Here is a 113961-nt window from a genome sequence, read left to right as displayed (position 1 = left end):
ACGGTGATCGTCGTCGACGACGGCATCGCCACCGGGTCGACGGCGCGCGCCGCCTGCCAGGTGGCCAGGGCCGAGGGGGCCACGCGCGTCGTGCTCGCGGCTCCGGTGGCGCCCCCCGACACGGCCGAGCGCCTCGCCGGCGACTGCGACGAGCTCGTGATTCTCGACACGCCGGAGCCCTTCTTCGCCATCGGCCAGTTCTACGTGGACTTCGGCCAGGTGCCCGACGAGGAGGTGGTGCGGGTGCTCGACGCCGCCGCCGCCCGCTGGGCATTGGCAACCGGGGCTGACCCGCCGGCGGTGGACCGCGACGTGACGGTGCAGGCCGGCACCGTCCGCCTGCCGGGCCACCTCTCCGTGCCCCAGGCCGCCGCGGGCGTCGTGGTGTTCGCCCACGGCAGCGGCAGCAGCCGCCACAGCCCACGGAACCGCTACGTGGCCGCCGTGCTGCAGGAGGCGGGGCTCGGGACGCTGCTCTTCGACCTGCTCACCGCCGAGGAGGAACGGGATCGGGCCAACGTGTTCGACATCGACCTGCTCGGCCGCCGGCTGGCCGAGGTCCGGGCCTGGCTCCGCACGCAGCCCGAGACCGCCGGGCTCCCCGTCGGCTTCTTCGGCGCCAGCACCGGCGCGGCCGCGGCGCTCTGGGCCGCCACCGAGCCTGGGGCCGACGTCACCGCCGTGGTGTCTCGGGGCGGGCGGCCCGACCTGGCCGGACCGCGACTGGGCGCCGTGCGCGCACCCACGCTGCTCGTCGTCGGGGGTCACGACGTCGTCGTGCTGGACCTGAACCACGAGGCCGCCGCCCGGCTGCGCTGCGAGCACGAGGTGGCGGTGGTCCCCGGCGCCACGCACCTCTTCGAGGAGCCGGGGACCCTCGAGGCGGCAGCCGGCCTGGCCCGGGACTGGTTCCGGTCGCACTTCGCCGCCGCCCCGGCCGGCACCGGCGCACGGCCGTGAGGCTGGCCCTCGCCGGCGACACGATGCTCGGCCGCACGGTCGGCGAGGTGCTGGCGCGTGATCCCGGCGCGGTGCTGTTCGATCACTGCCTCGCCGAGATGGTCCGTGGCGCCGATCTGGCCGTGGTCAACCTCGAGTGCGCCATCTCCGACCGAGGGGCACGGTGGCCGGCCCCCGGGAAGCCCTTCTTCTTCCGGGCTCCGCCGGTGGCAGCCACCGTACTGGCCGACCTCGGCGTCGACTGCGTGACGCTGGCCAACAACCACGCCCTCGACTACGGCGTCGACGCGCTGCTCGACACCTTCCGTCACCTGGCCGAGGCGGGCATCCAGTGGGTGGGAGCGGGGCCGGACGAGCAGGCGGCCCGCCGGCGGGTCACCCTGCGGTCAGGTTGCCTCAGCCTCGACGTGGTTGGCGTCACGGACCATCCCTGCGGTTTCGCCGCCGGCCCCGACACGCCCGGGGTCGCGTACGACGCCCTGCACGACGGCATCCCTGGCTGGCTGCGGGAGACGGTCACCGCGTCGGCCGCCGATGCCGTGCTGGTGACGCCGCACTGGGGCCCCAACATGGTGGCCGAGCCGGTGCCGCACGTCCGCCGTGCCGCCCGGGCCCTGCGGGAGGCGGGTGCGACGCTCGTGGCCGGCCACTCGGCCCACGTGTTCCACGGCGTTGCCGACCGGGTGCTCTACGACCTCGGCGACTTCATCGACGACTACGCCGTCGACCCGGTCCTGCGCAACGACCTCGGCCTGCTGTGGATGGTGTCGCTCGACCGTGCCCGCCCCGTCTCCGTGGAGGCCGTCCCCCTCGCCCTCGACTTCTGCCACACCCGCCTGGCCGGACCCGACGAGGCGACGTGGATCACGGCCCGCTTCCGCTCCGCCTGCGCAGCCCTCGGCACGCAGGTGGAGGCCCGCGACGGCCGGTTGGTGGTGCGCCTCGAGCCCGAGGAGGAACAGCGAGCCTCCCCCTGAACGTGGCCGGAGTAGGCGCACACGCCCGGTGCGGCCAGCAGGGATTCCCGCTCCTCGAAGAGGTGACCCGGCTGCCCGACGGTCGGCTGCAGGCGACCGCCCACGGCCTGTACGTCAACGAGTCGCCCACGCCGGTGCCGTGGCGGGTGATCGTTCATCCTGGTCGAGGAAGACGCCGCCCTCCTGTGGGGGGCGTCAGCGCAGAGCTGCTCACCACCGGGTGATGGCATCCACCCGCGGCGGCGGTCGGATCAGGCGGTGGTCGACCCGAAGTGCGCCGCCAGGCCAGCAGAGGTGAGGGCACCGGGGGCACCGATGGCCACGATGCGGGTGTCCGGTGGCGTGTCGCCCCACGGTGCTCCCGGCTCCAGCTCCACCCGCCGACCCACCACCTGCAGCACGGTCCGCCGGCCCGGGTCGTCGGCCGTGTGCACGATCCCCTTGGCCCGGTAGACGTCGGCGGGGAGGCGGCCCGCGACATCGCGCAGCAACGCCGCCGACAGCGGCACGTCGCTCCGCCACGTCCAGGTCCCGAACGCCGCGCCGTGGTTCCCGCCGTGGCCGTGTGCTGGGTCGGGGCACTCGGCGGGGCACGGCGACGCCCCACCACCGGCCCGCGCATCGTCCGGCCCGGGCTCGGTGAGCCGCGTGCCCAGGAGGACCTCGACCGGGACGTCGCCCCGGGTCGACTCGACGAGCCGGTACCGGTGGAAGCGCTCGTCGAGCCAGGCCCGGCAGCGGGCGACCCCGTCGGGGCCCGCCAGGTCGACCTTGTTGAGCACGACGAGGTCCGCACAGGCCATCTGCAGCAGCTTCAGGTCGCGATGCACCTCCACGTCGAACACCTGCTCGGCATCGACCACGCACAGCACTCCGTCGAGCCGCAGGCGCTCCAGGCCGGGGTTGTTGAACGTCGCGACGATGCCCATCGGGTCGGCGACGCCGCTCGCCTCGAGCACCACGTGCTCGGGCCGCTCCGGCCGGTCGAGGACCGTCAGCACGGAGGCGACCAGGTCGTCGCGGATGGTGCAGCACACGCAGCCGTTGGCGAGGCTCACCACGTCGCCCTCGGCGCGCACGACGAGGTCGCCGTCGACGTCGACCGAACCGAAGTCGTTGACCAGCACGGCCACGCGACGGCCGTGGGAGCCGGTGAGGATCCGGTTGAGCAGCGTCGTCTTGCCCGCCCCCAGGAAGCCCGTCAGCACCGTCAGCGGGACCCGGGCCATCACGACTCCAGCGGGTTGCCGCCGCCCTGGAGCAGGTTCTGCGCATCCATCGGGAACTCCTCCCCCACCGGCCGGTACCAGGGGCGCATCTGGTCCGCCGGCGTGAACAGCGCCGGGTCGATCTCGAGGTCGCGCACCGACTGGCTCTGGTGGGCGAAGAACGGGTTCCTCACCATCCCCGCCGGCGGCGGCTCGCCCTCGAACATGTCCTCCAACAGCCGCTCGGGGGCCGGCCGCGTGATGTTGGTGCTGTCCGGCAGGGCCGCCTCCCGGATCCACACCCGGTCCTTGGTGACGTTGACGACGGTGTGGTCGATGCCGAACGCGAACATCCCCCGGTAGTGGGTGCGGATCCCGGCGATCATCTCGCCCACCAGCTCCCGGTCGAACGAGACGTGGGTGGCCATGGCCAGGCGTGGTCGGACCAGGTTGGCCAGGTAGCCGACGCCGTAGTGCGGGGTGTGGAAGTTGTCGATGACGGCACCACCGATCGTGGGCGACACCCCTTGCTTGAGCGCCCACAGGTTCACGAGGTCGACGGCCATCTCGGTCACGAACACGTCGGCGCCCTTCGCGTACGTCGCCGTGAGCTGGTCCGGCTTGCCGTCACCGGTCCACACGAAGGACAGCCCGTTCCAGTCGAGCCGGTAGGCAGAGGCCCCGTCGATGGCGTGCGAGCGCCGCCAGTGGATCACCCGAACCCCGTCGCGGTCGTAGACGATCCCGCCGTCGTCCTCGAAGTCGAACTCGGTGACGTCGATCTCGTACCCGTCGACCATCGGCCCCAACGCCCACGCCGACGTCCACTTCCCCATCTCCCGGAGGTGATGACACATGGCTGCGGTGCCCATGTCGGGCGTGCGACCGGACGGGCCGTAGACCCGCAACGGCCGGAACCGGCCGTTGAACGGGGCGAACTGCCACAGATAGGGCAGGTCCCCGTAGTGATCGATGTGCAGGTGAGTGATGAAGATGTCGTTGATCTCCGGCACCGGCACCTGGTTGGCCACGATGTTGCGCAGCGACCCGGGTCCCAGGTCGAAGAAGAAGCGCTTGTCCGGGCCGCACTCCACCATCATCGAGGTGCCGGCCTGGCTGAGCCGCGGCGGCCACGGGTTCGACCCCATGAAGATGATCCGCATCTCGTCGTCGCCGAGCGTCTCGGTCTGGGGGAAGTAGTTGTTCCGGTTCCGCACCGACGGCGTCGGCAGGTAGTACGGCGGCATCGAGATCCCCGACCCCGGGGGCGCGCCGTAGGCGTTGTGCACCTGCTCGACCGGGTCCTGGTCGTCCATGCCCTGTGGACCTCCGTGTGCCTCGTCGCCGGACGCCCGAGAGAGTGCGGCGCACAGATCGAGCGGAGACCGGCTGCGTCCGGTCGACATCCTCGTCGACCTGCGGTGCGGGCACCGCCGCGAGACGCCGCTCCGGAGATCTCCGGACGGAGCCGACGACCACCCGATCAGCGGCGCCGAGCATGGCCACGGCCCGGGGCGCGCGAGGGTGGCCGAGGTCAGCCGGGGTGGCCGACCGGTATCAGGTAGCGGGGGTGGTGGCCGCCGGGGAGGGCGAGCACCCGGGCCACCTCGTCGTCGGTGAACGCCCCGATGGGGACCGCGCCCAGATCGAGCGCGACAGCCTGCAGCAGCAGGTTCTGCGCGGCGTGGCCGGCTTCGAGGTCGACATAGCGGGTCGCGCGATCGCCGTACTTCGTGGCCGTACGAGCCGGCACGCCGACGACGGCGACGACGAGCGGCGCCGCGCCGACCGCTTCTTGGCCTCCGGCGGCGGCCATGAGATCCGGCCGCAGGTCCGCGTCGGTGACGACCTCAGCCCGGTGCTGGTCGGGCAGGTAGCGGAGTGTCCGGCCCGGGGTGACCGCGTGCAGCTCGAGGGGGTAGAGCGCTCCCGCGGACGGAGCGGTGCGGCCGCCCCAGGCCGCGGTGACGCCCTGTGCGGCCCACAGCAGCTGACCGACCTCGGCGTCGGTGAGCGCGGCCGGGGTGAACGCCCGCACCGAGCGCCGCCGCTCGAGGGTGCGCTCGAGGACGACCGAGCTGGCGACCGGGGGTGGGAACTCGACAACCGATCCGGTCCGGGTCGTGGCGGTCACGGCATCCTCCTGTGTCGGCGATCCCCGGCAGCCACCGAGCAGCGGTGTGATCGCGGTGGCGGCGAAGCCGGCGAGGAAGGCCCGTCGGGCGACCGCCCCGCGACCGACCGGGGCGTTGTCCCTGATCGTCATGTGACCGTTTCGTATCCCCTCAGCCAGTCTCGGCGCCTCCGGCGTTGGAACATCATCGACGGTGGCGACGGTATCGCTCGGCTGGCCGGGGAGGCGTCGCGGCTGCATTGCCGGAGTCGTCGGACGCCCGAGAGAGTGCGGCGCACAGAGGCGACCCTGACCCACCCGGATCGCGGCTCGGCTCGGGGTTTCGGTGCGCTCGCGCACCTCGGGGCCACCGGCTCCGACATGACCTACGCCGGCATGGGACCATCCTCACGTGAGCCAGGGGATCATCGACGTCTGGATGCAGCACCCCACGCTGCGCCACCTGAACCACGACATGTTCGAGTCGCTGCGGCGCTGGACGGGCCTGACGCACGTCGAGGAGGCGCCGCCACTGCAGGCCACGATCGCCGCCATGGACGAGGGTGGCGTCACCCTGGGGCTGACGGCCGCCTGGTACGGCCCCGAGGGCCCGCTCATCGAGAACGACGAGGTGGCGGGCTTCGTCGGGGAGCGGCCCGACCGTCTTCGCGGCGTGGCAGGTGCCGACCTGCGCCGACCGATGAAGGCCGTGAACGAGCTCCGTCGTCGGGTCGACGAGGGCTTCGTGGCGCTCCGCGTCGTGCCTTGGCTGTGGGAGCTCCCCCCCACCGACCGCCGCTTCTACCCCCTGTTCACGACCTGTGTGGACCTCGGGATCCCGTTCTGCACGCAGGTGGGGCACACCGGGCCGCTGCGGCCGTCCGAGACAGGGCGTCCGATCCCCTACATCGACCAGGTGGCGATCGACTTCCCCGAGCTCGTGATCGTGTGCGGCCACATCGGCTACCCGTGGACCACCGAGATGATCGCCGTGGCGGACAAGCACCCGAACGTCTACATCGACACCAGCGCGTACGCCGCGCACCGCTATCCGCCCGAGCTCGTCGCCTACCTGAAGGGCCGGGGGAGGCACAAGGTGATGTTCGGCACCAACTACCCGATGCTCACGCCGACACAAGCGCTGGAACGCCTCGACGAGCTCGACCTCGACCCCGAGGTGCGCACGCTCTTCCTGAGCGAGAACGCGCGGAGGGTGTTCGGGCTCTGAGCTGAGCGGCTGACGGTGGCGGCTCCTCGGCCACCCGCTCGACATCCGACATCGCCCGCGCCGCCGAGAACTCCTCGGCGGGCGCCCCCGGCCCGGCGGGCGCCGGCGTGGCCAGCGGGAGCGCCGCCAGGGCAGGAAGCGGTCCCAGCCGGCCGCGTCGACCAGGACGTCGATCGGGTCGAGAGGCCACCACGGTGTCGACCGCCTGCACCACCGATCCCAGATCGGTGCCGGCGATCGCTCCCACCGTGCGACACTCGGACGGTGACGAGAGCCGAGGACGGTGGCGACGCGCCCGGCCTGCGCGATCCCCGTGTGGTGGCGGTGCTCGACCGGCTCCACCGTGAGGCGAGAGGGGACTGGATCCGCATCCTGCGACAGGCACCCAACGTGCTGCGCGGGGTGCTCGAGCGGAGATCGTTCGCCACCCTGCTGTCGCCGGCCCAGATGCGCGACGTCTACATCCCGGTGTCACCGCAGCAGGGCCGCCTCCTCTACACCCTCGCTCGGGCCACGGGAGCCAGCCGTCTGGTCGAGTTCGGCGCCTCGTTCGGCCTCTCCACCGTCTACCTGGCGTCCGCGGCACGGGACACCGGTGGCCGGCTGATCTCCACGGAGATCGAGCCCGGCAAGGTGGCGGCGGCTCGCGGGAACCTCGACGAGGCCGGACTGGCCGAGGTGGCCGAGATCCGGGAGGGCGACGCGCTCGACACCCTCGCCGACCTCGAGGCTCCCGTCGACCTGGTGTTCCTCGACGGCTGGAAGGACCTCTACGAACCGGTGCTGGACCTGCTCGAACCGAAGCTGCGGCAGGGATCCCTGGTGGTGGCCGACAACGTGGACTTCCCGGACCTCCGCCGGTACGTGGCGCGGATGCAGGCCAGCGACGGCTCGTACGTGTCCACGACCCTCTCCGCCAGCGGGCGCATGGAGGTGTCGGTCTTCGTGGGTCGCCCCTGACGCGAGGCCCGGCGCCGGCTCGGGGGCGGATGGCTCCGTTCCGGCCCCTGGTGGAGCCTGGCCACCGAGCGGTCACAAGGCGGGGGACGCCGTACGATCCCAGGCACCGGGGAGTGGCGCAGCGGTAGCGCACCTGCTTTGGGTGCAGGAGGTCGGGGGTTCGAATCCCCCCTCCCCGACCGGTCTGACCAGGGCAGGCACGCTCTGACCCATCGGCCGACGAGGCCCCTGTATCAGCGATGTATCCGGCGCTCCGGCGCTGGTCGTGAGCGCCTCGAGGTCGGCGCGTGCCTGCTGCCACACGAGACGGTCGGCCGCGCCTCGCGGTTCGGGGCCGAGCGGGCTTCGCTCGTCGGTGACGCTGCGCTCGAGGTGGTAGGTCTCGATAGTTTTGGCGGCGCGGAGCCAGCGACAGTTCTCACCGCGAACCGGCGGTCGCGCGACCAAGCCGTCCTGTGTTCGCTCGCGACCAGTGGGAGAAGGCCGACCTACGACGGGGGTCCGGCTGGTCCCCATTCGCCATCGAACATCGAGGAGAGACCAGGTCGAAGAAGCCATCGCCGGAGGCGCCAACGTCGACCACGGCGTACTGCCCGAAGAAGCCCAGGACTTCCTCCGGGAGGCCATCAAGCTGGGAGACGAGAGCCAGCACCGCCCCGGCGACTCGCTCAGCGTCGACGGGCGCACGGCCGACAGGAAGGGAAGGCATGACGTGAGCGACGTCGCACTCGACGCGAAGCAGGGCGGCTTCCAGCGCGTCCTCGGCTTCATCGAGCGGGTCGGCAACAAGGTGCCGCACCCCGCGCTGCTGTTTCTCGGGCTGTGCGCCGGGATCATCGTGCTGTCGCAGATCCTCGCCTGGACCGGCTGGAGCGCGACCTACGAGGTCGTGAAGCCCCCGGCACAGGTCGCCGAGGAGGTCCCCGTCGGCGGCTCGATGCTGCCCGGCGAGCGGCTGCCCCCCGAGCAGTCCGACGCGTCCTCCTACGAGGTGGTCACGGAGACCGCCACGGTCGAGAGCCTGCTGTCGACCGACGGCATCCGCTTCCTGTTCACGTCGTTCGTGCGCAACTTCATGGGGTTCACGGCGATGGGGATCATCCTCATCGTGATGATCGGTGTGGGCGCGTCGGAGGCGTCGGGGCTGATCGCCTCGTTGATACGCAAGCTGGTCGCCGTGTCGTCGCCCGGCACGCTGACGTACATCATCGTGGGGCTCGGCATCGTGTCGAGCATCGCCTCGGACGCCGGCTACCTCGTGCTCATCCCGCTCGGCGCGGCGGCCTTCGCGAGCGTCGGCCGCCACCCGCTGGCGGGCATGGCGGCGGCCTTCGCCGGTGTCGCCGGCGGGTTCGGCGTCAACTTCCTGATCACGCCGACCGACGCCGTCCTCACCGAGATCACGAACGAGGCCATCCAGCTCGTGGACCCCGGCCGCTCGATCGACATCACCGCGAACCTCTACTTCGGCGTCGGCTCGACGGTCGTCTTGACGGTCCTGCTCGCCATCGTGAGCACGCGGCTCGTGGAGCCCCGGCTCGGCGCCTACGACGCGGCGGTGGCGCCGTCCGGCGAGGAGCTCCGCGACCAGCCCGACACGTTCGAGGGCGTTACCCCCGAGCAGGACGGGCGCGGGCTGCGCTGGGCCGGCATCGGGTTCCTGCTCGCCCTCGGCCTGATCGTGCTGCTGACCGCACCGCCGGGCGCCCCGCTGCGAGACCCGGAGACGGGCGGCATCATCGGCACCTCGCCGTTCATGGACAGCCTCATCGTCATCATCTCGCTGCTGTTCCTGGCCGCCGGCATCGGCTACGGGCGCGGGGCCGGCACGCTGAAGACGAACACGGACACGGTCGACGCCATCACCAAGTCGTGGGCGGGCATGGCGGGGTTGCTGTTCCTGTTTCTCTTGATCGCGCAGTTCATCGCCTACTTCAACTACTCCCGGATCCCGCAGATCGCGGCGGTGAAGCTGGGCGAGCTCATCGGAGGCTCGAACATCGGCGACGTGTGGCTCCTGCTGGCGGCGATGGCCATCACGCTGCTGGTGGGCGTGATCATGCCGCAGGCGATCGCCAAGTGGGCCCTCCTGGCGCCGATCTTCATCCCGCTGTTCCTGCGGCTCGGCGTCGCTCCGGAGGCGGTGCTGGCGTCCTACCGGGTGGCCGACTCCCCGATGAACATCGTCACGCCGATCATGGCGTACTTCCCGCTGATCGTGGTGTTCGCCAAGCGCTACGACAAGCGGTCCGGCATCGGCACGGTGATAGCGCTGATGCTCCCGTCCTTCGTGGCGCTGGTCGTGGTGTGGACGCTGTTCTTCGTCGCCTGGTACGCGTTCGGCATCCCGTTCGGGCCGGAGACGTCAGGATGACCGACGGGGCCGAGCCGGGCGGGTTCGTCTCCACCGGCCACCTGCCGACCGACGACGAGGTCGAGCGGCTGCTCGCCGACACCTACCGCGAGGTGTGCGAGCTCGACGAGGGAGCGGTGTCGACCGTCTACCCCGCCCTCGCCCGGGCTCGACCCGACCTCTTCGGCGTCGCCCTCGCCGGCGTGGACGGCCGGGTCGTCACCGCGGGCGACGCCGACGTCGCCTTCCCGATCATGAGCGTCGCCAAGCCGTTCGTGCACGCGCTGGTCTGCGGCGCCGTGGGCCCCGACGAGGCCCGCCGGCTCGTCGGCGCGAACGCCACCGGGCTGCCGTTCAACGCCGGCGAGGCGGTCGAGCGCAGCGCCGACGGCCGCACGAACCCAATGGTGAACGCGGGCGCGATCGCGACGACCAGCCTCGTGCCGGGCGACGGCGACGGCGAGCGGTGGGACCGGATCCTCGACGCGCTCTCCCGCTTCGCCGGGCGCGAGCTGGCCGTGGACGAGGAGACCTACGCCTCGGCCACCGCCACCAACCACCGCAACCGCGAGCTGGTCGCGCTGCTCGCCGCCCGTGAGCGGGTGTACTGCGACCCCGCCGTCGCCCTCGACCTGTACACGCGCCAGAGCTGCGTCGCGGTCACGGCGCGGGACCTCGCAGTGATGGGCGCGACCCTGGCCGACGGCGGCGTGAACCCCGTGACCGGCGAGCAGGTCGTCAGCCGCGAGGTGTGCCACGCCGTGCTCGCCGCGATGGTCACGGCCGGGCTGTACGAGACGTCAGGCGACTGGCTGCACGACGTCGGGCTGCCCGGCAAGAGCGGCATCGGCGGCGGCATCGTCACCGTGTCGCCGGGCAAGGGCGGCCTCGGCACCTTCGCCCCGCCGCTCGACGGCGCCGGCAACAGCGTGAAGGGGCAGGCCGTCGCCCGCCTGCTCTCGCGCCGGCTCGGGCTCGACCTCCTCGCCTCGGTGCCCCACGACCCGCCCCCGTCGGAGTGACTGGAGTCCCCACGCTGGGTGTCGTCGCTGTCGGTCGCCACGTGCGTCGACGACCGACAGCGAGGCGCAACCCGAGGCCGTGACCAAGCCCTTCGCTTCGGCGGGAGCAGTGGCACTCGGCTGCGACGAGCAGGTTCGACGCCTTCGGGGCGACCGCGGTCAGTGCGGTTGGGCGGCGGCGTGGAGGACGGCGGCGACGGCGGCGGTCACCTTGCGACCGGTGGGGAGGTGGAGGAACTCGTTGGGACCGTGGGCGTTGCTGTTCGGTCCGAGCACGCCGGTCACGAGGAACTGCGTCCCGGGGAAGCGCTGGCCGAGCATCGCCATGAACGGGATGGTGCCGCCCTCGCCGAACTGCAGCGCCGGGGCGCCGAAGAAGCGGTCGGACGCGGCTTGCAGCGCGTCCTCGAGCCACGGCGCGGTGGGCGGAGCGGCCCACCCCCAGGCGCCGCCGCCACCGCCGAAGGTGACCTGCGCGCCGTAGGGCGGGTCGGTGGTGAGGGCACGCTCGAGAGCCGGGAGCACCACGTCGGGGTCCACGTGCGGAGGCAGGCGCAGTGAGAGCTTGAGGGTCGTCTCCGGGCGCAGGACGTTGCCGGCGCGGGCGGTGGGGGGCAGGCCGTCCTGGCCCACCACGGTGAGCTGCGGCCGCCAGGTGGTGGCGAGCAGCGCCTCGAGCGCGTCGTCGCCGGTGACCGGACCGGCGCCCGGGGTCCACGGCACCTCGGCCACGCGCCCGGCGCCCACCAGCGCGGCCGCCGGTGCGAGCGCGGCCTGCGTCTCGGGCGGGACCGCCACCCACGCCTCGGGGAGGAGCACCCGCCCGTCCTCGCTGTCCTCGATCCGCTCGAGCAGGCGGCGCAGGATCCGGAAGCCGTCGGGCACCACGCCGCCGTAGCCGCCCGAGTGCAGGCCCTCCTCGACCACGCGAACCGTGAGGTCGCCGTCGGCCATGCCCCGCAGCGACGTGGTGATCCACAGGTGCTCGTAGTCGGCGGCCCCGGAGTCCAGGCACACGATGAGCTGGGGCGTCCCGATGACACCGGCGAGCACCTCGACGTACGCCGGGAGGTCGGGGCTGCCGGACTCCTCGCTCGCCTCGATGAGGACCACGCACCGCGGGTGCGCGCCGCCGGCCGCCTTCACCGCTTCGACGGCGCCGAGCGCGGCGAAGGCCGAGTAGCCATCGTCGGCGCCCCCGCGGCCGTACAGCCGGTCGCCTTCCAGCACCGGCTTCCACGGACCCAGGTCGTCGCGCCAGCCCTCCATCTCCGGCTGCTTGTCGAGGTGGCCGTAGAGGAGCACGGGCGGTACGTCTTCGACGCCGGCCGTGGCCGGGATCTCGCACACGACCAGCGGGGTGCGGCCCTCGAGGCGATGGACCGAGACCGTCATCCCGGGGATGGGCCGATCGTGGCACCACCACGTGATGAGGTCGACCGCGCGGTCCAGGTGGCCGTTGGCCGCCCAGTCGCCGTCGAAGCCGGGGGAGAGGGCCGGGATGGCGATGTAGTCCGAGAGCACCGGCACGAGACCGCCCCAGAGCTCGGTGGTGTGGTCGTCGACGATCGAGAGGTCGAGGTGGCTCATCGGAGGCTCATCATCCGATCACGCCGCGCCTCGACCGTGGCCACGAGTTGCGCCACCGGCTCGCCGCCAGGCACCAGCTCGTCGATGGCGCCTACCCCCTGCCCGCACGGCACGAACTCACGTGCCACATCGACCTCCGCTCTGCCCGGCGCTCCCGCCCTCTGCCTGTATCGATGCCACCGCCTGCGCCAGGAACAGGCGAAGCATGAGCTCGGCACCGTGAGGCGACGGGAAGCGCTGTCGGCCAGCCTCGTCGGGCCGAGTCGCCGCCTACGAGCCGTAGACCTGGAGGATGACCGGGAACGCCTCCTCGATCGTGACCACCGGGTGCACCTCGAACTCCATGAACCGCGCGTACCGGACGTTCAGCTCGAAGGCCTTGGCCCGCTGGTCGTCCGAGATCGCCTCGCTGATCACGAAGCCCCGACCGCCACCGATCGCCATGTAGTGGGCGATCGTGCCGGGGGTGCTGCCGAGCTCCGCGAAGAGCTTGGTGAGCTCCTCGAAGTCCTCCCGGTCGAGGTCCGAGTGGAACCGGTAGGCCGTGACGTACAGCTCCTTCATCGGGGTCCCCCCTCCTCCTGCGCCGCGCACAGGCTCGCCTCCCCTTGTACGCCCGAAGGACGTGACTGCCAATCCCGTCTCCGGGCATCGCAGGCCCGCCCGGAGACGGTCGTTCCTCGTCGATGTGCTCATCTCATGACGAGATGCCCGCATCAGCTGCGGGAGGAGCAACGGGTGCTGACCCGGCGCAAGATCCTCGGCGCGGTGCTCGCGGTCGTCGCCGAGGGATCGCTCGACAAGCTCTCCGTCCCGGCGGTGTGGCGACGCGCTGGCAGCAGCGCAACGAGGCGGTCGTCGGTGGCCGACGGCTATCGACGCCACGTCGAGCTGCACCACGACGACTCCCGCCGATCGGGCTGCTGATCGCACGATGCCCGGAGCGGGGTGTCGATCTCGCCACGGCGATGCGAGCGCTCGACGGCGCCTCCCCCCCCTCGGCCGGCACCCTCGAGGATGCCTCGGACGGTCGGGACGGGATGGGGCGCCCGGTTCCTCGACACGTCGACGCACGTCGCGAACCGCGTCCATCGGCCTGCGAAGGTCTGCGCCGGCGACGCCTCGGAGCCGGTTCGGGTGCTACATCCAGACGTCGATCACGCCGGCTGCCATGCACGCGATCATGCCCGAGCGACGACCGGTTCAGAGCTGAGCCGCTCGTTCGGCCAGCGCGCCGGAGTAGCCGGCTCGATCAGCATCGCGCCGGGTCGGGAGGCGTGCCCGAGGCGATGGCCATCAGGCGCTCCGGCCGACGGTGGCATCGACGCGTTCAGCTCGGCGCCGCCGGTTCCACCGCTCCACCCAGAGGGTCGCGGTGCTGGCCAGGATGATCAGCACGACGTTGGTCACCAGCACGAGCAGGGCGCCCCACATGGGCTCGTCGCGACCGAGCGCGATCGCCGCACCGACGTAGGCAGCGGCGGGGATGGTGGTGACGGAGATGGCGACACCCACGGCGGCCCCAGCAGCTCGCTCGAACGCGACCATGCTGGCCATGCCGGCGGCGACCGCCACCAGGATGCTTCCGGGCCCGAGCTTGGTGAGTGAGGGTCCGAGGACCGTCTCGGCGAGGACGAGGTCTTCGGGGATGCGGTTGAAGACACGTAGGAGCGCCGTGGCAGCGCACGAGGCCATCGCACCGATGGCGAGCCCGAAGCACAGTGCTCGAATCGCCCGGGCCGCAAGTTGCCAACGTCGCTCGACGATGCCGATCGCGCTCGCCGAGATGGGCAGCAGGTCGGGGCTGAGGGCCATCGCGCCGACCACGAGGATCGACGATCCCGTCAGCACGCCGACTCCCGCCACCACGCCAGCGGCGATCATGAAGAGCACGTACGACACGAGGAGCTGGGAGTTGTCGTCCGCTCTGCTGACGACCTCCGCCCAGACCTGCGAGTCCGGGTCCGCCGTGGCGCGCCCGCGCCGCCAGCCGAGCGGGTGGATGCTGGGCACGCGCCAGAACGTGACGTCCCGCAACGGGAGCTCGAAGGCGCTGAGCGCATCGATCACGGCATCGGTGGCGTCGGGCTCGACCTGCGCGACGACGCTCACCAGGCCGTCCTCCGTGCTGGCGCCAGCGACGACGTGCGCCACACCAGGAGTCACCGCAAGGGCGTGACGCACGCCGTCGACGAGGTCGGGAGGGACGAAGACGCTGAGGTGGATCACGGGTGGACCCTCTCCTCCGACGGTTCGACCGGCTTGGGGCGAGGCTATTGGCGGGCCATGTGCGCCCGGAGCTCTGCCTCCGGATCGTGGATGAGGTCACCGCTCACGTCGACCGTCACCGTCTTGATGGTGCCCGTGAACCGGAAGGGGCTGGTGTACTCGAAGGTCACCGGCGAGCCGGTGTTCGCGCCGCAGGTCAAGCCGCCGGGGTTGAACATGAACGGTGTGGTGACCGGCGCCTCGGCGTTGCCGACGAGCACACCGTCGACGTAGAGCTGCATCCGGCCGGGTGCACCCCGCCCGTTCGGCATGTCGGGGGCTCCGGTGGGTTCGAACTCGAACCGCAGCTCGTGTGACCCGGTCGGGACCGCGTCGGCTGACGACACGGAGTACCACGCACGACCGACGTAGTTGTGGACGTAGTGGAGATGGCCGTCCTTCATGTAGAGCGAGTAGCCGCCGGCGGCGGTGCCCTGGCACAGCAGCACGCCTTGGGCACCGCCGTCGGGGATGTCGACGATCGCGGTGACGCTGTGCGGCCGGTTGAGCACCCGTGGGGCGGCGTTGAACGGCACAGATTGGGTGTTCGGGCGGTAGACGAAGCGGTCGCGGGGCAACGACACGGTGGGCTTCTCGCCGATGATGCGGGCCAGTCCGCTGCCGTCGACCGGCATCACGTCGTACTTGCCGGCCTCGACGTACCAGGTGGCGATCAGTGCGATCAGCTTGTCGCGATGCTCGGCGGCGAGGTTGCGGGTCTCGGCCGGGTCCTCGGCGATGTGGTAGAGCTCCCAGCCGGCGTGATCGAGCTCGGTCAGCTTGTCGGCCGAGATCGGTTCACCGAACCCCTTGCCGGCTTCGGTGAACGAGGGGCCGGGCCACGGGCACACGGCCCGCCAGCCGTCGTGGTAGATGGCGCGGTGGCCGAGCATCTCGAAGTACTGGGTTCGGTGAACCTCGGGTGCCGAGGCGTCCCGCAACACGCCGGCGAGGCTCACCCCGTGGAGTGATGACTGCGCGACGCCGCGGATGGTTGCCGGCGGGTCGGCATCGAGGAGGTCAAGGGCGGTCGGGACCATGTCGATGATGTGGGCGTACTGGTGACGCAGCTCTCCGCGGGCGCTCAGACCCGCCGGCCACGACACGATGAACGGGTCGGTCGAGCCACCCCGGTACGTCTCGCGCTTCCAGCGGCGGAACGGCGTGTTGCCCGCCCACGTCCAACCCCACGGGTAGTGGTTGAAGTGGTTCGGACCACCGATCTCGTCGATCGCAGCCAGGCTGTCCTCCACGGACTCCTGCGCGTTGTTGAAGAACTGGGCCTCGTTGGTCGTGCCCGTCGGGCCGCCTTCGGCGCTCGCACCGTTGTCCGAGACGACCATGACGACGGTGTTGTCGAGCTCGCCGACTTCCTCGAGGTAGTCGAGCAGACGGCCGAGGTGATGGTCGGTGTGGCTCAGGAACCCGGCGAACACCTCCATCATCCGGCTGTACAGCCGCCGCTCGTCGGCGGACAGCGCATCCCAGTCGGGCACGTCAGGGTCGTGGCGCGACAGCTCCGTGTCGGGTGGGAAGAACCCGAGCTCCTTCTGGCGGGCGAACACCTTCTCGCGGTACGCGTCCCAGCCGTCGTCGAACATGCCCGCGTACCGGTCGGCCCAGTCCCTGGGCACGTGGTGTGGCGCATGCGTGGCGCCGAAGCACAGGTGCAGGTAGAACGGCTTCTCGGGTGCAACCTGCTTGGCATCGGCGATGAACGAGATCGACTTGTCGACCAGGTCGGGGGTCAGGTGATACCCCTCCTCCGGCGTCCGATCGGGCTCGACCTGATGGTTGTCGTAGACCAGGTCCGGATACCACTGACTGGTGTCACCACCGAGGAAGCCGTAGAACCGCTCGAACCCACGGGCGAGCGGCCAACGGTCGTACGGGCCGGCAGCCGTCTCGGTCACGCTGGGCGACAGGTGCCACTTGCCCACCATGAACGTGTTGTAGCCCTGCGCCACGAGCATCTCGGAGATGAACCCGTTCTCGAACGGGATCACCCCGTTGTAGCCGGGGTACCCGGTGGCGAGCTCGGTGATGCAGGCCATGCCGTTGGCGTGGTGGTTGCGTCCGGTGACGATGCACGAACGGCTGGGGGAGCACAGCGCGGTGGTGTGCATGTTCGTGAAACGCACGCCGGACGCGGCCAACCGGTCGAAGTTCGGGGTCGAGATCGGGCTGCCGTAGCAGCCGAGGTGGCCGTAGCCCGTGTCGTCGAGGACCACGAACACCACGTTCGGACTCCCCGCCGGTGGACGTCGGGTCGCCGGCCATGCCGGGCTCGACTCGTCGGCGGTCCTGCCGATCGTTCCCGGGAACCGCGCACCGTGCTCGTACTCGATGATCGGCATGAGGTCCTCCCCCGGATCGACGTCGTCGTTGGCGCCGCGCGCTGTCGTACCACATGAGGTCGCGCTGAGTGGACGGTTCCGCCGGAGTGGTGAGGCCGTCAGATCACGCCGAGGCCGTCGAGCGCCTTGACCGTGAACCAGGTGCCGAAGACGAACCCGATCACGATCATGATCACCCGGTTGTGCCTGGTCAGCCACTCCGACGCCCGGTCGAGGAGCAGGTCCGCGCGGGAAGGCACGACGACGGCGATGCCGATGAGCACCAGGTTCACCGACACCGCCAGCACGACGAAGGCGAGGTAGGTGAGGATCGAGGCCGGACGACCCAGGTCGGCCTCACCGATGGCGCCGATCGCGCCGAGCGTGAAGACCCAGAACTTGGCGCCGATCACGAGGATCCCCGCACCGAGCAGGAACGCCTTCATCGGCGTCATCGAGGCCGTCGCCTGCAGCCACTTCGGCGGCGCGGCATCAGGGTCATCGCCGGCAAGGAGCTGTCGCACGGCGCTGACGAGGAACAGCACGGCAACGACGAGCAACAGCGTCGACACGATGGTGGAGCTGCTGTCGGCGCCGTCCGCCTCGGCGTCGGTCGACGACAGGATGAGTCCGAACACGACGCCCTGGACGAGACGGACGGCGGTCATGCCGGTGACCCACGCGATCGCGGTCGACTTCCCGGCCGCTGATCGCAACAGCAGGATCGTGACGATGATCTGGATCGGCACCAGTGCACTGCCGAGGATCAGCGGGACGAGGGCGCTCCACACGTCTGCCATCGCTCCATCCTTCCCGCGAGGCGCCTCCAGCGGGGCCGCGTCCGGTCTCAGCGGTGCATCGCGGCTTCTCCGGCGGGTTCACCACCTCTGCGGTGGTCGGACGGCCAGGGAACGGGCGGCGTCCACGCTCGAGAGCCGGACGCTCCCCGACGAGGACCCTGGAGTGGCATCCTCGACGCCGTGACCGTGAGCATGGCCGGGCTCGTCGACGCCGTCATCGAGGCGCCGGTCGTCACCAGCTTCACCCGGATCGGCTACGACCTCCGGTCCCGGCTCGGGCACTGGACGCCACTGTCGGGCTACGCGCTGCGCGACCGGGTGGTGCTGCTGACCGGCGCGACCTCGGGGTTGGGCCTGGCCGCGGCCGAGCTGCTCGCCCGCGACGGCGCCTCCGTGATCCTGCTCGGGCGCGATCCGGCCAAGACCGCCCGGGTGCGCGACCAGCTGGTCGAGCGCACCGGCAACGACCGGCTCACCACCGTGGTCGCCGACATGGGCGATCTCCGCGCGGTGCGCCGCGTGGCCGCCGAGATCCTGTCGAGGCACGCCGCCCTGCACGTGCTGATCCACAACGCCGGCGCGCTGAGCCCGCACCTCACGACCGCGCCCGATGGCACCGAGGCGACCGTGGCCAGCCAGGTCGTCGGCCCGTTCCTGCTCACCGGCCTCCTGCTGGCGCGGCTGCGGGCGTCGGCCCCGGCCCGGGTGATCACGGTGTCGTCGGGCGGCATGTACGCGACCGGGCTCACGGTCGACCACCTGGAGATGACCGACGACTACCGGGGGGCCGAGCAGTACGCCCGGGCCAAGCGGGCCCAGGTCACCCTCAACGAGCTCTGGGCCGAGCGGCTCGGCCACGGCGACGTCGTGTTCCACGCCATGCACCCCGGTTGGGCCGACACGCCGGGGGTCGAGGCGTCGCTGCCGACGTTCCGCCGCATCGTCGGCCCGCTGCTGCGGACACCGGCGCAGGGCGCCGACACGCTGGTGTGGCTGGCCGCCGACGACGGCGAGCCCCTGGCGACCAGCGGCCGCTTCTGGCTCGACCGCCGGCCACGGCCGATCCACAGGCTGCCGACGACCCGCCGCGCCGACACCCCGGAGCGGCGACAGCAGCTTTGGGCGTGGTGCGTCGAGCGCAGCGGCCTCGACCCGGGAGCGCCGGCTCGGTGACGAGGCGGACCGGGCCCGACCGGCCCGAGCGGTGGCTCGGCCTGCTCGGCGCCGATCCCCGACCGTGGATCCTGGCGTCGCCCGAGCCGGCGGCCCGCTGGATCGTGCAGACCCGGCTCCTCGCCGAGCCCGACCATCGCGCTGTGGCGGCGGCGCACGACGAGGTGCTGGCCGACCCGGGCACGACCCAGCTGATCGACCGGCTCCCCGACTGGGAGGCCGGTGGCGAGGTGTCGGGCCACCAGAGCCCCGCGTTCGCGCCCAACCTCCTCGGCCTCCTCGCCGACATGGGCGTGGGCGGCGGCGACGACCAACGGATCGAGCGGCTGCTCGACGCCATGGCTCGCCATCAGCTCGCCTCGGGGAGGTTCGCCTCGTTCGCCGAGAGCCGTGTCACGCCGGAGCCGGCCTGGAGCTCGCTCCTGTGCGACAACCACGCCATCGTCGAGGTCCTGCTGCGCTTCGGTCGTGGCGACGACCCTCGTGTGGCTCGTGCGGTGGGGGCGATGGCGGCCGACCTGGGCGACACCACCCAGGGCCGGGCCTGGCCCTGCGTGCCGGACCCGGTGACCAGGTTCCGCGGGCCTGGCGAGCCCGAACCGACGAGCAGCCGTACCTGTTCGGCCACGGCTACCGGTTCAAGGTCGTGAAGTGCCTGGTTGCGTACAACGTCTCGGCCGACGGCACGGTCACCCCCGGTTCGTGCTACCGGGGCTTCGAGGGCTACTCGTTCGGCCAGAAGAAGCGGCCGTCGCCCTTCGCCACGGCTCGGCTCTGCGCGGTCCTGCGCCGCTTCGACGACCTCGTCGACGACATCGCCGCCGTCGACGTGACGACGCTGGCCAGCTCCGAGGGCGGCACGGGCACACCCCGCCCACCCAGGCGCTGACGGCCGGCCGCCGCCGGTCGCTGCGTAGGGTGCACGGGCCATGGCCGCCATCACCGAGCACCTCCCCGCTCCCGGCGCCGACCCGGTCGAGGTGGTCGAGGCCTTCGCCCACTGGGCCCAGGCGACGGCGCGGCCCCTCTACCCGCACCAGGAGGAGGCGGCCCTGGCGCTGGCCGCCGGCGACCACGTGGTGCTGGCCACCCCCACCGGGTCGGGAAAGAGCCTGGCCGCGCTGATCGGCGTGGTGCTCGCCCGCAACCGCGGCGAGCGGGCGGTGTGGACCGCGCCGATCAAGGCGCTCGTCGCCGAGAAGTTCTTCGACCTCGTCGACCTGCTGGGGGCCGCAGAGGTCGGCCTGGCCACCGGCGACGCGGCCATCAACTCGGGCGCTCCGGTGCTGGTGTGCACCGCCGAGGTGTTCGCCAACGCCACGCTGGCCGAGGGCGACCGGCGCCCCGCCGAGGGCGGAGCGGGCTTCGCCTGCCTCGACGAGTTCCACTACTACGGCGACCACGACCGGGGCTGGGCCTGGCAGGTGCCGCTGCTCACCCTGCGGCACTGCCAGCTGCTGCTCATGTCGGCCACCCTCGGCGACATGACGGCGATCGCCCGGGACCTCGGGGCCCGCAGCGGACGACCGGTGAGCGAGATCACCTCGGTGCACCGCCCCACCCCCCTGCATCACGCCTGGCGGGCGACCCCCGTGGCCGAGAGCGTCACCGAGGCGATCCGCGAGGGCCTCGCCCCGGTCTACGTGGTCCACACCACCCAGGCGGCGGCGGTCGAACGGGCGCAGGCGCTCGTGAGCCTGCCGCTCACCACCCGCCCCCAGCGCGAGGCGATCGCCGCCGCGCTGGCCGACGTGCGGTTCGCTCCCGGCTTCGGCCAGACCCTCGCCCGCCTGCTCCGCAACGGCGTCGGCGTGCACCACGCCGGCATGCTGCCCCGCTACCGGCGGCTGGTGGAGCGCCTCGCCGGCGACGGGCTCCTGCCCGTGATCTGCGGCACCGACACCCTGGGCGTGGGGGTCAACATCCCGATCCGGGTGGTGCTGATGACCGCGCTCACCAAGTTCGACGGCCAGAAGGTCCGCGTGTTCAGCGCCCGCGAGTTCCACCAGCTGGCCGGCCGGGCCGGACGGCCCGGCTTCGATCCCGACGGGCACGTGTGGGCGCAGGCCCCCGACCACGTGATCGAGAACGAGCGGGCCCTCGCCCGCGCCGGCGACGACCCGAAGGCCCGCCGCAAGGTCAACCGGGCCCAGCCGCCGAGGGGCTTCGTGCACTACGACGCCGGCACCCTCGATCGCCTGGTGTCGAGCCGGCCCGAGCCGTTGGTGTCCCGGTTCCGCGTCACGCCCGACCTGGTCGCGACCGTGCTGGCCCGTCCCGACGGCCCTGCGGCCCTGAAAGAGCTGCTCCTCGGCAACCACGACCCCGTTCCCCGGCGCCGCCGGCACGTCCGACGGGCCATCGCCGTCTACCGCGCCCTCGAAGCGGCGGGGGTGGCCGAGCGGGTGCGCGACGCCAGCGGCCGCTGCACCGGCGTGCGCGTCGGTTCGCTGGTGGAGGGGAGCGACGAGCGCAGCACGCTGCGGTTCTCGTCACCGCTGGCGCCCTTCGCCATCGAGGTGGTGGCCGCGCTCGACGCCGAGGACCCCGCGTACCACCTCGACGTGGTGAGCGTGCTCGAGAGCGTGCTCGACGACCCCGTGCCGATCCTGCTCGCCCAGCAGCACGCTGCCAAGGGCGTGGAGGTGGCCCGCCTGAAGGCCGAGGGCATGCCCTACGAGGAGCGCATGGAGGTGCTCGACCAGATCACCTGGCCGCGACCGCTGGCCGACGTGATCGACGCCTGCTTCGCCGAGTACCGCGCCCACCACCCCTGGGTGGAGGAGGACCCGTCGCCGAAGGGCGTCGTGCGGGAGCTGCTCGAGACGGGCGAGAGCTTCGGGGGCATGGTGCACCGCCTGAGGATCGAGCGCAGCGAGGGCCTGCTGCTCCGCTACCTCACCGACGCCTGGCGGGCACTCGACCGGTCGCTGCCCGACGAGGCGTACACGCAGATGCTGGAGGACGTGATCGGCTGGCTCGACAGCCTGATCCGCTCCACCGACGCCAGCCTGCTCGAGGAGTGGGAGCGGCTGGCCGGCGGCCCGTGCACGAGCCCGCCGAGGCCCCGGCCGCCCCCGGCGTGTCGGGCCCGCCCCGGGCCTGGCGCACCGCGGTGCGCACCGCTGCGTTCGCCTGGGTGGAGCTGCTGGCCCGCCGGTCGTACGAGCCGCTGGCGGCGCGCACGGGCTGGCCGGCCGGCCTCCTCGCGCAGGCGATGTCGCCCTACTGGGCCGAGCACGAGTCGATGGGCACCGACGCCGACGCCCGGTCGACGGCGTTCTTCACGCTCACCGAGGAGCCGGGCCGCTGGTCTGTCCGCCAACGGCTGGCCGACCCCGCCGGCCACGGCGACTGGGCGTTCACCGCCGAGGTCGACCTCGCTCGCGCCCTCGACGAGGGGGTGCCCGCCCTGCACCTCGCCTCGCTCGGGCGCTTCGGCGAGGAGCGCACCCTGCCCTGAGCCGCCCCGGCGTGCGGAGCCATCTCCGTCGATCCGTGGGCAGGGCAGCCGCAGGCTCGGGAGGGCCCGGCGCTTCCCGGGCGCACGCGGCAGGTGGCATCCTCTGGACCGCACGCGGGTGTAGCTCAATGGCAGAGCACCAGCCTTCCAAGCTGGCTATGCGGGTTCGATTCCCGTCACCCGCTCTCACGAAACCGCAGGTCAGAAGGGGTGCGACTGCCCTCCGGTCGGGAACGACTCTCAGCCTGACGGGGTTCGTGCCCCGATCGTGCCCCGATCGCGTCCCCTTCGTCCCGCCGGCATAGCCGCAGCGGCCGCGAGGGCGACGACCTGGCCGCCTTCCTGACCGGCCTTTGCCTCCTCGCGGAGCAGGCCGTCGAGCCGCCCGGCGAGGGCCCGGTCCCGTTCGGCGGTGGCGTGCTGGTAGCGGAGCGCCGCACGGGGCGACGAGTGCCCGATGCGGGCCATGAGCTCGGCGGTCGTGGCTCCCGCCTGCGCCGCCCAGGTCGCCCCGGCGTGGCGCAGGTCGTGAAGGTGGAGGTCGGGCCGGCCGACCTGCCGTCGGGCCCGGTCCCACACCGGCGAGAAGTTGGCTCGCCGCGGCGTGGCGCCCTTCGCGCCGACGAACACGCGGCCGTCGGGGCCCGGCTCGGCGTAGCTGGCGAGGTGCGCCTCCAGCTCGGCGGCCAGCACCGCCGGCACTGCCACCGTCCGCACCCCGGCGTCCGACTTCGGTGCCTGCTCGACCAGCCGCCCGCCGACCTCCGCGACGGACCCTTCGACGCGGATGGTGCCGTGCAGGAGGTCGACGTGCCGGCGCCGCAGGTACACCAGCTCGCCCCAGCGGAGCGAGCAGAACGCAGCGGTGAGAACGAGCGCCCGCCACCGGCCGTCGACCGCGCCGGCGAGCGCCCACACTTCGGGCACCGTCGGGATGGGCCGCTCTGGTGACGCCTCGGCGCCGCCGCCGACGACCTTGCACGGGTTCCGGTAGATGAGCCCGTCGTCGACCGCGGTGGCGAGGACGGCCCGCAGGAGCCGATAGCACTTCGCCGGGACGGTCGCCCCGGGGAGCCCGGCGTGCCAGGCCCGCACCGCCTCGGGGGTGAGGTCGCCCAGGGCGACGCCCCCGAGCGCGGGGGCGACGTGGAGCCGCAGGAGGTCGCGGTAGAGGGCGGCGGTCGTGGCCCGCAGCGGTTCGCCCTTGCGGTTGCGGCGCGTGTCGACCCAGCGGGCCGCGTAGTCGTCGAGGAGCACCCGGCCGCCGGCCGGGTCGACCCACGCGCCCCGGCGGCGGTCGGTCGCCTGGTCGTCGAGCCAGTTGAGGGCCGCCTCCCGGGTGGCGAACGTGTGCGGGGCTGTCTGCCGCTGCCCGAACGCGTCGCGGTAGCGGGCCTGCCAGACGCCCGACGGGAGCCGCCGCAGCGACCCGGCGCCACGGGGCAGGGGCCGGCGACGCGGGCTCACCGTGCGCCTCCGAGGCCCGCCCGGCGCCGCTCTGTGGGCGGGAGGAGCCCGAGCCGCCGGCACCGGGCAACCCTCTTCGCGGCGACGTTGCGGCCGACGCCCAGCGCCTCCGCGACGGCCCTGGTGGGCGCCGGGTCGCCCGACCGCCAGGCCTGCCGGTACACGGCGGCGGCCCGGGTCAGCTCGTCGCCCTCGGGCACGTCGAGGCGGTCGGCGGCCGTGGTGAGGGCGCGCCGCTGGGCGGCGGGCCGCTTCTCCGACTTCGCCTCCTTGCGGGCCGACTCGACGAGGAACCGCCGGGTGGCCCGCACGAGCGCCGCCGTCGGGAGGCTCCGCACGACCGTCGCGGTGATGGGGGCCAGCCTGCCTCGGGGCGCTGCGGGCCGCACGGCGCCGCCGTCGACCTCGCGGAACGACCGCACGTCGAGGCCGACGGGCTCGACGCGGCCGTCGACCTCGGCGTAGTGGACCGTGACCGCCCACGGCCCGGCGAACGGGTCGGGCCAGAGGCTCGTCCCCTTCCCTGCCAAGACTTGACGCTTCTGTGCCATGCCGAGGACGGTACGCCTACCGGCAAAGGCTCGTCAACCGTCGGGGCTATGCCACGCCCGACAGAACTAGGCGTAGGCATAGCCTTGACTGGGCTACGCCGGGCCGTGGACACTCGCCGGCATGACCACGAGCACCGAGCACGCCCGAGCCCTGGCCGACGTGCGCCACGCCACCACCTCCGGCCAGGCCCGCGCCATCCGCCTCGCCGCCCGTCTCAGTCTCTCCGAGGTCGGCGCCGCCTGCGGGGTCGACACCAGCACCGTCCACCGCTGGGAGCACGCCCAGCGCCTCCCCCGCGGCGACGCCGCCCTCCGCTACCTCGCCCTCCTCCGCCAGCTCGACCAGGCCGCCGCGTGACGCCCCGCCAGCTCGTCACCATCCCGCAGGCCGTCGAGGCCCGCCCGTGGCTCACCGAGCGGTACCTCCGCCGGCTCGTGGCCGAGCGCCGCCTCCCCTACCACAAGGTCGCCGGTCGGCTCCTGTTCGACCTGGCCGACCTCGACGCCCACGCCGAGGAGCACCGCGTCGAGCCCGCCCCACGCGGACGCCTACGCCTCGCCCGCCCCGCCTGAGCCCTTCGCCCGACAAGCGAACGCCCCGGGGCCGCTACTCCCCGGGGCGCCACGAGAAAGGAACCGACAGCATGAGTGCCGACACCAGCGTAACCCGCGTGGCCGGCCGCGGCGCCGCTCCCGCCCCGGTGGTGTCTCGTGACACCATCCCGGTCGGCCTCGTCGACCTCGACCCCGGCCAACCACGCTCCCACGTCGATGAGCACGACCTGGCCGAGCTGGCCGCGTCGATGGACGCCACCGGCCTCGCCCAGCCCATCCTCGTACGGCCGACCGGCGGCCGGTTCGTGGTCGTCGCCGGTGAGCGCCGGCTGCGCGCCGCCCGCTCCCTCGGCTGGCAGGCCATCCCCGCCGTCGTGCGCGACGTGCCCGCCGACGACGTGCCCTACATGCAGCTCGTCGAGAACCTGCAACGGCAGGGGCTCACCGCCACCGAGGAGGCCCGCGCCTACCGCCGGGCGCTCGACGCAGGCATGTCGCAGGCCGACCTCGCCCGGCGCATCGGCAAGGACCGCTCCTACGTGGCGCAGAAGCTGCGGCTGCTCGACCTGCCCGCCACGGTGCTGCACCTCGTCGCCCGCCGGCACCTCACCGAAGGCCACGCCCGCCAGCTCCTCCGCATCCGCAGCCTGTACGGCGACGCGACCGAGCCGTACAAGGCGCCGACCCTCGACCAGCTCGACGAGGACAACGTGTGGGCCTACGCGTTCATGCTGTGGGCCCGCCCGTGCGACGCCCCGAAGGGCTACGCCCCGACGATGAGCATGATGGCCGGGCCCGACGCTGGGCACCTGACCGGCGCGGTGCGCTCCCAGGCCGCCGCGTGGGCCGGCCGGGCCGAGGTGCCGACCTGGGAGGTGCTGGCGTCGGCGTGGGCACTCATCGCCGCCGCCTGCGAGATGCCGGTCAAGCTGCTCGACCAGGCCATCGACGAGTGGTTCGACATGCTCGGCGCCGCCCTGTATTGGACGCGGGGGTCCACTGTGGCCGAGCGGCCCCAGGCCGCCGCACCCAGCCCCGGCGGCTGGCAGGCACGCCGCGCCGCCAGCCGCGGCCAGCTCCGCACCGACATGGGCGACGGCTTCATGTCCGACCTGCGCCACGCCCGCATCCCCACCAGCATGACGTTCGGGGAGTGGCGCTCGCTGACCGGCCGGGCGGCCCGCCTGGAGGACGCCTGCGAGGTCGTCGCGCTTCTCCCCTCGACGTTTCAGCCTTGGGGGTGGCGCGACGGAGACGCCGGCGAGCTGCTGCTGGCGCTGGACCCTGACGCATGACCGCCGACCTGGCAGACGCCTGCGCTCGCGCCGAAGGGCTCGCGTCGGTCCTGGCCCGGGCCGCGCTCGGTGACAGCCTGTTCGACCTGGGCGACGAAGCCCTGGCGCTCGCTCTGGCCCGAGCCGCTGACCGGCTCGCCGTCGACCTCGCCCGCCACGTCGAGCCGGCGGCCAGCCCGTGACCGCCGACGCAGAGCGGGCCGCCGTCGCCCGCATCGCCTACGCCTTCGGCACGCCCGCCTCGCCGGTCATCGTCACCGAAACGTGCACCGAGCCGACAGCGGGCGACGTCATCGCTCTGGCCGCCGACCTCGCCCGCGCCGACGGTCGGCGGATGGTCGGCCGGCCCGACGTCGCCGCCGCCAAGCGCGTCCTCGGCGCCGACAGGGTGAAGGTGACCGGGTGAGCGCCACCGCCGTGAGCGCCGCCGAACGGGCCGTAGCCGACGTGCTCGTCTGGTCGCCCAGCCCGCCCGTCCTCGACGTCGAGCTCGACCCGGCCGACTACACCGACCCGACGGCCCGCGCCGTGGTCGACGCCTGGCGGGCCGGCCCTCCCGACGGCTGGCAGGCGTGGCACGACCAGCTCGCCGCCCGAGGCGTGCCAGACGGGCTCGTCGCCCTCATGGGCCCATGCGACGCCCCGTGGCACCACGTCGGCTCAGCCGCCGCGCTCGTCGCCCGCGACGCCGCCCGGCGCCGCGTCACCGCGCTGCTGGTGCGCTCGCTCTACTCGCTGCGGGCCGGCGTCGACCCGGCCCTCGTCCTCGACGAGCTGGGAGTGCCCGCGTGACCACCTGGGACGAACGCCAGTACGAGCGCGAGTACGCCGCCTGGGAGCCCTACGACGACGTGCCCCCGCCGGGCGACAACGGCGACCGCTACGACGACACCGCCCCCGCCACGTCGTGGGCCGCCGTCGACCTCACCGACGCCCTCGACGGCGGAGACCTCCCCGGCCCCGCCGTGCTCGCCCGCAGCGACGGCACCAACCTGCTCTACCGCGGCCGCGTCCACTGGTTCATGGGCGAATCCGAGTCGTGCAAGTCGTGGGCCGCGATGGCCGGCGCCGCCCAGGTCGTCGCCGCCGGCGGCCGGGTCCTGTGGGTCGACTTCGAGGACGACGAACGCGGGGTCGTCGCCCGCCTCTACGCCCTCGGCCTCACCCGAGAGCAGATAGCCGCCCACTTCGTGTACGTCCGACCCGACGAACCGCTCGCTGACCGGCACGGCCTGCCCACCGGCGCCGCCGTCGACCTCGCCGGCCACCTCGCCCAGCCGTGGGACCTCGTCGTCATCGACGGCGTCACCGAGGCGATGGTCACCGAAGGGCTCGACCTGATGTCGAACGCCGACGTGGCCCGCTGGATGCGGGCCCTACCCCGCCGGTTCGCCGAGCAGGGCGCCGCCGTCGTCTGCATCGACCACGTCACCAAGAGCGCCGACACCCGCGGCCGCTACGCCATCGGCGGCCAGCACAAGCTCGCCGGCATCTCAGGCGCAGCGTTCAGGTTCGACACCGTCCGACCGTTCGCCCGTCCCGTCGGCTCCGACCCCAGCACCGGCACCGTCACCGTCCACGTCACCAAGGACCGTCCCGGCCACGTACGAGGCGCCGCGGTCGACGGGGTCGCCGCCGTGCTCGACCTCACCGGCTGGCCCGACGGGGCAGTCACCGTCGCCGTCGACCCGCCCGGCGAGGTCACCGCCGACATGGCCGTCGTCGCCAAGGTCCTCGACTACCTCTCCGCCTACGACGGGTCGTCGAAGAACGCGATCGAGAAGGGGCTGGGCGGCAACGCCAACGCCGTCCGCACCGCGCTGCGGTGGATGGTCGACCGCCTGTGGCTCACCGTCGAGAAGGTCGGACAGGGCCACTACCACTACCTCACCGACCTTGGCCGGGCCGAGCTGTGAACCGACCTCGTCCACCTCGTCCGCACCTCGTCCCAACCTCGTCCAGACGAAGTGACAGCCGTCACCTCGCCCCTCGTCCACCCTCGTCTATAGGACGAGGTGGACAGAGGGCGCGTGGCGCGGAGAGAAGAAGAAGCAACCTCGTCCACCTCACCTCGTCCACCCCCGGCACGAAGGAGCAACCATGATCCCCGCCCGACGTGGCGCGGCCGTCCTGTTCGCCCACGAGCGGGCCGGCAAGAAGACCTACACCACCGTCCCGATCACCGCCTGGAACGACGACGCCGAACCGCTCATCGCCGGCCGTCACGGTCTCATCCACCCCGACCACCACGACGGCGCCTGCGTCGGCTGGGAGGTGGTCTCAGCCGGCGAGCACTGGACGGCGTTCCCCGCCCCTCCCGGCTGGAAGGTCGACGTCACCTACACCGACGACGAACCGACCTACACCTACGACGTCATCGCCTTCGAGCACGACTGCGACGACGACGGGATGAGCGCCGTGATCGCGGTCGCACCGGAGGACGCCGGCGGCCCGGTCATCCGACTGCCCGGCCGGGAGTGCAAGACGTGGCGCCTGCACCGGGACCCCACCCCGTGACCGCCCCCGCCCACCGGGTTCCGCCCCCCTGCTCGGCCGCCGGCTGCACCCGGCCCGGCACGCTCCGCCTGGTCGTCGGCGCCACCACAGTCGCCCGCTTCTGCCACCTGCACGCCGTGGCCGGCACCCGCCACGCCGTCGCCGAGCTCGACCGCCTCGACCGGCTGCACCACGACGCGGTGTCACGAGACACCAGCCACGACCGGGAGGACGAACGTGCCCAGAAGTGACGGCACCCACCGACGACGCACCCGAGGCACCCGACGCCGAGCACGACGCCAGGCCCTCGACCGCGTAGCCAACCCGCGCCCGCGCCGCCGACCCGACCGCGACGACACCGACCGCGACGACCGACCGGCGGCCCGGCCGTGACCGGCCGAGGGGGGGGAGGGGTAGGCGTGCTACCGGCACTCCGCGCCCTCCAGACCGATGAGGCCTGCCTCTCGGGGTGTGCGCATTGCCACATGAGGCCGCTGTGACGGCGGCTAAGCCGCCCGAGGGGCTCGGCAAGGCGGGTACGGCGATGTGGCGGGCGGTGACGGGCTCGTTCAGCCTGGAGGCCCATGAGCGGCTGCTATTGGCGACGGCGTGCCGACAGGCCGACCTGTGCGCCCAGCTCGAGCTGGTGCTCGAGGCCGACGGGCTGGTGGTGGCGGGGGCGTCCGGTCAGGCCCGCCTGAACGGCGCGGTGGCGGAGCTGCGCCAGTGCCGGCTGGCGCTCGGCAAGCTGCTCGCTGAGCTGAGGCTGCCGGGTGAGGATGGCCGGCAGTTGTCGCCGGCGCAGCTGCGGGGCCGGGCTGCGGCTGAGGCCAGGTGGGGCCGGACGCCGGCGAGGGGCGGGCGCCGTGGCGGTTAGGTCGGTGCCGGCGTCGAAGCGGTACACGCCGAAGGCCGCGTCCACCGTGGTGGACGTGCGGGCCGAGGTCGAGCGGCTGGTGGCGCTGGCGCGGCTGGCGCAGGCCGATGAAAGCGCCTTAGTCAGCGACGTGCCGTTCGACACCGACGCTGTGGGCGCCACCGAGGCGTGGTGGTGCGCCCGCACCGAGGCTGACGGCACCTGCGGGGACGGCCCGATGGGTTCGCCGAACAGGTGGCGTCGGGCGTGCGCCATGCGCATCACCGGCCGCCACGCCGACAACTTCCGGCACCTGTGGCCGGACGAGGAGACAGGAGCATCACCATGAGCAACGAGAGCATCGACAGGGCGATCAGGGCGGCCGGGTTGCGCCGGTCCCGGGTCGAGGGCGCACCGCCTGCCGACCCACCGCCGCCCGTGGCGAAGCCCGGCCCGCTGCTCGGCTCCGGCCCGCTGCCCGTCCAGCCGGTTGTCGTCGACTGGCACGCGCTGGCGGATGGCCTGCTGCGCGATGTGGTGGCGGGCCGGCGCCGTGGCGAGCGGTGGCCGTGACCTACCCGACGACCTGGCGCCACCAATGGTGGCGCCACCCCCGAGCACGAAGGAGAACAGCGACATGACCGAGAGCAACGTGTTGAGCATCGCTGACCGTGAGGCGCAGAACGCCCGGGCGCTGGCCCGCCAGATCGCGCAGGGCTCGGGCCTCGACCGGGTGTCCGTCCTCGGCTCACCGAGTGGGAGCGACGCCGTGGACGAGGCGTCGGCCCGGTGGCTGGCGCTGACCGAGCGGCGGGCGGTGGCCCGCCGCCGGCTCCGCGAGCTGGACAGCGCGCAGGCCCGCCGGGCTGCGTCGAAGGCCGACGCCGTGACGCGTGGGACCGCCATCGCTGAGGGCGCCGAGAAGCTGCCGAAGGCCACCCGGGCCGCCGATCTCCAGGCCGAGGTCGTCGCGCTGCGTGACGTCGAGCTGCCGGCGCTGTCGGAGGCGGTCGAGCAGGCTGCCACGGCCCTCACCCTCGCCTGCCGGGAGCACCGCCCGGTGCTGGTCGAGGCGGCCCGCCAGCGGCTCGACACGGTGGAGGGCCGCTGGTCGGCGCTGGCCGACGAGCTGACCGTGCTGGCCGACGAGCTGGCCGCCGCCCGCCGCCAGTCGGCGTGGGCAGCATCCGGCCCTGAGGGCCGGTACGGCACGCCGACCCCGACGAGCCAGGTGCACGGCGTCGCCTGGCGCGTCCCGCAGCTCGTCGACGCGTTGCGGGCCGTGCTGGTCCGGCCGAACGTGGCGCCCCTGCACTACAGGTCGGGCGACCTGGCGCCGGGGCCGCTCGACGCCGCCTGACAGGTCGTGGGGCGGGCGCTTGGGCATTGGCGCCGCCTGCTCCGGCCCGGCCCGCCGTGGAGTCGTCACCGCGGCGGGCCGGCGCCCCACAAGGTGGCCTGGGACCGGGGGCGAGTGCGACCGCCCTCGGGCCCGGGCCACCGTCCACTACGTAGCGTCAGCGCGAGTGCCACAATGGCGCTCGGTGCTGTCGCCCGACGACCTGCCCTGGGGGAGCGACCCGGCGGTGATGCTGGCCGAGCTGCTCGACCACCGGCCCGACTGGCACCGCGACGCCGCGTGCAAGGAGCACCCCGAGGTCGACTTCTTCGCCGGCACCTACGCCGCTCTCGACGCCGCCGTCGACGTGTGCGGCCGGTGCCTCGTCCGCTCGGAGTGCCGGGAGGCGGGCATGGACGAGCCGGCCGGAGTGTGGGGCGGGCTGACACCGGAGGAGCGCAGGCGGCTGCGGGCCGAACGTGCCGCCGACGCCGCAGCAGAGGCGGGCCGGTTCACGGCCGCCAGCGTCATCGCTCTGCGGGCCGAAGGGCTGACGTGGGCGGCGGTCGGTGCCGCCGTGGGCATCTCCCGTCAGCGTGCCCACCAGCTCGGCGCAGCGGCCGCCAGGATGGCGCAGGCGGCGCCCGGCGAGGCCGATGGGCCGACGGGGCCGACCGCGGCCAGAGCGGCGCAGACGGCAGCACAGGCACCACCGGCGGCCGCCTAGCACGTCTATGCCACCCGCAGGCATAGAGGCGTCAGAACGGGCCGTGCCCCGGTCGTGCCCCGAACGTGCCCCGAACAGGGGTCAAAGGGGGTCGATACGGGACAGGGATGGTGCGTATCTCCGCCCTTCTGACCTGGCCCGATGCGGGAATGGGCAGGTCAGGGCTATGCCTCCGTCGAGCCTTCCAAGCTGGCTATGCGGGTTCGATTCCCGTCACCCGCTCCAGCGCGTCGGCCCACGCCGCTACCCGTATGTCGTGGCCGTCACCGCTGACCGCTCCCTTCCATCCGCTCCCTCGGGCCGCCGCATCCACTGGACATCGTGCTGGTCGACGATCCACCCGACCAACGCTCGTGCGCATGCCAGGAGGCGGGTCATCGGCAGCGCCACGAGGACGCCACGACCGGACGACACGGGGCGAGCTCGAGACCGCGACGGTACCGTGCCAGTGTCACGGGGTGGCCCGGGCGACATCGGGGAGGTGCGGCAGGTGATCGAGGCACGCGGCCTCACCAAGCGGTTCGGCGCCACGGTGGCGGTGGACGACCTCTCGTTCGAGGTGCAGCCCGGCGTCGTCACCGGCTTCCTGGGCCCGAACGGCTCCGGCAAGAGCACCACGATGCGGCTGCTGCTCGGCCTCGACCACGCCGACGCCGGGACGGGCACGTTCGGCGGGCGTCCGTACCGCTCGCTCACGAACCCGCTGCGCGAGGTCGGGGGTCTCCTCGACGCCTCGTACGCGCACCCCGGCCGCAGCGCCCGGAACCACCTGCGCTGGCTGGCCACGGTCGCCCGGCTGCCCACGGCGCGCGTCGACGAGGTGCTCGGCATGGTCGGCCTCGCCGAGGTGGCCGATCGCAAGGTCGGTGGGTACTCGCTCGGCATGCGCCAGCGGCTCGGCCTGGCCGGCGCCCTGCTCGGCGACCCGGCCACCCTCCTGCTCGACGAGCCGGCCAACGGCCTCGACCCCGAGGGCATCCGCTGGATCCGCACGTTCCTCGAGCGCCTCGCCGCGCAGGGTCGCACGGTGTTCGTGTCGAGCCACCTGCTCGCCGAGATGTCGCTGATGGCCGACTCGCTCATCGTGATCGGCCGGGGCCGGCTCATCCACAGCGGCGACGTCGCCGGCTTCGTCGGCCGCTTCACGCCGTCCTCCGTGCGGGTGCAGTCGCCGGGCGCGGCCGCCCTCGCCCAGGCGCTGCGCGCGGCCGGCGCCGTCGTCGACGAGCACGGCTCGACGCTGCACGTCACCGGCCTCGATGCCCCGGCAGTCGGGGCGATCGCCCGGCGCGACGGCGTCGAGCTCCACGAGCTCACCACGGTGACGGCCTCGCTGGAGGACGCCTTCATCGAGGTCACGAGGGGCGACCAGGAGTTCCGGGGGGCCTCGCCGTGACCACGCTGATCCGGTCCGAGTGGCTGAAGCTGCGAACGGTCGCCGGCAACCTCGTGCTGCTGCTCCTCGCCGTGGCCCTGCCTGTCGGCTTCAGCGTCCTCATCCCGCTGATCATCATCAAGGATCGGATCGACCCCACGCCCGAGACCGTCTTCGGCCTCGCGCTGGCCGGTCTGGGCATCGCCCAGGCCCTCGTCGGCGTCGTCGGCGTGCAGCTGATCACGCAGGAGTTCCGCTTCACCCTCCGTCCCACGTTCTCGGCCGAGCCCCGGCGGCCACGGGTGATGGCGGCCAAGGCCGTCACGATCACCGGCCTCGGGCTCGCCATTGGGGCCATCGCGGTCGTCGTGGGCCTGCTGATCGGCGGGTCGCTCCTGAGGGCCCGCGACTTCCCCTTCGAGTACGGCGGCCCCGGCTTCTGGCGGGCGGTCGTCGGCTCGGTCGCCGTCACCGCGCTCTACGGGCTCGTCGGCCTCGGGCTGGGGGCCATCCTGCGCAGCCCGGCAGCCGCCATCACGATCTTCGTCGTGTGGGTGCTCCTGGTGGAGAGCATCGTCTACGCGCTCGTGCCGACGGTCGGGCAGTTCGCCCCGTTCCAGGCGGGCGCGCAGCTGTCCTCGATCGACCCGGTCGACCCCGGCCTCGGGCCCCTCTGGGGCGGCCTGCTGTTCGCCGGCTCCGCGCTCGCGCTCGTGGCCGCGGGCACGGCGCTCGTCACCAGGCGCGACGCCTGACGCAGCCTTCCGGCATCCAGGGTCACGCTCGTCCCGGGGCCTTCGGGTTCCGAACGACCGTGCGGCCGGTACGGTGGAGTGTGGGTCTGTATCGCCATCACGTCCTGCCGCGGCTCGTCGAGCTCGCCTGCGGCACGCCCGAGCTGCGCCGCTTCCGGGCCGAGGCGCTCGCCGGGCTACGGGGCCGCGTGGTCGAGATCGGCTTCGGCTCCGGGCTGAACGTCCCCGTCTACCCGGACGAGGTCGAGCTGGTCTACGCGGTGGAGCCGGCGCTCACGGCCCGCAAGCTGGCCGCCGAGCGCGTGGCGGCCTCGCCGATCCCTGTCGAGCACGTGGGGCTCGACGGCCAGTCGATCCCTCTCGACGACCACTCGTGCGACGCCGCCCTGTCCACCTTCACGCTGTGCACGATCCCCGACGTGCAGCGGGCCCTCGCCGAGGTCCGCCGAGTGCTGCGCCCCGGTGGCACGCTCCACTTCCTCGAGCACGGCCTCTCCCCGGAGCCCGGCGTGGCCGCGTGGCAGCGGCGCATCGAGCCGCTGCAGAAGCGCCTGGCCGACGGCTGCCACCTCACCCGAGCGCCGGCGGCGCTGGTCGAGCAGGCCGGCTTCGAGCTCGTCTCGGTGCAGGAGCGGTACGCCTCGGGCCCCAAGCCGTGGAGCTGGATGACCCTGGGCGTGGCCACCTCTCCCGCCTGACGATCCGCACCTCCGGAACGCCCCTTCCCCCTGGCCCGTCGCGGGCGCACGATGAGGGCAGACAGCACGCGACGAGGGGGGTGCGGCCATGCGAGAGGTGACGGGGGCGGGCACGATCGAGCTCGGCGACCACGAGCACCTGCTGGAGCCCGTCCTGGCACGGGCCCGCCGGAACCCGGGACGGCCGATGCTCGCCTACCGGTCGGGCGACCGGTTCGCCGAGGTGTCCACCGCGGAGGTGGTGGGGCGCGCCCGCGCCCTGGCGCGCGGGCTGCTCGGCGTCGGCGTGCGGCCCGGGGACCGGGTGGCCCTGATGAGCCACACCCGCTACGAGTGGGTGCTGGTCGACTACGGCATCCTCGCCGCAGGGGCGGTCACGGTGCCGATCTACGAGACGTCGTCGGCCGAGCAGATCGAGTGGATCCTGGCTGACTCCGGCGCCGTGGCCCTGGTCGTGGAGACGCCGGAGATGCGGGCGCTCCACGAGAAGGTGGCCGCGGGCACGCCCGACTGCCGGGAGGTGTTCGTGATGGACGACGGCGGGCTCGACCTGCTGGCCGATCGTGGCGCCGGCCTGCCGGACGCAGCCATCGACGAGCGGATCGCCGCCATCCGAATCGACGACCCGGCGACGATCGTCTACACGTCGGGCACCACCGGCCGGCCGAAGGGGTGTCTGCTCACGCACCGGAACCTGCGCAGCAACGCCCGCCAGACGCTGGACGCGGTGGCCGACATGGTGGTCGACGACGACCGCGGCATCCTCTTCCTGCCCCTCGCCCACTCCCTCACCAAGGTCAACTTCCTCGTCGGTGCCGAGCGGGGGCTCGTGACGGCGTTCGCCACCGACCTGGCGCACCTCCCCGAGGAGCTGCCGCTGGCCCAGCCCACGCTCTTCACGGGCGTGCCCCGGGTGTTCGAGAAGGTCTTCAACGGGGCGCAGCACAAGGCCCACCACGAGGGCAAGGGGCGGATCTTCGACCTCGCCGCCAGCGTGGCCAGCCGCTGGTCGTCCCAGGCGGCCTCGGGGCGGGTGCGCCCCCCGACCCAGCTGGCGCACGGCGTCTTCGACCGGCTCGTCTACCGGCGGATCCGCGACGCCTTCGGCGGCGGCATGCGCTTCGCCTTCTCCGGCGGTGGGCCCTTGGGCGAGCGGCTCACGCACTTCTACAACGGCGTGGGCGTGAAGGTGCTCGAGGGCTACGGCCTCACCGAGACCAGCCCCACGCTCACCGTGAACACGGCCCGGGCCTGGAAGCCCGGAACCGTCGGGCGCCCCGTCGCGGGGACCACGATCCGGATCGCCGACGACGGCGAGGTGCTGGCCAAGGGACCACAGGTGTTCCCCGGCTACTGGAACAACGCCGACGCCACCGCCGAGGTGTTCACCGACGACGGCTGGTTCTGCACGGGCGACGTGGGCGAGATCGACGGCGACGGCTTCCTGCGCATCACGGGCCGCAAGAAGGACCTCATCGTGACGGCTGCCGGCAAGAACGTCGCCCCGGCGCCGCTCGAGGACCGCATCCGGGCCCACCCGCTGGTGAGCCAGGCGCTGGTGGTCGGCGAGGGCCGCCCCTACATCGCCGCCCTCGTCACCCTCGACGCCGATGCCGTGGCCGACTGGGCCACGGCGCACGGGCACCCCGGCACCACGACGGCCGACCTGCTCGACGACGCCGCCCTCCATGCCGAGATCCAGCGGGCCATCGAGGACGCCAACGCGTCCGTCTCCCACGCCGAGGCGGTCAAGCGCTTCACCGTGCTGCCACGGGACCTGCTCCTCGAGGCCGACGAGCTCACGCCGACGCTGAAGGTGCGCCGGGCGCGGGTGATCGCCGCCCACGCCGAGGAGATCGAGCGCCTCTACGCCTGACGGGCAGGGGCCGGCTGACCAGCCAGCCCACGGCCACCAGGACGCCTGCGGCGAGCGGGCTGACGCGCGTGGTGAACACGGCCCGGCCGGCCGGGGTGAGCACGTCGTCGAACCCGCTCCACGCCAGGCCGGCCAGCCCCCGAACGGCCAGCAGCACCGCGACCACCAGCAGCCACACCGGCGGGGGCGCCGCCGCCGGCTCCCTCCCGCTGCGCCGCTCGACCGGCGAGGCGACGGCCACCAGGGCCGCGAGCACCAGGGCAGAGCACCCGATCCACAGCGCCTTGGTGACCCACCAACCGGGGGTGCCGGCCTCCTCGAGGGGCACGCCCAGGCCGACCAGCCCCGCCGAGGCGGCGACGAAGGCGGTGAGGTGCCAGAGGAACAGCGTGAGCACCACCAGGTTCACCGCGATCGTGGCGCCCCAGACCATCGGCCGCCGGAGCCAGCGCTGCAGGCCGGGCCGCACCAGCAGCAGGACGCTGCACTGGAGCACCGTCAGGACCAGCACGCACACCGTCGGCGGGCTCATGTTCGACACCGCGTCCCCCGGCAGCCCCACCATGCTCACCGGGTACGGGCCGAGCGCCGTCAGCACCAGCAGGACGCCGCCGGACGCCACGGCACCGGCGGCGGCACGCCGACCGCTCACCCGGTCGGCCATGCCGTCGGCGTCGTGGAACCCCAGCTCCTGGGCGAACAGGAAGACGGCCACGTAGTTGGCGAGGGCGAGCCACGCTGCGGTGTCCGAGAACCGGCAGACGTCGAGACCGACCACGACGGCCGGGAGGGCGACCAGGGCCAGCCAGGGGTGGCGACGGTGCACCGCCAGCTGGCCCGGGGCCAGCGCCACCACGACGAGGTACACGGCCAGGAACCACAGGGGCTGCGCCGCGACCTTGGCCGCCTCGGCCACGGTGCGGTCCGGGATCGCCGTGGCGCCCAGGATCGCGGCCAGCCCGAGCCACACCGCGACGAAGAGCAGCGTCGGTCGCAGCAGTCGATCGATCCTGCGCACCAGGTAGGAGCGGACCGTGGTGCGCGCACCGGCGAGCGAGCGGGCGTTGGAGAACCCACCGACCACGAAGAAGACCGGCATCACCTGGAACCCCCACGTCGCCGGCTGCAGCCATCGCATGGCCACCAGCGCGTTCTCGCCGACCAGGTCCCCGTCCTGGCCCTGGCGGACGACCGTGGCGATCAGCCAGTGGCCCAGCACCACCACGACGATGCTGGCGGCACGGAGGAAGTCGACCAGGCGGTCGCGGCTGACGGGTGTGGCCTCGACCAGGCGCGCCAACGAGGGCCGGTCAGGGCCGTCCACGCCGCACCTCCTCGTCGCCGGCGGGCCCTGTCAACCGGCGGTCGGCGGATACTCCTCGCCCAATGGCTCCGGCGGCAGCGGCTCGAGGATGTCGCCGCCCCGGTGGCGCTCGGACAGGTCGTCGACCTCGCAGGTGACCCCGTCGAGCTCGGACCACTCGTCGACGACCAGCGCGGCCTCCTCCTCGGTCTCGCACAGCTCGCGGTGGACCAGGTCTCCCCGGCGGAACACGCGCACCTCGACGGTCGGGGACCCGTCCCGCTCGGACATCGTGTCGGTCATCGTCTGTGTCGCCTCCCCCTCCACCTTGCGCCCCCGATCCCGGGGCGGCAAGGCCCCCCGGGCCGGTGGCCGTTCTCCGCCGAGCCGACCACCCTGGAGGTGGCGAAACCGCCAGAGAACGGGTGCGAGAGGACTTCCGCCTCTCGACAACGGCGGCCCTCGCGGCGCCACAGTTGGTCATGGCGAGCTTCGAGCTGCAGCACGTGGCGATCCACGGCCACGACGTCGGCTACCGGACCGGTGGGCAGGGGCCCGTGATCCTGCTGCTCCACGGCATCGCGGGCAGCTCCCGCACCTGGCGAGAGGTGATGCCCGCGCTCGCCCGCGACCACACCGTGCTCGCCCCGGACCTCATCGGCCACGGCGAGTCGGCCAAACCCATGGGCGACTACTCCCTGGGCGCCTACGCCAGCGGCATGCGCGACCTCCTGGGCGTGCTCGGCATCGCCCGGGTGACGGTGGTCGGCCACTCCTTCGGGGGCGGCGTCGCCATGCAGCTCGCCTACCAGCACCCCGAGTGCTGCGAGCGCCTCGTGCTGGTCGGCAGCGGCGGCCTGGGCCGCCAGGTGAGCTGGCTGCTGCGGATGTTCGCCCTGCCCGGCTTCGAGTACCTGATGCCCCTCTTCTTCCCCCCCTTCCTGCGCGACCGGGGGAACGACGTCGGCCAGGTCCTGCACCGCCGGGGGGTCCGGTCGGCCCGCGTCGACGAGATGTGGCGGGCCTACGCCTCGCTCGCCGACTCCCCGAACCGCAAGGCATTCCTGCGCACGATCCGCTCCGTCATCGACCCCGGCGGGCAGGTGGTGAGCGCCATGGACCGGCTGTACCTGGCCGCCTGGATGCCCACCCTGATCGTGTGGGGCGACAAGGACGACATCATCCCCGTCGCCCACGCCTACGCGGCCCACGAGGCGATCCCCGGCAGCCGCCTCGAGGTCTTCGAGGGCTCGGCCCACTTCCCCCACGCCGAGCAGCCCGAGCGCTTCGTCGAGGTGCTGTCGGACTTCATGGCGACCACCGAGGCCGGCGGGCACGGCCCCGAGTACTACCGCGAGCTCCTGCTCGTGCACGAGCAGCCGGCCTGACGCGGCACACACCGCTCACCAGCGGGAGCGCGACTCCTCGGCGAAGCCCTGGATGCCGGCGAGGCGGAGCTCGTCGCCCTCGTCGGTGACGACGGTACCGGTCCATCGCCCGAACACCTGGTGGACCTCGGTGGCGAGCAGGAGCACGTTCGTTCGCGAGTGCCGGTCGTGGATCGGCGCCAGGGTGAGGTCGATGCCGCCACCGGGCGCCCGCACCCGCCAGGGACGCAGCGGGGCGTCCCACTCGTACGCCCACTCCAGCTCCTCGCCCACCTTGGTGAGCCGGCCGTCGACGAGGATCCCGTTCTCGGTGGAGCCGGTGCCCTCCGTCCACCTCCCCCCGAGCTGGAGCCCGACCACCGCACCGCCGGTCGCCCGGCCGGCGCCGCCGCCCCAGTTCCAGCAGGTGCGGTACGGCCACCGGCCCCGGCCCACGTCGAGCACGCCCCAGGCCTCGCCGTGCTCGCCGCCGAACCGGGTGCGCTGGTCGCCGACGACCAGCTCGCCCCGCGCCGGTCGGGCCTGGTGCTTGGACGTGTACTGGAACCGCCGCTCGCTCCACGGGATCACCACGTCGAGCGACTCGTGGCCGACCGGCAGGGCGACCGTGGCGTCCAGCAGGCCGGCACGGCCGTCCCGCTCCCGCCAGGCCCCCACCAGGCGGGTCCCGTCCCCGTCGTCGGTGAGCTCGAGGTGCAGCCCCCGCCCCTCCCAGCGCAGCGGCTCGTGGCCCGGCACCTCGGGCAGGTGGAGCCCGCGTGCGAACGGCACCGTCAGCTCCCGCCCGCCCGTCCGCCCGCTCGGCAGGTGGGCCCACCAGACCGCGGCGATCCCGAGGTAGTCGACGTCGGCGTACGTCACCGCGACGGCCAGGTCGCCGGCCAGGATCGCCCAGTAGTCCCAGCGCTTGGTGCGACCCCACCCTCCCCGCAGGTTCGCCCGGAGGAGCGGGCGACGCGCCCATCCGAGCGCCGCCGGGTCGAGGGTGCGCCCATCGGGCCGGCAGAGGTCGCCCGGCTCCGTGCGCTCTCGCTCGTGGGTGGCCATCGGGCGGAGTCAAGCACGCCCCGGCGGCGCGACGATGGGCCCGACCCGGGAGGTGTCCCATGCGCTACGAGGTCGAAGGGCGCGAGCTGGCCGAGCAGCCGACGGCGGTGGTGCGCGCCCGTGACGTGGGCGTCGAGGAGATCGGCCCCTTCGTCGGCGGCGCCTTCGGCGAGGTGTTCGGCCTGCTCGGCCGGTCGGGGATCGCTCCGGCCGGGCCGCCCTTCGCCCGCTACACCCTCGCCGGTGACGGCCGCTTCGACGTCGAGGCCGGCGTGGCCGTGACCGGGCGGGTGGAGCCGGAGGGGCGGGTCGAGGCCTCGGCCCTCCCCGCCGGCCCGGCCGCCGTCACCCTGCACGAGGGGCCCTACGACGCCGTCGGCGCGGCCTACGAGGCCGTGACGGCCTGGATCGAGGCCCACGGCGGGACGCCCACGGAGATGGGCTGGGAGCACTACCTCAACGACCCCACCGCCGGCGAGGTGCCGCGCACCGAGGTGGTGATCCCCTACCGCATCGACTGATGGCGCCTCCGACGGCGCGAAGGCCCGCGCCGGCCGCTAGAACGTCGGGGTGACTCGGACCCGGGCCCTGACGTCGACGCTCGCCTCGGCGGCCGCCCTGGCCGCGGTCGCCCTGCTCGCCTCCTGCACCTCCCCCGCAGAGGGCAGCGAGGGCCTCCGGGACGTGTCGGTGGTCGTCGGCGACGACACGCTGGCGGCAGAGGTCCGGGCCGGCTCCGACACCGACGTCGGGATCGAGGTGGTCGCCCGCGGCGGCGGCCACGAGGTCCGGGCCGGGTCGACCGAGCCGGCCACCGACCACCGCCTGGTGCTCGTCGGGCTGCACCCCGACACCGAGTACGAGGTGGAGGTCGGCGCCGCCGGCGACGAGCCCCGGGACGACGAGGAGCCTCTCCTCGTGCGCACCCCACCCCTCCCCGAGGGGCTCCCGCCCTTCACCGTGACCTCGGACCCCACCCGCATGGCCCCCGGCGTGACCCTGTTCAACCTGATCGACGTGGGCCCACCCGGCGAGGAGCCCCGCGACGAGGGCACGCTGGTGGCGGTGGACGCCACCGGCGAGGTGGTCTGGTTCCACCGGGCACCCCACCCGATCGGCGACGTCCGCCAGCTCGAGAACGGCAACCTGCTGTACGAGTACAACGACACCGCGGCACGGGAGATCGACTGGAGCGGGCAGGTGGTGCGGGAGTGGACCGGCCGGCTCGTCGCCGCCGGCGGCCCCCTGGAGGAGGACGCCTTCGGCCGTCCCATCGTGGGCGACCAGGCCGTGGTGGTCGACGTCGACTCCATGCACCACGAGCACACGGTGCTCCCCGACGGGGACCACGCCATCCTCTCCACCGAGCTGCGCACGGTGCCGGGCTTCGAGGGGCCCCGCTGCGGCGAGGATCCCGCCACCTTCGACGGCTCCTACGACCTGATCGGCGACCAGGTGGTGGAGTTCGACCCCGACAGCGGCGACGTGGTGCGGCGGTGGAGCCTGTTCGACTACTTCGACCCCGTGACCGACCCCTCACCGGCCGGGGTGTGCGGCCTCCCCTTCGCCAACGTGTTCCCGAACTGGATGTACGGCCGCGGAGGCGAGGGCCCTCGGGACTGGACCCACGCCAACGCGGTGGTGCTCGACGAGACCCGCGACGCCCTGCTGGTCTCGGTGCGTCACCTCGACTCGATCCTGGCGATCCGGCGAGGCGGGCCCGACGACGGCGAGCTGATCTGGCGGCTCGGGCCGAACGGCACCCTGAGGCTCGGGGAGGGCGCCACGTGGCCCCGCCACCAGCACGCGCCCGAGGTGCAGCCCGACGGCACGATCCTGCTGTACGACAACGGCAACCTCCGACCGGGCACCACCCAGGCCGGAGGGCCGGAGCCCTCGCAGAGCCGGGCGGTGCTGCTGCGGGTGCACGACGAGGCGACCGACCCCGCCGGCTGGTGGGTCGAGCAGCTGTGGGAGCACCGCTCGGTGGTGGACGGCCAGCCCGCCTTCGCCGGGTTCGTGGGCGACGCCGACCGGCTGTCGAACGGCAACGTGCTGATCGTCGACGGCGCCCTCGCCGGCCGGCCCGAGGGGCTCTCGGCCCAGATCGTGGAGGTCGTGCCCGCCGAGGACGGCCAGGACGGGGACCCGGTGTTCACCCTGCGAGTCGACGGCGGCCCCACCTGGATCGTCTACCGGGCCGAGCGCCTGGACGCCATCGGCGACGCGACACCCACCCCGTAGGACCGGATCGGCAGGGTCAGGCCCACTCGATGCCGATGGCCGCGGTCGTCACCACGGTGCCGGCCTCGCCTCGCACGATGGCGGCCACGTCGGCCAGCGACCCGATCCCCGCCAGGCCGCCGGTGCGGGACGCGAAGTCGACGGCGGCCTCGACCTTGGGGCCCATCGAACCGGCCGCGAACGCGGAGGGGTCGAGCGAGCCCGGGTGGGCCCGGCGGATGCGCCGTGCCCCCGGACCACCCCACCCCTCGTAGACCCCGTCGACGTCGGTGGCCATCACGAACACGTCGGCGGCCAGGTCGCGGGCCAGCAGGGCGCTGGCCCGGTCCTTGTCGATCACCGCCTCCACCCCGGTGAGCCGGCGCCCGGCCGGACCGCTCGACCCCTCCTCGCGCCGGGTGGGGATGCCGCCGCCGCCGGCGCAGATCACCACGCAGCCCCGCTCCAACAGCCACAGGACCGGCCGGAGCTCGAAGATCCGCTGCGGGAGGGGCGAGGGAACGACCCGGCGGAAGCCGCTGCCGTCGGGCTTCACGGCCCACCCCCGCTCGGCCACGAGCCGATCCGCCTGCTCGCGGGTGTAGACGGGGCCGATCGGCTTGCCGGGGTCGCCGAACGCAGGGTCGGCAGGGTCGACCTCGACCATGGTGAGGATGGTCGCCAGCTCGGCGCCGGAGGGGAGCAGGTTCCCCAGCTCCTGCTCGATGAGGTACCCGATCATCCCCTCGGTCTGGGCGTCGAGCACGTCGAGCGGGTACGTCTCCACCTCGCCGTACGCGGCGCCCTGCAGGGCGAGCAGCCCCACCTGGGGGCCGTTGCCGTGGCTCACCACCAGCTGGTGCGCCCGGGCCAGGGGGGCCAGCGCCTCGCAGGCCACCCGGACGTTGTGCCGCTGGTTGTCGGCCGTCATGGCCTCGCCCCGCCGCAGCAGGGCGTTGCCGCCGAGGGCGACGACGATGCGCACGGCGACCGCCTACGCCGCCGGGACCTGCTGGGTGATGCAGTGCACGTTGCCCCCACCGAGGAGGATCTCCCGGGCCGGCACGCCGACCACCTGCCGGTCGGGGAACAGGGCGGCCACCACGTCGCGGGCTCGGTCGTCGTGGCGCTCGTCGAGCAGGGGCAGCACGATCCGGGTGTTGGCGATGGAGAGGTTGACGTACGAGCCGGCCAGCCGATCGCCCGCGCGGCGAGGCATCGTGCCCACCACGGCGTCGACCCCGCCCGACTCCTCGTCGGTGATCGGCAGCGGCCCCGGCGAGGGCAGCAGGTGGACCTCGAAGGAGCGGCCCCGGGCGTCGGTGGCCGCCTCCAGCCGGCGCCGGGCGTCGAGCGAGATGGCGTGCTGCGGATCGCTCGTGTCGTCGGTCCAGGTGAGCGCCACCACCCCGGGCCGGACGAAGCAGCACAGGTTGTCGACGTGGCCGTCGGTCTCGTCGCCGAACACCCCGGCGCCGAGCCACACCACCTTCTCCACCCCCAGGTGGTCACGGAGGTGCCGCTCGATCTCCTGGCGGGTGAGCGACGGGTTGCGGTTGGGGTTGAGCAGGCACTCCTCGGTGGTGAGGAGGGTTCCCTCCCCGTCGACGTGGATCGAGCCGCCCTCCAGCACCAGCGGCGCCCGGTAGCGGTCGGCCCGCTCGATCTCGAGCACCTTCCGGGCGGCCCGGTCGTCGAGGTCCCACGGGAAGTACAGGCCACCGTCGAGCCCTCCCCAGGCATTGAACACCCAGTCGACCCCCCGCAGGCCGCCCCGGCCGTCGACCACGAACGTGGGGCCGATGTCGCGCATCCACGAGTCGTTCGTGGACAGCTCGGCGACGCGGACGGCCGGCGAGAGGACGCTGCGGGCGTGGTCGAACTGCCGGTCGCTCACCGCCATGGTCACCGGCTCGCTCTCGGCGATCACCTCGGCCACGCGGGCGAAGGCCTCCTGGGCCGGCTTGGCCCCGAGGCGCCAGTTGTCGGGCCGCTCCGGCCACGCCATCCACGTGCCGGCGTGGGGCTCGAACTCCGCCGGCATGCGGAAGCCGTCGGCCGCCGGCAGCGACGTGAGGGTGCGGCTCATGCCCGCTCGCACGGGACGCGGACGAAGACCTTCACGGGTCAATCGTGCCAGGCGCGTAGCTCGGCCACCTGGCGCTGACGTGCTGCTCGGCGCCCCTGGGAGGATTCGAACCCCCGACCGTCGGCTTAGAAGGCCGCTGCTCTGTCCGCCTGAGCTACAGGGGCGTCACGCCGAGCGTACGTGGCGACCCGCTGCCCCCTCCAGGCGCGCCCCGCCGGCGGCGAGCACCACCGCGAGCACCCCGGCGGCGATCCCCGAGATCAGGAGCGGCACCTGGCCGGTGCCCCCCCAGGCCAGCCCGGCCCACACCCCGGCGACGAACGCCGCCACACCGCCCACCCCGGCCTGGAGCCCCAAGCCGGTGCCGACGAGGCCGGGCGGCACCAAGTCGGCCAGCCAGGCCCGGCCCACGCCGTCGGTCAGCGCCGTGTAGCAGCCGTAGAGCGGCAGCAGCACCCACACCCAGCCGGCCCACGAGGCCGCGCCCAGCCCGGTGTACGCCACCGCGAACACGGCCAGGCCGGCCGCGAACACGAGGCGTCGCGGCAGCCGGTCGGACACCGCGCCGGCCGGGTAGCTCAACGCCGCGTAGGCGACGTTGTAGAGGGTGTACACGATGACGATGGACGCGAACCCGAGGCCCAGCTCCTTGGCCCGGAGGATCAGCAGGGCGTCCGAGAAGTTGACGAGACCGAACACGGTGAGGAACACGAGCACGCGCCAGTACCCCGTGGGCAGGTCGCGGCGGGAGGCGGTGCCGTGCGCCCCCCGGTGGATCGGGTGGGGCCGCTCGTGCACCAGGAAGATGAGGCCCACGCTGATGGCGGCCGGCACGAAGGCCACGAAGAACAGCGGCCGGATGCGCTGCCCCAGCAGCTCGTACAGCGCCAGCCCGAGGAGCGGACCGACCACCGCGCCGGCGGTGTCGGCGGCGCGGTGGAAGCCGAAGGCCCGGCCGCGCTGACCGCCGGTGCTGTCGTCGGCGATGAGAGCGTCACGGGGCGGTCCCCGCAGCCCCTTGCCGACGCGGTCGACGAAGCGGGCCACCAGCACGAGGGGCCAGCCGAAGGCGAAGCCGATGAGCAGCTTGGAGACCGACGACACGCCGTAACCGGTGGCGATGAGAGGCCGCCGGCGGCGCAGGTCGGCCAGGCGACCGGAGACCGCCCGCATCCCCGACGCGGTGCCCTCGGCGACGCCCTCGATCAACCCGACGACCGAGGGTGGGGCGCCGAGCACGCCCGTGAGGAACAGCGGCAGGACGGGATAGAGCATCTCGCTGGCCGTGTCCTGGAAGAACGACACGAGGCCGAGCACCTTCACGTTCCGGCTCACCCGAGGCTCGGCGGCGCTCTCCACCGGCGCCAGCCTCGCGCGGCGGCACCGCCGCCCTGTGCCATGCTTGACGCTCCCTGGTGGCCGTAGCTCAGGTGGTTAGAGCGCCAGGTTGTGGCCCTGGAGGTCGGGGGTTCGAGTCCCCTCGGTCACCCACGTGCCCCGAGGGCCGCCCGTTCGCGGGCGGCCCTCGGTGTGCCCGCGCGCCGAGGGCCGCCGGGAAGGCCGCAGCCGCGGCCGACTACACTGCCCAACTCGCCGCGCCTCTAGCTCAACGGCAGAGCAACGGACTCTTAATCCGCAGGTTCTGGGTTCGAATCCCAGGGGGCGCACCAGGCGCGCGTAGCGCGGATGCACCATCTCCCCAGAGCCCTCCGGCCTGTCCGCCAGTGACGAGAGTCCCTGGACGCCGACACCCCGGGACGGTTCAGTGGCGCCAAGACCGCGGAGGGGGACCATGGTGTCGTCCACCAGCACCAAACTGGTCGCGCGCACCGTGCCGGCCTTCGAGGCCCACCTGCTGGCCGCGCTGGACGGGGGCGAGCGCATCACGGTGGAGACGACGCTCCCGCTGGCCATCGCCGGGCCACTCCAGGAGGTCGACCTCGGGGAGGGCACCGTGCGCATCGGCGGCTCGCTGCTCGACCTCGACCGGATCACGGCCCTGCACCGCGACGGCTACGGCCGGGTCGAGCGCCGCCCCTGACGCCCCGCTCCGGCCGACTTCGGCTGCGGGGCGCCGATGGGCCAGACTGATCCGGTGAGCTGGTGGTGCTCGGCGTTGAAGGAGCCCTGGAGCTGGACCTGGCGCGCCTACCCCGGGGTGTGGCTGTTCCTGCTCGGCATCGGGGCCGTCTACCTGCGGGGCGTCACCCGGCCCGGCCGCCCCGGCGATCCTCCCCACGCCGCGGTCACCCGGCGCCAGGTGGCCTGGTTCGTGTCGGGGCTGGTGGTGCTCTGGGTGGCCCTCGACTGGCCGATCGGCACGCTCGGCACGGGCTACCTGGCCTTCGCCCACATGATCCAGTACCTCCTCATGGTCTACGTGGCCCCGCCGCTGCTGCTGAAGGGCATCCCCGACTGGCTGGCCCGCCGGGTGGTGGGCGAGGGCCGCTTCCGCCGCGTCCTCCACGCGGTCACCCGGTTCGTGCCTGGCGTGCTGATCGCCACGGCCGTGCTCCTCCTCACCCAGATGCCGATCACGGTCGACAGCCTCCGCGGCAACCAGCTGGGCTCGTTCGGGCTCGACCTGGTGTGGGTGGTCGGGGGGCTGCTCATGTGGTGGCCGGTGCGGGGCCCCCTCGAGGAAGACCGATTCACCGACCCCATGAAGATGGTCTACCTGTTCGTGGTGTCGGTGCCCGCCCTGGTGCCGGCCGGGTTCCTCACCTGGGCGACCTTCCCCATCTACCGGCTGTACGAGCTCGCGCCGCAGGTGGGCGGCATCACCGACACGTTCGACCAGCAGCTCGCGGGCGCCATCATGAAGGTGGGCGGCGACCTGTGGCTGTGGGGCTGGATCGCGGTGATCTGGGTCGAGTGGTCACACCGGCCCGAGCGGGCCGAGCGCCGTGCCGGCGAGCGGGCCTACCGCAGGGTGTCCGACATCGAGGCCGCAGCCGCGCCCGCGGCGGCCGAACCCCTGACGACCGAGCCGGCCACCGCCCACCTGGCCGTCGACGCTGACCAGTGGGGCGACTTCCACCAGCACCTCGACGACTGGAAGCAGTCCCGCACGTAGAGCCGGCTACGCCAGCTCGCCGACCACCATCGGCGGGGCACCCGACACCACCACGCCCCCGGCGGGCTCGTCGGTGACCGCGAGGGTGCCCACGTTGGCCGGGGCGTGGAACGCCTCGACCCCGGGCCGGTTGCCGAGCAACCCCAGCGACACCACCTCGCCGCTGTCGAGAACGCCCCAGAGCTGGTACGTGCGATCGGCGGGCAGGCTGGGCAGCCGGTCGCCCAACAGGTAGGCGTCACCCTCCACGGTCACCACCGCCACGGCCTCCATCTCACCGGTGGGCGCGGCCAGCTCGGCGTGGCGCGAGTCGGGATCGGCCATCGCCACGCTGGCCGCCCGGGCCATGGCGTCGTCGCCCATGCTGGTGGCCAGCTCGTCGAGGCGCCGGTCCTGCTCGACCACCCGCCACCCCAGCACGCCGATCACCGCTGCCGCGGCCACACCGGCCGCCGCCAGACCGATCCGGCCCGGGCCGAGCCGGCCCCGGCGCCGGGCCCGGTCGGCGAGCACCACCACCGGCGCGTCGTCCGGACCGCGGCCCAGCACGGGAGGGGCGACGGGCGCCACGCCCTCGTCGAGCCCGTCGGCGATGCGGTCCCACACCCCTGCCGGCGCGGGCCCGCCGCCGTGGGCGAGCAGCGCCGCCACCTCCCGGTACTCGACCACCTCGGCCCGACAGCGCGGGCAGCCGGCCAGGTGGCGTTCGACGACGGCGCGCTCGTCGGGGTCGACGGCGTCGAGGGCGTGGGCGCCGAGGAGGTCCTCGATCTCTCGGTGGGTCAGTCCCACGCCGGGCCACCTCCCGCTCCGAGGCCCGACTCGACCAGCGCGGACCGCATCCGCGACAGGCCGGCGCGGATGCGGCTCTTCACGGTGCCCTCCGGCTCGTCGAGCAGCCCCGCCACCTCCCGGTAGGTGTACCCACGGAAGTACGCCAGCTCGATCGCCCGCCGCTCCCCGTCGGGCAGCGCGGCCACGGCCTGCTGGACCCGCTCCGAGACGGACAGGTCCCACACCTCCCGCTCGAGGTCGTAGCCGGCCTCGGCCGTGAGGAGGGCGTCGCGCTCCTCACGCCGACGCCTCGAGCCCTCGGAGCGCAGCAGGTCGACCGCCCGCCCGTGCGTGGTGGCGAGCAGGTACGAGCGCAGGGAGCCCCGGTCGGGGTCGAAGGCCTCGGGCCGCTGCCACAAGCGCAGGAAGACCTCCTGCACGATCTCCTCCCCCTTGACCGGGTCACCGAGCAGCCGCCGGGCCAGGCCGAACACCGCACCACCGTGGCGGCGGTAGGCCTCGGCCAGGGCGGCCTGGCGGTAGCGCCCGATGGCGACGACGAGCGACGCGTCGCTCGCGGAGGTGAGATCGTCGGAGCGCCCGGCCATCGGGAGTCGTACGGCGCCGCCGGCGCCACCGGATGACTCACCCACGGTCGAACCGGGCGACCACCTCGACGTGCGAGGTCTGGGGGAACAGGTCGACCAGCACGGCGTCGGCCAGGCCGAAGCCGTGCCCGGCCAGCAGGGCGACGTCGCGACCGAGGGCGGCGGCGTCGCACGCCACCAGCACCAGCCGGGTGGCGCCGGTGGCGGCCAGTACGGCGGCGGCGTCACGGCCGAGGCCCCGCCGGGACGGGTCGGCCACCACCGCGTCGGCCGGCTGGAGCCGCCAGCGCCCGACGTCGGTGCCGAGGACCCGGGCCTGGCGATCGTCGAGGTTGTGCCGGGCGTCGGCCACGGCGGCGCGGTGCGACTCGAGGGCGACGACCCGCCACCCCGGCTGCCCGGCCCCGGCGGCCAGGGCCCCGGCGAACAGACCGACCCCGCAGTACGCGTCGACCAGGCGGGCGTCGCCGCCGGGCGGGGGGCCCAGCGCGTCGGCCACCGCCGCCACCAGGGCGTCGGCGCCGTCGGCGCGGGTCTGGAAGAACGAGGTGGCCGCGATCCGGTACCGGCGACCACCGACCTCCTCGTGGTAGGCGGCCCGCCGGCCCCGGCGGAGCTCGTCCCGCCCGACGAGCACCACGCCCTCGGGCACGCGCACGCCGCCCGCGGTGGGCGTGGCCAGCACCAGCTGCTCACCGGTGCGGGCCCCGGCCCGGACGGTGAGCTCGCGGGCCCGGCCCGGTTCGAGCTCGTCGAGCACGGCCTGCACCAGCGGGTGGGCGACGAGGCAGCGACCGACAGGAACGACCTCGTGGCTGCCGCGATGACGGAAGCCCACGCGACCTCGATGCACGGCGAGGCGCACGGTCGTCCGGAAGCCCTCCGGGGCGAGGGGCGGCCCGACCCGCACGACAGGGTCGGGCACCTTGCCGAGACGTCGCAGGGCGTCGACCACGAGCTCGCCCTTCAGACGCGGCTGGGCCGCCGGGTCGGCGTGCTGCCAGTCGCAGCCGCCGCAGCCGGCGGCCACGTGGGGGCACGGGGGCGGCACCCGGTGCGGGCTCGCGTCGAGCACGCTCGCCACCCGGGCCCGGGCGAAGTCACGCCGCTCGTCGAACACCTCCGCCACGACCCGCTCGCCCGGCAGCGCCCCCTCGACGAAGACCACCCGACCCTCGTGCCGGGCGAGGGCGGCCCCACCGGCCACCGCGCCCTCCGTGACGAGCACGAGCGGTTCGGGGCCGGGCACGAGGCCCGAGCGTACGGCGCCGCGAACGGATCCCGTATCGTCGTCGTCATGGTCCGGCCGATCGAGATCATCCCCTCGGTGCTGCCCGCCGACTTCGCCCGACTGGGCGCCGAGGTGGCCGCGCTGGAGGCGGCCGGCGTCGATCGGATCCAGTGGGACGTGATGGACGGCCGGTTCGTGCCCAACATCACCGTCGGGCCCGACGTCATCGCGTCGGCCCGGGGGCACACGTCGGTGCCGTTCGAGGCCCATCTCATGGTCCACGAGCCCGGCCCGCTCGTGCCGCGGTTCGTCGAGGCGGGCTGCGAGATCGTCATCCTGCACGCCGAGGCCAACGTCCACCTGCACCGCGCCCTCGGCCACGTGCGGGAGTGCGGGGCTCGGGCCGGCGTGGCCCTCAACCCGGCCACCCCCGCCGCCCACGTGGCCCACGTGCTCGACCTGGTCGACCTGGTGCTGGTGATGACGGTGAACCCCGGCTTCGGCGGCCAGGCGTACCTGCCCGCCATGGAGGCGAAGATCACCGAGGTGCGGCGGATGATCGACGCGGCCGGCCTCGACGTCGATGTCGAGGTGGACGGCGGGGTGGGCGCCGAGACGGTCGCCGGTGCCGCCGGGGCCGGCGCCAACCTCCTCGTGGCCGGCACCGCGCTGTTCCGCGACCCGGAGGGCCTCGGCCACGCCGTCGCCGACCTGCGCGATCGGGGCCGGGCGGCGCAGGACGCGCCGGCCGGCGCCCGCTAGGCGCCCGGCCCGCCCGCGGCCAGGTAGGGCCCGAAGGGCCCGAAGGCGAGGCGCGCCAGCACGGCCGGCCGCACCGTGGGCGTGCGGTACGCCTGGGCCCACGGCGCGTACAGCAGGTGGTCGGTGCCGTCGCGGTCACGGAACGCCGACGCCTCACCGGGCCCTTCCCCCTGGCCGTTCGACCCCAGCCACGGCCCGTCGACCGGCTTCGTGCAGGGGCCGACGGGACCGGCGCAGCGGGCCACCCCGATGCCGTAGGAGGGCTGGTTGAACCAGTTGCCGGAGTAGAAGAGCCAGTGCTCGTCGCGCACCCGTACGAGCTGCGGGGCCTCGACGATGCGCCCCTCCCACGCCTGGTCGGCCTCGAGCAGCCGCACCGGCTCGCCGACCAGCGACAGGCCGTCGGGCGCCAGGCGCTGGCTGTAGATCGTGGCGTGGGCGGCACCGGCCACGTCGGCGTTGTCGTCCGACTTCCACAGCAGCCACAGCGACCCGTCGGCCGCCACGAAGCTGCGGGGGTCGATCGAACCCCGACGCTCCCGCTGGCAGACGATGGGCTCCGGCCGGGCCGTGAACGGGCCGAGGGGGCCGGCGCCGACCGCCACGCCGATGCACTTGGTGTCCGGCTGCACCCCGCGCAGGCGGGCCGTGAACCACAGGACGTAGCCGGTGGGGAGATGCCGCACGTCGGGCGCCCAGGTGGCGCCGGGCTCTGCCCACGCCGGCACCTCGGGCAGGGCGTCGGCGACCAGGTCCCACCGGATGAGGTCGATCGACGTCCGCACCGGCACGTTGAGGATGGTCCCGAGGTGCTCACGCTGGGTCGCGTACAGGTAGTAGCGATCCTCCACCAGCACGAAGGGGTTGGGCATGTCCTCCCCCTCCATCAGGATCCGGCCCGGTGCGTCGGGGTCGGCGGCGGCTGGTGGCGCCACGACGGGCGCCGCGGCGTGCCGGCTGGGCCCGGCCGCCCGGACCGGGGTCGGCCCCGGTCCCCAGGCCACGGCCGGGGGCAGCCCCCGGCCCGCCGAGGGCGCGCCGGCACCGGCACCGGCACCCCCCGCCACCACCGCCAGCGCGAGGGCCCCGGCTCCCCCCAGCCCTGCGAGCAGCCCCCGGACGACGCCCATCGGGAATGCAGCGTGGCACGACGGCGAGGCGCGCGACACCTCGTCCGGCTGGTGCTAGACCCGGGACGTGCGCCGAGCCCTCGCCCTGCTCGCCCTGGCCGCCCTGGCGGTCGTCCCTGCCGCGTGCGGCGACGACGGCGGTGGCGCCACGGCCTCGTTCTGCGACCAGCTGCGGGGGCTCCAGGCCGACGACGCCCTGGGGGGAGACCTCACCGACGCGCAGGTCGCCGAGGCCGCCGTGCAGCAGCTCGACGACCTGGCCGAGGCCGCGCCCGCCGAGGTGCGCGACGACGTGGAGACGCTGCGTGACGTGATCAGGCTGCTCGCCGACACCGACCCCAGCGACCCCGACGCCTTCGCCGCGGCCTTCACCGCCATCCTCGACCCGCAGGTGCAGCAAGCCTCGGACGACCTCGCCGTCTACGCCAGCGAGGAGTGCGGGATCGAGCTGGACACCGGGGTCAGCTCCGACGCCGGGGACACGGGCACCGGCACCACCGGCACCACCGACGCCGACACGACGACCACGACGGCCGCCAGCACCACGAGCACCGAACCGCCCGAGAGCCTCGACACCTCGGCCGTGCTCGACCACTTCGAGACGTCGTACTCGGGTGCGCCGTGGTTCGGGGCGGTCACCGGCGTGGGGCTGATCGGCGGGACCGAGCTGTACGTCGACACCGACCTGGCGACCGCCGACGAGTCGATCCCGGCAGGCCTGGAGATCTGCGAGGCCACGGCCGAGATCGCCTACTCCGACGCCAACCCGAGGGCCGACGAGACCACCATCGAGGTGAACGACGCCAACGGCAACGTGCTGGCCGAGCGCCAGGGGCCGGACGCCTCCTGCACGCAGGCGTCCGGCTGACCGGGCGGCCCGCCAGCGGGCGGCGCCGACCGGCCCGGGCCGCCGGGGTCAGATCATCTCGCCGCGCTTCACGATCACGTGGTCGATGATCCCGTACTCCTTGGCCTCCTCGGCCGTGAACCACCGGTCGCGCTCGGAGTCCTGCTCGACCTGCTCCAGCGACTGGCCCGTGTGGAAGGCGATCCGCTCGGCCATCAGCTTCTTCACGTAGGCGATCTGCTCGGCCTGGATGGCGATGTCGGACGCCTGGCCACGGATCCCGCCCGACGGCTGGTGCATCATGATCCGGGCATGGGGCAGGGCGTAGCGCTTGCCCGGGGTGCCCGCGCACAGCAGGAACTGCCCCATCGAGGCGCCCAGCCCGAGGCAGATGGTGTTCACGTCGCACCGGACGAACTGCATCGTGTCGTAGATCGCCATCCCGGCCGTGATGGAGCCACCCGGCGAGTTGATGTACAGCCAGACGTCCTTGCCCGGGTCCTGGCCCTCGAGGTACAGCAGCTGGGCCGTGATGAGGTTGGCGACGTCGTCGGTGACGTCGGTGCCCAGGAACACGATGCGTTCCTTGAGCAGCCGGTCGAACACGGCGCGCTCGCCGAACACGCTGGGGACGTCCTGGGCGCTGAGGGGCGGGAGGTCGGGAGCCATCACCGCGAGGCTAGCGGCCGGCCCGCCCCGCACCGACGCCCGGCGTGCTCGGCGTGCCACGCCCACCTCCGCATCCCGGGCCCGAGCCGGGCCGGGCCCGCGCCGGGTCACGGCCCGACGACCTCGTACCGGACGCCCAGGAGCTCGTACGTGCGGATCGCCCGGCGGTCGCGGGTGAGGAGGGTCTCGCCGTGCTGTGCGGCGGTCAGGCCGACGAGGCCGTCGTACACGGCGCCGCCCTCGACCCCGGGAGCGGCCAGTCGCCGGACGAGCGATCGCTGCAGCGAGGCCGATGCCGCCAGCACGTCGCTCGGACCGAACCGCGCGTCCAGGAGCCGCCGGGCGACGTCACCGTCGAGCCCCCCGTGGGCTAGACATCAGCCCTGGCAGAAGGCCACGCGGGCGTGGCGGAACTGGCAGACGCGCCGGGTTTAGGTCCCGGTGGTACATCCGTGGGGGTTCGAGTCCCCCCGCCCGCACCCCCCGCCTAGCGTCGGGCCGATGCGCATCCACGACCTGCCCACCCCGGCCCTCGTCGTCGACGCCGACCTGCTCGACGCCAACCTGGCCACCATGGCGTCCGCCCGGCCCGGGGTCAGCCTGCGACCGCACGTCAAGGCCCACAAGTGCACGGCCCTGGCCTTCGAGCAGGCCGCCGCCGGCCACCGCGCCTTCTGCTGCGCCACCGCCCGAGAGGTGGCCGGCATGGCCCGGGCCGGCCTGGGCGACGACCTGCTGCTCGCCAACGAGGTGCTCGACCCCGATCGCCTCCGGCTGTTGGCCGGCCTCGACGCGCGCGTCACCGTCGCCGTCGACTCCGAGGCGACCATCGAGGCCGCCCTCACGGCCGGCCTGCGCGAGGTGCTCGTCGACGTGAACGTGGGCCTGCCCCGGTGCGGCTGCGCCCCCGACGACGCCGGCCGTCTGGCGGCGCGGGCGCGAGCCCGGGGGCTCGCCGTGCGTGGGGTGATGGGCTACGAGGGTCACGCCATGATCACCGAGGACCGGGCCGAGCGGGCCCAGGCCGTCGAGCAGAGCATGTCGCTGCTCCGGGCCGCTCACGCCGAGGTCGGCGGCGACGTCATCTCCGCCGGTGGCACCGGCACCTACGACCTGAACCGAGCGGCCACCGAGATCCAGGCCGGCTCGTACGCCCTGATGGACACCGCCTACGCCAAGCTCGGCCTCCCCTTCGCGCAGGCGCTGTCGGTCGTGTCGACCGTGGTGTCGGTGTCGCCCGGGTGGGCGGTGTGCGACACCGGCCTCAAGTCGCTCGGCATGGATCACGGCAACCCCACGATCGACGGCGCGACCGTGTGGTTCTGCTCCGATGAGCACACCACCTTCGCCCCGTCTGTCCCGGTCGCCGCCGGCGATCGGGTGCGCGTCCTCCCGGCCCACGTCGACCCCACGGTCGCCATGCACGACCGCCTGCACCTGGCGCGCGGCGACGAGGTGATCGAGACGTGGGAGGTCGACCTGCGCGGCTGGTGAAGGCCGCCCGCCGTTGCGTGCACCGCGACGGCCGTCATGCAGCCGTTCGGGTGCACAGGACGCGGAGGATCCTCGCGGCCACCCGGTCGGGGCGCGCCACGACGTCGGACCACGTGAAGCGCAGCACCAGCCAGCCCAGCTCCACGAGGTCGTTCTGTCGGGTGCGATCGCGCTGGAAGCTCCCACGGTCGGTGCGACTGGAGAACCCGTCGACCTCGATCACCACCTTCAGCTCGGGGTAGGCGAAGTCGGCGCGGGCGACGAAGCGCCCCTGATCGTCGTGGATCTCGTGCTGGAACACCGCGGCGGGCAGTCGGTGATCCCGCAGCAGCCGGGCCATGAGCGCCTCCAGCACGCTCTCGGGGCGTTCGTCGCCCAGCACCCGGCGGTCGAGGACGCCGCGCAGCACGCCCGCGCCGTGACGTCCGCGTCGCCCCAGCTGACCGAGGGTGAGCCGGACGCCCGCTACCGAGACCAGCCGCTGGGCGAGCATGGCGTCGAGGACGTGCTCCACGTCGTCCGGTGAGGACACCGCGCCGAGGTCGACCAGGGTGCGGAGCGGGCTCGTGACCGGCACCAGCATCCGGGACGTGATGTGGCCCGCCGACAGGTCGCGGGAGCGGTGGACGATCACCCGCTGGAGCCGGGGGCCACGGCTCGCCGGCACGGTGATCTCGAGCGGTGCCAGGTCGGCCGTGCCCGGGCACCACAGGACCGCGGCGGCCCGATGCGAGGCGGCCGCGCCAGGGCCGGCGGCGAGGCAGGCCGCCAGCAGCTGCGCCTCGAAGGTGGCGGGAGCCCCGCTGACTCGGAACACCCCGGGGTGCACGGCGCACAGGGCACCCCTGGCCGCCCGGCGGCGCAGCGCGGCCGGGGGAACGCCGGCATCGATCGCCTGTTGGCGGGTGACGAGGCCGTGCTGGGCGACGGCGATGCGGGCCAAGGTGCCGTCCCAGGTCATGGTCGCCATCGTGGCCAGGGCGCGCGCCGGGCCGCCGCCCATTTCGGGCGCCCCGCGTTCTGTGCACGGCCAAGGCCGCTTTCCGGCGTTCCCGGTGCACAGAACGCGGTGGGGTGGGGTGGGGGCGCCGCGCTCAGCCGGCCCGCAGGCGCGCCGCCAGCGCCCGGAAGGCCCGGCCCCGGTGCGAGACGGCGTGCTTCTCCTCCGCCGTCATCTCCCCGAAGGTCCGGCCGTCGCCCTCCAGGGGCGCGAAGACCGGGTCGTAGCCGAACCCGCCGGCACCGGCCGGTGCCTCGGTGATCACGCCCTCGACCACGCCCTCGGCCGTCACCTCACGGCCGTCGGGGAACCGGGCGAGGGCCACCGTGCGGAACCGCGCCGTGCGCGCTGGTCCCGCCACCCCGGCGAGCTCCCGCAGGAGCCGGGCCACGTTGTCGGCGTACCTCGCGCCCTCGCCGGCGTAGCGCGCCGACCGGACCCCCGGGGCGCCCCGGAGGGCGTCGACCTCGAGGCCGGTGTCGTCCGCGACCGCCGGCTCGCCCGTCGCCGCCACCAGGGCCACCGCCTTCAGGCGGGCGTTCCCCTCGAGGGAGTCGGCGTCCTCCACCACGTCGGGCACGCCGACCGGCCTCGGCACCAGCTCGACGCCCTCCCCCAGGATGGCCGCGATCTCCGCAGCCTTGTCCGGGTTGGCCGAGGCCAGCACGAGCCGCACCGGGGGGATCAGCGGCGGGGTTCGGGCGGCTCGGCGAGCAGCCGGTCCTGCAGGGCGAAGACCTCGCGGATGCCGTGCTCGGCCAGGCCGAGCAGCTCGTCGAGCTCGGCCCGCGTGAAGGGCAGGCCCTCGGCGGTGCCCTGCACCTCGACGAAGCGCCCGGCCGACGTCATCACCACGTTCATGTCGACCTCGGCCGCGGAGTCCTCGGCGTAGGGCAGGTCGAGCAGGGGCACGCCGCCGACGATCCCCACCGAGATGGCGGCGCAGCGGTGCTCCATGGGGTGCGCCCTGAGGTCGCCGCGCTGGATCAGCCGGGTCAGGGCGTCGTGCAGAGCGAGGTAGCCGCCGCAGATCGACGCCGTCCGGGTGCCCCCGTCGGCCTGGAGGACGTCGCAGTCGACGACGATCTGGCGCTCCCCCACCGCCCGCAGGTCGGTGACCGACCGCAGCGACCGCCCGATCAGCCGCTGGATCTCCTGGGTGCGGCCCGACGGCCGGCCCTTGGCCGCCTCACGGCCCACCCGCTCGGGCGACGAACCGGGCAGCATCGAGTACTCGGCGGTCACCCACCCGCGCCCCTGGCCGCGCAGCCAGCGGGGGATGTCGTCGTCGACCGACGCCGTGCACAGCACGATCGTGCGACCGAACGTGACCAGCACCGATCCGTCGGGCATCTCGGTGAAGTCGCGCTCGAAGGTGATCGGGCGCAGCTCGTCGGGTGCGCGGCCGTCGGGTCGGGTGCTCATGGGTCGTACCTCTCGTTCACGCGGGCGAGCTCGACGGGACCGTCGAAGGCGGCGGCCGCCTCGCGCAGGTGGTCGCCGGGGTCGTTCGTCGGCCAGGTGTGGGTGACGAGCAGGCGGCCGACACGCGCCTCGCCCGCGGCCAACCCGGCCTGGCGGCCGCTCAGGTGCGGCGCGGTGCCCTCCTGGTGGGCGAGGAGCGACGCCTCGCACACGAACAGGTCGAGGCCGGCGCCGAGGGCCTCCGGCGACCAGCCCGGCCCGGTGTCCGCGCTGTAGCCGATCGAGGTGCCGCCCGCGTCGATCCGCATGGCGAGCGTCTCGACGGGGTGGTCGGTGCGGGAGAACCGGAAGCCCAGCCCGCCGATGTCGACCCGGTCGCCCTCCGCCACCTCGTGCCAGGCGAAGGTGGGCTCGGCCCCGTCGACCACGGCCTCGACGGCGTGGCGGACGTCGGCGGTGGTGTACACGGGGAGCCCGTCGCGCTGCAGGCCGTACTTCCAGGCGTTCCGCACCACCGGCAGCTCGCACCAGTGGTCGGGGTGGACGTGGCTCACGACGACCGCGTCGAGCTCGCCGAGGGGCAGGTGGCGCTGCAGGTTGGCGAGGGTGCCCGGGCCGCAGTCGACCCACACCGTGGCGCCCGCGCCCCGCAGCAGGTACCCGCTGCACGCCCCTCCGGGGGCGGCGTAGGTGGCGGAGCAGCCGAGCACCGTGAGGCTCAGCCCCACGGGAGCGCCTCCGCGTGGGCCAGCTCGGGGCCGAGCAGGCGCTGGCCCACCTCCTTGAACCAGGCGAGGTCGCCCGACGACAGGAAGCGGTGCCAGGCGGGCGCGCCCGTGCCCCGATCGCGGGCGGAGCCGGTGGCGAGCAGGAGCCGCCGCACCTCGAAGGCCGTCTCGTCGGCCGAGGACACCAGCACGACATGACGACCGAGCACGTCGCTGATGGTACGTGCGAGGTACGGGTAGTGCGTGCAGCCGAGCAGGAGGGTGTCGACGTCGGCCTGGCGCATCGGAGCCAGCAGCCGCTCGGCCAGCACCGTCACCTCGTCGCCCTCGGTCACGCCGCGCTCCACGAACTCGACGAAGCCCGGGCACGCCGCGCACGTGAGCTCGACCGCGCCGGCCTGCAGGAAGTCGGCGGCCCGGGCCACCCCGCGCTGGTACGCGCCCGAGCCGATGGTGCCGACCGTGCCGATCACGCCGACCCGGCCGCTGCGGGTGGCCGCGACCAGCGAGCGGGCGCCCGGCTCGATCACGCCCACCACCGGAACCCCGTGGGCATCCTCGAGCTCGGCCAGGGGCGCGGCCGCGGCGGCGGTGTTGCAGGCCACCACCACCAGCTTCACCCCCTCCTCCTCGACCAGGTGACGGGTGATCTCGTGGGCGAAGCCGCGAACCATGTCGAGGGGCTTGGGGCCGTAGGGGTAGCGGCCGGTGTCGCCCACGTACACGAGGTGCTCGTCGGGCAGCAGGTCGATGACGGCCCGGGCCACGGTGAGCCCGCCGAAGCCGGAGTCGAACATCCCGATCGGCCGGTCGCCCACGGGTGGACGAGCCTACGGGACCGGTCGCCGCGCGAAGGTGGCGGCATGCCCCGGCCCCGGACCCGGACCCGGCCCCGGCCCCGGACCCGGACCCGACAACCGACGTGGGTGTCGAGCAGCCGGGAGGTGGTGCAGGCCGTCTCCGCCGACTGGAAGCAGCACCGTCTCGCCAGCGACGCCGCGGGCGTGGCCTTCTGGGCATCGCTCGCCCTCGTCCCCGCGCTCATCGCCCTGGGCGCCGCCCTCTCGTGGACCGACGAGCTCGTCGGCCGGAACCTGGCGTCCTCGGCCCGGGACGGGCTGACGGCGCTGTTCGAGCGGGCGCTGGGTGCCGAGTCGTCGGGCGTCGTCCAGACCGTCGACCAGCTGTTCGACGAACCGCACGGCCGCGCCTTCGTGCTGGCCCTCGCCGTCGCCCTGTGGAGCACGGCGAGGGCGTTCGCCGCGGTGACCCGCGCCCTCGAGGTGGTGGACCAGCGCGACGCCGGCCCGTGGGTGGCGAACCGGCTGGCCGGCCTGGGCCTCGCCACCGGCACCATCCTCGTGGCGGTGCTGGGCCTGGCGGTGGTGGTGCTCGGGCCGTTCCTCGGCCTGTCGACGCCGGCCGACGGGCCGGTCGACGAGCTGTGGCGCTGGCTGCGCGAGCCGATGGTCGGGGTGCTGCTCGTCTGCTGGACCGCCACGGTCTACTGGCTCGCCGGCCACCGCGAGCGGCCCTGGCCGGGCGGCGGGCACCGCGCCGCCTAGAAGTAGATGATGCGCTTGGCCCGCTCGACGACCACGTCGAGATCATCGGTCCAGGCGCCGGTGGAGAGGTACTTCCACCCGCCGTCGCACACGATGAACACGATCGTGCCGTCGTCGACCCGCTCTGCCACCTTGGCCGCTCCGGCCAGGCCCGCGCCCGACGAGATGCCGGCGAAGATGCCCGCCTCGCCGGCCAGGCGCCGGGTCCACTCCAGCGACTCGCGGGGACGCACGATCCGCTTGCCGTCCAGCAGCGCCTGCCCACCCCAGCGCTCGTACACGGGCGGGATGTAGCCGTCGTCGAGGTTGCGGAGGCCCTCGACCGTCTCGCCGACGGGCGGCTCGACCGCGTAGACCCTCACCGCTGGGTTGCGCTCCTTCAGGAAGCGGCCCACGCCCATCAGCGTGCCGGAGGTGCCCAGACCGGCGACGAAGTGGGTGATCTCCGGGCAGTCGCGCCAGATCTCCGGGCCGGTGCCCTCGTAGTGGGAGCGCGGGTTGGCCTCGTTGGCGTACTGGTAGAGGAAGCACCACTCGGGGTGCTCCTCCGCCATCGCCTGGGCCCGGCGGACCGCGCCGTTCGAGCCCTCCGCCCCCGGCGAGAGGATCACCTCGGCCCCGAAGACCTCCAGCAGCTGGCGCCGCTCGATGCTCACGTTCTCGGGCAGCACGATCTTCACCGGGTGCCCCTTGACCCTGCCGATCATGGCCAGGGCGATGCCGGTGTTGCCCGACGACGGCTCGAGGATGGTCTGTCCGGGGCGCAGGGAGCCGTCCTTCTCGGCCGCTTCGACCATCGCCAGGGCGATGCGGTCCTTCACCGAGCCGGCCGGGTTCTGGCTCTCGAGCTTGGCGAGGATGCGCACCCGCGGGTTGGGGCTGAGCCGGCTGACGTCGACCAGCGGGGTGTTGCCGATCAGGTCGAGCACCGAGCTGTGGACGGCCATGGGTGGCCCCTCTCGAATTCCGACTTCCTTGCTGGGGAATCTACCCGGCCTCGACCGAGACCGGCTCCTCCGTCACGGCTCCGTCGACGATCCGGTACGAGCGCAGCACCGGCTCCGGGTCCTTGAGGGACACGATGACGTAGTGCCACGAGGGGTCGGGTGCCTGGGCGACGTCGGTGGGCGACGGGTAGGCGTCGGTGTGGGTGTGGCTGTGCATCACGCCGATCACCTCGAGGCCCCGACCGTCGGCGTCGCGATCGGCCCGAAGGTGGTCGCGCGGGTCGACCGTGTAGACGCGGCTCGACCCGGCGGCGTTGCCAGTGGGGTAGAAGACGGCGGTCCGGCCGGTGGAGGCGACCCCGCCGAGCAGCCCGCACGCCTCGTCGGGCAGGCCGTCGTAGGCATGGGCGAGCATCCGCACGTACACGTCGCGGGTGAGGCGCAGCATCGGCGGGAGGCTATCGGGGCGCCCCCGGCGCGCGACCGGGGCGCGACCGGGGCGGCGACCCCGGTACCCTCGCCCCTCGTGCCACCGAAGGGCGTGAAGGTCGTCGCCTCCAACCGCAAGGCCCGCCACGACTACTCCATCCTCGAGACCGTCGAGGCCGGCATCTCGCTGGCGGGGAGCGAGGTGAAGTCGCTCCGGGAGGGGAAGGTGCAGCTCGCCGACGCCTACGCGCGCGTCGACGGGCACGAGATGTGGCTCTACGCCATGCACGTGCCCCCCTACTCGATGGCCGCCGGGTTCGGCACCCACGAGCCGGACCGCCGCCGCAAGCTGCTGCTGCACCGGCGCCAGATCGACGAGCTCGGCGGGCGGGTGGCCAGGGAGCACCTGGCCCTCGTCCCGCTGGCGCTCTACTTCACCGACGGCCGGGCCAAGGTGGAGCTGGCGCTGGCCCGGGGGCGCCGCAAGGGCGACAGGCGCCAGGCCATCGCCGAGCGCGACGCCGAGCTGGAGGCCCGCCGGGCCATGGCCCGCGGCCGCCGCAGCGACCACTGACCGCCGCGCCGCCCTCGGCCGCCGCCCCTCGTCAGTGGCTGTGCTCGCAGCTGTCGCCGTGGCCGCCGCCCTCGATGCCGGCGAACCGCCCGCAGGGGTTGTCGACGACCCACACGTGGAGCATCGGCGGCGTGGGGCGGAGCACGCCGCCGGGCACGCACCGGCCGTCCACCAGCACCCCGGCCAGGCGACCGCTGTTGTTCGGGTCCCAGCACAGGTTCTGGTGGTCGTGCCAGGCCGTGAGCGGGCCGCCCACGTCGGGCTCGTCGCCCAGCACCTGGCCGGGAGCGAGGATGTACATGCCCGACACCAGCCGCTTCGAACCGTCCGGCGCCACCTCGTACACGAGCGACTCGACGGTGGCGGGGTCGAGCACCTTCGCGTCGATGATGTAGCCGAGGTTGATGTAGTGCTCGTAGCCGGTGCGGCCGTCGCCGATCGACCGGTAGCCGGCCGCCTCGGCTGCGGCGGTGTCGGCGAACCGCCACGCGATGGCCGTGTCGGTGGCCCGGGTCAGTGCCAGCGCCCGGTCGCGCTGCGCCGTCGTGGCCTCGGCCCAGCCGGGTGAGGCCGCCACGGCAGCCTCGATCGACAGCGGCTCGCCCGCCGTTGCCCCGTCGGACGACGCCGCGGTGGCGGTCGCGGCGGTGCCGTGGTCGTGGGCGCACGCCTCGCCGTGGCCGCCCAGCGGGCCCTCGATGCCCGCGAACGGCCCGCACGCCTGCTCCGTCACCCACACGTGGAGCATCGGAGCGGTCGCCCGTAAGGTGCCGCCGGGGACGCAGGCCCCGTCGCGGAGCAGGCCGACGACCCGGGTGCCGGTGCCGTCCCAGCAGAGGTTCTGGTGGTCGTGCCACACGGTGAGCGGCCCCGCCACCTCGGGCACGTCGTCCATGGTGGCGCCGTTCTCGAGGATGTACATCCCCGACACCAGCGTCTCGGTGCCGTCGGGCTCGACTTGGAACACGATCGACTCGATGGCGTCGGGCGACAGCACCTCGCCGTCGACGAGGCGCTCGTGGTGGACGAAGTGCTCGAACCCGGTGCGCCCGTCGCCGATCGACCGGAAGCCGTCGGCCTCGACCGAGGCGGTGTCGGTGTAGCCCGCCAGCGCCTCGCGGGTGTCGTCGATCAGCGCCTGGGCCGCAGCCCGCTCGTCGGCGGTGGCGTCGGCATAGCCGGGCGCCGACGCCAGCTCCACCGAGACGCCGTCGGCGGCCGCGACCTCGACCACGTCGGCGGCGTGGTCGTGCCCGTCGTCGGTGTGGGTGGTGCCGTCGGTATGGGTGTGCCCGTCGTCGGCGATCAGCTCCGCCCCGGCGCCGACGGTGTCGTCGTGGCTGTGGCCGCCGTGCTCGTGGGGCGCCGCCATCGCCGGCACGGCGAGCAGCACGGTGGCCAGGCCGGCGACCGCCACCACCGGCGCCTGCCGCCACGAGCGCTCGACCGGCCGGGCGAACACCGCGACCACGGCCACCAGGGCGGCTGCGGCCTCGAGCACCGTGGCCAGGAGGTCGGCCGTGCCGACCTCCTCCACCTCCTGGAGCCCGTCGACGAACCCGATGCCGGTGGTGCGGGACAGCAGCCAGCCGGCGGCGACGCCGAGGTTGAGGGCGGCGCCGGCCCACAGCAGCGGCCGGCTGGGCCAGATCACGACGGCCAGGGCCCAGCCCAGCTGGGCCACCGCCACCAGGGCGAACAGCGTGTCGAGGTCGCCCGTGCCGGCGTGCGACCCGGCGGCCGCGGCGTGCACCAGGCCCGAGCCGGCCGACAGCACGGCCGCGGCCCGGACCCAGGCCGGGTCGAGCGGCCGGCGCGCCCGCGCCTCGGCGGCCGGTGCTGGTGCGGGTGTGTCCGGCGACGTGGTGGACGACATGTGCTTCCCCCGGGACGACGAGCAGGGCCGTGCCCCCGGCCCCGAGGGCCAGGCTACGGGGCGCACCCCACCGCTGTCCGCTCGGAGCCTGAGAACCCGCACAGGTCGGGCGTGGCCGCTCGGGGGGCGCCGCCCTGCCACCATGGGTCGCCGTGACCACGCTGCCGTCCGGGTTCCGGGCCCACGTCGCCAACATGGGGGTGCGCGACACCACCGACGACGTCTGCATCATCGCCAGCGAGCGGCCCGCCACGTCCGCCGCCGTCTTCACCCGCAGCCGCTTCGCCGGGCCCAGCGTGCTGCTGAGCCGGGCCCACGCCGCCGGCGGCTCGCTGCGGGCGTTCGTGGTGATCGCCAAGAACGCCAACGTGGCCAACGGGCCGGCGGGCGCCGCCGACGCCGGCGAGGTCGTGCGGCTGGCGGCGTCGGCCATCGGCATCGAACCGGCCGAGGTGCTGATCGCCTCCACCGGCGTGATCGGCCGGCGCTACCCGATGGAGCGCTTCCGGGCCCATCTGGCGGGCGTCCGCTGGCCGTTCGACGGGCCCGAGGCCACGTCGGCCGACGCCTGCGCCCGGGCGATCATGACCACCGACACCCACGCGAAGGTGGCCGACGCGCCCGTGGGCACGGGCCCGGCGCGGGTGGTGGGCATCGCGAAGGGCGTCGGCATGATCGAGCCCGACATGGCCACGCTGATCACGCTCTTCTGCACCGACGCAGCCGTGCCCGCAGCCGAGCTCGACGCCCTGTTCCGCCGGGTGGTCGACCGCACCTTCAACGCGGTCAGCATCGACACCGACACGTCGACGAGCGACACCGCGGCGGTGATGGCGAACGGCGCCGCCGGGCCGGTCGACGCCGGCGACCTCGACGCGGCGCTGCTCGACGTGGCGCTGCGCCTCACCCGGATGATCGCCCGGGACGGCGAGGGAGCCACCAAGCTGCTGGTGGTGACCGTCGACGGCGCCCGTGACGACACCCAGGCCAGGCGCGTCGCCAAGGCGATCGTGAACTCCCCGCTGGTGAAGACGGCCGTGCACGGCGCCGACCCCAACTGGGGCCGGGTCGCCATGGCCGTGGGCAAGTGCAGCGACGACACCGACATCGACCAGGAGCGGGTGATCATCCGCTTCGGCGACCAGGAGCTGTACCCGACCCCGGTCGACGAGGCCGCGCTCGGACGGCTCACCGACTACCTGCGGGGCGACGAGGTGCTGATCCACGTCTCCCTCGGGGTGGGCGCAGGCGCCTTCACGGCCTACGGCTGCGACCTCTCCGACGGCTACGTGCGCATCAACGCCGACTACACCACCTGACGGCGGTACCATGGTCCAGACATACCTACGGGGCTGATCGGTTTCGACGCTGGACCGGTTGCCGCACCGTGCGACCCGAGTTGCTCAGACTCGCTAAACGGGGCACCAACAACAACTGCCAACGAGCAGTACGCCCTCGCGGCCTGACAAGGGTCGAAGAGGGACATCGTGAGCCGTGAGGCCGCACGGGGCCGATCCACCGCAGCCCGGCAACAGAAGCGGGGGACGACGGCGGGAAAGACCGCTGGCAGCAGGGGAAGACCGCTGACGCAGGGGAAAGACCCGCGGTGGGCCTCGTGCCCTCCCGACCCGGCGGGATGGCGCCGACAGCCATAGGCTCGGGAACGGTCGTAGCGCGGACGGTGATCGCCTGGCGGACGCGGGTTCGATTCCCGCCAGCTCCACGAGGCCGGCGACAGGTCGCCGCCATCCGGCCTACGGTGCGCGGATGGCACGACAGACGACCACCGCCGGGCCCCCGAGCACGGGCGCCGCGCCGGCACGGGCCGGGCTCGTCCTGGCCACGCTGATCCTCGTGGCCGCGGTGGCCAACCTGCCCCTGGCGGTGGCCAACGTCGCGCTGCCCGACATCGGCACGTCCTTCGACGCCTCCCAGACCCAGCTCAACCTGGTGGCCGTCGGCTACTCGCTGGGCCTGGCCGCATCGGTGCTCTGGCTCGGCGCCCTCGGCGACCGGTACGGCCGCCGGGCCATGCTGCTGCTCGGCGTGGCCCTCTCCCTCCCGACGTGCCTCCTGGCCGCCTGGGCCCCCTCGATCGACGTGCTCGTCGTCGCCCGGATCGCCGGCGGTGTGGCGGCGGGCATGGCCTACCCGACGACCCTGGCGCTCATCACCGCCCTGTGGGCACCCGGCCCGGGCCGCACCCGGTCGATCGCCCTCTGGTCGGCCGTCGGAGGCGCCATCTCGGCGCTGGGCCCGCTGATCGCCGGCGTGCTGCTCGAGAGGTACTGGTGGGGCTCGGTGTTCCTGGTCACCCTCCCGCTGATCGCCATCGGCTTCGTGATGGCGCTCAGGCTGATCCCCGCGCACGTCCACGAGACGACCGACGCGGTCGACAACCTGGGCGGCGTCCTCTCGGCCCTGCTCGTCGGCGCCCTGATCCTCGCCATCAACTTCGCGCCCGTGCCGGGCGCGGGTGCCCTCGCCGCCGGCCTCGCCGTCGTCGCGCTCGCCGCGATGGTCGGCTTCGTCATCCGCCAGCGCCGCGCCGCCAACCCGCTCTACGACCTGCACGTCGCCGCCCGCCGCACCTTCTGGGTCGCGGCCTGCGCCGGCATCGTCGTGTTCGGCTCGCTGATGGGCGCCATGTTCGTCGGCCAGCAGTTCCTGCAGAACGTGCTCGGCTACTCCACCGTGGACGCCGGGCTCGCCATCCTGCCCGCCGCGGTCCTGATGATCCTGGCCGCGCCGCGCTCGGCCAAGCTGGTGGAGGCGCGAGGCTCGCACGTCACGCTGCTCCTGGGCTACGCCTTCGTGCTCCTCGGGTTCCTCACCATGCTGGTGCTGTGGAAGGACGGCAGCCCCTACTGGCAGGTCGGCCTCGGCTACGCCTTCGTCGGCGCCGGCGTGGGGTTCGCGGGCACGCCTGCGTCCCGCGCCCTCACCGGCTCAGTGCCCGTCACGCGGGCCGGCATGGCCTCGGGCACCGCGGACCTGCAGCGCGACCTGGGAGGCGCCTTCATGCAGTCGGTCTTCGGCGCCCTGCTCACCGCCGGCTACGCGTCGGCGTTCAACGCGGCCATCGCCGGCGCGCCCGACCAGGCCGCGATCACCGACAGCGTGCAGAGCCAGCTCACCAAGTCGTTCGCCGGCGCCGAGAGCATCGCCCAGCAGTACCCGCGGTACGCCGACCAGATCATCGCCGCAGCGCAGACGTCGTTCGTCGACGGCCAGGACTGGGCCTACCTCGCCGGCATCGTCGCCGTCCTCCTCGGCGGCGCCCTGGTGTTCTTCTGGTTCCCCCGGCGCGACGCCGAACGCGAGCTGCTGGCCGGCTACCACCGGGAGGATGCCACGACCTCGCACGCGCCGGCATGACCGCCGAGCCGTCCGCCCGCGTCGACCGCTGGCTGTGGGCGACACGGCTCTGCAAGACCCGCTCCGAGGCCACGGCGGCGTGCGGGGGCGGCCACGTCCGCGTCAACGGTCGCACCGCCAAGCCGGCCTCGCAGGTGACGGTCGGCGACCGGGTCGACGCCCGCCTGCACGGCCGCGACCGGGCCGTCGAGGTCACCCGGGTGATCGACCGGCGCGTCGGGGCGCCGATCGCCGTGCAGTGCTACGTGGACCACACGCCGCCGCCGCCGGCCCGCGACGTGGTGCCGGTCGCGGCGCGCGACCGCGGCGCCGGCCGCCCGACGAAGCGCGACCGCCGCCGGATCGACCGCTGGCGCACCGGCGACCGCTGACCGGCCCCTCGCAGCCCGGTCAGCGGTCGCCGGCGGCTCCCCACCTGATCCGATCCGGGTGATGACACCGGGGCCCGCCCGGCGGTACACCGGTGCGATGACCACAGCCGCCGGCCCGGCGAAGCGACGCTTCCCGATCCTCGAGGGGGTGCTCCCCATCGACCGGGCCCGGGTGCCCAAGGAGGTGCTGGCCGGCGTCACCCTCGCCGCGCTCGCCATCCCCGAGGTGATGGGCTACACGCAGATCGCGGGCATGCCGGTGATCACCGGCCTCTACACGATCCTCCTGCCGATCATGGCCTTCGCCGTGTTCGGGTCGTCCCGCCACCTCGTGGTCGGGGCCGACTCGGCCACGGCCGCGGTGCTCGCCGCCGGGCTGGCCGGCATGGCCGCCACGAGCTCCAGCGAGTACGTCGCCCTGGCCGGGCTCGTCGCCCTGCTCGCGGCCGGGTTCCTGATCCTCGCCCGCCTCGTCAGGCTGGGGTTCCTGGCCGACTTCCTGTCCCGCACCGTGCTCGTCGGGTTCCTGACCGGCGTCGGCGTCCAGGTGGCGGCCGGCCAGGTCGGCGGGATGCTCGGCGTGCCGAGCGGCTCGGGCGGCACCATCGAGAAGCTCATCGGCACGCTCGAGAACGTCGGCGACACCAGCCTCACCACCGTCGCCGTCTCGGCCTCGGTGATCGTGGTCATCCTCGGCACCAAGCTCGTGACCAAGAAGGTCCCGGGCGCCCTGATCGCCGTGATCGGCGCCATCTTCCTCAGCTGGCTGCTCGACCTGTCCGCCCACGGCGTGGCCACCCTGGGCAAGGTGCCCGGCGGCCTTCCCAGCTTCGGCTTCCCCAGCGGGATCACCTGGTCCGACGTCACGTCGCTGCTCGGCACCGCGGCATCCATCTTCATCCTGATCCTCGCCCAGAGCGCGGCCACCTCCCGGGCCTACGCGGCCAAGCGCAACGAGCAGCTGAGCGAGAACGTCGACCTGGTGGGGCTGGGCGTCGCCAACGTGGCCGCCGGCCTGTCGGGCACGTTCGTGGTGAACGGCAGCCCCACCAAGACCGAGATGGTCGACAGTGCCGGCGCCCGCACCCAGCTGGCCCAGCTCACCACCGGTGTGATCGTCCTGATCGTGCTGCTCTTCCTCACTGCACCGCTCCAGTACATGCCCAAGGCGGTCCTGTCGTCGGTGGTGTTCCTGATCGGTGTCCAGCTGATCGACCTGCGGGGCATGCGGACGATCCTGCGGGTGCGACCCGACGAGTTCGTCGTGGCCGCCCTCACCGCCGTCACGGTCGTGGTGGTCGGGGTGGAGCAGGCGATCATCCTGGCCATCGTGGCCTCGGTCATCGACCACCTGCGCCGCTCGTACCACCCGAGCACCGCCGTGCTCCACCCCGGCACGAAGGACGCCTGGCACTCCGAGCCGGTCACGCCCGATGCGCGCAGCCTCCCCGGCCTGGTCGTCTACCGCTTCTCCGGCACCCTCTACTACGCCAACGCCAACCACCTGCTCCAAGACGTCACCGCCTTCGTCGAGGCCGCGGGGGAGGCGGCGCCGCTCCGCTGGCTCTGCATCGACGCGGCCGCCATGGCCGACATCGACTACACGGGCGCCGAGACGCTGAAGCAGGTGCACGCCTCGCTCCAGGAGCACGGGATCCGCCTGGTGCTGGCGGAGGTCATCGCCCCGGCGCGGGCCGAGCTGGCGCGCTACGGGCTCACCGAGATGATCGGCGACGACGCCTTCTACGACGACGTGGCCGAGGTGGCGGAGGCCTTCGGGCAGCAGCCGGCGGCCGGATGAGCCCGGCCGCCCGACGGTCACGCCCGGCTCAGTCGAGCAGGGCGTAGTCGGCCGGGTCCGGCGCCTTCGTCCACTGCCAGTACTCGAGGAGGGTGAAGGGCCAGTTCTGGGAGACCCGGCCGCTGGCGCTCTTGTACCAGCTGTTCACCGCGGACGCCCCCCACGCCATCATGCGGTTCTGGGCGTCGACGCGCTCGTTGAAGGCGTCGTGCACGTCCCGGCGGACGTCGACGGCACGATGGCCGCCCTCGAGCACGAGCCGCAGGAGCCCGAGGATGTAGCGGACGCCGCACTCCGAGAAGTAGATGATGCTGCCGTTGATCACGATGTTGGTGTTCGGCCCGTAGAGGCAGAACAGGTTGGGGAACCCGGGGACGGTGACGCCCAGGTAGGCGCGGGCGTCGCCGCCCCACTGCTGGTGCAGGTCGACGCCGCCCCTCCCGGTCACGCGCATCGGCTCGAGGAAGTGCGACGCCTGGAAGCCGGTGCCGTAGACGATCACGTCGACGGGGTGCTCCTGGCCATCGACGGTGCGCACACCCCTGGGCGTGACCTCCGCGATGCCCTCGGTGAGCAGCTGCACGTCGTCGCGCTTCAGCGTGCGGGCCCAGACCCCGTTGTCGCGGATGACCCGCTTGGCGGCCGGCGGGTAGGAGGGCATCACCTTGGCCAGCAGGTCAGGCCGGTCGGCGAACTCCAGCTCGAGGTACATGGCCATCAGCACGCGGATCTCCTCGTTGAGCGGGCTGACCGAGCGGTCGCGGGGCTCCCAGGCGGGGTCGACGGTGACGCCCGGCAGCACGCCGTCGGCGGTGCGCCAGAAGATCCAGAAGCGGTGCCACTGGCTGTAGAAGGGCACGTGGGTGTAGAGCCACCGGAGGCCGTCGGACACGTCCTCGTGGTAGTCGGGCGTGGGGCCGAGCCAGTTGGGGGTGCGCTGGAACACGAGCAGCTCGCCCGCCTCCTCGGCCACGATCGGGATGAACTGGGCGGCGCTGGCACCCGTGCCGATCACCGCCACCCGCTTGCCCCGCAGGTCGACCCCGTGGTCCCAGCGCGCCGAGTGGAACCACGGCCCCTCGAAGGTGTCGATGCCGGGGATGTCGGGCATGAGCGGGCGGTTGAGCTGCCCGACGGCGCTCACCACGGCGTTGGCCTCGATGGTCTCCTCCGACCCGTCGGCGGACCGGACCTGCAGGGCCCAGGTGCTGGTGGCGTCGTCGAAGGTGACCGACCGGACCTCGGTGTCGAAGCGGACGTGGCGGCGGAGGTCGTGCTCGTCGGCGAAGGCGCGGAAGTACTCGAAGAGCGCCTCCTGCGTCGAGTAGTGCTGCGGCCAGTCGTCCTTCTGGGCGAACGAGTAGCTGTACAGGTGGTTGGGGTTGTCGACCCGGCAGCCGGGGTACGTGTTCTCCCACCAGGTGCCGCCGACCTCGTCGTTCTTCTCGACGATCACGAACGGGATGCCGACCTGCTGCAGGCGGTACGCGGCGAGCAGGCCCGACATGCCGGCGCCGATGATCGCCACCCGGAACGCCACCCCGGGGGCCACCTCGTCGGCGCGCCAGCCCGGCGCCCGGAGGTCCTCGCCCGTGATCGACAGCTCCTCTGCGAGGAGGGGCACGTACTCGCCCATCGGCAGGCCGCCCACGGCGAACGCCATGATCTCCTCGAGGTCGGCGTGGCTCGGGGCCGGCGCCAGCCGGCAGCCGCCGTCGCGGTACCGGATCAGCACGTCGAGGGCCAGGGCGCGGATCGCCGACTCCTGTGCGGGCGTGAGGCCGCCGGTCGGATCGCCGAGCAGCAGGGGGTCGGGGCGCAGCTCGGGGCGCAGCAGCGAGAGGTCGCCCGTGGCGTGGGCGAGCGCCGGGAGCAGGGGCGGGAGCACCGCCTGGTCGAGCGCGGCGCGGATGGCGTCGTCGTCGGCGGTGATGGGCATCGGCGCGGGGAACGGCATGGTCGGGCGCTCCATGGGGATGGTCGAGGCGTGACCGGGGGGCTCACCGCCGTGCTGGCGCCGAGACGCTACCCCACGTGTGACGGAGGTCATCCCGGGACGCGACGCCGCCGCACCGGGCCGGCTCGTAGGCTCCGAGGAGTCCCACCCCGTCCCCGATCCACGAGGTGCCCGTGCTCGCTCGTCTCGGTCGCTGGTGCCACCGCCGTCGGGTGATCGTGGCGGTGGCCTGGTTCGTCGTGCTCCTCGCCGTCGGCGGGCTCACCGGCGCCGTCGGCTCCTCCCTGAGCTCGGAGTTCTCGCTCCCCGCCGTGGAGAGCGCCCGCGGCTTCGACGTGATCGACGCCAAGTTCGGCGGTGAGGGCGGCGGCGAGGGCGGCACGATCGTCTTCCGCACCGACCAGGGCGTCGACGACCCGGCGGTGCGAGCGGCCATGTCGACGTTCTTCGCCGACGTGGACGCCCTCCCCCAGGTCAACGTGGTCAGCCCCTTCACCCCGGAGGGGCAGGGCCAGGTCGCGGCCGCCGGCACCATCGCCTACGCCCAGGTGGAGGTGCCCCGCGACCTCTCGCTGTCGGAGAGCACCGACCTGGCCGGCGAGATCGAGTCGCTGGCCCCCACCGTGCCCGGCGTGCAGATCGAGTACGGCGGCCAGCTGTTCGCCGACTTCGAGCCGCCCGAGTCCGAGGTGCTCGGCCTGGCCTTCGCCATCTTCATCCTCATCCTGGCCTTCGGGTCGGTGCTGGCCATGGGGCTCCCGATCGGCACCGCCATCGCCGGCATCGGCGTCGGCACCGCCCTGGTCGGGCTGCTCAGCCACGTGGTGACCATGCCCGACTTCACCACGACGCTCGGCATCATGATCGGCCTCGGCGTGGGCATCGACTACGCCCTGTTCATCGTCACCCGCTACCGCGAGGGCCTCCACGCCGGCCACTCCTCCGAGGACTCGACCGGCATCGCCATCAACACCGCCGGGCGGGCCGTGCTCTTCGCCGGCACCACCGTGGTCATCTCCCTGCTCGGCATGCTGCTGATGGGCGTCGAGTTCGTCCGCGGCCTCGGCATCGGCGCGGCCGTCGTGGTGGCCGTCACCATGGTCGCCTCGGTCACCCTGCTCCCCGCCCTGCTCGGCTTCGCCCGCCAGCGGGTGGAGATCACGCGCTGGCGCGGCATCATCGCCGCTGCCCTGGTGGCGATGGCGCTGGTGGGCGTCGGGCTCGCGGTCCAGCCCCTGCTCGTCGGCCTGCCCCTCGCCGTGGTCGTGGTGCTCGCCGGCTTCGTGGTGGCCCCGCTGCGCCGGGAGGTGCCTCGCCGGGCGCCCAAGCCGGTGGAGCGCACCCTCCCGTACCGCTGGAGCCGACTCATCCAGGACCACCCCTGGCCGGCCGCCGTCATCGGCACCACGATCCTGGTGGTCCTGGCCATCCCGGTGCTCTCGCTGCGGCTCGGCTTCTCCGACGACGGCAACTACGCCGAGGACACCACCACCCGCCGGGCCTACGACCTGCTGGCCACCGGGTTCGGGCCGGGCTTCAACGGGCCGCTCGTGCTGGTGACCGAGGTGCCCGCCGGTACCGACCCGGCCGTCCTCGACCAGGTGAGCGCCGCCGTGGGCGCCACCGAGGGGGTGGCCTTCGTCACGCCGCCCGTCCTCGACGACCCGGCCGCACCCACCGCCGCGCTGTGGCGGGTGATCCCGGCCACCGCGCCCCAGGACGCCGGCACCACCGCGCTGGTCCACCGCCTCCGCGACGACGTGCTCCCGGCCGCCACCGAGGGGACGGGGCTCGACGTCGCCGTCAGCGGCAACGTGGCCGTCTTCGTCGACTTCTCCGACTACCTCGCGGCCCGCCTGCCGCTGTTCTTCGGCGTGGTGCTCGCGCTGTCGTTCCTGCTGCTGATGGCGGTGTTCCGGTCGGTGCTGGTGCCCCTGAAGGCCGTGGTCATGAACCTGCTGTCGATCGGCGCGGCCTACGGCCTGGTGGTGGCCATCTTCCAGTGGGGCTGGCTCTCCGACGTCGTGGGCGTGGGCGCGGGCGGGCCGATCGAGCCGTTCGTGCCCATGATGATGTTCGCCATCGTGTTCGGCCTGTCGATGGACTACGAGGTGTTCCTCCTCTCGCGGGTGAAGGAGGAGTACGACCGCACCGGCGACAACGCCCGGGCCGTGGCCGACGGCCTGGCCGCCACCGCCAGGGTGATCACGGCGGCCGCCGCGATCATGGTGTTCGTGTTCGGCAGCTTCCTGCTGGAGGGCGACCGCGTCATCAAGCTGTTCGGGCTGGGCCTGGCCAGCGCGGTGCTGCTCGACGCCACCGTCGTCCGGATGCTGCTGGTGCCGGCCACCATGGAGCTCCTCGGCGACCGCAACTGGTGGCTGCCCCGGTGGCTCGACCGCCTCATCCCGAGGATCGAGGTCGAGGGCACGGGTCACGACAGCGTCGACGAGGTGGAGGAGAAGGTCACCGTCAGCGTCTGACGTCCGGGCCGGCACCTCGGGGTACGGTCCGCCTCCGTGCGCCTGGCCCTCGACCCGCCCGTCGATCCCGCCGCCTACCCGTTCTCCCACCCGGTGCGGGTGCGGTTCGCGGAGACCGACGCCATGGGGATCGTGCACCACGGCTCCTACCTGCCCTACCTGGAGGAGGCCCGGGTGGCGTACCTGCGGGCCCTCGGGCACCCCTACGCCTCGATCCGCGACGACGGCCTCGACTTCGCGGTGCTCGAGGCCTACGTGCGCTACCTCCAGCCGCTGCGGTTCGACGACGTCGTCGACGTGCACGTCGTGGTCGGCGCGGCCAGCCGGGCCACGTTCCAGATCGGCTACCTGCTCACCACCGGCGCCGGTGGGGCCCTCGTCGTCAACGCCACCGCGGTGACGGTGCACGGCTGCGTCGACCGCGCCGGGCGCCCGGGCCGTCTCCCGGCGTGGCTGCGGTCGGTCCTGCCGGCCCGCGAGGCCGCCCCGTGACCCTCGACCCGTTCGCCTCGGCCCGCCGGGCGGCGCCGGCCCGCGACCCAGCCACGATCGCGGTGATCGCAGCCGGGGGTGCGCTGGGCTCGGCGGGCCGCTACGCGGTGACGAGGGCCGTGCCGGTGCCCGTCGGCGCCTTCCCCTGGGCCACCCTCGCCGTGAACCTGGCCGGCGCCCTGCTCCTCGGCCTCCTGCTGACGGTGCTGCTCGAGCGCGGCGCCCCCAACCGGTGGGTGCGCCCCTTCGCGGCCACCGGGACGATCGGCGCCTTCACGACCTTCTCGGCCATCGCCGTGGAGGTGTCGGTGCTGACCAAGGACGGCCACGCGGCCACGGCCGCGACCTACCTGGCGGCCACGCTCGCGTTGGGGCTGGTCGCCGTGCGAGCGGGCATCGCCGCCGGTCACCGCCTGGCGACGACCCCCGAGAGGAGGAGCACATGAAGCTCGAGGGTCCCGCCCGGCGCCTCACGGTCTTCGTGGGTGAGAGCGACCGCCACGGCCACACCCCGCTGGCCACCGAGATCGTCCACCGGGCCCACGGCGCGGGGCTGGCCGGTGCCACCGTGCTGCGGGGCGTGGAGGGGTTCGGCGCCTCGAACCACCTGCACACCACCCACATCCTGAGCCTGTCCGACGACCTTCCGATGGTGATCGTGATCGTCGACGCGGCCGAGCGCATCGCCGCCTTCCTGCCCCAGCTCGACGACCTCGTCACCGAGGGCCTGGTGATCGTGGAGGACGTCGAGGTGGTGCGCTACCTGGGCCGGCCCGGCCCCGAGGCCGGATGATCGAGCTGCTCGGGGTGGCGGTGGCGGGCGCGGCCGGCGCCCCGGCCCGCTACCTGCTCGACCGGGCCGTGCAGCACCGGTGGTCGCGACCGTTCCCCCTCGGCACCCTGGCGGTCAACGTGCTCGGGTCGTTCGCGCTCGGCGCGCTCACCGGCCTCGCCCTCTACCACGCCCTGGCCACCACCCCGAGGGCCGTGCTGGGCGCCGGCTTCTGCGGCGGGTTCACCACGTTCTCCACCTTCGCCTACGAGACGGCGGCCCTCGCCCAGGGCGGCGCCAACCGAGCGGCCGCGGGCAACGTGGCGGTCAGCGCCGTGGCGTGCACCGCGGCCGCGGCGCTGGGGCTGGCCCTGGCCTCGCTGGGCTGAGGGCCGCCGCACCGCCGGTCACCACTCCCCCACGGTGGCGTCGTCGGGGTGGTGGGGGGCGACGCCCAGGCGGGCCAGGGCGGCGTCGACGTCGGCGCCGGCCACGCCCCGGCCCTCGAGCCACTGGCGGCCCCGCACCACCGTGGATCGGGGCTCACCGCACCACCAGCCCTCGGCCGGCCGCTCACACCCCGCGCACTCGACCGCGTGGGACCACGGGCCCCAGCGATCGGTGCCCCCGACGGCCCAGCGGCGGCACGACGAGAGCGCCTCGGCCGCCACCGTGGCCGGTGGGCACCCCATGGCGAGCAGCTCCGCCACCAGCGCGGCCCGGTCGACCCGTGGCGCGGGCCCGTTGTGCCAGAAGCGGAACCAGCGGGCCGCCACCAGGGCCCACACCTGCTCGTCGTCGCCCGAGAGGTGGCGCACGGCGCCCAGCGCGGCTCCGGCATCGCCCCCGTCGCGAACCTGCTGCAGGGCGGCGTCGAGCATCCCGAGGGCGGCGGCCACGTCGGCGGTCACGTCGGCGGTCACGGGCCAGGAGCGTGCCACCGGGCCGGTGCCCACGGCCAGCCGCCTAAGGTTCGGGGCCGCTGGGCGGTCCCGTACCGAGGCACCCGCCGAGCAGGGGGGACGATGAAGTCGGTCTTCTTCCACCTGATGCCCTACCCGCAGCTACCCGAGGACTTCGCGGCCCGGCACCGCTCGGTGTGGGTCGACCTCGACCCCGGCCTGTTCGACCCCGTCGTCGGGCACCGGGCGTACAACGACTACCTCGACGAGCTCGAGTTCGCGGCCTCGGTGGGCTTCGACGGCGTCGGCATCAACGAGCACCACGCCAACGCCTACGGGCTGATGCCCAGCCCGAACCTGTGGGCCGCCACGCTGGCGCGCTCGTGCCCGGACCAGGCCATCGTGGTGATGGGCGACTCGGTGGCCCTCTACAACCCGCCCCTGCGGGTCGCCGAGGAGCTGGCCATGCTCGACGTGGTCAGCGGTGGGCGGGTGGTCGCCGGCTTCCCGGTCGGCACGCCCATGGACACGGCCTTCGCCTACGGCATCGACCCGTCGACCCTGCGCGAACGCTACCACGAGGGCGTCGAGCTGATCCTGCGGGCGTGGCAGGCCGACGAGGTGTTCTCGTTCAACGGCCGCTACACCAAGCTCCGCTACGTCAACGTGTGGCCCCGGCCGGTGCAACGGCCCCACCCGCCGATCTGGATCCCCGGCGGCGGGTCGGTCGACACCTGGGAGTGGTGCGCCGCCAACGACCTCGTCTACTGCTACCTGTCCTACTTCGGCTACAAGGCCGGGCTGGCCACCATGCAGGGCTTCTGGCAGAAGATGGCCGAGCTGGGGAGGGAGCCCAACCCCTACCAGGCCGGCTTCGCCCAGTTCGTCGCGGTCGCCGACTCCGAGGCCGAGGCCATCGACCTGTACCGGGCTCCGGCCGAGTACTTCTTCAACCGCTGCCTGCACGTGTACGCGGGGTTCGCCGACCCGCCCGGGTACAAGACCGTGAACACGGTGCGGGCCGGCGTCGAGGGCATGGTCGAGCGGGCGGCGCGCGAGGCCACGAGCCGCGCCGCCGGGGCGGCCGCGGCCGGGTTCTTCAAGAGCGCGCTCACCTTCGAGGACATGATCGACAAGGGCTACGTGCTCCTCGGCTCCCCCGACCAGGTGGCCGAGAAGCTGCTCGAGGTGGCCACCAGCCTCAACGTGGGCCACCTCCTGCTGCTGTGCCAGTTCGGCGACATGGGCCGCGAGCTCACCCGCCACAACACCGAGCTGATGGCCACCAAGGTGCTCCCCCAGGTTCGCGGGCTGTTCGACGACACCTGGGAGGACCGCTGGTGGCCCCGGCCGCTCCCGGCCGCCGAACGCTCGCTCCCCGACCCCACGCTCGGCGGCGGGCGATGAGCGCCGCCCCCTCCCGTGCCGGCGCCACCCGCCGCGTCTTCCCCATCGGCCCCGGCACCGGCACCGGCACCGGCACCGGCAGCCTCGACGTGCTCGAGGCCGGCGACGGCCCGCTGCTCGGTCACCTGCACGGCATGCTCGGCAACCCCGGCGTGCCCCCGCTGGTGGCCGAGCTGTCGGCGCGCCACCGGGTGGTGGCCCCCTCGCTGCCCGGCTTCGACCGCACACCGGGGTCCTCCGACCTGCGCTCGATGCACGACTGGGTCGTCGCCCTCGGCGAGATCGTCGACGTCGCCGGCATCGCCGGGACCCCGCTCGTCGCCACCTCGATCGGGGCCATGCTCGCCCTCGAGCTGGCCGCGGTGCGGCCCGAGGCGGTGGGACGCCTCGTGCTGGTGGCGCCCCTCGGGCTCTGGGACGACGCCGACCCGGTGGCCGACCCCTTCGGCACCACGCTCGGCGAGCAGCGGGCGATGCTCACGGCCGATCCGGCCACCAGCGCGCCCTTCTACGATCTCGACCCGTCGCTGCCGGCCGGCGAGCAGGTCGAGGAGGGTGTCCGCCGGTACGTGTCGCGCCGGACCGTGGCCTCGCTGGTGTGGCCGATCCCCGACCACGGCCTGGCCGGCCGCCTGCACCGGGTCCGGTGCCCGGTCACCCTGATCTGGGGCTCGGCCGATCGGCTGTGCCCGCCCACCTACGCCCGCCGCTTCGCCGACCTGCTCCCCTCGGTCGCCGGCGTGTACTTCGTCGACGGGGCCGGTCACCACGCCGACTGGGACCGGCCCGTCGAGGTCGCCGCCCTCGTCGAGGCCGCGCTCGCCTCCTGACGGGCCGCCGACGGGCGGCCGCTAGGGTCGAGAGGTGGGCGAGCAACGCCGAGGGGTGGTGTACGGCCTCGCCGCCTACGTGCTGTGGGGGCTGCTCACCATCTACTGGAAGGAGCTCTCGGGGCTCTCCGCGGTGGAGCTCATCGGCCAGCGCATCCTCTGGTCGGCGCTGCTGCTGCTCGCCGTCCTGGCCGTCACCCGCCGGTGGTCCGTCCTCGACCCCTTCCCCCGGGACGCCCACCTGGTCGGGCGGATCGCGGTGGCGGCGGTGCTCCTGGCCGTCAACTGGACCACGTACGTCTGGTGCGTCACCCACGACAACGTGGTCGAGACGGCGCTCGGCTACTTCATCGCCCCACTGGGCACCGTCGTCATCGGCGTCACCGTCCTCCGTGAGCACCTGCGCCGGGCCCAGGGCGTCGCCCTGGGCCTCGCCGCGCTGGCGGTGGTGGTCCTGACGCTCGGCTACGGACGGGTGCCGGTCTTCGCCCTGATCCTCGGGGCCACGTGGGCCTGCTACGGGCTGCTCAAGCGGCTCGTGCCGCTCAACGCCCTCGGCAGCCTCACCGCCGAGACCCTCCTGCTCCTGCCCGCGGCGCTGGTGGTGGTCGGCGCCTTCGAGGCCTCGGGCGACGGCATCCTGCGCACGGGCACCACGGCCCAGGTGGCGCTGGTGGCGCTCTCGGGCGTGGTCACGGCCACGCCCCTGCTGCTCTTCGCGGCGGCGGCCAAGCGCGTCCCGTTCACCACGCTGGGGCCGCTGCAGTACGCCGTGCCCACCATCAACCTCCTGCTGGGCGTGGCCGTCTACCACGAGCCCATGCCGGCCTGGCGTCTCGCCGGCTTCGCCCTCGTCTGGGCCGGCCTGGCGATCTTCACCGTCGACAGCGTCCGGGCGGCCCGCCGGTCGCGAGCGCCGCACCGCCCCGAGCCCGAGCTGAGCCCGGTCCCCCTCGAAGGCTGAGCCCCGGCCGGATCACCGCCCGCGGGCGGCCTAGCCGGGGTCGGGTGGCAACCGGTCGGCGAGGCGCCGGTTGAGCTCGGCCAGCTGGTCGCCGAGGCGGCGGATCTCGTCGCGGAGGTCGTCGGGGGCCGGCTCGGCCTCGGCCGCCGACGTCTGGGCCTCGGCCGCGGCCTGCTCGGCCCCGATGCCGAGGAAGCTCGACAGCGTCGCGGCCAGGCCGCCGACCACGGCGATGCCGGTGAGCATGAGCGCCGTCGCCCCGAAGCGCCCGACCCTGGTCTCGGGGACGATGTCGCCGTAGCCGACGGTGGTGAGGGTGACGATGCCCCACCACAGCGCGTCGCCGAAGCTGTCGAAGCCGTTGTCGGGCCGCTCGGCCCGGTAGACGATGATCGTGCACACCAGGAGCGAGGCGCCGGCCAGCACCGCCACCCTGTTCAGCTGGCTCACGAGGCGGGCGGTCCGGCGGGTCCGCACGCCGACCACCAGGAGCCGGACCAGCCGGGCCAGCCGCAGGATGCTCAGCGCCCCGGTGCCGCCGAAGCCCGGGATCAGGAACCAGGGGAACGTCACGACCACGATCGACAGGTCGAACACGCCCATGCCCGTGCGCAGGTAGTGCCGCCGGAGGCGGACGTGTACCACCAGGTCGGCCAGGAACATCAGCCAGGACAGCACGTCGACGACGACCATGGGGTCGCCGCTCGCCTCCGGCTGCAGCGCACCGGCGAGGGGCAGCACCGCGGCCAGGATCATGAGGAGGCGGGTCTTGGCCTCCCACTGCTCGAGGCGCTGCTGGTCGCGCTCGGCGGCGTCGGCGACGGTCGGGGTCCCGCCCACGGGCCGCATCCTGGCTCGCCCGGCCGGCCCGGCCGTGGATGCCCCCCACCGCCCGGGTGGTTACGGCTGGCGCAGCGAGCCGTCGCCGTCGCCGACCGGCTCGGACTCCCCCAGCCCCACGTCCTCCCCGGCGACCGCGACGCGGTCGCGCCCGTTCGCCTTGGCGAAGAGCAGGGCCTGGTCGGCCATGCCGACCACGTCCTCGAAGGAGCGGCCGTCGCTCGACGACGCCACGCCGAAGCTGGCCGTGAAGGCCGGTGCCAGCCCCCCTCCGGAGGCGGCTCGGAGCTGCGCGCGCACCCGCTCGACGACCGCGACCGCCTCCGTGGCGGAGCAGTGCGGCAGCACCACGAGGAACTCCTCGCCGCCGTAGCGGGCAGGGATGTCGGACGGGCGGACGCTGTCGCGGAGCACGCGGGAGAACAGCCGCAGGGCGCGATCACCGACGTCGTGGCCGTGCACGTCGTTCAGCTCCTTGAAGCGGTCGAGGTCGCCGAACACGACGGCGTAGGGCACACCCTCGTGCTCCAGCTCGTTCACGGCGTTCTCCACGCTGCGCCGGTTCAGCAGCCCGGTCAGCGGGTCGGTGCGCGCCTGGGTCTCCGAGCGGGCGAAAGCTCGGATCATCCCGATGCGCTCGGCCCCCTTTCGGGCGACGAGCTCGACGCCGCTGACGGCGTCGGCCGCCAAAGGGTCGCGTTCGGGACCCACGACGTGGATCACGCCGACCGCGTTCCCGGCGATGCTGATCGGGGCGCACACCGCCGAGCACGGCCCGGCGGCCCGGTCCTTCAGCTTCGGGCACGCATCGAGCGCGTCGCTGCTCGCGAAGACGAGGGTCTGGCTGCTGTGCGCGGCGGGGCACTCGAACGGCGCGACCACCTCACAGCCGCCGACGGCATGCTCGGAGGTGGCGAGCACCTGGCGGAAGTGGGCCCGGCTCGAGTCCGCCACCAGCACCTCGGCCAGCCGGTCCGGCGCGGCCTCGCGCAGGGCACCCTCCACCACCCCGAAGGCGGCCTCCTCGTTGGCCGCCATCTCGAGGGCCCGCTGGAGGCGGGCCTCGAACTCGTTGCGTCGCAGCTCGGCCGCCCGGGCGGCCTCGATGGCGGCCAGGTCGGTCTCCCGCCGCCGGGTGGCCCGGACGTTCACGAGCCCGGCCACCGCCACGATCAGCGCACCCGCCGCCGCCGCCAGCAGGGCGTTCCGAGTGACCTCCTGGGCCCGGCGATGGGCGGTGGCCAGGGCGCCGGCGACAGCCGGCTGGTAGAGGCCGTCGCGGATCGCCTGGAGCTGGTCGTAGGCCCGCAGGAACTGGGTCTGGATCTCGGCCCGCTTGGCCAGCAGATCCGGATCGAGGGCGTCGTTGCTGCTGAGCAGGAGCAGCCCGGCGTCCTGGCCCAGCTCGTTGAGTCGCTGGAGCTCCTGCTCGTAGCGCTGTTGGGCGGCCGCCTCCCCCGGGAGCCCCACGGCCATGGCGAGGTAGTCGTCCCACGCCACGGCCACGGCCTCGTTCCCGAAGGCGGCCTCGGCGAAGTAGGCGCCCTGCGAGGTCGGGTCGGTGAAGGCGGTCCCCAGCTCGAAGTTCACCTGGGCGTCCACCATCTGGCGGCTCACCTGGTCGAGCTGACGCGCGGCCGGCGCCAGCCGGAGGTTCACCAGGTCGAGCTCCCGCTCGACCCGCCGCGAGGAGAGCAGCACGACCGAGAGCACGGTCACGCCGGTGAGCGCGAAGAGGAGGAACACCGCGGCGATGCGGACGTGAGGCCGGCGGAGGTACCCGCTGGGCGCCCCCCGGGGCGTCGGTGCACCCCCTCGCACACCTCGGATCCTCGGCCGCACATCCTCTCATCGACCCGTCCGGCGGCCCTCCTTGACGCAAATGAGCCACATGACCCAGGCCGTCGGGGCGCGCAGCCGCCCACGGTGGCGTGCCAGGCTGGCCGTCGTGGATCTCTCCGTCGCCTTCGCCACCGGTCCCGACACCCCGGACCACGTCGCCCTGGCCGAGCGGCTCGGCTTCGAGCGGGCCTGGCTCTACGACTCCCCCGCCCTGTACCCCGACGTGTGGGTCACCCTCGCCCTCGCGGCCGAGCGGACGGGTCGCATCGGGCTCGGGCCGGCGGTGCTCATCCCGAGCCTGCGCCACCCGATGACCACCGCCGCCGCCGTCGCCACGGTCGAGCGGCTGGCGCCGGGCCGGCTGGCGGTGGCGGTGGGCACGGGGTTCACGGGCCGCATGTGCCTGGGCCAGCGGCCTCTTCCCTGGGCCAGCGTGCAGGCCTACGTGGTCGCGGTGCGGGGCCTGTTGCGCGGCGACGACGTGGAGTGGGAGGGAGCGCTGATGCGCATGATGCACCCGCCCGGCTTCGCGCCCGGCCGCCCGATCGAGGTGCCGATTCTCCTCGGCGCCGACGGGCCCAAGGGCCAGCAGCTCGCCCACGAGCTCGCCGACGGCGTCTTCTCCACCGCGCCGGTGGGCGGCTTCGCGTGGTCGGCGCTGCTCACCTCGGGCACCGTGCTCGACCCGGGGGAGGATCCCGGCAGCCAGCGCGCCCTGGCCGCGGCGGGGCCGGTCCTGGGGGCCGGCATCCACCTGCTGTACGAACGCGGCAACCCCCTCGTCGAGGCCCTGCCCGGCGGCGCGGCCTGGAAGGCGGACATCGACGCGCTGCCCGACCGCACCCGTCACCTCGAGCTGCACGCCCTCCACATGGTCGGCCTGCAGGAGCGCGACCGGGCCATGGTGTCGGGCGACCTGGCCCGGGCCTTCACCCTCACGGGAACGCTCGATCAGCTGCGCGAGCGCCTCGCCGGCCTGGAGCTCTCCGGCGTCACCGAGGTCGCCTGGCAGCCGGCCGGGCCGGACATCCCGGGCGAGCTCGAGCGCTTCGCCGCCCTCCTGGGCTGATGCCGCCCCGAACCGGCGCCCGGCGGGCTCAGGCCGCCCGGGCCCGCGCTGCCGCCTGCTCCCGAGACCAGGCGACGGTGGCGGCCAGGGCCGCCTCGTGCGGCGTCGCGTCGTCGCCGAACGGCGCGGCGTACGCCGAGTCGTCGATCACGAACGGCCGCTCGTCCTCGTAGAGCATCTCGACGCTCTCGCGGGCTCCCGGCACGAACAGCCCGGCGCCCGGAGGGCCCACCGGGGCAAGGGCTCCACCCGGCCGGCGGTGCCCGCGGCCCGGTGCGCGGCGTCGACCAGCTGCCGGGTCGAGACGGTGGGCGCGCCGGGAACTCCCCCGGCCATGGCGGCCACCGCGGCCATCCCGGCCGGGCCGGCGGTCGGCGAGCAGAATCCCCCGGTGGACGGTCTGGTGCTGGCCGTGGCGGTCGCCTTGGCCTTCGACGTCACCAACGGCTTCCACGACGCGGCCAACTCGATCGCCGCCCTCGTGGCGACCCGTGCGGCCACACCGGGCCAGGCCGTGGTGCTGGCCAGCGTGTTCCACGTGCTCGGCCCCCTCCTGGCCGGCACCGCGGTGGCCGACACCATCGGCGGCCTGGTCGACGTCGACGCATCGGCCATGGTCGCCGTCGTGGCCGCCGGCATCACCGGTGCGCTCATGTGGAACCTGGTCACCTGGTGGCTCGGGCTCCCCTCGAGCTCGAGCCACGCGCTGGTGGGCGGCCTCGTGGGCGCGGCGCTCGTCGACGGCGGCGTCGGCGCGGTGGTGTGGGGCGGCATGGACGGCATCCACCCGGTGGGCGTGCTGGGCGTGCTGCTGGCGCTGGCGGTGTCACCCGTCCTCGGCTTCGCCGCCGGCTTGGTCGGCAGCGCCGCCGGCCGCCGGGCGCTGCGGCGAGCCCGGCGAAGGGCCGAGCGGCCGGTGAAGCAGGGCGAGTGGGTGACCGCCGCGACCCTGGCGTTCAGCCACGGCGCCAACGACGCCCAGAAGACCATGGGCCTCATCACCGCCATGCTGATCGCCGCGGGCCGCCTCGACTCGTTCACCGTGCCCCTGTGGGTCAAGCTGACCGCAGGGCTCTCCCTCACGTTCGGCACGGCCCTCGGTGGCTGGCGCATCGCCCGCACCCTCGGCCGGGGCATCTACCGCATCCGCCCGCTCGACGGCCTGGTGAGCCAGGGAGCGTCGTCGGCGGTGATCCTCTCGGCCGCCGCCGTCGGCGCGCCGGTGAGCACCACCCACGTGGTCGCCTCGTCGGTGGTGGGCGTCGGCGCCAACCGGGGGCGACGCCACGTGCGCTGGGCCGTGGTGCAGGAGATGCTGGCGGCGTGGGTCGTCACCATGCCGGCCGGTGCCACCGTGGCCGCCCTGGCCCTGCCCTTCTGGCGGTGGCTCTCGTGACCCCGCCCCTGACCGCGAGGTGCCCGTGAAGCGCTGGTTCCTGCCCCACACGCCCGACGTGCTCGCCCTGTTGCGAGGCCAGGCCGACATCACCCTCACCGGCCTCGAGGCGTTCGTCGCCTGGTCCGAGGGCCACCTCGAGAACGCCCAGCGTCTCCGCGACGCCGAGCACCGGGCGGACGAGGCCCGCCGGCACCTGCAGGCCGAGCTGCGGGCCGCCTTCAGCACCCCCATCGACGCCGAGGACGTCTACGTCCTGTCGGAGCGGCTCGACGCCGTGATCAACGGGGCCAAGGACGCGGTGCGCGAGGCCGAGGTGATGGGGATGGACCCCGACCCCGCCCTGGCCGACATGGCCGGCCAGGTCCTCGAGGGCACCCGCCACCTGGCGGCCGCCTTCGACGCCCTGCTGGTCGACGCCGACCGGGCCACGGCCGAGGCCGACGCCGCCATCAAGGCCACCCGGCGCCTGGAGCGGACGTACCGCAAGGCCATGTCGGCCCTGCTGGCCGAGGAGGAGCTGCGGGTGGTGATCGCCCAGCGGGAGCTCTACCGGCGCTACGCTCGCCTCGGCGAGGGGGTCGAGGCGGTCGCCGAGCGCGTCTGGTACGCCGTGGTCAAGGAGGGCTAGCCGGCCCCATGCACCGCCTCCGGGCTCAACTCGGGCACCCCGTCCGCCGATGAGAAGCCCCATGCGCCGTCTTCGCGCCGCGCTCGGCGCGTGCTGCGTCGGGCTGACCCTGGCCGCCACCCTGATCGGGGCCGCCGCCGCACCGGCCGCGGCCGCCGTGATCGACCCGGGCCCCGTACGCCCCCTGGTCTTCCCGGTCGTCGGCGAGGTCTGGTTCGAGGACTGGTTCACCGCCCCGCGCGCCAACGGCCCCCACCACGCCCAGGACCTGATGGGCGACAAGATGCAGCCGCTCGTCGCCGTCGCCGACGGCGAGATCACCCGCATGCCGCTGCCCGAGCCCGCGTACGGCTACCTGCTCGAGCTCACCGCCGACGACGGCTGGGTGTACCGCTACCTCCACATCAACAACGACACGCCCGGCACCGACGACGGGGCCGCGCCGCTCGACGACGTGTTCGGACCAGGGATCGAGGTCGGCGCCCACGTGGTCGCCGGCCAGCTGCTGGCGTACCTGGGTGACAGCGGCAACGCCGAGGACGTCGGCCCGCACCTCCACTTCGAGATGGAGGACCCGGACGGCAACGTCGTGAACCCGTACCAGTCGCTGCTCGCCGCCGAGCACCTCGACGCCCCGGTCGAGGTCCCGGGCCTGACGGCCACCGGCGGCGGCGCGACCGGCAGCGCCCCAGCCGGATCCGCCGCCCTCCCCCGGCTGGCCGGCAGCGACCGGATCGGCACCTCGGTGGCAGTGTCCCAGCGGGCCTGGCCCGCCGGTGCCGCCGAGGCCGTCCTGGTCCGGGGCGACCGCTACGCCGAAGCCCTCCCGGCGTCGGTGCTGGCCGGCACCCGTGACGCCCCCCTGCTCCTCGTGGGTGACGGCGGCCTCGCCACGACCGTCCGCAGCGAGCTGTCGCGGCTGGCCCCCCGGCGGGTGACCCTCGTGGGGAGCGTACCCACCGCCGTCGAGGGCGACCTGCGCGCGCAGGGCTACCAGGTCGAGCGCATCGGCGGGGCCGGCGACGCGGTGGGGACCGCCGTCGCGGTGGCCCACGCGGTCGGTGCCGGCGACGGCACGGTGGTGCTGGTGAACGGCGATCGCTTCGCCGACGGCGTCTCCGCCGCCGGGCTCGCGGCCTCGCGAGGCTGGCCGATCCTGCTCTCGGGCGACCGGATCATCCCCCAGGAGTCGGTCGACGCCTGGCGCGCCCTGGGCGCCAGCCGGGTGGTGCTCGTGGGCGGCACCGCCGTGCTCGGCGACAACATCCTGCACTTCGTGCCGGGGGGAGCGCGTCTGGCCGGCGCCGACCGCTACGCCACGTCGGTGGCGGTGGCCGAGCAGATCGTGGCCGCCGACCGGTCGGTGCTCGGCCACGTCCACCTGGCCACCGGCACCGCCTTCCCCGACAGCCTCACCGCCGGCGCCCTCGCGGCCCGCACCCACGGGCTCGTGCTCCTGGTCGACGGCAGCGCGGCCGGCGCGGACGACGAGACCCACGCCTTCCTGGCGGCCCGTGCCGGCGAGGTGGGCGAGGTCGAGGTGCTGGGTGGGCCGGCCGCGGTGAGCGCCGCCGCCGTGCAGGACCTGGCCCTCAGCGTGCGTCGGGGCTGACGCCCGCCGCTGGCGCCCGCTGCCCGTTCCCCGACACCGTCCGGGGCACCTCGCGCACCGCCGGACGCGGGTGAGCCCGTCCGAGGGTCACCCCCTCGAGGGTCCCGGCCAGCAGGCCCACCATGCCGGCCCCGCTCACCGACAGGTTGGCGCGGGCGACGGCACCTGCGGGCGGGCCCAGCACGGCCAGACCCCCTCCGGTGAGCGACGCCCCGAGGGCGAGCACCGTGCTCGCACGGGCGACCCGCCGGGCCGCGGATGCTGCGGCCAGCACGAGCACCGTGTCGTCGAGGCCCGGACCCAGGAGCACGTCGGCGGCCAGGGGCGGGCGGGGCGTGCGGCCCAGCAGGCCCAGGCCGAGGTCGGCGGCGCGCAGCCCGGCGTTCGAGCGGGCCGACAGCAGCGCGACCACCGCGCCCTCCTTCTGGAGGGCGTGGATCGAGCGCACCAGGTCGGCCCCGCCGGCGACCGTCCGGTCGACCCCGCCCGCCGGCGCCAGGCTGGGGCCCTCGACGGCGAGGATCACCGCCAGCCCCGCACGACGGCCGGCCACCACCACCGGATCGAGCGACTCGCCCTCGAGCAGCCGGGCGTCGAGGACCAGCGTGTCGATGCGGTCGAGGCGAAGGAGCGCCCCCCGATCGAACACCACCACGCCCCGCCCGGCCAGGTCGCGGCCCAGCTGGGCGGTGAAGCCGTGGGCGGCCAGACGGCTGGCCCGCGGGAGCCCAGCGGCCAGCATGGCGGCCGGCACCCTGACGTCCCGGGTCACGCCCAGCGCGACCACCCCGGCACCCAACGACACGAGCCCGGCCCGGTCGGCCCACCGCTCGGCCACACCCTCGGGCAGCGGCACCGGGCGGGGGAGATCGGGCACCGGCAGGTCGGCCACCCCCGTCTTGGCCGGGAACAGCTCGGGCTCCCTGGCCAGCCAGGCCCGCTGGTGGGCCAGCCGCTCGGTGAGCAGCGTCAGGCGCAGGGCGGCGTCGACGGCCAGCCCGATCACGTTGCCGGTGAGCGCCTGCGTCGCGGCGTTCGTCACCGGCAGGACGACCTCGGCGCGGGCCACCCCGAGGGAGCCCTCCACCACCGCCCGCAGGCGGGGGGCGCCCTCCACCAGGGCCACCGCCACCCCGACGGGGCGCGGCAGCCGCGGGGCCCGCACCGCCCGGCTCGCCACCGCGACGCCGATCCCCACCAGGTCGGCGCCCAGCGCCACGGCCTGGCGCCGGGCCGGGCCGGGGTCGCCGGGGTGCTCGGGCCGGCCCGACAGCGGAGCCCCCACCAGACCGTGCTCGGCCTCGGCGCTCTCGACCGCGTCCACCAGATCCCCGGCGCCCTCGGAGACGTCGAGCTCCTCGCCGCCTTCCTCGTCGTCGACTGCACCGGCCAGCGCGACCACGACCGTGCCGACGGCGCGGTCGACCTCGGCCCACCGCACGCGCCCCAGACGCTCCAGCGCAGACTCGACCGCGCCGGCCAGGCCCTCGGCCTCGGGCCGGCCCACGCCCCGGAGCTCGATGTGCACCCGGCCCTCGCCCGAGGTCCACACTCGTCGGGGTCGCTCCCCCGGGCCGTCGACCCCCACCGCACCGGCCACCCGGGCCAGGGCCTGGGTGACGATCGCCACCGGTGCCCTCAGGACGGGCGGTCCCGCCGGACCGGTGGCGGGCTCGGTGCGGGCCATGCGTGGCCGCCGGCCTACGCGATGGCCGCCGCCACCGCGTTCTGCACGGCGGCGCTGATGGCGGCGGTGCCGCCCATGACGTACGCGGTGGTGATGGAGGACGTGGCCTCGAGGTACGAGCGGACCACGGTGGGCAGCGTGCTCGGGTCGGTGAGCAGCAGGGGCCCGCTCTTCAGCGACGCCAGCGCGCCGCCCGAGAGCCCGTCCGGGAAGGCCACGCCGCTGGCCACGGCCACGCGGGCGGGAGCGGTGAAGAACCGCTGGGCGGTGCGCACCGCCGTGTCGTAGCGGTCGGCGCCCACCACCGGGGTGGCCGAGGGGACGGCTGCCGCCGCCGGGCCGCCGATGGCGGTGAGCGGTGCGCCGGCCACGGTGGCCAGGTAGGCCTGCGTCGCGGCCGGGAGGGTGCTGCCGGCCGTGAGCAGCACGCCGGCACCCTGCTGGGCCGCGGCCGCACCGGCGCTCAGGGCGTCGGGGAAGTCGAGCCCGCTGGCGAGCAGGTACGCCCGGGGCGTGCCCAGCCCGTCACGGCTGATGGTCACGGCGGTGTCGTAGCGGTTGGGCCCGCCCAGGCGCACCACGTTGTAGCCGAGGGCGACCAGGCGATCCACGATGGCCTGGCCGATGGCCGCAGTGCCCCCGAGCACGTACACGGTGCGGCCGGTGGGCAGCACCCGCGCGAGCTCGGTCTGCACCGACGCGTCGAGCACCGTGCTCGAGGTGAGCAGCAGCGGGCCCCCCTTGGCCTTGGACAGGGGGGTGCCGGCCAGGGCGTCGGGGAACAGGTCGGCCCGGGCCAGGATCGCCACCGTGGCCGTGCCGTTCACCGGGAAGGCCACCATCGACGCCTCGATGGCCGTGCCGATCCGGTCGGTGTCGGCCACGCGGATCGCCCCGGTGGCCGGGGCGGTCGTCGTGGTGGTGACCGCCGACGGCCGGATCGTGACCGTGGCCTGGGACGGGGTGCCGACCGCGCCGCCGGCGATGAACACCTGGAACGTGCGGTCGCCCGACGCGCCGTCGTTCAGGATCGGGACCGAGAAGGTCCGCGACGTCTGCCCGGCGCCGAAGTTGAGCGAGCCGGACACCGCGGTGTAGTCGCGACCGGCGAGGGCCGACCCGTCGGCGGTGCCGTACGTGACCGTGACGGCAGGGCCGCCGACGGGGCGCACCGCCGTGATGGTGACGCTGCCTCCGTTGGCGTTGACCGCGTAGCCGGTGGCCGACAGCGCCACCAGGGACACGTCGTCGTCGATGATCGACACGATGGCCGTGGTGTCGCCGGCGATGGCCGCACCACCGGTGGGCGCGCTCAGGTTCACGTTGAACGAGCGCACCGCCTCCGGGATGGCGTTGGGGATCAGGCCGACTGTGAAGGTCTTGGTGCGCCCACCAGCGGGGCCCTCACCGTTGAGCCAGTTCGGCGCCATCTGAAGGGGCGGGGCGATGGCCACGTAGTCGACGCCGGCGACGGCGCTGCCGTTGGACGTGCCGTAGGAGACGGTGGCCACCCCGCTGTCACCGGTCGCGCGGTCGACCCCGATGGCCACGCTGCCCGCGCCCTCCGAGGCCTCGTAGCGTCGGCACGAGAACGAGAACGTCCCGTTGCTGGCTGCGGTGACCTGGTTGTTCTGGATGGTCACGGAGGCGGCGGTGCGGTTGCCGAGGGACGCGTTGGTGGGCGACGACAGGGTGACGTCGAACGACACGTTGGGCGCACCGGTGAGACCCGCCGTGCCGAGGATCGTGATGCCGGGGACGAAAACGGAGGCGACACCGGGACCGAACGTGAGGATGCCCGCGGCCGGCGCGGCCGTGTAGTCGCCCGGGCCGGCGGTGACCGGCGTGATGGTGTAGGCGACCGTGGCCGTGCCGCCGGTGGCCCCGGCCCGCTCGACCACCACGTTCACCGTTCCGTTCGCCGGCAGGATCGGCTTGACGACCGGGTAGCAGACCGACTGGAACTCGATGGTCGACACGTCGTTGTCGAGGATCGTGATCGTGATCTGGATCGGGGCCGCGATGGAGGCCGCCCCCGCGTTCTGGAGCCGGATCACGATCGTGCGGGAGCTCCCCACGATGCCGTCGTCGAGGATGTTCACGTTGAACGACCGCGTGTTCTCGCCGTTCGCGAAGCCCAGCGTGCCGTTGCCGCCGGTGAAGTCGGTGCCGCTCACCGCGGTGCCGCCCGTGACCACGTGGTCGACCGAGAACGCGTCGGTGCCGCCGTCTCGCTGCACGCCGATCGACACCAGGCCCTGGCCCTCGCTCACCGTGAGCGACGACAACGAGAACCGGACCGAACCGGCCGCGGCGCTCGCTGTCCCGGCGAACACCACGATGGCGGCGACGGCCACGACCACCGCCAGCACGCCACCGAGGATCCGCCGACCACCACGTGCACCAAGCTCAGCCATGACGCTGCTCCTTCTGCGATCCCTCGCCTCCATCGGACACCCTCCGCGCCGTCTTGACCACCCCTGGCGAAGCCTTGGGCCGGCGCCGTCGCGCCGGCTCGGCCGCTGCAGTGGTTGCTGACGCCAGGGCCGCCAGCTCGGCGAACCCGTCCTCGATGCCCTCGGCCAGCACCGTGAGGTCGCCGCACGCGTCGGGGTCGGCGTGCAGGCCCAGGTTCAGCTGCCCGTCGTAGGACAGGATGGCCACCCCCACCGTGAGGTTCCCCCCGAGGGGCACCACGGGGACGATGTCGAGCATCCGGGCACCCAGGGCGTACAGCGGGACCTGGGGCCCGGGCACGTTGGTGACCACCACGTTCACGAGCGGCTGGCGGTGGACGATCAGCCGGCTCACCGCCCCGAGCAGCGCCGTGGGCCAGGTGTCGGCGAAGTCGAACAGCAGCTCGGCCCCCTCGGCCTGGTGGCTGGCCTTCAGCTCGGCCATGGCCTCCTGCACCAGCGCCAGGCGCACCAGCGGGTCGGGCTCGCCGACGGGCAGCGGTGCCGACAGGGCGCTCACCCGGTTGCCGAGCGTGAGGGCCTCGTCGTCGCGCCGGATCGACATGGGTACGAGGGCCCGCAGGGTGGCGCCGGGCACGTCCTCACCCCGCGCCGCGAGGAGAGCTCGGAGCCCGGCGCTCACGGCGGCCAGGACGACGTCGTTCACGGTGCCGCCCAGCGCGTCCTTGGTGGCCCGCACGTCGGCCAGCGACCGGCGCACCGCCGCCAGGCGCCGCCTGCGGCCCACCGGGCGGTTGAGCGAGGAGGGTGGCGCCACCCCCTCGCCCTGCAGGAAGTCGCGCAGCGACTCCAGCCGGTCGAGGAGCAGCGCCGGGGTGCGCAGCACGCTCTCGACGCCCCGGAGCAGCTCCGCGGGCGCCGCGGCCAGCTCGACGATGCGCTCCTCGGCCAGCTGCTGCGGGCTGGGGAGCGGCGGCGCCGACCAGGGGGTGGGGCCGGGCACCACCGCGTCGGGGGTGAGGTCGAGGATGACGCTCAGCGTCTGCGCCCCGGACACCCCGTCGACCAGGGCGTGGTGGACCTTCTCGACGAGGGCGACGCGCCCACCCTGCAGGCCCTCGACCCACCACATCTCCCACAGCGGCCGCGACCGGTCGAGCAGCTGCATCTGCAGGCGCTCGTTCAGCTCCATGAGCTGCTCGTCGGTGCCCGGCGCCGGCAGGGCGGTGAGCCGCACGTGGTCGGCCACGTCGAAGCTCGGGTCGTCGACCCACACCGGCCGCCCGAGGCCGAGCGGCACGTCGAGCACGCGCTGGCGGAACCGCGGGATCTGGTCGAGGCGGCTGGCGACCACCCGGCGCACGTCGTCGAGGCGGAAGCGGCCCTGGTCGTCGAGGAGCGGTCCGCCCTCGAAGGTGCAGACCGCACCCACGTGCAGCGGCGTGCGGGCGTCCTCGGCCTCGAGGAACGAGTCGTCCATGGCCGACAGGCGCTCGTGCCCGGCCATCAGCCCGTGCCCGTGCCGGCGGCGGGCGCCAGGGCCAGCACCTCGTCGAAGCCCTCGACCACGCACGCGGCGAGCACGTCGGGGTCGGGCACGGCGGCCAGGTCGACGTTCACCCCGAGGCAGCACACCCCGTTGTGCGACACCAGGGCGAAGTTGGCCGAGGCGCCCGAGGGCGGCGCCAGGGCGTAGAGCCGGGTGACCTCGGCCCCGGCCAGGAACACCGGCACGGGCGACCCCGGCACATTGGTGGCGACGAAGTCGACCCCCTTCAGCATGGAGCCGAACAGGGCCGTGCTCACGGTGGTGGGGAGACGGTTGAGCACCGCGGCCAGGGTGTCGGTGAGCGCGATCGCCGGCTCGTGCCGCCAGGCGCGCGTGCGGGCGCCGATCTCGCGCAGCCGCGCCGCCGGGTCGGCCGGGAGCAGCGGCACCGGGAACCGGGCGGGGGTGAAGCGGTTGCCTCCCGGCTCGTCGTCGGACTCCCGGAGGTTGATCGGCATCGTCATCCGGAGCTCCTCCACCTCCACGCCGTGGCGCTCGTGGTAGCGGCGGAGGGCACCGGTGACGCCCGCGAGGAACGCGTCGTTGAGGGTGCCCCCCACGGCGTGGGCCGCGGCGAGCAGCGGGTGGAGCGGGAGGTCGACGGTGTCGAACCACCACGACAGGCTGCGCTCGCGCATGATCGGGCTGAGCGGCTCGGTGGCGGGGGCCAGGATCTTGGCGACCGAGCGGGCCGCCCGCACGCCCTCGTCGGCCGTCGCGCCGGGCGCGGCGGCCGCCGCCGCCGCGGCGCCGGCCGCCTGGGTGGCGCGCCGCAGGACGTTGCCGGCGAACAGCCGGCCCCGCTCGGCCAGCGACTCGGCGGTGAGCTCGAGCGGCCCGAGGTGATCGGCGACGGGCGGGTCCGGCATGGCCGGGCTCTCCGACGGCTCGCGCTCGAGGTCGAGGAGCATGGCGCCGGCCAGCTCGATGCCGCCGACGCCGTCGACCATGGCGTGGTGCACCTTGAGCAGCAGCGCCGCTCCGCCGTCGGCCAGGCCCTCGATGAGCGTGGCCTCCCACAGCGGTCGGGCCCGGTCGAACCCGGCCATGCCGAGGGGGCGGGCCAGGTCGAGCAGGTCCCGCCGACCCCCGCCGGCGGGCACCCGCATGCGGCGCAGGTGGTAGTCGAGGTCGAAGTCGGGGTCGAGGAGCCAGCGGGCCGGGCCCACCCGCAGGGGCGGCACGGCGATGCGCTGGCGCATCCGGGGGAACAGCCGGGTGGCACGGTCGACCCTAGCCCGCAGGCGGTCCCAGTCGGGTGGTCGGTCGAGCACCGCCACCGCGGTGATCGTGGAGCGCAGGACCGGGTCCTTCTCGATGTTCCAGAGGAGCGCGTCGGCGTCGGTGAGGTACCGCCGGAACGGCTCGTCGACTGCCACCAGCACCTCCGCGTCGGGGCGCGAGCGGACCCGCGTGGCCCGTGGCCGCACCATGCGCCCTGCAGCCTCCGACCGCAAGCGGTCATGGGACCCCCCACGGCAGGGCCGAACGGCCCTGGGGAGGCGGTCCGGCCGAACGCCACGCTGGGCGGCGGGATCGACGTCCGATCGGTTCCGGCGCGCGACCAGCGGGAGGGGCGGCATGCACGGGGACCTGCGGGATGCCGACGTCGTGGTGGTGGGAGCGGGCCTCGGTGGCCTGACGGCGGCCGCGTACCTCGCGGCGCTGGGCCAGCGGGTGGTGGTGGTCGACCGCCACTCCGTCGCCGGCGGGAACGCCACGGTGTTCACCCACCACGGCTACGAGTTCGACGTGGGCGTCCACTACCTCGGCGACTGCGAGCCGGGTGGGCTGATCCCGTCGGTGCTCGCGCCCCTGGGCCTCGAGGTCCGCTTCCGCGAGATGGACCCGGACGGCTTCGACACGTTCGTGCTCCCCGACGGCGACACCTTCCGCGTCCCCCGCGGCGTCGACCGCTACCGGGAGCGCCTGGTCGAGCGCTTCCCCGGGGAGCGCGAGGGGATCGACACCTACCTCGGCGTGATCGAGACGCTCGACGCCGAGCTCACCGGCTCGCGCCGGTGGGAGCTCCTGCTCGAGCACACCACCACCACCCTCGGCTCGTTCTTCGACCAGCTGCGCCTGTCGCCGCGGCTGCGCACGATCCTGTGCGGCGAGCACGGCACGTACGCGCTCCCGCCGTCACGGGCGTCGCTGATCCTGCACAGCGCGCTGATCATGCACTACCTGAAGCGAGGCGCCTACTACCCGGAGGGCGGTGGCCAGGTGATCGCCGATCGCCTCCGCTCCTTCATCGAGGACCACGGCGGCGAGGTGGTGCTGCGCACGCCGGTCGACCGGATCGTGGTGGAGCAGGGCGCGGTGCGGGGCGTGCACCTGCGCCCGCCGTCGCCCGAGCGGGCCGCGGGTGTCCCCGACGAGATCCGGGCGCCGGTGGTGATCTCCAACGCCGACCTCAAGCGCACCGTTCTCGACCTGGTCGGGCCCGAGCACCTCCCCGCCGAGTACGTCGACCGGGTGCGCGCCTACTCCATGGCCCTGCCGCTGTTCGTCGACTACCTCGTCCTCGACCGCGACCTGGCCGCCGAGGGCCACCCCAACACCAACGTCTTCGTCGTCGGCCACGACGACGTCGAGGCCGAGTACGCGGGGCTCGAGGCCGGGCGCATGCCGGCCGAGCCGTGGACGTACCTCACCTTCACCAGCCTGAAGGACCCGACCAACGAGCGGCTGTGCCGGCCCGGCCAGACCAACATGCAGGTGATGACCATCGCCCCCGCCCAGCACGGGTTCTGGGGCCTCCACGGCGGACCGGCCGAGGGCGAGCGCTACCGGCGCAACACCGAGTACCGCGCCCGGAAGGCCGAGCTGCGCAACCGGGTGCTGGCCATGGCCGAGCGGGGGCTGCCCGGCATCCGCGACGCCATCGTGTACGAGGAGCAGGCCACGCCGATCACGCACGAGCGCTTCACCCGCTCGACCGGCGGCACCAGCTATGGGATCGAGTGCACCCCGGAGCAGTTCCTGCTCAACCGGCCCGCCCCGGCCACGGCGATCCCGGGCCTGTTCCTCGCCGGGGCCAGCACCATGGGGGCCCACGGCATCGCGGCGGTCATGGCCGGCGGGATCATGACCGCCAGCGCCGTCGCCGGTGCCCCGGTGCAGCGCCTCGTGGCCGAGCGCCTCGCCGCACCCGCCTGACGGAGCGCCGGTCAGCCGATGCGGAGGGCGGGGCGCAGGAGCCCGCGGCGGACGTCGGGCGGGACCCGCCCGAACACCGCCGCCATGGTCGCCGCCAACCCGGCCGTGGTCAGGCCGTCGGTGAGGTAGCCGAACCACCGGTCGGCGGGAAGGTCGAAGAACGCCGTGAAGAAGGCGACCGTGCGCGCCTGGTCGAACCCCAGCAGGGCCTCCAGCCCGTAGGCGTGCAGGGCCCGGCGCCGGCGGGCGGCCGGGGGCCACACGGCGCGGTGCGCGGCGCGGGCCGCCGTCGCGGGCCCTCCCCCAGGCGCGCCGAGCCCGTCCGCCACCGCCCGGGCCAACCGGGGGGCGGCCCGCAGGGCCGCGCCGAGCTGGTAGCCGGTGGCCGGGTGCACCAGGCTGGCCGCCCCTCCGAAGGCGACGACCGGGTCCGCGGGGTCGGGCAGCCCCGACCCCATGGGGATGAGCACGCGCTCGGTGGCCTCCACCTCCGCCGGCCAGGCGCGGCGGTGCTCCAGGCGGCGGCGCAGGCGCTCCTCGCAGGTCGCCACCGCGAGGGCGGGCCGGCGGGCCAGCGAGGTCTCCTCCACGAACCACCGCCCGGCCCCCAGATCCATGGCGTACAGGAACGTCGGGTCGGGGTCGCGGCGGGAGGCCGGCCCCGGCTCGGCCGGCCGCCAGTCCATCAGCACCACCGCGTCGGGCTCGGCGGGCGGGCGGGCGAAGCGGCCGACCACGCCGGCCGCCACCTGCCACGCCGGACGACCGGGCCGGCGCCGCGCCAGCACCGGCCGGTGGCCGCTGGCGTCGACCACCACCGCGGCCGCCTCGGACGATCCGTCCGCGAGCCGCACCGTGCTCCCCGTCGGCCCGTGCGCGGCCCCGAGCACCCGGCCGGCGCGCAGCCGGGCCCCGGCCGCCTCGGCCCGCGCGACCAGCGCGGCACGGAACCCCTCCCGGTCCACCCGCCCGTAGCCGCGCTCGAGCCGCCGGGGGGCCCGCTCCCCCAGGTCGACCACCGCCTGGGCCCACTGCTGCTCGAACGGCGGCCTCCACGCCGGCGGCACCTCGTCCACCCACATCCCGTACGTGTTCGGCCACGCAGCGAGGCCGGCCGGCACGGGCGGCGCCACCAGCACCACGCGCAGGCCGGTCTCGGCCACCGCCGCGGCCGCGGCCAGGCCGGCCGGGCCACCCCCGATCACCAGCACGTCGTCGATCCCCCGCACGCTACGCGTCCGATCGCCGACGCCGACGCCGACGCCGACGCCGGGCAGGGTCTCACCGGATCCTTGCCCGGCGCTCACCGAACCCTGGAGGCGCGCGGGGTCCACTGGGCCCCATGAGCGACACGCCCCCCTCCCCCGAGCTCGCCGAGCGCCTCCGCCGGCTGGCCGACCGCCGCGGCCGCTCCCGTCGCCACCACCCCGCCGCCCGCTCACGCGTCGCCGTGCTGGGCGCATCGGTGGGTGCTCTGCTCGGGCTGGTGGGAGGCATGGGCGTCAGCCACCTGGCGACCCAGGCGGTGACCGACCCGGCACCGGGACCCGCATCGGTCACCGCCGGCGATCGCACGTCGTCGCCGTCGATCGGCTCGGTCGGGGCCACCCCCGCCCCGATCCCGCGGGCCTCGGCGCCCGTCACCCAGACCCAGGGCAGCTGACCGCCTTCACCAGAAGTGGGGGTCGACCCAGCCGGGGAAGATGTCGGGGAGACCGGCGCTCACGGTGAGCGGGAAGGCCGCCGGCCGCTTCTCCAGGAACGACAGCACGCCCTCCCGGGCGTCGGCGCTCATCCCCCTCGCCAGGATGCCCCGCGAGTCGACCTTGTGGGCCTCCATCGGGTGCCCCGCACCCAGCATCCGCCACAGCATCAGCCGCGACAGCGCCACCGACACCGGCGCGGTGTTCTCGGCGATCTCCGTGGCCAACGCCCGAGCGGCCGGCAGCAGCTCGTCGTCGTCGTGCACGCTGCGCACGAGCCCGGCGGCCTTGGCCTCCTTGGCCGAGAACAGCCGGCCGGTGTACACCCACTCGGCCGCCTGCTGGATCCCCACCAGGCGGGGCAGGAACCACGACGAGCAGGCCTCGGGGACGATGCCGCGCCGGGCGAACACGAACCCGATCTTCGCCTTCTTGGACGCGAGGCGGATGTCCATGGGGAGGGCCATGGTGATGCCCACGCCGACGGCCGGGCCGTTGATCGCCGCGATCACCGGCTTGGTCATCTGGAAGATGCGCAGGGTGACGAGCCCGCCGCCGTCGCGGGGCACCCCGACGGTGGGACCGCCGGCCTGCTCCCTCGCGTCGAAGGTGCCGCCGCCGCCCGACAGGTCGGCTCCGGCGCAGAAGGCCCGCCCGCGCCCGGTGACGATCACCGCCCGGACCCGGTCGTCGGCGTCGGCCCGGTCGAAGGCGTCGAGGAGCTCGGTCATCATGCGGCCCGTGAAGGCGTTCAGGTGATCGGGGCGGTCGAGGGTGATGGTGGCCACGGGGCCCTCGACGTCGTAGGCGATGTCGAGGAACTCCGGCTGCTCGTCGCTCATGGCGTCTCCTGGGTGAGCGCCGGCTCCCCCGGCGACCCTTCGTTCGTAGCACGCCCCGGGGGGTGATCTGCGTCCGGCTGGTTGCACCGACAAGAATGACCGGGTGCCGACCCCAGGAAGTCGCCGGTGATCGAGCCCCGTGACGTGCAGACGCTCACGACGCTGCTCACCGTCCTCGCCAACGTGGCCGTGGTGCTGATGGTCGGCCTGGCCCTGGGGGCCCGCCTCTCCGATCGGATGGCCGGCGTCTACTGGGACGTGCGCGAGCAGGTGCAGCCGTTCGCCCTGTGGGCGGCGTGGGCGGTGGGCCTCACCGCCACCCTCGGCAGCCTCTACTTCTCCGAGGTCGCCAACTACGCGCCCTGCACCCTGTGCTGGTACCAGCGGATCGCCATGTACCCGATGGCCGTCATCCTCCTGGTGGCCGCCATCGGCCGGGACTGGCGGGTACGCCGCTACGTGCTGCCGGTGGTCGCCATCGGAGCCGCCGTCTCCGTGTACCACTGGCTGATCGAGCGGTTCCCGTCGCTCGACTCCGGCGTCTGCTCGGCCACGCTCCCCTGCACCCTGATCTGGTTCGAGAAGCTCGGCTTCGTCACCCTCGCCTACATGGCCCTGTCCGGCTTCGCCCTGATCGCCGTGCTCGTGGTGTGGGCCCGTCCCGTCGACGACGTGTTCGGTGAGGAGCTGGACGAGCTCGAGCTGACCGAGGCCGACCCCGACCCCACCGACGACCGGCCGGCGGCGCTGAGCGCGCCTCGTGGCCCGGAGGAGCACCGATGAGCGCAGCCAAGCAACCGCCCACCAGCCAGCCGACCAAGCGACCCTCGGCCAAGGCCACCGCCAGGGCCCGCAAGGCCGGTGGGGCCGCACCTCGCAAGGTGCCGGTGTTCGGCATCGTGGTGGCGGCCGTGCTCGTCGTCGGAGCGGTGACCGTCGCGCTCATCGCCACCGGGGGCGGGGGCGGCACCGACACGCCGCAGACGGCCGAGGTCACCGTCGCCGGCGAGCCGCTGCCCATCTACAACGCCGACGCCCCGACCGACGACGGTGTGGGCCTGCCCGCCCCGAGCCTCACGGGCACGAGCTTCGACGGGTCCACCGTCGAGATCGCCGACGACGGCCGGCCGAAGATCGTGATGTTCCTGGCGCACTGGTGCCCGGTGTGCCAGCAGGAGCTCCCCCAGCTCGCCGGCTGGCTGGACGACGGCAGGCTCCCCGACGGCGTCGACCTGTACGCGGTGTCGACGGGGGTGAGCCCGGACCGCCCCAACTACCCGCCACAGGACTGGTTCTCCCGCGTCGACTTCAGCGAGCCGGTGCTCCGCGACGACGACAACGGCAGCGCCAACAGCGCCATGGGCCTGCCCGCCTTCCCCTTCTGGGTGTTCATCGACGCCGACGGCAACGTGGCCGGCCGGCGGACGGGCATCATCGACGACGCCGTGCTCGACCAGATCGCCGCGGCCCTGGCCGAGGGCGCCACCACCACGCCCGAGGGCAGCACCGACACCACCTCGCCGAGCACCCCGAACCCGTCCGTGGAGACCACCACCACGACCGGCTGACGCGGCGCCCGCCCCGCCGTCTCGGTCCCCCCGATATCCCCCCGATCCCAGAGGCTGGTGCCCGGATGGTCGCTGAGCGGCCACCGGCGCACCAGCCTCTCCCCCTCGCCGAGCGGCCGGCGGGTCAGACGTCGAGGAAGCGGCTGACCGCGATGCCGGAGCCGATGGTGCCGACGAGCACGCCCACCACCACGAGGAAGATGGCCGTGGCGCTCACCTCGCCGGACGACACCGAGAAGTTCTGGAGGATGGCGAGGCTCTGGCCGTCGGACACGCGCGCCTCGATGAGGTTGTTGAGCAGGAACACCGAGCCGCAGGCCACCGCCGCGCCGACCAGGCCCTGCACCAGGCCCTCGAGCATGAACGGCACCCGGATGAACCAGTTGGTGGCGCCGACGAGCTTCATCACCTCGATCTCGCGGCGACGCGCGAACATCGCCATCCGGATCGTGTTGAGGATCAGCAGCCCGGCCGCGAACAGGAGCACGAAGGCGGTGCCGAGGATGCCCAGCTGCAGGACCCGGCTCACCTTCAGCACCGACTCGACCGTGTCCTTGGCGAACACGACCGAGTAGACGCCCGGCTGCTGCTCGAACTGGCGGCCCACCGACTCGATGACGGTGGTGTCGGCGTCGCGCGGCACCACGCGGTAGCTGGCCGGCAGCACCTCGGGCGACACGCTGTCGACCATCTCGGGCGAGTTCCGGAAGAGGACCTGGAACTCCTCGTACGCCTCCTGCTGCGAGACGTACTTCACCTCGTCGACCTCGGGGTTCTCCTCCAGCGCCCGGCCGATGGCCTCCGTCTGCTCGGGGGTGGCCTCGGGGTTGAGGAACACGATGAACTCGATCCCGCCCTGCCAGCGCAGCGTGGCGTTCTGCACCCCCTGGCGGAGCAGCAGCGCCGCACCGACGAGCGAGAGCGACACGGCCACCGTGAGGAGCGACGCGATCGTGAGGGTGAAGTTCCTCCGGAGGTTGCTGGCCGTCTCCCGGAAGACGTAGTCGGCGCGCAGGGCCATCAGGCGTAGACACCTCGGGCCTGGTCGCGCACGATCGTCCCCTTGTCGAGCTCGACCACCCGCCGGCGCATGGTGTCGACGATCGACTGGTCGTGCGTCGCCATCACCACGGTGGTGCCCGTTCGGTTGATGCGGTCGAGGAGCCGCATGATGCCGACGGACGTGGCGGGGTCGAGGTTGCCGGTCGGCTCGTCGGCGAGCAGGATCAGGGGCCGGTTGACGAAGGCGCGGGCGATCGAGACGCGCTGCTGCTCACCACCCGAGAGCTCGTTGGGGAAGTTCTCGAACTTGTTGGCCAGACCGACCAGCTCGAGGATCGCCGGCACCTGCTTGCGGATCACGCTCTTGGGCCGGCCGATCACCTCGAGGGCGAAGGCCACGTTCTCGTGCACCGTCTTGGTGGGGAGCAGCTTGAAGTCCTGGAAGATGCAACCGATGTTGCGCCGCAGGTAGGGCACCTTGAACGAGCTGAGCTGGGCGATGTCCTTGCCGGCGACCCAGATGCGCCCCGAGGTCGGCTCCTCGGCCTTGTGGAGCAGCCGGATGAGGGTGGACTTGCCCGAGCCGGACGGGCCGACGAGGAACACGAACTCGCCCTTGGCGATGTCGAGCGAGGCTTCCCGCAGCGCGACGACGTCGCCCTTGTAGACCTTGGTGACACTGTCGAGTCGAATCATCTCTGACCGGGGGGTCGGGGCATGGGGGGTCCCAGCCGGACCTCCGCCCGAGGGTCGAGGGTACCAGCGCGGGTCACCGGGCCGGGGTCACCCGGCCGCCGGGCTCGCCGCCTCGGCATGGGCCCGCTGCCACCGCAGGAAGGACTCCATGAACCCGTCGAGGTCGCCGTCGAGCACCCCCTGCACGTTGCCGGTCTCGTGCTCGGTGCGGAGGTCCTTCACCAGCTGGTAGGGCGCCAGCACGTACGACCGGATCTGGCTGCCCCACGCCACGTCCCTCTGGGGCCCGGACATGGCGTCGAGCTCCTCCTTGCGCTGCTCCCGCTGGAGCTCGGCCAGCTTGGCCGCGAGGATCTGCATGGCCCGCGCCTTGTTCTGGTGCTGGCTGCGCTCGTTCTGGCAGCTGACCACGATCCCGGTGGGCTGGTGGGTGATCCGCACGGCCGAGTCGGTCACGTTGACGTGCTGACCGCCGGCCCCCGACGAGCGGTAGGTGTCGATGCGGAGATCCTTCTCGTCGATGTCGACCTCGTCCGAGGCGTCCTCGAGGAAGGGCACGGCAGCGAACGACGCGAAGGCGGTCTGGCGCCGGGCCTGGGCGTCGAACGGGCTGATCCGCACCAGGCGGTGCACGCCCCGCTCGCCGGCCAGCAGGCCGTAGGCGTAGCGGCCCCGGATGATGAACGTGGCCGAGGAGATGCCGGCCTCCTGGCCCTCCGACCACTCGTCGATCTCGACCGAGAAGCCCCGACGCTCGGCCCAGCGCGAGTACATGCGGACGAGCATCTCGGCCCAGTCCTGGGCGTCGGTCCCTCCTGCTCCGGAGTGGACCTCGCAGACGGCGTCGCCCTCGTCGTGCTCGCCCGTGAACAGCGAGCGCAGCTCGAGGTCGTCGAGGGCCTCGGCCAGCGCGCCCACCGTCGCCGCGATCTCGGGCTCCTGGCTCTCGTCGCCCTCCTCCCGGGCCAGGTCGAACAGCACCTCGCCGTCGTCGAGGCGCGAGGCCAGCCGGTCGTACTCGTCCACGTCGTCGCGCACCCGGGACAGCTCGGTGGTGACGGCCCGGGCCCGGTCGGGGTCTTCCCACAGGTCGGGCTGCGCGGCCCGGGCCTCCAGCTCGGCCAGGCGGGCCCGCTTGGACGCGATCTTGAGGTAGCGGTGGGCGGCGTCGAGCCGGGCCCGCAGGCCCCCGAGGTCGTCGGTGTAGTCCTTCACCTGCCGTGGCAGAGCTTGAACTTCTTGCCCGAGCCGCACGGGCAGGGGGCGTTGCGCGGGGTCTTGTCCCAGTCGCTCTTCACGACCGGCTGCATGGTCTCGGGCTCGCTGGCCGCAGCGGCCTGGCCCGCGACCTCGTCGGGCAGCTCCCCGGCGGCCGCAGCCGCCGCGGCCGCGGCCCGCAGCCCCCCGGTGCCCTGCACCGGCTCCTCGGCCGCCGAGTACCTGAAGTTGGAGACGTCGGGGAGGGCGGCCGCGGCCGGCTGGCGCACGACCACCTGCACGTGCATCACGTACTTCACGAAGTCCTGGGCGATGCCGTGCATCATCTGGGCGAACATGTCGAAGCCCTCGCGCTGCCACTCGACGAGCGGGTCGCGCTGGCCCATGGCCCGCAGGTTGATGCCCTCCTGCAGGTAGTCCATCTCGTAGAGGTGCTCGCGCCACTTCTGGTCGATGATGCGCAGCATCACCTGGCGCTCGACCTCGCGCATGGTGTCCTCGCCGAGCTCGTGCTCGCGCTTCTCGTAGTGCTCGATGGCCTCGGCCATCAGCCACTCGTAGACCTGGTCGGTCGAGCCGGCGTCGAGCAGCTGCTCGCGCGTGAACACCGTGGGCCAGTAGCTCTGGAGCTCGACGAGCAGCCCCTCGAGGTCCCACTCCTCGGAGAAGTCGGCCACGCAGTACGTGGAGATGGTGCTCTCGACCGCGTCGGCCAGGTACTCCAGGGCCTCCGACCGCAGGTCGGCGCCTTCCAGGATCTGGTCGCGGCGCCGGTAGATGACCTTGCGCTGCTCGTTGAGCACCTCGTCGTACTTGAGGACGTTCTTGCGGATCTCGGCGTTGCGCTGCTCGACCGTGTTCTGGGCCCGCTCGATGGCCTTGGTGACCATCTTCGCCTCGATCGGCACGTCGTCGGGCAGGGCCTTGTTCATCACCCAGCTCATGGCGCCCGTGGCGAAGAGCCGCATGAGGTCGTCCTCGAGCGAGAGGTAGAAGCGGCTCTCGCCGGGGTCGCCCTGCCGGCCGGCACGGCCGCGGAGCTGGTTGTCGATGCGGCGCGACTCGTGCCGCTCGGTGCCCAGCACGTAGACGCCGCCCAGCGCGCGGACCTTGTCGCCGTCGATCCCGCACTCCTCCTCGAACGCCGGGAGGAGCTCGCGGTAGCGGGCCTGGCCCTCGTCCGACTCGAGGTCGAGCCCCTCGGCCTGCACCTCGCGGCGGGCCAAGCCCTCCGGGTTGCCGCCGAGGAGGATGTCGACGCCGCGGCCGGCCATGTTCGTGGCCACCGTGACCGCGCCGATGCGCCCGGCCTGGGCGACGATGTGGGCCTCACGGGTGTGCTGCTTGGCGTTCAGCACCTCGTGGGGGACGCCCCGCTTCTGGAGCTGGCGCGAGAGCCGCTCGGACTTGTCGACCGACACGGTGCCGACGAGCACCGGCTGGCCCTGCTCGTACCGCTCCACCAGATCCTCGACGACGGCGTCGAACTTGGCCTGCTCGCTCTTGTAGATCAGGTCGGCCTGGTCCTTGCGCACGACGGGCCGGTTGGTGGGGATGGGCACCACCTGCAGGTTGTACGTGCCGGCCAGCTCGGCGGCCTCCGTCTGGGCGGTGCCCGTCATCCCGGCCAGCTTCTCGTACATGCGGAAGTAGTTCTGGAGGGTGACCGTGGCGAGGGTCTGGTTCTCCTCCTTGATCTTCACCCCCTCCTTGGCCTCGACCGCCTGGTGGAGGCCCTCCGACCAGCGCCGGCCCTCGAGGATCCGGCCGGTGAACTCGTCGACGATCTTCACCTCGCCGTGCTGGATGATGTAGTCGCGGTCGCGCTTGTACAGCTCTTTGGCCTTCAGCGCGGCCTGCAGCTGGTGGACGAGGTTCTGCTGCACCTCGTCGTAGAGGTTCTCCAGGCCGAGGGCCCGCTCCACCTTGGCGATGCCGTCCTCGGTGGGGGCGACGACCCGCTTCTCCTCGTCGACGTCGTAGTCGACCTCGGGCTGCAGGCCCCGGACGATGCTGGCGAACTTGTAGTAGAGCTTGGCGGCCTCGGCGACCCGGCCGCTGATGATCAGCGGCGTGCGGGCCTCGTCGATGAGGATCGAGTCGACCTCGTCGACGATGGCGTAGCACGTGGCCCCGCTGCACCTTGTCGGCCAGCGAGGTGGCCATGTTGTCGCGGAGGTAGTCGAAGCCGAACTCGTTGTTGGTGCCGTAGGTGATGTCGCAGGCGTACTGCTGGCGCTTGTGTTCGGCGTCGAACGTGCCGGGCACGATCAGCCCCACCGAGAGCCCGAGGAACTGGTGGATCTGGCCCATCCACTCCGCGTCGCGCCGGGCCAGGTACTCGTTGACGGTGATCAGGTGCATGCCCCGGCCGCTGATGCCGTTGAGGTACGCGGGCAGCGTGGACACCAGGGTCTTGCCCTCGCCGGTCTTCATCTCCGCGACCCAGCCGAAGTGCAGTGCCGCGCCGCCCATGAGCTGGACGTCGAAGTGGCGCTGGCCGATCACCCGCCGGGCGCCCTCTCGCACCACCGCGAAGGCGTCGATCAGCAGGTCGTCGAGCTCCTGGCCGTTGTCGTGGCGCTCGCGGAGCTCCACCGTCCGGGCCCGGAGGCCGTCGTCGGACAGGGCCTCCATCTCGGGCTCGAGGGCGTTGATGGACGGCGCGAGGGACGCCAGCGCCTTGACGCGCTTGCCCTCACCGGCGCGCAGGATGCGGTCGAGGATGCCCATGGAGGCATCATGCTACCGGCGAGCCCAGGGGGCTCCCCGGCGGCCGCCTGCGGGTGGGCTCAGCCGGCCTCGTCGATGAGGCCCACGTCCCCGTCGGCGCGGTGGTAGACGACGGCGGCCTGGCCGGTGTCGGCGTTGCGGAAGAAGTAGAAGCCGTGCCCGAGGAGGTCCATCTGGAGGGCCGCCTCCTCGGGGGTCATCGGCTTCATCTCGAAGCGCTTGGTCCGGACGATCCGCAGGCCGCCCTCGGCCTCCTCCGGCCCGGCCGGCGCGCCGGCCAGCACCGCCACCGCGCCCTTGGGCGCCCCGTGGGTGCGGAGCTCGAGCTTCGTCTTCAGCTTCGACAGCTGGTGCTCGAGCTTCGACACCGCCTTGTCGACGGCGACGAACTGGTCGTGAGCAGCGACCCTGGCCCGCACGTGGTGGCCGTGGCCCTCCAGCGTCACCTCGCAGATCTCCTTGTCGGAGATGCGGGGGTTGCGCTCCTGGGAGAACCGGACCTCGGCCCGGTTCATGCCCGACAGGAAGCGGGACAGGCGGCCGATCTTCTCCTCCGCCGTCGCCCGCAGCGACTCGGAGACCTGCACGCCGTTCCGGCTGCTCACGCTGATGTCCATGTGGCTCCTCCCGAGCCGGCTGCCGTGCCGGCCGCGCGGACGTGCCCGCCCGGGGGCGGGCACGCAGGACGGGGGGACCGGGTGCGTGCGCGAACCACGACGCTGACCGATGGGTGGAACCGGTGGGCCGACCCTCGAGACGTGGCGTGCGCCTCCTGTCCCTCTGCTTCGGATACTACGCCAGCTCCGGCCACGCCTCCATGGGCCGGTCGGCCCCGCTCACCGGCCGTGCGTGTGCACCAGCCAGCCGGCCAGCACGGCGGCGATGTCGTCGTCGCTCGGCCCAACCCCAACCCCGGCCCCGGCCCCGGCCCCGGCCCCGGCCCGGCCCCTCAGCAGGCGCCGCGCCCGCTCGACCGCCTCGGCCCGGCTGGTGGGCGCGGCACGGAGGTGGCGCGTGAAGGGGTCGGCAGGGTCACCGCCCTCGCGGGGGCCCGACGGCTCAACCCGGTGCTCGTCCATCAGCTGCCCCTGCATCATCACCTCCTAGATCGGATCCCCGGCGGGCCGGCTTGAGCCCGCCGCGGGGCGGCGTGCGGGCTGCGGCCACGCCGATCACGCAGGTGGCGCCGGCGTGGCGCAGGGCGGTGGCGGCGGCGGCCATGGTGGCCCCGGTGGTGACGACGTCGTCGACCAGGCACACCCGTGCCGGCACGCCCCGCCTGGCCCGGAACCCCGGGCCTTCCCAGCGGTCGCGGCGATGGCGGCCGGTCTGGGCGGGCCCGTCGAGCCGGTCGAGCAGGGGCCGGCAGCGCACCCCGAGGCGCCGGGCGAGGGCCCGCGCCAGCAGCTCGGCCTGGTCGAACCCGCGCTCCCGGCGTCGCCGGCCGGTGGTTGGCGCCCACCCGACCACGTCGATGCGCCCCGCGCCGATCCGGGCCCGCACCCCCGCCGCCATGGCATCGGCCAGCGCGGGCAGCGCTGACCGCTGGTTGCGGTACTTCAGCCGGGCGACCAGCTGGCGACCGGCGCCCTGGTACGCGAGCACGGCCACCAGGGCGTCGAGCCCGGGTGGCACCGGGAGGTCGGGCGCCGGCCGCAGGCGCGCCGCGCAGCCGGAGCAGGGCGCGCCCCCGGTCGACCCACACACCGGACACCGAGCGGGCAGGAGCACGCCCCGATCATGCCGAGGGGGTGTGTCGGTCTCCTCCGCCCCTCGCGCCGGTCCCGGCCGCCCCTCGGCTCTGCCTCGCGCTCTCGACGTCCGAGGGGGCCTCGGCGCGCCGCAGACGGGGTGGCGCGCGTTCGCGTCGCGCCGACGACGGATCGGAGGCGCCCGGCGCAACCGATACCCTCGCCGGCGGTGCACCCGATCCCCCCCGCCGCCGAGCTCTGGCGCCGCGTCCCGCGCCTCGTGCTCGGGCTGGTGCTGATGGGGGTCGGCATCGCCCTCACCGTCCGGGCCGATCTCGGCCTGGGACCGTGGGACGTCCTCCACCAGGGCGTCGCCGAGCGCACCGGCCTGCCCATCGGCTGGACCTCGATCCTGGTGGGGGTGGTTGTCCTGGCCCTCTGGGTTCCCCTGAGGGAGCGAGTCGGGCTCGGCACGATCCTCAACGCCGTGATCGTCGGCCTCGTCATCGACGCCGCCCTCGCGCTCCTGCCCGGGCTGCACGGGCCGACCCCCAAGGTGACGGCCCTCCTGCTCGGCCTCGGGCTCATCGCGGCCGGATCGGGCCTCTACATCGGCTCGGGGCTGGGCGCGGGGCCCCGCGACGGGCTGATGACGGCCATCGTGCGTCGCGGCCACCCGGTGTGGTCCGTGCGCACCGCGATCGAGGTCACGGTGCTCGGCGCCGGGTTCCTCCTCGGCGGTGCCGTCGGCCTGGGCACCGTGCTCACCGCCTTCGGGATCGGCCCGCTGGTGCAGCTGAGCCTCGGCCGGCTCTCGCTGCCGCCCCTCGAGCCGATCCCGGCGCCGGCGCCGGCGGTCAGTACCGGTAGTGGTCGGGCTTGAAGGGACCCTCGGCCGGCACCCCCAGGTAGGCGGCCTGCTCGTCGGTCATCACCGTGAGCCTGGCGCCCAGGTGCTCGAGGTGCAGCCGGGCCACCTTCTCGTCGAGGTGCTTGGGCAGCGTGTACACCCGGGGCTCGTAGAAGTCGTGGTGGTTGAACAGCTCGATCTGGGCCATCACCTGGTTGGTGAAGCTGCTCGACATCACGAAGCTCGGGTGGCCGGTGGCGCAGCCCAGGTTGAGCAGGCGGCCCTCGGCCAGCACCAGCACGCCGTGGCCGTCGGGGAACGTCCACAGGTCGACCTGGGGCTTGATGGTGGTGCGCACGATGCCGGGCCGCCGGGCCAGGCCCGCCATGTCGATCTCGTTGTCGAAGTGGCCGATGTTGCCCACGATCGCCTGGTGCTTCATCCGGGCCATGTCGTCGACGGTGATCACGTTGCGGTTGCCGGTGGCCGTGATGAAGAGGTCGGCGGTCTCGACGACGTCGGCGAGGGTGAGGACCTGGTAGCCCTCCATGGCCGCCTGCAGGGCGCAGATCGGGTCGATCTCGGTCACGATCACCCGCGCACCCTGGCCGCGCAGCGACTGGGCGCAGCCCTTGCCCACGTCGCCGTAGCCGCACACCACGGCGGTCTTGCCGCCGATCATCACGTCGGTGGCGCGGTTGATGCCGTCGATCAGCGAGTGCCGGCAGCCGTAGAGGTTGTCGAACTTCGACTTGGTGACCGAGTCGTTGACGTTGATGGCCGGGAACAGCAGGGTGCCGGCGGCGTGCATCTGGTAGAGCCGGTGCACGCCGGTGGTGGTCTCCTCGGTGACGCCCCGGATCTCGTGGGCCGTCCGCCCCCACCGGCCCGGGTCGTCGGCGAGCACCCGGCCCAGCAGGCCGAGCACCACCGCGTACTCCTCCGAGTCGGCCGTCGACGGGTCGGGCACGTCACCGGCCCGCTCGAACTCGACGCCCCGGTGGACGAGCAGGGTGGCGTCGCCGCCGTCGTCGAGGATCATGTTGGGCCCACCGTCGGGCCAGGCCAGCGCCCGGTCGGTGCACCACCAGTACTCCTCGAGCGTCTCGCCCTTCCAGGCGAAGACCGGCACCCCGGCCGGCGCGTCGACCGTGCCGCCGGGGCCCACCACCGCCGCGGCGGCGGCGTGGTCCTGGGTGGAGAAGATGTTGCAGCTGGCCCACCGCACCTCGGCGCCGAGGGCCACGAGCGTCTCGATCAGCACGGCCGTCTGCACGGTCATGTGGAGCGAGCCGGTGATCCGGGCCCCGGCGAGGGGCCGCTGGCCGGCGTACTCGGCACGGAGCCATCAGGCCGGGCATCTCGTGCTCGGCGAGGGTGATCTCCTTGCGGCCGAACTCGGCCAGGGAGAGGTCGGCGACCTTGAAGTCGCCGAGGGGAACGGTCGAGGCCGGCGCGGCCTCGGTCGCGGTGCTGGACATGGAGGGACCTCCGCAGGTCGCTGCCCTGGTCGGGAGAGGTGGGCTGGGGCCAGCTGGCTCCCCGTCACGTCAGCCCGGCCGGGGCGCCGCCCTGGGCTCCAGGCGACGTCGGCCGTCCGCCATCCTACGCCGCCGGACCGGGTTCCCGACCCCGCCGGGGCGACCGGCCCCCGGCGTCACTCGTTGAGCGCGGCCTTGATGAAGTCGAGCGCGGGGATGGGGCCGGGGTCGACCTCCTCCTGGAAGGCCAGGTGCAGGCTGACGAAGTCGCCGAACAGGACCAGGTCGAGCACCTGCGCGAGCTGCCCCTCCCCCTCGGCGTGGACCTCCTCGATCCGGGCCACGACCTCCTCTACCAACGAGCCCACCAGCTCGACGCGCCGGCCGATCGACGGGTGCTCGTGGTCGTGGCGGAGGTTCACCACGCTGAACACCTGGCGGGTGACGTCGCCGCTCTGCGCCCACCCCGCCACCTCGTTGTGGCACAGCTCGGGGTAGCGGTTGAGGAACGCCGGCGACTTCGGGTTCTCGTTGATCTGGTTCTTCCACCGGAGGGCGGCCACGTGGCCGAGCGCCCCCGCGCCGTACACGAGGGGGAACGTGCGCTGCAGCCGACGAGCCAGGTCGCGAGCGGGGTTGGCGTCGGCGATCAGCTCGTCGCGCCGGCGCCGCAGCTGCACGACCGCCTCCCGGATCCACTCGCTGGCCCCCGGGAACAGCCCGGCGTCCTCGAGGACGATCATGGGCGGGATGGCCAGGGCGCCCAGGCCGGCGCGCGGCATCGGGATGCCGTCGGGGATGGGCACGTGGGGGGCGGCCCAGGTCTCGGCCAGCCGGCCCAGCTCGCCGCCCCGGCACACGGCGACCACCCGTGCGCCCTGGCTGGCGGCCTCGGTGGCGGCCTCGATGGTCTCGTCGGTGTTGCCCGAGAACGACAGCGCGAACACCAGCGAGCCCTCGCCCACGAAGCCGGGGAGCTCGTACTCCTTCACCACCACCACGGGCACCGAGAGGAAGGGGCCGGCCGCCGCGGCCAGCAGGTCGCCGGCGATCCCGCTACCACCCATGCCCAGCACCACGACGTTCGTGACGTCGTCGCCGTCGAGGAAGTCGCCGATCCGGCGGCCGTTCTCGGCGGCCTCCGCCACCTGCTCGGGGAACGCCGCGGCCGCCTCGTACATCCCGAGGGTGTCGAGGCGCTCGACCCGATCCGTCACGCCCCTGCCTCCTCCTCGAAGGTGGGATGGATGCCCTCGGCCTCGGCCTTGGCCACCAGCCGGGCGTGCTCCTCGTCGCTGACCGTCTCGGCCTCGTCGACGAGCATGATGGGGATGTCGTCTCGGATGGCGTAGCGGCGCCTCAGGCGCGGGTTGTAGAGGCTCTGCTCGTCGGCGAAGTACAGCAGCGGCCCCTTGTCCTCGGGGCACGCCAGGATCTCGAGCAGCATCGGGTCGAGCGCCATGGCTCCGTCCTCCTGTGGTGGGGTCAGCTCATCCGCCGCCGCTGATCGCGGCGAGCACCTCGCGCACGTGGCGGTCGCAGTCCTCCGACGTGGCGGCCTCGAGGTTGAGCCGCAGGAGCGGCTCGGTGTTCGAGGGCCGGAGGTTGAACCACCAGTCGCCCAGGTCGACGGTGAGGCCGTCGAGGCGGTCCTGGTCGTGGTCGGCGTACAGCCCGGCCACCGCGTCGATGACGGCGAGCGGGTCGTCGACGCGCGTGTTGATCTCGCCGGAGTCGGCGTAGCGCTCGAGCGGCACCCGCAGCGTGGAGAGCGGCTCGCCCGCCAGGCACATCTGCTCGAGCACGAGCAGGGCGGCGATGATCCCCGAGTCGGCCCGGTAGTTGTCGCGGAAGTAGTAGTGGCCGGAGTGCTCGCCGCCGAAGGCGGCGCCGGTCTCGGCCATCACCTGCTTGATGAAGGAGTGCCCGACGCGGGTGCGCACCGGCGTGCCCCCGCACTCCCTGATCACGTCGGGCACGGCCTTCGAGCAGATCAGGTTGTGCACCACCGTGGATCCGGGGTTCTTGGCCAGCACCCCCTGGGCGACCAGGGCGGTGGTGAGCGAGCCCGACAGGCCACGGCCCTGCTCGTCGACCATGAAGCACCGGTCGGCGTCGCCGTCGAAGGCGAGCCCGATGTCGGCACCCGTCTCGAGCACGCGGGCCCGGAGGTCGGCCTGGTTCTCGGGCTGGATCGGGTCGGCCGGGTGGTTCGGGAACGTGCCGTCGAGCTCCGGGTACAGCACCTCCAGCTCGAAGGGAAGGCCCTCGAACACCTTGGGCACGATCAGGCCGCCCATGCCGTTGGCGGTGTCGGCCACCACCTTGAGGGGGACGAGGACCGACCGGTCGACGAAGGAGCGCACGTGCTCGGCGAAGGCGTCGAGCACGTCCTGAGCCGTGCGGTGGCCCCGCTGCGGCGCGGGAGCCAGCCCGGCGGAGGCCATGGCTCGGATCTCGGCCAGGCCCGTGTCCTGCCCGACGGGGCGGGCGCCGCTGAGGCAGAGCTTGATGCCGTTGTACTGCGCCGGGTTGTGCGACGCCGTGAACACCGCACCCGGGGCGTCGAGGCTGCCGGCCGCGAAGTAGAGGAGGTCGGTCGACGCCAGGCCGAGGTCGACGACGTCGACGCCCTGCCCGAGCGCGCCGTCGGCGAAGGCCCCGGCCAGCTCCACCCCCGACTCCCGCATGTCGCGCGCCACCAGCACGCGGGTCGCGCCCGCGAACCGGGCGAAGGCCGCCCCGATGGCCCGGCACATGTCGGGCGTGAGCTCCTCGGGCACCAGGCCCCGGACGTCGTACGCTTTGAAGACGCGGTGGAAGTCGGCAGCCATCTGCCCGAACCCTACCGGCTGGCCGCGAGGCGCCCGCGGCCCGGCCCGCCGCCCTCGGAGGCCCGGGCGGCCGGCGCCAGCCGGCTCAGGGCGCCGTCGAGGTCGTCGTCGTACGCGCCCTCGAGCGACCAGCGACGGACGCGGAACAGGTCGCGCACCATGCGAGCCGCGTCGCGGACCACCCGCACCGTCGACCGGCGGGTGTTGGCCACGGTCACCGGCTCCTCGGCGAGCGACAGGTGGTACCGCTCGACCAGGTGGAACAGCTCGACGTCGAAGGCGAACCCGTCGAGACGCCCGCGGGAGAACAGCGCCCGCGCCACGTCCGACCGGAACGCCTTGATGCCGCACTGGGTGTCGGCGTAGCGGCCCAGCAGCACCGAGGCGGTCAGCAGGTTGAACACCCGGCTGCTGAGCTCCCGCAACGGTCCGGCCTGCACCAGGGTGGTGGTGTCGTCGTGACGGCGACTGCCCACCACGACGTCCCAGCCGTCCTCCACCCGCTCCAGGAGCCGGGCGATCTGCTCGGGCGGGTACGAGAGGTCGGCGTCGGTGAAGGCGATCGTGCGCCCCCGGGCGGCCAGCACGCCGTCGCGGACGCTCGCCCCCTTGCCCCGGTTCCGCTCGTGCACGAGCACCAGGTCGGCGCCGGCCGAGCGCGCCACCGACGCGGTGCCGTCGTCGGAGCCGTCGTCGACCACGACGATCTCGAGCCCGCCGTGCTCGGCCACCGCGGCCAGCGCGGCCCGCAGGCGCGGCACGGTGCCGCCGATGCGCTCGGCCTCGCGGAACGCCGGGACCACCACGCTCAGGCGCACGTCGCCCGGCGCCACGGGCCGCAGGCCTCGCCGGTGCTGCTCACGCCGGAGGTCGGCGCGGCGAGCCCGCCGGCCCCGCAGCCTCACCACCACGCCGCCGAGCACGAGCACAGAGACGAGCAGGGCGAGGGCCCGACCGGCCGGGCGGGAACCCCGGGCGGCGCTCACTCGGGCGGGGGTGCGCCCGGCGGCGGCCCTGCCGGCGGCGGACCCGGCGGGGGCCCCGCATGGGGCGGATCCGGGGGCGGACCCGGCGGCGGCCCGGCCGTCGCCTCGGCCGGTGCCTCGGGGACCGGCACCGGCGGGCGCCTGGCCAGCAGCACGAGCCCGGCCACGCCGAGGAGGGTCAGCAGCCCGGCCAGCCAGTCGACGGGGGTCCAGCCGTAGCGGAGCGAGACCTCCTCGCTGGTCGGCACCACCACCATCAGGTTCGGGGTGACTCGGTAGGGCCCGTCGGCCCCCGACACCTGCCAGTTCGGGAAGTAGGAGGCCTTCACCAGGATCGGCACGCCCACCTGGTCGACCCGGAACGAGATCCGGTCGTCGCCGACGGTGAGGTCGGACACCGCGGCGTCGCCGACGGGCCGGCAGGGGGGCTGCTCGTCGGCCGTCGTCCGCGGCCAGGCGGCCGGACCCGACTGGGCGAGGGGCACGTCCCACCGTGACGGGTCCAGGTACCAGTCGGTCGCGACGTCGAGCCAGGCCCGCCCGCCGGTGGAGGCCAGCCCGGTCAGCACCGCCGGCTCGCACGTGAGCGCCTCGACCAGCGGGGCGTCCTGCACCTCGAAGACCACCCACGGGGGCGACCCGCCGATCTCCACCAGGTCGGGGCTCTCCCTCGCCTGCTCGATCGCCTCCGGCGAGAACGCCAGGTAGTAGCGCACGCCGAGCAGCTGCAGGTGCTGCACGCCCAGGTTCACGTCGAGCGGGCCGTAGGGCAGGTCGCGCATGGCGCGCGACGGCGCCTGCGACAGCTCCGACTGGTTGAGGAAGTGGTACGGGGTGGTGGCCGAGGACTCGAAGTACAGGCCCTCCATCGACCCGATGCAGCCGTCGGTCCAGAACGGCAGCAGCATCAGCGCCATCGGGGTGCCGTAGCGATCGAGGGTGTTGGCGTGCTCCCACATGGCCCGACCGCAGCCCTGCTCCTCGCCGATCCCGGCCATCGTCGAGACGATGCCGTAGTACTCGGGGTACGCGTCCTTGCGCTCGTAGCCCGAGTAGTTCCAGTTCGCCCAGCCCGGGACGAAGCTCGAGTCGGTCGTCTCGAAGAACAGCCAGCGGTACACCTGCTCGGTGCCGTCGGCCGTCTGGCGGACGACCTCGTGGCCGCCGGG

General features: G+C 73.8%; 110 protein-coding genes, 6 tRNA genes, 1 other RNA gene and 4 pseudogenes (2 of these 121 running past the window's edge). 66 read left to right on the top strand and 55 right to left on the bottom strand.

Features of this window, described 5'->3' with window-relative positions:
* On the top strand, positions 1-960 hold the 3' portion of the coding sequence (locus IPM45_15770; protein ID MBK9180989.1) for a dienelactone hydrolase family protein. The gene continues 369 nt to the left of window position 1, outside the view; the window shows 960 of its 1329 coding nt (coding positions 370-1329); the start codon falls outside the window, past its left edge; the stop codon is at positions 958-960.
* Positions 957-1937: a CapA family protein gene (locus tag IPM45_15765; protein ID MBK9180988.1), complete on the top strand. Its 981-nt coding sequence runs from the start codon at positions 957-959 to the stop codon at positions 1935-1937. The genes IPM45_15770 and IPM45_15765 overlap by 4 nt, the downstream gene beginning before the upstream one ends.
* Before the next feature lie 251 nt (positions 1938-2188).
* On the opposite strand, the gene IPM45_15760 is transcribed toward IPM45_15765, so the two are convergent.
* The 3 genes from IPM45_15760 to IPM45_15750 form a co-directional block, all read right to left on the bottom strand.
* The gene (locus IPM45_15760) at positions 2189-3166 is read right to left on the bottom strand and encodes a GTP-binding protein (GenBank protein MBK9180987.1); all 978 of its coding nucleotides are present in this window, start codon (positions 3164-3166) and stop codon (positions 2189-2191) included.
* Positions 3166-4461: an MBL fold metallo-hydrolase gene (locus IPM45_15755; protein MBK9180986.1), complete on the bottom strand. Its 1296-nt coding sequence runs from the start codon at positions 4459-4461 to the stop codon at positions 3166-3168. Before IPM45_15755 ends, IPM45_15760 begins: the two co-directional genes overlap by 1 nt.
* 218 nt (positions 4462-4679) lie before the next feature.
* Complete coding sequence (locus IPM45_15750) at positions 4680-5411, bottom strand: SagB/ThcOx family dehydrogenase (GenBank protein ID MBK9180985.1); 732 nt, start codon at positions 5409-5411, stop codon at positions 4680-4682.
* 286 nt (positions 5412-5697) lie between these two features.
* On the opposite strand from IPM45_15750, the gene IPM45_15745 reads away from it, so the two are divergent.
* The 5 genes from IPM45_15745 (at position 5698) to glsA (ending at position 10821) form a co-directional block, all read left to right on the top strand.
* Positions 5698-6486, top strand: coding sequence for an amidohydrolase (locus tag IPM45_15745; GenBank protein MBK9180984.1), 789 nt, complete (start codon positions 5698-5700; stop codon positions 6484-6486).
* 300 nt (positions 6487-6786) lie between these two features.
* Positions 6787-7446 carry a class I SAM-dependent methyltransferase gene (locus tag IPM45_15740; GenBank protein ID MBK9180983.1) on the top strand — a complete coding sequence of 220 codons (660 nt, stop codon included), beginning with the start codon at positions 6787-6789 and terminating at the stop codon, positions 7444-7446.
* A 107-nt stretch (positions 7447-7553) separates the two neighbouring features.
* A tRNA-Pro gene (locus IPM45_15735) sits at positions 7554-7625 on the top strand.
* A 533-nt stretch (positions 7626-8158) separates the two neighbouring features.
* Positions 8159-9820 carry an AbgT family transporter gene (locus IPM45_15730; GenBank protein MBK9180982.1) on the top strand — a complete coding sequence of 554 codons (1662 nt, stop codon included), beginning with the start codon at positions 8159-8161 and terminating at the stop codon, positions 9818-9820.
* Positions 9817-10821, top strand: a complete 1005-nt coding sequence (gene glsA / locus IPM45_15725; GenBank protein ID MBK9180981.1) for a glutaminase A — start codon at positions 9817-9819, stop codon at positions 10819-10821. Before IPM45_15730 ends, glsA begins: the two co-directional genes overlap by 4 nt.
* Positions 10822-10980: 159 nt before the next feature.
* On the opposite strand, the gene IPM45_15720 is transcribed toward glsA, so the two are convergent.
* Together IPM45_15720 and IPM45_15715 are read right to left on the bottom strand one after the other, a co-directional pair.
* The gene (locus IPM45_15720; protein ID MBK9180980.1) at positions 10981-12411 is read right to left on the bottom strand and encodes a M20/M25/M40 family metallo-hydrolase; all 1431 of its coding nucleotides are present in this window, start codon (positions 12409-12411) and stop codon (positions 10981-10983) included.
* Positions 12412-12681: 270 nt separating this feature from the next.
* Positions 12682-12975 (bottom strand): DUF3303 family protein, encoded by a 294-nt coding sequence (locus tag IPM45_15715; protein ID MBK9180979.1) that lies wholly within the window; start codon positions 12973-12975, stop codon positions 12682-12684.
* A 174-nt stretch (positions 12976-13149) separates the two neighbouring features.
* Here IPM45_15715 and IPM45_15710 point away from each other — a divergent pair, with 174 nt between their 5' ends.
* Positions 13150-13338: a hypothetical protein gene (locus tag IPM45_15710; protein ID MBK9180978.1), complete on the top strand. Its 189-nt coding sequence runs from the start codon at positions 13150-13152 to the stop codon at positions 13336-13338.
* Between the two features lie 369 nt (positions 13339-13707).
* Here the strand turns inward: IPM45_15710 and IPM45_15705 are convergent, their stop codons facing one another.
* From IPM45_15705 to IPM45_15695, 3 genes are all read right to left on the bottom strand, one after another.
* A complete protein-coding gene (locus IPM45_15705; GenBank protein MBK9180977.1) occupies positions 13708-14640 on the bottom strand; it encodes a DUF389 domain-containing protein in 933 nt (310 codons plus the stop codon).
* 44 nt (positions 14641-14684) lie between these two features.
* Positions 14685-17036 carry an arylsulfatase gene (locus IPM45_15700; GenBank protein MBK9180976.1) on the bottom strand — a complete coding sequence of 784 codons (2352 nt, stop codon included), beginning with the start codon at positions 17034-17036 and terminating at the stop codon, positions 14685-14687.
* A 98-nt stretch (positions 17037-17134) separates the two neighbouring features.
* Positions 17135-17815 (bottom strand): GAP family protein, encoded by a 681-nt coding sequence (locus IPM45_15695; GenBank protein ID MBK9180975.1) that lies wholly within the window; start codon positions 17813-17815, stop codon positions 17135-17137.
* Positions 17816-17995: 180 nt separating this feature from the next.
* On the opposite strand from IPM45_15695, the gene IPM45_15690 reads away from it, so the two are divergent.
* The 5 genes and pseudogenes from IPM45_15690 (at position 17996) to IPM45_15670 (ending at position 22636) form a co-directional block, all read left to right on the top strand.
* A complete protein-coding gene (locus IPM45_15690) occupies positions 17996-18988 on the top strand; it encodes an SDR family NAD(P)-dependent oxidoreductase (protein ID MBK9180974.1) in 993 nt (330 codons plus the stop codon).
* Positions 18985-19638 (top strand): hypothetical protein, encoded by a 654-nt coding sequence (locus tag IPM45_15685; GenBank protein ID MBK9180973.1) that lies wholly within the window; start codon positions 18985-18987, stop codon positions 19636-19638. The genes IPM45_15690 and IPM45_15685 overlap by 4 nt, the downstream gene beginning before the upstream one ends.
* Positions 19635-19877: a hypothetical protein gene (locus IPM45_15680; protein MBK9180972.1), complete on the top strand. Its 243-nt coding sequence runs from the start codon at positions 19635-19637 to the stop codon at positions 19875-19877. The genes IPM45_15685 and IPM45_15680 overlap by 4 nt, the downstream gene beginning before the upstream one ends.
* 40 nt (positions 19878-19917) lie before the next feature.
* Positions 19918-22451: pseudogene (locus tag IPM45_15675) on the top strand (DUF3516 domain-containing protein).
* A 114-nt stretch (positions 22452-22565) separates the two neighbouring features.
* Positions 22566-22636, top strand: a tRNA-Gly gene (locus tag IPM45_15670).
* Positions 22637-22691: 55 nt separating this feature from the next.
* Here IPM45_15670 and IPM45_15665 read toward each other — a convergent pair.
* On the bottom strand, positions 22692-23897 hold the full coding sequence (locus IPM45_15665; GenBank protein MBK9180971.1) for a site-specific integrase: 1206 nt from the start codon (positions 23895-23897) through the stop codon (positions 22692-22694).
* A gap of 17 nt (positions 23898-23914) precedes the next feature.
* Positions 23915-24469, bottom strand: a complete 555-nt coding sequence (locus tag IPM45_15660; protein ID MBK9180970.1) for a hypothetical protein — start codon at positions 24467-24469, stop codon at positions 23915-23917.
* Positions 24470-24590: 121 nt separating this feature from the next.
* On the opposite strand from IPM45_15660, the gene IPM45_15655 reads away from it, so the two are divergent.
* The 18 genes and pseudogenes from IPM45_15655 (at position 24591) to IPM45_15570 (ending at position 36441) form a co-directional block, all read left to right on the top strand.
* Positions 24591-24827 carry a helix-turn-helix transcriptional regulator gene (locus tag IPM45_15655; GenBank protein MBK9180969.1) on the top strand — a complete coding sequence of 79 codons (237 nt, stop codon included), beginning with the start codon at positions 24591-24593 and terminating at the stop codon, positions 24825-24827.
* Entirely contained in the window at positions 24824-25042 is a 219-nt protein-coding gene (locus IPM45_15650) for a DNA-binding protein (GenBank protein MBK9180968.1), read from the top strand. The genes IPM45_15655 and IPM45_15650 overlap by 4 nt, the downstream gene beginning before the upstream one ends.
* A 98-nt stretch (positions 25043-25140) precedes the next feature.
* Complete coding sequence (locus IPM45_15645; protein ID MBK9180967.1) at positions 25141-26319, top strand: ParB/RepB/Spo0J family partition protein; 1179 nt, start codon at positions 25141-25143, stop codon at positions 26317-26319.
* On the top strand, positions 26316-26501 hold the full coding sequence (locus IPM45_15640; GenBank protein ID MBK9180966.1) for a hypothetical protein: 186 nt from the start codon (positions 26316-26318) through the stop codon (positions 26499-26501). Before IPM45_15645 ends, IPM45_15640 begins: the two co-directional genes overlap by 4 nt.
* Positions 26498-26725: a hypothetical protein gene (locus IPM45_15635; protein ID MBK9180965.1), complete on the top strand. Its 228-nt coding sequence runs from the start codon at positions 26498-26500 to the stop codon at positions 26723-26725. Before IPM45_15640 ends, IPM45_15635 begins: the two co-directional genes overlap by 4 nt.
* The gene (locus tag IPM45_15630) at positions 26722-27111 is read left to right on the top strand and encodes a hypothetical protein (GenBank protein ID MBK9180964.1); all 390 of its coding nucleotides are present in this window, start codon (positions 26722-26724) and stop codon (positions 27109-27111) included. The genes IPM45_15635 and IPM45_15630 overlap by 4 nt, the downstream gene beginning before the upstream one ends.
* Positions 27108-28235 (top strand): AAA family ATPase, encoded by a 1128-nt coding sequence (locus IPM45_15625; GenBank protein ID MBK9180963.1) that lies wholly within the window; start codon positions 27108-27110, stop codon positions 28233-28235. The genes IPM45_15630 and IPM45_15625 overlap by 4 nt, the downstream gene beginning before the upstream one ends.
* A 184-nt stretch (positions 28236-28419) precedes the next feature.
* On the top strand, positions 28420-28836 hold the full coding sequence (locus IPM45_15620; GenBank protein ID MBK9180962.1) for a hypothetical protein: 417 nt from the start codon (positions 28420-28422) through the stop codon (positions 28834-28836).
* The gene (locus IPM45_15615) at positions 28833-29066 is read left to right on the top strand and encodes a hypothetical protein (GenBank protein MBK9180961.1); all 234 of its coding nucleotides are present in this window, start codon (positions 28833-28835) and stop codon (positions 29064-29066) included. Before IPM45_15620 ends, IPM45_15615 begins: the two co-directional genes overlap by 4 nt.
* A 245-nt stretch (positions 29067-29311) precedes the next feature.
* Positions 29312-29692 carry a hypothetical protein gene (locus tag IPM45_15610; protein MBK9180960.1) on the top strand — a complete coding sequence of 127 codons (381 nt, stop codon included), beginning with the start codon at positions 29312-29314 and terminating at the stop codon, positions 29690-29692.
* Positions 29682-30020 carry a hypothetical protein gene (locus IPM45_15605; protein MBK9180959.1) on the top strand — a complete coding sequence of 113 codons (339 nt, stop codon included), beginning with the start codon at positions 29682-29684 and terminating at the stop codon, positions 30018-30020. The genes IPM45_15610 and IPM45_15605 overlap by 11 nt, the downstream gene beginning before the upstream one ends.
* Complete coding sequence (locus tag IPM45_15600; protein ID MBK9180958.1) at positions 30017-30244, top strand: hypothetical protein; 228 nt, start codon at positions 30017-30019, stop codon at positions 30242-30244. Before IPM45_15605 ends, IPM45_15600 begins: the two co-directional genes overlap by 4 nt.
* A 64-nt stretch (positions 30245-30308) precedes the next feature.
* Positions 30309-31031, top strand: a complete 723-nt coding sequence (locus IPM45_15595) for a hypothetical protein (protein ID MBK9180957.1) — start codon at positions 30309-30311, stop codon at positions 31029-31031.
* 229 nt (positions 31032-31260) lie between these two features.
* Positions 31261-31458 (top strand): annotated as a pseudogene (locus IPM45_15590) (WhiB family transcriptional regulator).
* A gap of 769 nt (positions 31459-32227) precedes the next feature.
* Positions 32228-33133 carry an ATP-binding cassette domain-containing protein gene (locus tag IPM45_15585; protein MBK9180956.1) on the top strand — a complete coding sequence of 302 codons (906 nt, stop codon included), beginning with the start codon at positions 32228-32230 and terminating at the stop codon, positions 33131-33133.
* The gene (locus tag IPM45_15580; protein MBK9180955.1) at positions 33130-33867 is read left to right on the top strand and encodes a hypothetical protein; all 738 of its coding nucleotides are present in this window, start codon (positions 33130-33132) and stop codon (positions 33865-33867) included. The genes IPM45_15585 and IPM45_15580 overlap by 4 nt, the downstream gene beginning before the upstream one ends.
* Before the next feature lie 80 nt (positions 33868-33947).
* A complete protein-coding gene (locus IPM45_15575) occupies positions 33948-34565 on the top strand; it encodes a class I SAM-dependent methyltransferase (GenBank protein MBK9180954.1) in 618 nt (205 codons plus the stop codon).
* A gap of 88 nt (positions 34566-34653) precedes the next feature.
* A complete protein-coding gene (locus tag IPM45_15570; protein ID MBK9180953.1) occupies positions 34654-36441 on the top strand; it encodes a long-chain fatty acid--CoA ligase in 1788 nt (595 codons plus the stop codon).
* Here IPM45_15570 and IPM45_15565 read toward each other — a convergent pair.
* Together IPM45_15565 and IPM45_15560 are read right to left on the bottom strand one after the other, a co-directional pair.
* The gene (locus tag IPM45_15565; GenBank protein ID MBK9180952.1) at positions 36365-37765 is read right to left on the bottom strand and encodes an acyltransferase; all 1401 of its coding nucleotides are present in this window, start codon (positions 37763-37765) and stop codon (positions 36365-36367) included. The genes IPM45_15570 and IPM45_15565 overlap by 77 nt on opposite strands.
* Positions 37766-37795: 30 nt before the next feature.
* The gene (locus IPM45_15560; protein MBK9180951.1) at positions 37796-38047 is read right to left on the bottom strand and encodes a hypothetical protein; all 252 of its coding nucleotides are present in this window, start codon (positions 38045-38047) and stop codon (positions 37796-37798) included.
* Between the two features lie 179 nt (positions 38048-38226).
* Here IPM45_15560 and IPM45_15555 point away from each other — a divergent pair, with 179 nt between their 5' ends.
* Positions 38227-39132, top strand: a complete 906-nt coding sequence (locus tag IPM45_15555) for an alpha/beta fold hydrolase (protein ID MBK9180950.1) — start codon at positions 38227-38229, stop codon at positions 39130-39132.
* 15 nt (positions 39133-39147) lie between these two features.
* On the opposite strand, the gene IPM45_15550 is transcribed toward IPM45_15555, so the two are convergent.
* Positions 39148-40179 (bottom strand): DUF2804 domain-containing protein, encoded by a 1032-nt coding sequence (locus IPM45_15550; protein MBK9180949.1) that lies wholly within the window; start codon positions 40177-40179, stop codon positions 39148-39150.
* Positions 40180-40238: 59 nt separating this feature from the next.
* On the opposite strand from IPM45_15550, the gene IPM45_15545 reads away from it, so the two are divergent.
* The gene (locus IPM45_15545; GenBank protein MBK9180948.1) at positions 40239-40700 is read left to right on the top strand and encodes a GyrI-like domain-containing protein; all 462 of its coding nucleotides are present in this window, start codon (positions 40239-40241) and stop codon (positions 40698-40700) included.
* 49 nt (positions 40701-40749) lie between these two features.
* The gene (locus IPM45_15540) at positions 40750-42423 is read left to right on the top strand and encodes an aryl-sulfate sulfotransferase (protein MBK9180947.1); all 1674 of its coding nucleotides are present in this window, start codon (positions 40750-40752) and stop codon (positions 42421-42423) included.
* A 16-nt stretch (positions 42424-42439) separates the two neighbouring features.
* On the opposite strand, the gene arcC is transcribed toward IPM45_15540, so the two are convergent.
* The 4 genes from arcC to IPM45_15520 all read right to left on the bottom strand — a co-directional run bounded on the left by arcC (position 42440) and on the right by IPM45_15520 (position 45766).
* A complete protein-coding gene (gene arcC, locus IPM45_15535; GenBank protein ID MBK9180946.1) occupies positions 42440-43387 on the bottom strand; it encodes a carbamate kinase in 948 nt (315 codons plus the stop codon).
* A gap of 9 nt (positions 43388-43396) precedes the next feature.
* The gene (gene aguA, locus IPM45_15530) at positions 43397-44491 is read right to left on the bottom strand and encodes an agmatine deiminase (protein MBK9180945.1); all 1095 of its coding nucleotides are present in this window, start codon (positions 44489-44491) and stop codon (positions 43397-43399) included.
* Positions 44492-44581: 90 nt separating this feature from the next.
* A tRNA-Arg gene (locus tag IPM45_15525) sits at positions 44582-44655 on the bottom strand.
* A gap of 1 nt (position 44656) precedes the next feature.
* Positions 44657-45766 (bottom strand): MFS transporter, encoded by a 1110-nt coding sequence (locus IPM45_15520; GenBank protein MBK9180944.1) that lies wholly within the window; start codon positions 45764-45766, stop codon positions 44657-44659.
* Positions 45767-45906: 140 nt separating this feature from the next.
* Here IPM45_15520 and IPM45_15515 point away from each other — a divergent pair.
* The 4 genes from IPM45_15515 (at position 45907) to IPM45_15500 (ending at position 47567) form a co-directional block, all read left to right on the top strand.
* Positions 45907-45980, top strand: a tRNA-His gene (locus IPM45_15515).
* Positions 45981-46086: 106 nt separating this feature from the next.
* Positions 46087-46161, top strand: a tRNA-Lys gene (locus tag IPM45_15510).
* 125 nt (positions 46162-46286) lie between these two features.
* Complete coding sequence (locus IPM45_15505) at positions 46287-46532, top strand: hypothetical protein (protein MBK9180943.1); 246 nt, start codon at positions 46287-46289, stop codon at positions 46530-46532.
* A 54-nt stretch (positions 46533-46586) separates the two neighbouring features.
* Entirely contained in the window at positions 46587-47567 is a 981-nt protein-coding gene (locus IPM45_15500; protein MBK9180942.1) for a cytochrome c oxidase assembly protein, read from the top strand.
* Between the two features lie 6 nt (positions 47568-47573).
* Here the strand turns inward: IPM45_15500 and IPM45_15495 are convergent, their stop codons facing one another.
* The 3 genes from IPM45_15495 to IPM45_15485 are packed head-to-tail and all read right to left on the bottom strand — an operon-like array spanning position 47574 to position 50198.
* Positions 47574-48359 (bottom strand): anti-sigma factor, encoded by a 786-nt coding sequence (locus IPM45_15495; GenBank protein MBK9180941.1) that lies wholly within the window; start codon positions 48357-48359, stop codon positions 47574-47576.
* A complete protein-coding gene (locus tag IPM45_15490) occupies positions 48350-48949 on the bottom strand; it encodes a sigma-70 family RNA polymerase sigma factor (GenBank protein ID MBK9180940.1) in 600 nt (199 codons plus the stop codon). The genes IPM45_15495 and IPM45_15490 overlap by 10 nt, the downstream gene beginning before the upstream one ends.
* Before the next feature lie 37 nt (positions 48950-48986).
* Positions 48987-50198 (bottom strand): class I SAM-dependent RNA methyltransferase, encoded by a 1212-nt coding sequence (locus IPM45_15485; protein MBK9180939.1) that lies wholly within the window; start codon positions 50196-50198, stop codon positions 48987-48989.
* 48 nt (positions 50199-50246) lie between these two features.
* On the opposite strand from IPM45_15485, the gene rpe reads away from it, so the two are divergent.
* Positions 50247-50942, top strand: coding sequence for a ribulose-phosphate 3-epimerase (gene rpe / locus IPM45_15480; GenBank protein ID MBK9180938.1), 696 nt, complete (start codon positions 50247-50249; stop codon positions 50940-50942).
* On the opposite strand, the gene IPM45_15475 is transcribed toward rpe, so the two are convergent.
* Positions 50939-52072 (bottom strand): family 43 glycosylhydrolase, encoded by a 1134-nt coding sequence (locus tag IPM45_15475; protein ID MBK9180937.1) that lies wholly within the window; start codon positions 52070-52072, stop codon positions 50939-50941. The two genes, rpe and IPM45_15475, sit on opposite strands and share 4 nt — an antisense overlap.
* 67 nt (positions 52073-52139) lie before the next feature.
* On the opposite strand from IPM45_15475, the gene IPM45_15470 reads away from it, so the two are divergent.
* Positions 52140-52940, top strand: a complete 801-nt coding sequence (locus tag IPM45_15470) for a hypothetical protein (GenBank protein MBK9180936.1) — start codon at positions 52140-52142, stop codon at positions 52938-52940.
* Positions 52941-52988: 48 nt separating this feature from the next.
* On the opposite strand, the gene IPM45_15465 is transcribed toward IPM45_15470, so the two are convergent.
* Both IPM45_15465 and IPM45_15460 read right to left on the bottom strand, forming a co-directional pair.
* The gene (locus IPM45_15465; GenBank protein MBK9180935.1) at positions 52989-53588 is read right to left on the bottom strand and encodes an ATP-dependent Clp protease proteolytic subunit; all 600 of its coding nucleotides are present in this window, start codon (positions 53586-53588) and stop codon (positions 52989-52991) included.
* Positions 53589-53695: 107 nt separating this feature from the next.
* The gene (locus tag IPM45_15460) at positions 53696-53893 is read right to left on the bottom strand and encodes a hypothetical protein (GenBank protein MBK9180934.1); all 198 of its coding nucleotides are present in this window, start codon (positions 53891-53893) and stop codon (positions 53696-53698) included.
* A 93-nt stretch (positions 53894-53986) separates the two neighbouring features.
* On the opposite strand from IPM45_15460, the gene IPM45_15455 reads away from it, so the two are divergent.
* A tRNA-Leu gene (locus IPM45_15455) sits at positions 53987-54067 on the top strand.
* 22 nt (positions 54068-54089) lie between these two features.
* On the top strand, positions 54090-55082 hold the full coding sequence (locus IPM45_15450) for an alanine racemase (GenBank protein MBK9180933.1): 993 nt from the start codon (positions 54090-54092) through the stop codon (positions 55080-55082).
* A gap of 34 nt (positions 55083-55116) precedes the next feature.
* Here the strand turns inward: IPM45_15450 and IPM45_15445 are convergent, their stop codons facing one another.
* The 5 genes from IPM45_15445 to IPM45_15425 all read right to left on the bottom strand — a co-directional run bounded on the left by IPM45_15445 (position 55117) and on the right by IPM45_15425 (position 59053).
* The gene (locus tag IPM45_15445) at positions 55117-56043 is read right to left on the bottom strand and encodes a DUF559 domain-containing protein (protein MBK9180932.1); all 927 of its coding nucleotides are present in this window, start codon (positions 56041-56043) and stop codon (positions 55117-55119) included.
* 133 nt (positions 56044-56176) lie between these two features.
* A complete protein-coding gene (locus IPM45_15440) occupies positions 56177-56758 on the bottom strand; it encodes a non-canonical purine NTP pyrophosphatase (GenBank protein ID MBK9180931.1) in 582 nt (193 codons plus the stop codon).
* An 8-nt stretch (positions 56759-56766) separates the two neighbouring features.
* Complete coding sequence (rph, locus tag IPM45_15435) at positions 56767-57507, bottom strand: ribonuclease PH (protein ID MBK9180930.1); 741 nt, start codon at positions 57505-57507, stop codon at positions 56767-56769.
* On the bottom strand, positions 57504-58235 hold the full coding sequence (locus IPM45_15430) for an MBL fold metallo-hydrolase (GenBank protein ID MBK9180929.1): 732 nt from the start codon (positions 58233-58235) through the stop codon (positions 57504-57506). The genes rph and IPM45_15430 overlap by 4 nt, the downstream gene beginning before the upstream one ends.
* The gene (locus IPM45_15425; protein ID MBK9180928.1) at positions 58226-59053 is read right to left on the bottom strand and encodes a glutamate racemase; all 828 of its coding nucleotides are present in this window, start codon (positions 59051-59053) and stop codon (positions 58226-58228) included. Before IPM45_15425 ends, IPM45_15430 begins: the two co-directional genes overlap by 10 nt.
* A 108-nt stretch (positions 59054-59161) precedes the next feature.
* On the opposite strand from IPM45_15425, the gene IPM45_15420 reads away from it, so the two are divergent.
* On the top strand, positions 59162-59800 hold the full coding sequence (locus IPM45_15420; protein ID MBK9180927.1) for a YihY/virulence factor BrkB family protein: 639 nt from the start codon (positions 59162-59164) through the stop codon (positions 59798-59800).
* Here the strand turns inward: IPM45_15420 and IPM45_15415 are convergent.
* Together IPM45_15415 and IPM45_15410 are read right to left on the bottom strand one after the other, a co-directional pair.
* Entirely contained in the window at positions 59797-60747 is a 951-nt protein-coding gene (locus IPM45_15415) for a cysteine synthase family protein (GenBank protein ID MBK9180926.1), read from the bottom strand. The genes IPM45_15420 and IPM45_15415 overlap by 4 nt on opposite strands.
* Before the next feature lie 40 nt (positions 60748-60787).
* Complete coding sequence (locus IPM45_15410) at positions 60788-61195, bottom strand: M67 family metallopeptidase (protein ID MBK9180925.1); 408 nt, start codon at positions 61193-61195, stop codon at positions 60788-60790.
* Here IPM45_15410 and smpB point away from each other — a divergent pair.
* On the top strand, positions 61151-61750 hold the full coding sequence (gene smpB / locus IPM45_15405; GenBank protein MBK9180924.1) for an SsrA-binding protein SmpB: 600 nt from the start codon (positions 61151-61153) through the stop codon (positions 61748-61750). The two genes, IPM45_15410 and smpB, sit on opposite strands and share 45 nt — an antisense overlap.
* Positions 61751-61781: 31 nt before the next feature.
* Here smpB and IPM45_15400 read toward each other — a convergent pair whose 3' ends face one another.
* Positions 61782-63626 (bottom strand): hypothetical protein, encoded by a 1845-nt coding sequence (locus tag IPM45_15400; GenBank protein ID MBK9180923.1) that lies wholly within the window; start codon positions 63624-63626, stop codon positions 61782-61784.
* Positions 63627-63820: 194 nt separating this feature from the next.
* Here IPM45_15400 and argJ point away from each other — a divergent pair, with 194 nt between their 5' ends.
* From argJ to IPM45_15375, 5 genes are all read left to right on the top strand, one after another.
* Complete coding sequence (argJ, locus tag IPM45_15395) at positions 63821-64945, top strand: bifunctional glutamate N-acetyltransferase/amino-acid acetyltransferase ArgJ (protein ID MBK9180922.1); 1125 nt, start codon at positions 63821-63823, stop codon at positions 64943-64945.
* 29 nt (positions 64946-64974) lie between these two features.
* Positions 64975-65352, top strand: a transfer-messenger RNA (tmRNA) gene (gene ssrA / locus IPM45_15390).
* Positions 65353-65393: 41 nt separating this feature from the next.
* Positions 65394-67004 carry an MFS transporter gene (locus tag IPM45_15385; protein MBK9180921.1) on the top strand — a complete coding sequence of 537 codons (1611 nt, stop codon included), beginning with the start codon at positions 65394-65396 and terminating at the stop codon, positions 67002-67004.
* Positions 67001-67375 (top strand): RNA-binding S4 domain-containing protein, encoded by a 375-nt coding sequence (locus IPM45_15380; protein MBK9180920.1) that lies wholly within the window; start codon positions 67001-67003, stop codon positions 67373-67375. Before IPM45_15385 ends, IPM45_15380 begins: the two co-directional genes overlap by 4 nt.
* A 97-nt stretch (positions 67376-67472) precedes the next feature.
* Positions 67473-69176 carry a SulP family inorganic anion transporter gene (locus IPM45_15375; GenBank protein MBK9180919.1) on the top strand — a complete coding sequence of 568 codons (1704 nt, stop codon included), beginning with the start codon at positions 67473-67475 and terminating at the stop codon, positions 69174-69176.
* 28 nt (positions 69177-69204) lie between these two features.
* Here the strand turns inward: IPM45_15375 and IPM45_15370 are convergent, their stop codons facing one another.
* Positions 69205-71133, bottom strand: coding sequence for an NAD(P)/FAD-dependent oxidoreductase (locus IPM45_15370; GenBank protein ID MBK9180918.1), 1929 nt, complete (start codon positions 71131-71133; stop codon positions 69205-69207).
* A 173-nt stretch (positions 71134-71306) separates the two neighbouring features.
* Here IPM45_15370 and IPM45_15365 point away from each other — a divergent pair, with 173 nt between their 5' ends.
* Genes IPM45_15365 through crcB form a run of 5 tightly spaced genes read left to right on the top strand, consistent with a single transcriptional unit; the run spans position 71307 to position 75269 of the window.
* Complete coding sequence (locus tag IPM45_15365; protein MBK9180917.1) at positions 71307-73616, top strand: MMPL family transporter; 2310 nt, start codon at positions 71307-71309, stop codon at positions 73614-73616.
* Between the two features lie 36 nt (positions 73617-73652).
* Positions 73653-74108, top strand: coding sequence for an acyl-CoA thioesterase (locus IPM45_15360; GenBank protein ID MBK9180916.1), 456 nt, complete (start codon positions 73653-73655; stop codon positions 74106-74108).
* Positions 74105-74554, top strand: a complete 450-nt coding sequence (locus IPM45_15355) for a CrcB family protein (protein ID MBK9180915.1) — start codon at positions 74105-74107, stop codon at positions 74552-74554. The genes IPM45_15360 and IPM45_15355 overlap by 4 nt, the downstream gene beginning before the upstream one ends.
* Complete coding sequence (locus IPM45_15350; GenBank protein ID MBK9180914.1) at positions 74551-74901, top strand: DUF190 domain-containing protein; 351 nt, start codon at positions 74551-74553, stop codon at positions 74899-74901. Before IPM45_15355 ends, IPM45_15350 begins: the two co-directional genes overlap by 4 nt.
* Entirely contained in the window at positions 74898-75269 is a 372-nt protein-coding gene (gene crcB / locus IPM45_15345) for a fluoride efflux transporter CrcB (GenBank protein ID MBK9180913.1), read from the top strand. The genes IPM45_15350 and crcB overlap by 4 nt, the downstream gene beginning before the upstream one ends.
* 18 nt (positions 75270-75287) lie before the next feature.
* Here crcB and IPM45_15340 read toward each other — a convergent pair whose 3' ends face one another.
* Positions 75288-75803 (bottom strand): hypothetical protein, encoded by a 516-nt coding sequence (locus IPM45_15340; protein ID MBK9180912.1) that lies wholly within the window; start codon positions 75801-75803, stop codon positions 75288-75290.
* A gap of 102 nt (positions 75804-75905) precedes the next feature.
* Here IPM45_15340 and IPM45_15335 point away from each other — a divergent pair, with 102 nt between their 5' ends.
* Genes IPM45_15335 through rarD form a run of 3 tightly spaced genes read left to right on the top strand, consistent with a single transcriptional unit; the run spans position 75906 to position 78983 of the window.
* The gene (locus IPM45_15335) at positions 75906-77189 is read left to right on the top strand and encodes an LLM class flavin-dependent oxidoreductase (protein MBK9180911.1); all 1284 of its coding nucleotides are present in this window, start codon (positions 75906-75908) and stop codon (positions 77187-77189) included.
* Positions 77186-78019 carry an alpha/beta fold hydrolase gene (locus tag IPM45_15330; protein ID MBK9180910.1) on the top strand — a complete coding sequence of 278 codons (834 nt, stop codon included), beginning with the start codon at positions 77186-77188 and terminating at the stop codon, positions 78017-78019. Before IPM45_15335 ends, IPM45_15330 begins: the two co-directional genes overlap by 4 nt.
* Positions 78020-78053: 34 nt before the next feature.
* Entirely contained in the window at positions 78054-78983 is a 930-nt protein-coding gene (gene rarD / locus IPM45_15325; GenBank protein ID MBK9180909.1) for an EamA family transporter RarD, read from the top strand.
* 30 nt (positions 78984-79013) lie between these two features.
* Here the strand turns inward: rarD and IPM45_15320 are convergent, their stop codons facing one another.
* Together IPM45_15320 and IPM45_15315 are read right to left on the bottom strand one after the other, a co-directional pair.
* Positions 79014-79823, bottom strand: coding sequence for a potassium channel family protein (locus IPM45_15320; GenBank protein MBK9180908.1), 810 nt, complete (start codon positions 79821-79823; stop codon positions 79014-79016).
* 60 nt (positions 79824-79883) lie between these two features.
* Positions 79884-81644, bottom strand: coding sequence for a GGDEF domain-containing protein (locus IPM45_15315; protein MBK9180907.1), 1761 nt, complete (start codon positions 81642-81644; stop codon positions 79884-79886).
* A gap of 127 nt (positions 81645-81771) precedes the next feature.
* Here IPM45_15315 and IPM45_15310 point away from each other — a divergent pair, with 127 nt between their 5' ends.
* Complete coding sequence (locus tag IPM45_15310) at positions 81772-82734, top strand: LLM class flavin-dependent oxidoreductase (protein MBK9180906.1); 963 nt, start codon at positions 81772-81774, stop codon at positions 82732-82734.
* Positions 82735-82762: 28 nt separating this feature from the next.
* On the opposite strand, the gene IPM45_15305 is transcribed toward IPM45_15310, so the two are convergent.
* Entirely contained in the window at positions 82763-82966 is a 204-nt protein-coding gene (locus IPM45_15305) for a hypothetical protein (GenBank protein ID MBK9180905.1), read from the bottom strand.
* 102 nt (positions 82967-83068) lie between these two features.
* Here IPM45_15305 and IPM45_15300 point away from each other — a divergent pair, with 102 nt between their 5' ends.
* The 3 genes from IPM45_15300 (at position 83069) to IPM45_15290 (ending at position 86373) form a co-directional block, all read left to right on the top strand.
* Complete coding sequence (locus tag IPM45_15300) at positions 83069-84130, top strand: inorganic phosphate transporter (protein ID MBK9180904.1); 1062 nt, start codon at positions 83069-83071, stop codon at positions 84128-84130.
* 25 nt (positions 84131-84155) lie between these two features.
* Complete coding sequence (locus IPM45_15295; protein MBK9180903.1) at positions 84156-84761, top strand: DUF47 family protein; 606 nt, start codon at positions 84156-84158, stop codon at positions 84759-84761.
* Between the two features lie 61 nt (positions 84762-84822).
* Entirely contained in the window at positions 84823-86373 is a 1551-nt protein-coding gene (locus IPM45_15290; GenBank protein ID MBK9180902.1) for a cell wall-binding repeat-containing protein, read from the top strand.
* Here the strand turns inward: IPM45_15290 and IPM45_15285 are convergent.
* From IPM45_15285 to IPM45_15270, 4 genes are all read right to left on the bottom strand, one after another.
* Positions 86354-88003, bottom strand: coding sequence for a hypothetical protein (locus IPM45_15285; protein MBK9180901.1), 1650 nt, complete (start codon positions 88001-88003; stop codon positions 86354-86356). The two genes, IPM45_15290 and IPM45_15285, sit on opposite strands and share 20 nt — an antisense overlap.
* A 71-nt stretch (positions 88004-88074) precedes the next feature.
* The gene (locus IPM45_15280; GenBank protein ID MBK9180900.1) at positions 88075-90477 is read right to left on the bottom strand and encodes a cell wall-binding repeat-containing protein; all 2403 of its coding nucleotides are present in this window, start codon (positions 90475-90477) and stop codon (positions 88075-88077) included.
* Positions 90470-91984, bottom strand: a complete 1515-nt coding sequence (locus tag IPM45_15275; protein ID MBK9180899.1) for a wax ester/triacylglycerol synthase family O-acyltransferase — start codon at positions 91982-91984, stop codon at positions 90470-90472. Before IPM45_15275 ends, IPM45_15280 begins: the two co-directional genes overlap by 8 nt.
* On the bottom strand, positions 91984-93459 hold the full coding sequence (locus IPM45_15270) for a wax ester/triacylglycerol synthase family O-acyltransferase (protein ID MBK9180898.1): 1476 nt from the start codon (positions 93457-93459) through the stop codon (positions 91984-91986). The genes IPM45_15275 and IPM45_15270 overlap by 1 nt, the downstream gene beginning before the upstream one ends.
* A gap of 148 nt (positions 93460-93607) precedes the next feature.
* Between IPM45_15270 and IPM45_15265 the strand changes: the two genes are divergently transcribed.
* Positions 93608-95188, top strand: coding sequence for an NAD(P)/FAD-dependent oxidoreductase (locus tag IPM45_15265; protein ID MBK9180897.1), 1581 nt, complete (start codon positions 93608-93610; stop codon positions 95186-95188).
* Positions 95189-95199: 11 nt separating this feature from the next.
* Here IPM45_15265 and IPM45_15260 read toward each other — a convergent pair whose 3' ends face one another.
* Positions 95200-96495, bottom strand: a complete 1296-nt coding sequence (locus IPM45_15260) for a lycopene cyclase family protein (protein MBK9180896.1) — start codon at positions 96493-96495, stop codon at positions 95200-95202.
* A gap of 35 nt (positions 96496-96530) precedes the next feature.
* Between IPM45_15260 and IPM45_15255 the strand changes: the two genes are divergently transcribed.
* Positions 96531-96851 (top strand): hypothetical protein, encoded by a 321-nt coding sequence (locus IPM45_15255; protein MBK9180895.1) that lies wholly within the window; start codon positions 96531-96533, stop codon positions 96849-96851.
* A gap of 6 nt (positions 96852-96857) precedes the next feature.
* Here IPM45_15255 and IPM45_15250 read toward each other — a convergent pair whose 3' ends face one another.
* On the bottom strand, positions 96858-97733 hold the full coding sequence (locus tag IPM45_15250; GenBank protein MBK9180894.1) for a crotonase/enoyl-CoA hydratase family protein: 876 nt from the start codon (positions 97731-97733) through the stop codon (positions 96858-96860).
* Positions 97734-97970: 237 nt separating this feature from the next.
* Here IPM45_15250 and IPM45_15245 point away from each other — a divergent pair, with 237 nt between their 5' ends.
* Positions 97971-98516 carry a disulfide bond formation protein B gene (locus IPM45_15245; GenBank protein MBK9180893.1) on the top strand — a complete coding sequence of 182 codons (546 nt, stop codon included), beginning with the start codon at positions 97971-97973 and terminating at the stop codon, positions 98514-98516.
* On the top strand, positions 98513-99301 hold the full coding sequence (locus tag IPM45_15240) for a TlpA family protein disulfide reductase (GenBank protein MBK9180892.1): 789 nt from the start codon (positions 98513-98515) through the stop codon (positions 99299-99301). Before IPM45_15245 ends, IPM45_15240 begins: the two co-directional genes overlap by 4 nt.
* A 124-nt stretch (positions 99302-99425) precedes the next feature.
* On the opposite strand, the gene IPM45_15235 is transcribed toward IPM45_15240, so the two are convergent.
* The 7 genes and pseudogenes from IPM45_15235 to IPM45_15205 form a co-directional block, all read right to left on the bottom strand.
* A complete protein-coding gene (locus IPM45_15235; GenBank protein MBK9180891.1) occupies positions 99426-100322 on the bottom strand; it encodes an ABC transporter permease in 897 nt (298 codons plus the stop codon).
* Positions 100322-100999: a cell division ATP-binding protein FtsE gene (gene ftsE / locus IPM45_15230; protein MBK9180890.1), complete on the bottom strand. Its 678-nt coding sequence runs from the start codon at positions 100997-100999 to the stop codon at positions 100322-100324. The genes IPM45_15235 and ftsE overlap by 1 nt, the downstream gene beginning before the upstream one ends.
* An 87-nt stretch (positions 101000-101086) precedes the next feature.
* On the bottom strand, positions 101087-102214 hold the full coding sequence (gene prfB, locus IPM45_15225; protein MBK9180889.1) for a peptide chain release factor 2: 1128 nt from the start codon (positions 102212-102214) through the stop codon (positions 101087-101089).
* A pseudogene (gene secA / locus IPM45_15220) lies at positions 102211-104950 on the bottom strand (preprotein translocase subunit SecA). Before secA ends, prfB begins: the two are co-directional and overlap by 4 nt.
* A gap of 59 nt (positions 104951-105009) precedes the next feature.
* Positions 105010-105567 (bottom strand): ribosome-associated translation inhibitor RaiA, encoded by a 558-nt coding sequence (gene raiA / locus IPM45_15215; protein MBK9180888.1) that lies wholly within the window; start codon positions 105565-105567, stop codon positions 105010-105012.
* A gap of 219 nt (positions 105568-105786) precedes the next feature.
* Positions 105787-106044, bottom strand: coding sequence for a hypothetical protein (locus IPM45_15210; GenBank protein MBK9180887.1), 258 nt, complete (start codon positions 106042-106044; stop codon positions 105787-105789).
* Positions 106010-106681, bottom strand: a complete 672-nt coding sequence (locus IPM45_15205) for a ComF family protein (protein ID MBK9180886.1) — start codon at positions 106679-106681, stop codon at positions 106010-106012. The genes IPM45_15210 and IPM45_15205 overlap by 35 nt, the downstream gene beginning before the upstream one ends.
* Before the next feature lie 189 nt (positions 106682-106870).
* Here IPM45_15205 and IPM45_15200 point away from each other — a divergent pair, with 189 nt between their 5' ends.
* Positions 106871-107524, top strand: a complete 654-nt coding sequence (locus IPM45_15200; protein MBK9180885.1) for a hypothetical protein — start codon at positions 106871-106873, stop codon at positions 107522-107524.
* Here the strand turns inward: IPM45_15200 and IPM45_15195 are convergent.
* From IPM45_15195 to IPM45_15170, 6 genes and pseudogenes are all read right to left on the bottom strand, one after another.
* Positions 107499-108972, bottom strand: a pseudogene (locus tag IPM45_15195) (adenosylhomocysteinase). The gene IPM45_15200 and the pseudogene IPM45_15195 overlap by 26 nt on opposite strands.
* A 176-nt stretch (positions 108973-109148) precedes the next feature.
* Positions 109149-110189 (bottom strand): bifunctional phosphoglucose/phosphomannose isomerase, encoded by a 1041-nt coding sequence (locus IPM45_15190; protein ID MBK9180884.1) that lies wholly within the window; start codon positions 110187-110189, stop codon positions 109149-109151.
* Positions 110186-110434, bottom strand: coding sequence for a Trm112 family protein (locus IPM45_15185; protein MBK9180883.1), 249 nt, complete (start codon positions 110432-110434; stop codon positions 110186-110188). The genes IPM45_15190 and IPM45_15185 overlap by 4 nt, the downstream gene beginning before the upstream one ends.
* Before the next feature lie 28 nt (positions 110435-110462).
* Positions 110463-111806, bottom strand: coding sequence for a phosphomannomutase/phosphoglucomutase (locus tag IPM45_15180; protein ID MBK9180882.1), 1344 nt, complete (start codon positions 111804-111806; stop codon positions 110463-110465).
* Between the two features lie 11 nt (positions 111807-111817).
* A complete protein-coding gene (locus tag IPM45_15175; GenBank protein ID MBK9180881.1) occupies positions 111818-112792 on the bottom strand; it encodes a glycosyltransferase in 975 nt (324 codons plus the stop codon).
* Positions 112789-113961, bottom strand: the end of a protein-coding gene (locus IPM45_15170) for a hypothetical protein (protein MBK9180880.1). 1320 nt of this gene lie beyond the right edge of the window; 1173 of the gene's 2493 nt are visible here — the last part of the coding sequence; its start codon lies off the right edge, out of view; the stop codon is at positions 112789-112791. Before IPM45_15170 ends, IPM45_15175 begins: the two co-directional genes overlap by 4 nt.

Source organism: Acidimicrobiales bacterium, from assembly GCA_016716005.1.
Lineage (GTDB): Bacteria > Actinomycetota > Acidimicrobiia > Acidimicrobiales > JADJXE01 > JADJXE01.
The sequence above is the reverse complement of the archived record's forward strand: the minus strand, read 5'-3'. Positions and strand labels throughout refer to the sequence as shown.

Coding starts and splice junctions, on each gene's coding strand:
- IPM45_15760 (MBK9180987.1), bottom strand. CDS start 3,166: ATGGCCCGGGTCCCGCTGACGGTGCTGACGGGCTTCCTGGGGGCGGGC.
- IPM45_15755 (MBK9180986.1), bottom strand. CDS start 4,461: ATGGACGACCAGGACCCGGTCGAGCAGGTGCACAACGCCTACGGCGCG.
- IPM45_15750 (MBK9180985.1), bottom strand. CDS start 5,411: ATGACGATCAGGGACAACGCCCCGGTCGGTCGCGGGGCGGTCGCCCGA.
- IPM45_15745 (MBK9180984.1), top strand. CDS start 5,698: ATGCAGCACCCCACGCTGCGCCACCTGAACCACGACATGTTCGAGTCG.
- glsA (MBK9180981.1), top strand. CDS start 9,817: ATGACCGACGGGGCCGAGCCGGGCGGGTTCGTCTCCACCGGCCACCTG.
- IPM45_15720 (MBK9180980.1), bottom strand. CDS start 12,411: ATGAGCCACCTCGACCTCTCGATCGTCGACGACCACACCACCGAGCTC.
- IPM45_15715 (MBK9180979.1), bottom strand. CDS start 12,975: ATGAAGGAGCTGTACGTCACGGCCTACCGGTTCCACTCGGACCTCGAC.
- IPM45_15700 (MBK9180976.1), bottom strand. CDS start 17,036: ATGCCGATCATCGAGTACGAGCACGGTGCGCGGTTCCCGGGAACGATC.
- IPM45_15695 (MBK9180975.1), bottom strand. CDS start 17,815: ATGGCAGACGTGTGGAGCGCCCTCGTCCCGCTGATCCTCGGCAGTGCA.
- IPM45_15660 (MBK9180970.1), bottom strand. CDS start 24,469: ATGGCACAGAAGCGTCAAGTCTTGGCAGGGAAGGGGACGAGCCTCTGG.
- IPM45_15655 (MBK9180969.1), top strand. CDS start 24,591: ATGACCACGAGCACCGAGCACGCCCGAGCCCTGGCCGACGTGCGCCAC.
- IPM45_15640 (MBK9180966.1), top strand. CDS start 26,316: ATGACCGCCGACCTGGCAGACGCCTGCGCTCGCGCCGAAGGGCTCGCG.
- IPM45_15620 (MBK9180962.1), top strand. CDS start 28,420: ATGATCCCCGCCCGACGTGGCGCGGCCGTCCTGTTCGCCCACGAGCGG.
- IPM45_15600 (MBK9180958.1), top strand. CDS start 30,017: ATGAGCAACGAGAGCATCGACAGGGCGATCAGGGCGGCCGGGTTGCGC.
- IPM45_15595 (MBK9180957.1), top strand. CDS start 30,309: ATGACCGAGAGCAACGTGTTGAGCATCGCTGACCGTGAGGCGCAGAAC.
- IPM45_15570 (MBK9180953.1), top strand. CDS start 34,654: ATGCGAGAGGTGACGGGGGCGGGCACGATCGAGCTCGGCGACCACGAG.
- IPM45_15560 (MBK9180951.1), bottom strand. CDS start 38,047: ATGACCGACACGATGTCCGAGCGGGACGGGTCCCCGACCGTCGAGGTG.
- IPM45_15555 (MBK9180950.1), top strand. CDS start 38,227: ATGGCGAGCTTCGAGCTGCAGCACGTGGCGATCCACGGCCACGACGTC.
- IPM45_15550 (MBK9180949.1), bottom strand. CDS start 40,179: ATGGCCACCCACGAGCGAGAGCGCACGGAGCCGGGCGACCTCTGCCGG.
- IPM45_15545 (MBK9180948.1), top strand. CDS start 40,239: ATGCGCTACGAGGTCGAAGGGCGCGAGCTGGCCGAGCAGCCGACGGCG.
- aguA (MBK9180945.1), bottom strand. CDS start 44,491: ATGAGCCGCACCCTCACGTCGCTGCCGGCGGCCGACGGCTTCCGCATG.
- IPM45_15520 (MBK9180944.1), bottom strand. CDS start 45,766: ATGCTCTATCCCGTCCTGCCGCTGTTCCTCACGGGCGTGCTCGGCGCC.
- IPM45_15490 (MBK9180940.1), bottom strand. CDS start 48,949: ATGGCCGGGCGCTCCGACGATCTCACCTCCGCGAGCGACGCGTCGCTC.
- rpe (MBK9180938.1), top strand. CDS start 50,247: ATGGTCCGGCCGATCGAGATCATCCCCTCGGTGCTGCCCGCCGACTTC.
- IPM45_15475 (MBK9180937.1), bottom strand. CDS start 52,072: ATGGGCGTCGTCCGGGGGCTGCTCGCAGGGCTGGGGGGAGCCGGGGCC.
- IPM45_15465 (MBK9180935.1), bottom strand. CDS start 53,588: ATGGCTCCCGACCTCCCGCCCCTCAGCGCCCAGGACGTCCCCAGCGTG.
- IPM45_15450 (MBK9180933.1), top strand. CDS start 54,090: ATGCGCATCCACGACCTGCCCACCCCGGCCCTCGTCGTCGACGCCGAC.
- IPM45_15445 (MBK9180932.1), bottom strand. CDS start 56,043: ATGACCTGGGACGGCACCTTGGCCCGCATCGCCGTCGCCCAGCACGGC.
- rph (MBK9180930.1), bottom strand. CDS start 57,507: ATGAGCACCCGACCCGACGGCCGCGCACCCGACGAGCTGCGCCCGATC.
- IPM45_15415 (MBK9180926.1), bottom strand. CDS start 60,747: ATGGCCGTCCACAGCTCGGTGCTCGACCTGATCGGCAACACCCCGCTG.
- smpB (MBK9180924.1), top strand. CDS start 61,151: ATGGGCGAGCATCCGCACGTACACGTCGCGGGTGAGGCGCAGCATCGG.
- IPM45_15410 (MBK9180925.1), bottom strand. CDS start 61,195: ATGCTGCGCCTCACCCGCGACGTGTACGTGCGGATGCTCGCCCATGCC.
- IPM45_15400 (MBK9180923.1), bottom strand. CDS start 63,626: ATGTCGTCCACCACGTCGCCGGACACACCCGCACCAGCACCGGCCGCC.
- argJ (MBK9180922.1), top strand. CDS start 63,821: ATGGGGGTGCGCGACACCACCGACGACGTCTGCATCATCGCCAGCGAG.
- IPM45_15385 (MBK9180921.1), top strand. CDS start 65,394: ATGGCACGACAGACGACCACCGCCGGGCCCCCGAGCACGGGCGCCGCG.
- IPM45_15380 (MBK9180920.1), top strand. CDS start 67,001: ATGACCGCCGAGCCGTCCGCCCGCGTCGACCGCTGGCTGTGGGCGACA.
- IPM45_15375 (MBK9180919.1), top strand. CDS start 67,473: ATGACCACAGCCGCCGGCCCGGCGAAGCGACGCTTCCCGATCCTCGAG.
- IPM45_15370 (MBK9180918.1), bottom strand. CDS start 71,133: ATGCCGTTCCCCGCGCCGATGCCCATCACCGCCGACGACGACGCCATC.
- IPM45_15350 (MBK9180914.1), top strand. CDS start 74,551: ATGAAGCTCGAGGGTCCCGCCCGGCGCCTCACGGTCTTCGTGGGTGAG.
- crcB (MBK9180913.1), top strand. CDS start 74,898: ATGATCGAGCTGCTCGGGGTGGCGGTGGCGGGCGCGGCCGGCGCCCCG.
- IPM45_15335 (MBK9180911.1), top strand. CDS start 75,906: ATGAAGTCGGTCTTCTTCCACCTGATGCCCTACCCGCAGCTACCCGAG.
- IPM45_15330 (MBK9180910.1), top strand. CDS start 77,186: ATGAGCGCCGCCCCCTCCCGTGCCGGCGCCACCCGCCGCGTCTTCCCC.
- IPM45_15300 (MBK9180904.1), top strand. CDS start 83,069: ATGGCGGCCACCGCGGCCATCCCGGCCGGGCCGGCGGTCGGCGAGCAG.
- IPM45_15290 (MBK9180902.1), top strand. CDS start 84,823: ATGCGCCGTCTTCGCGCCGCGCTCGGCGCGTGCTGCGTCGGGCTGACC.
- IPM45_15280 (MBK9180900.1), bottom strand. CDS start 90,477: ATGGCTGAGCTTGGTGCACGTGGTGGTCGGCGGATCCTCGGTGGCGTG.
- IPM45_15275 (MBK9180899.1), bottom strand. CDS start 91,984: ATGGCCGGGCACGAGCGCCTGTCGGCCATGGACGACTCGTTCCTCGAG.
- IPM45_15270 (MBK9180898.1), bottom strand. CDS start 93,459: ATGGTGCGGCCACGGGCCACGCGGGTCCGCTCGCGCCCCGACGCGGAG.
- IPM45_15265 (MBK9180897.1), top strand. CDS start 93,608: ATGCACGGGGACCTGCGGGATGCCGACGTCGTGGTGGTGGGAGCGGGC.
- IPM45_15255 (MBK9180895.1), top strand. CDS start 96,531: ATGAGCGACACGCCCCCCTCCCCCGAGCTCGCCGAGCGCCTCCGCCGG.
- IPM45_15250 (MBK9180894.1), bottom strand. CDS start 97,733: ATGAGCGACGAGCAGCCGGAGTTCCTCGACATCGCCTACGACGTCGAG.
- IPM45_15245 (MBK9180893.1), top strand. CDS start 97,971: ATGGCCGGCGTCTACTGGGACGTGCGCGAGCAGGTGCAGCCGTTCGCC.
- IPM45_15240 (MBK9180892.1), top strand. CDS start 98,513: ATGAGCGCAGCCAAGCAACCGCCCACCAGCCAGCCGACCAAGCGACCC.
- IPM45_15235 (MBK9180891.1), bottom strand. CDS start 100,322: ATGGCCCTGCGCGCCGACTACGTCTTCCGGGAGACGGCCAGCAACCTC.
- ftsE (MBK9180890.1), bottom strand. CDS start 100,999: ATGATTCGACTCGACAGTGTCACCAAGGTCTACAAGGGCGACGTCGTC.
- raiA (MBK9180888.1), bottom strand. CDS start 105,567: ATGGACATCAGCGTGAGCAGCCGGAACGGCGTGCAGGTCTCCGAGTCG.
- IPM45_15210 (MBK9180887.1), bottom strand. CDS start 106,044: ATGCAGGGGCAGCTGATGGACGAGCACCGGGTTGAGCCGTCGGGCCCC.
- IPM45_15185 (MBK9180883.1), bottom strand. CDS start 110,434: ATGGCGCTCGACCCGATGCTGCTCGAGATCCTGGCGTGCCCCGAGGAC.
- IPM45_15180 (MBK9180882.1), bottom strand. CDS start 111,806: ATGGCTGCCGACTTCCACCGCGTCTTCAAAGCGTACGACGTCCGGGGC.